This window comes from Anaerostipes rhamnosivorans (genome assembly GCF_005280655.1).
GTDB lineage: Bacteria > Bacillota > Clostridia > Lachnospirales > Lachnospiraceae > Anaerostipes > Anaerostipes rhamnosivorans.
The window spans coordinates 555,874-671,216 of record NZ_CP040058.1 but is presented as its reverse complement, the minus strand read 5'-3'; the positions used below and the strand labels follow the sequence as shown (position 1 = coordinate 671,216).

Genomic DNA, 115,343 nt, shown 5'->3' with positions numbered 1-115,343 from the left:
TCCGGTATGGAGATCCATGGTTCTTTGTCAGAAAAACCAGCAAACTTATCACTGGACCACTGCATCGGTGTCCTGCCATTGTCCCTGGATCTGGCCCTTAACACTTCCAGCGCCTCCTGCTCCGTTTTTCCCTGTTCTCTCATGATCCGGTAATAATTCAGGCTTTCCACATCCCGGTACTGTCCGATCTCCATAAACCCCGGATTTGTCATGCCGATCTCTTCCCCCTGGTAAATATAAGGGGTTCCCCTAAGCAGATGGATACAGGCAGCCAGCATTTTCGCTGACTCTTTCCAATACCTTTTGTCATCCCCCAATCTGGAAACGATCCGGGGCTGGTCATGGTTACACCAAAACACGGCATTCCATCCGTTTTGCTCCTGCATATTAAGCTGCCAGTCTTCCAAAAGCCGTTTCAATTCCAAACGATCCGGGTCCATCAGCTCCCATTTATCCCCGCTCTTATAATCAATCTTTAAGTGGTGGAAGTTAAAACACATGGACAATTCTTTCTCCTCGGGCCTGGAGTATCTGATACAGTTTTTAATATCCGTTGAGGACATTTCGCCCACAGTGACCATATCCTCAATCTTTGTATCCCTCACCAACTCTTTTAAAAACTCGTGTACATGAGGACCGTCTGTATAAAACCTCCGGCCGTCACCTTTCATGTCATCCTGAAAAACCTCCGGTTTTGAGATCAGGTTGACCACATCGAACCGAAACCCCTTGATCCCTTTTTCTTTCCAGAAACGGACCACCTGCTTTAGTTCCTCCCTCACCTTGGGATTATTCCAGTTTAAATCAGCCTGGGTTTTGTCAAACAGATGAAGATACCATTTACCAAGGTTCGGCAGATACTCCCATGCCGGTCCTCCAAATTTGGAGATCCAGTTCGTGGGAGGTGTGTCCGGGTCCCCGTCTTTGAATATATAATAGTCCATGTATTCCGGATCCCCCGAAACCGCCTTACGAAACCATTCATGTTCTGTGGACGTATGGTTAAACACCATATCAAACATCAGGCTCAGGCCTCTTTGTTCTGCTTCCCTTATCAATTCTTCCAAGTCTTGCATCGTCCCGAACAACGGATCAATGCTGTAATAATCTGAAATATCATAACCATTGTCATTCTGGGGAGATGAGAAAAACGGAGTCAGCCAGAGAATGTCAACGCCCAGTTCCTGCAGATAATCCAGTTTTTCTGTCACCCCTTTTAAATCACCAAAGCCGTCATGGTCTGAATCCCTAAAAGATTTCATATAGATCTGGTAAATCACTTTATCTTTAAACTCAGTCATTGTCTGTCCCTCCTTTATGATCAAATGAGACGACCACTGTCTCACCCGCTTTTGCCTGCATTCCAGTATAGATTTTAAGGTTTTCTGTATTTCCCTGTTCCGGCATCACACAGATGACTGCGTCTGAGTATCCTGCCTTTTTGATCTTCTCCCGGTCAAATTTGATCAGCGGATCCCCGGCCTTCACCTTCTGCCCCTGGGTGATCCTATATTCAAATCCGGCGCCTCCCATGGCAACTGTGTCAATTCCAATGTGAAGCAGGAGTTCCATGCCGTTTTCCAGAGAAATCCCGCAGGCATGTTTGGATTCTTCCATTACAACCGATATGGTCCCTGACGCCGGGGCATACACGGTTCCTTCATCCGGCAGGACCGCAAGTCCTTCTCCCATGACCCCTTCAGAAAATACGCCGTCCTTTACGTCCTTAAGAGGGATCACTTTCCCGCTTACATATGCCTTTAAATCTGTTTCTACTTCTGTCTTGGTTTCTTCTTCCTGTTCTGCGCCAATCCCCTTTTTCTTTCCCACGATCAGTGTCAAAATAAACGGAATGACAACTGCCGCTGCCATGCCTGCCGCAAAGGACAGCATAGACGCCGGTTTGATGGATAAGATACCGGGGATACCTCCCACTCCGATGGCATTTGCCGCAGTTTTGGTTGCCACACTGATGACCGCAGCAACAGAAGATCCTATCATTCCGCACACAAACGGGAATGCGTATTTTAAATTAACTCCGAAAATAGCAGGCTCCGTGACACCCAGGTAACAGGATACGCATGCCGGGACATTAACTTCCTGGGCATCCGCCTTCTTTCTCTGAAGGAAACACATGGCCAGAACCGCAGATCCCTGTGCGATATTGGACAAAGCGATCATAGGCCAGAGCATTGTTCCCTTATAGTCAGCGATCAGCTGAAGATCAATGGCATTGGTCATATGATGGAGTCCAGTGATCACAAGCGGCGCATAGACAAACCCAAAAACCGCGCCGAACACAACCTTAAAGGATCCCGTAATCCCTGCATATACCACGCTGGAAATGGCTGATCCGATCTTCCACCCGATCGGTCCGAGGATAAAATGGGCCGCGATCACAGAGAGCACTAAGCTGAAAAACGGAACAACGATCATGGACACTACCTGCGGCGTGATCTTTCTAAAAAACCGTTCCAGATAGACCAGTGTCAGGGCCGCGAGGATGGCTGGAAGCACCTGTGCCTGGTATCCGATCATGTCTACCTTAAAGAACCCAAAATCCCAGAATGGAATGTCTGCCGCCGCTGTGGAGGCCACAGAGTAGGCGTTCAAAAGCTGTCCGGACACAAGGGTTAAACCGAGGACAATACCGAGCATCTGCGTGGTTCCCATCTTCTTTGTGACAGACCAGCAGATTCCCACAGGAAGCATATGAAAGACTGCCTCACCGATCAGCCAGAGAAAACTGTCAATCCCCTTCCAGAACTGGCTGATATCACAGAGTGTCTTCGTGCCATTTTCAAAAATATACATGCTGTCAATACAGTTTCTGAATCCGAGGATGAGACCTCCCACGATAATGGCCGGAATCAGAGGGGCAAAGATCTCTGCTACCACGGCTACCCCTCTCTGCAGCAGATTCTGGTTTTTCTTGGCCGCCTGTTTCACTGAGTCCTTGGACACACCTTCGATTCCCGCTTCCTCAGTAAAATCCTTATAAAACTCTGAGACAGCGTTTCCGATGATGACCTGGAACTGACCTGCCTGTGTAAAGGTTCCCTTGACTGTTTTCATGGACTCGATGTTTTTAACATCGGCTTTGCCGGGGTCGTTAAGCACAAACCTCATTCGCGTCACACAGTGGGTGACAGCCGCGATATTGGACTTACCTCCCACCAGCCTAAGAAGCTCTTTTGCATCCTGTGAATACTTACCCATTTCCTTTCCTCCTACAATCCGTACTTGTTTAAACAAGTTCCATGTTTTATTTATACCACACTTGTTTAAACAAGTCAATCATCTTTTTTATTTTTCTTGTTTGACATACGTCGGAGATTGTCTATAATAAGGATAGATGTTTAAACAAGTAGGGGGATTGTCATGCCAAAATCAATATTTGAGACTATATATAAAGACCTAAAAGAGAAAATAGAAGCACAGCAGTACATTTACCAGGAACTGCTCCCTTCTGAAAATACGATGGTTGAGATCTACGGCTGTTCCCGCAACACCATACGCCGTGCAGTCAAGCTCCTGGCCGAATCAGGTTATGTTCAGTCAATGCACGGAAAGGGTGTCCGTGTCATCTATCAGCCAGTGGACCAGACCTCCTTCACCATCGGAGGGATCGAGTCCTTCAAAGAGTCCGCGGCGCGCAACCACAGAAACGCTTTCACTAAAGTGGTTCTTTTTACAGAGCTTCTTGCTGATGAGAGAATCTCCAAGAAGACAGGTTTTTTAAAGGGAAGTGAGCTTTATTATATCCAGCGGGTCCGGTATCTGGACAAAAAAGCCCTGATCCTGGACGTAAACATGTTCTTAAAATCCGCGGTTCCGGGACTCACAAAAGAAATCGCTGAGCACTCTGTCTATGATTATATTGAACAAGAGCTGGGCATGCAGATCGTCACAAGCAAACGGAAAATGACAGTGGAACACAGCACCCAGATTGATGAAAAATATATGGAACTGGGGGATTATCACTGTCTGGCCGTCATCACCAGCCAGACGTTTAATTCGGATGGAGTCATGTTTGAGTATACCCAGTCCAGACACCGTCCCGACTACTTCTGTTTTCAGGACACGGCAGTGAGGAAACGCTGACCTTCCTTCATAATAGATCATAAAAAGAACAGGGATTCTAAATAAAAAACTTGGAATCCCTGTTCTCTTAAAAATATTAAATTAATTTATAATCAGCATGTTCCCTTTGTACATCCATGAAAGCCTAAAACTAGATTCGGAGAATGATGGTACATTTAACGCTTCTCCTGTTTTCATATATCTTATCCATTGTTCCTGCAGTCAAACTATCACCTTCTCTTTTGTAATAGTTATTTAGTTTTGTTCGATCTTTATTCTTCATAAAGACAATCATATCGTTTTAAATTTGTAGAATTCTGTAAATCAAAATATGGAACGTCCGACAAAGAACGTCAATTACTTAAGTATTCTTCCTTATAATTGAATCTATTTTTATTATTCCGTTATCTTAGCCCACAACTCAATATAACAGTCGTCCCGCATAGGCCTGAAATACTTCTGGACCAGGATCGGCTCCGGCACCATGTTCCGGTTCGGGAGCCATACATCGTATAAGTACCGGCTGGCCTTGTATAATGCTTCAGAAACAAGGGATTCAAAATCTTCCGCCTCATAGGTACATACGATATAGCTGCCCTTGGGCATGGTCCGCATCTCCACTCCCTGTTCTTCTCCCCGGCTCTCTGTCCCTACAAAATAGTCAAAATACTGTGGATCCTCACATGGCGTCAGGATATCCACATGCTCCCTGCCGCTGCTTTGGTCCTCCGGCAGCTGTTTCCACAACTCTGTCAGAAGATTGATCTTCGGCTCTCCCAGCTCTTTCACAGATGCCTTCTTACTTTTTCCTGTAAAAACGATATCCTTGTCTAATCTCTGTTTCCGGATTTCCAGCACCATCTGGTCCACCGCCAAGGGAACCCCCTCTTGTACTAATGTGTGATGTAACCCTAAATCCGGTTTCACAAAAATATCCAGGGTCATATCACTTTTCCGGTATTCATCCGGGGTGACACCGTAAGTTTCCCGGAACGCCCTGGTCAGACTGCTGTGGCTTGAAAATCCACATTCCAGAGCCACATCCAGTATTGTACGTTCCAGATTCCTAAGTTCTCTTGCTGCCTTTGCAAGACGCCTCAGCCTGAGATATTCTTTCACATTTTTGCGGACCAGCCTTTGAAACAGCCTCTGGTAATAATACTTGGATAAATGCGCCTCCTCTGCCAATGCATCAACCGTTATCTCTTCCCCGCAGTGTTCCTCAATATAGTCCAGTGTAGCCTGGACTGCTTCCCATGCGTACATTGTCTTCCTCCTTTTGCTGTGTTTGATAAGACTAGTTTATCGGATTCTAAAACGTCATGCTTGCCCAGGAATGCCTTGTTGGAACAACTGCTTAATACTCAGAGGATCTGTCCGGCGGCGCCGCTGTGTCCACAGTCGGCCAGCTGTTCGTCCGGAAGTGTGCACACTCTGCGCTCCTTTTCCACCAGCCTGCTCACAAAATCAGTGGCCGGAGCCCTCAAAAGCACCCCCGGCTCTGCGTACTGTTCAATCTTCCCCTGATCCATCACCAGGACCTTTGTGCCCAGCTTCAGTGCTTCGGAGATATCATGGGTTACGAACATGATTGTGATCCCTGTTTTTTCGTAAATCTGCCGAAGTTCCGTCTGCAGCTGGCCCCTTGTGATCTCATCCACAGCTCCGAACGGCTCATCCATCAGGAGGATATCAGGGGATGCCGCCAATGCCCTTGCGATTCCCACTCTCTGTTGCTGTCCTCCGGAAAGCTCCGCCGGGTACCTCTCCATCATATCCTCATCAAGTCCCACGATGCCCATCCATTTTTCTACCGCTTTTTTTGTGCGCTGCTTATCCTTTTTGTTGAGCAGGTCTGGAACATAGGAGATATTTTCTTCCACTGTCATATGCGGGAACAGGACACTTCCCTGGATCGCATAGCCAATGTTTCTCCTTAAGCTGATCATATCCATCTCTGAGATATCCTGCCCTTCCACAAAGATCTTGCCTCCATCTGGCACCACAAGGCCGTTGACCATTTTTAAGACTGTGGTCTTTCCGCAGCCGGAGGACCCGATGACAGTCACGAACTCACCCCTCTCAACTGTCAAGTCAAAGCCTTCTATGACGGTCTTTTCCCCATACACTTTTTTTATCTGCCTGAATTCAATTGCCGTGTTCATATGGCCCTCCTCACTTTAATAGTCCTTTGCTCTTAAGAAAATCTTTTGCCGCTTCCTTTGGCTCTTTCTCCTTGGTTTCCACCTCATAATTGATTTTTGCCATCACATCATCAGACAGGATTCCGTCCAGCTTGTCAAATACCTCTTGTAGTTTTGGATGTTGTTCCAATACTTCATCTCTCACCACATTCCCACAGGAATAGGAAGGATAAAAGTTCTTATCGTCTTTTAAGACAACCACATCGGACACACTCAGCTGGCCGTCCGTGGTGAAAATGTTCATGACATCGATCTTCTTCTGGCCCATGGCCTTATATTTCAGGCCGATATCCATATCCACGGTCTTTTTAAATTTCATATCATAGGTATCACACAGAGCGTCATAGCCATCCTCCCGCTCAAAGAAATCGTACTCAGCCCCGAAGGTCAGCCTTGATGCCACAGCCCTCAAATCCGAATAAGTCTTCAGGTCATATTTCTCGGCAATCTCCCGCCGCACTGCCAGTCCGTACGTGTTATTAAATCCATACATTCCAAGCCACTGCATTTGGCATTTATCCTCGTAGCCGTTCTTTAACTCAGAGAACATATCTTCCGTATACACGCCGCTCTTTTTCAGCACCATATTCCACCCAGTTCCCGTATACTCCGGATAAATGTCAAACTCTCCCTTTTCCATTCCCGGCTGGATATTGGAAGTGCCGCCGCCCACACCCTGGGTCAGTTCTGTATCAAGCCCCGTCTCCTGCTCAATAAGGATACAGAGCATTTCACCCAGCACATACTGTTCTGTCATAGGTTTTGTGGCGATGTGTATGGTATCTTTTTTCTGTTGCCCGAAAATAGCTCCAGCCGTCAGACAGACTGCAAGCACAAGGGCCAGGATGAGCAGGATTCTGTTTGTGCGCTTTGCCTTTTTATCTCTGGCCTTCATCCTCCGTTCCACAAATCCCAGAATGAAATCCATGATCAGAGCCAAAAGCGCGATCAGCAGGCTTCCTGCCATGGTCATAGCCGCATTGTTTGTGGTGATGCCTCTGTAGATGGCCACACCCAGCCCTCCGGCCCCGATAAAGGATGCAATACCTGTGAGAGCGATAGTCATGGTCACCATATTTCGGATTCCCGACATGATCACCGGCATGGCAAGGGGAAGTTTGATCTTAAATAAGATCTGTGCCCTGGTGCTTCCCATTCCTTTGGCCGCCTCCAGGATTCCTTCGTCAATATGGCTCATCCCTGTGTGGGTATTCCTCACCATAGGGAGCAGCGCATAGACAGTCAGAGCAATCACCGCAGTGGCGTTTCCAATACCCGAAAACGGGATCAGAAATCCCAACATAGAGATCGATGGTATGGTATATAGGAAATTGATCAGTCCCAGCGCAGGCTTGGCATATCTTTGATACTCACTGATCAGGATACCCACAATCCCTCCAAACAGTATGGCGATAAAAATAGCGATCAGGGAGATCTCCAAATGTTCCAAAGCTAGACTCAGGAAAAATCCTCTTCGTTGTGTAAGTACGGTCCACATTTGCTGCAGCATAGGTTATCCTTCCTTCCTTTTTATTGCCCCTGCCGGGCACTGTTCAGTGCACAGCCCGCAGTGAAGGCAGTGTTCTGCCTGTATCTCAAACGGCATTCCTTCTCTGATGCACTGCTGGGGACATACTTCTTTGCATATTCCGCAGCCTATACAGGTATCTGTGATCAGGAAGCCCTTTTCCTGTTTCTTCTCCGCTCCTATGGTAAACTGCTCCCTGTAAATCGGGGTCCGGCCAAGATCAAAAAACTCCAGCCATCCGTCCTCTATACAGAAAGCCTCTGAAATATAGCGGCTGTCTCCCGGGTAGACATCATTCATAGATGGATTTTCTTCAAAGATTCGGTCAACCCACTTCTTTTGATCCTGGAGCTTTCTTATCGGCCCGGACAGCCTGACCATCTGAAATTCTTTGTTCATCCCTGTAACCGCCGTATATTTCTCTGCCATCAGCTGATGGTAAAAGTCTTTCCCTCTTTCAGTGCAAAAATACAGCTTTTCGTCCTCCACAATCATAACATCAATGATGCGCACCTGCGGATGTCCGTGTTCATCTACCGTGGCAAACGCCACATCTTTTACTTCTCTCAATAGTGCTAGGCAGTCTTTCGCTGTCATCTGTTCCTCCTCCTGTTCTTTTATTTATAACCTGAAATTATCATAATCCCGGAATGTCTGAACGTAAAGTACGCACAAAAAAGTAGGATAGGCACCAGAAAGATACATAGTTTCTTTTGGATACTTTAAAAAGGAGCGGCTAACTTCTGTAAATTAACCGCTCCTTTTTATTCCTCAATCATTATTTCTGCTTTAAATACATTGATCGTGTCCGCATCCGGACAACAAAACACTGCCGTCCCCTCCGGCTGTCCGGGGATGGATCCCCCATACCTTAGGATATCCACATACGGAAAAGCCACATGCATCGCCATAGGACAGAGGTCTCCCCTCTCCGTGTCAAAATCAAAGCTGTCTCCGATGTTATGTCCCCGATGGCATCCTCTCTCCCCTTTTCGATCGATCAACGTGATCTTAATCTTCGGCCGTCTCAAAATTCAGCACCTCCAGATTTTTCTCAATAGGGATTCCCTTAAACTTATCCGCCGTGTCCTGATTTAAAAGGATCAACTTTCTTACGGCGGACATGGCTCTTTTCACAGACTTCTCAAGCGGCACCTGGTTCAGCACCTGACTTACCAGAATTGCAGAAAAGATATCCCCGGTTCCCGGAAAACGAACCGGAACACAGTCAAACGGGAGCTTTGAGATGTCCCCTGTCTTATCATCATAGACAAACACAAAATCTCCGTTCTCTGTCTTAACACTTGTGATGACCACAGACTTTGCCCCAAGACAGTGCAGTCTTTGAAGCAGTTCCTCCGCCTCTCCATCTGTCACGATTTCCTTATCCTGATACAGATCCGCTAAAAATGCAGCTTCTGTCAGATTGGGCACGATCACATCCGCAAAGGAACACAGATCTCTCATATACCCGATCGTCCGGCTGTCGATGCCGTTATAAAGATTTCCTTCATCCCCCATGATCGGATCCACAAAGATCCATGTTCCGCTCTTTTTCTGCTCCCTTAAATATCCGCAGATCAGCTTTCCCTGCTCCTCTGAGACAATGAAGCCTGTACACACAGCATCAAAGGAGAAGTCCAGCTCCTCCCAGACTTTCAATGTCTGCCTCATATAGTCTGTTGTCTCCAAGATCTCAAATTTACCGTAATCCAGCGTATTGGACACCAGTGCGGTGGGAAGGCTGTACAGATTCAGCCCGGCGTGTGTCATGACCGGAAGCATTGCGGACAGTGCCACCTTGCCGTACCCAGCCATATCGTTGATTAAAAGTATTTGATCCTTCATGCTATTCCTCGGCTTTCATAGTTTCATATTCTTCTGCAAAACCTTGATCAACCGTCCATAATCGATCGGTTTTGAAACATGGTCGTTCATACCGGCGGCCAGCGCCTTGGCCATGTCTTCCGCAAATGCATTGGCGGTCAGCGCGATCACAGGAATACTCCCCGACTGAGGATGGCCGCTGTTCCTGATCTCTTTTGTGGCTGCATAACCGTCCATGACCGGCATCTGCAGATCCATAAGCACTGCCTGGTAATATCCCGGCTCGGAATCAACAAACATTTCCAAAGCCTGTTTCCCATTTTCTGCTTTATCCACAAGAAAACCCGCTTCCGTAAGAATCGTCTCCGCGATCTCCATATTCAGCTGATTGTCCTCTACCAGTAAAAGCTGTTTTCCCTTCATCAGCTGCAGGGTTCTGACTCCTTCCTCTGTACCGTCATATGTAGGAAAGCCTGCCATCCTGTGCTCCGCAACCTGGTCCGGATCGGCGATCTTAAGATTCAGTGTTACAATAAAGCGGCTGCCCTCACTCTTTTTACTCTCCACTTGAATATTTCCATTCATGGCGGTCACGATCCCCTGGGCGATGGACATGCCGAGTCCGGTTCCCTGCACATTGCGGGCTTTCGAGTCGTCTGCCCTGGAAAACGGCACAAAAATGTAATTCAGAAAATCCTCATCCATGCCGATCCCGTTATCCTCCACGGTAAATACAAAGCTGGCAAATCCCGGAATACGGCCTGAAACTTCCTGGACTGTGGCAGTGACTCTGCCGCCTTTCGGAGTATACTTGACAGCGTTTGTAATGAGGTTGATCATCACCTGCCTAAGCCTTCCCGCATCTCCCACCAGGTCCACATGAACAAGATCCTGCGTCTTAAACAAAAGTTCATGCTCCTTCTTCAGTGCCTCGGGACGTGTGATCGAATTGATGTCCGTGATCAGTTCCCTCATACAGAACGGTGCCTCGGTCAGTTCGATCTTGCCTTTTTCGATCTTTGACATATCCAGAATCTCATCAATCAGATCCAGCAGGTGGCTGCTGGACATATCGATCTTTGCAAGACAGTCCTTTACCTTTTCCGGTTCATCGACCCTGGATGCGGCAATGGAAGACATTCCGATGATGGCATTCATCGGCGTCCGTATATCGTGGGACATCTGGGCAAGAAAACTGCTCCCTCTCCTTTTCATGGATCAAAGACATGTATGCTGATTTGAGCTGTTTATAGCTGTCACTGCCCTTTAGATAATCTTCCAGATCCTTTCGGATGCTGAAAGACTGGAAGGTCCCCTCCAAAAGGTCTACGTAAAAGACAGAGTGATAAAAAGAGGAAAGACCTTTGATGATATTCCTTGACTCAAAGTAGAGCTTTTTCTGTTTCTCTTCTTCCATTTCCTCCAGCTTTTGTTCATTGATGTTCATATTGGCAAACACAACCTTTGTCACCCTGCCGTCTCTCATCTCCGCAATACTAAACCGGGAGCGCACCCAGCAAGTCCGGTCCGGATACAATCTGCGGAAGTCCACATCATAGACTGGATACTCTGCAGACAATGTCTGTCTGAGAAACTCAGGATTCCCGGCTCTATACATCTTCTCCTGGTCGTCCTCATGGACGTGCTCACGTATGAACTTCTCATAATACACTTTAAGGCTTCCCTTCGGAAATTCTTTACCCCTGTAGATAAAATCTTCCTGCCAGATAGCCTCCTCTATGTCATTTTCCAGGTCGAACAGATAGATGGAATAATAACACTCGCAGAGATTGGACAGCACATTTTCTCTGAGCTGGGACTCCCTTTTATCGTCAATACAGCGCATAGTCATCAAAATATGCTCTTCCCGGTTCTGACGAATGCACGCAGAATAATAACTATAATAATGAAGATCACCCTGATCATCGGCAACCCTTAAAACTCCCTCCAGATAATTCTTGTTCTGATAACTGTCCTTGTCAAAAATCTGGTCCAGAAGCTCCCGGTCCTCCAGAGGCATCTTCTGCTTCATCCTGCTCTGAAAATCCCCGAACGGACCGTGACGACGAAGCCTTAGCAGGTCTTTGGATCCATGAATACAGCTGTATTCTGATCTCCCAAGATCCGTGCTGATGACCAGCTGATAAATCTGCGACACCGCAACCTGGGCGGTCCTGGCGTTGATCCTCTTTTCCATCTCTTTGTCCTGCTCGTCAAAGGCCACGATCACCCATGGAAATTCCTTAGAATAACCTGCGGACGGCACGATCTTGATCCTTCTCCAGCCCCCGGTCCTGCTCCGGTAGTACTCCTCGATCTGCGGCTCACCTTCATCAATCTGTTTTTTTATGTAATCACACTTGACGATATCAGAAAGAATCTTTTCATCCCTGTAGGAGACCTCATTGGCAGCATAACAGCAGAAGAATTCCTCATAGTCTGAAAACATCTGCGTAAAGATCCGGAAAGAGTCAGACATTTTAATCGTCTTAAACGTCCGGTTCTGCACATTGCATAAAAAAATGCCGGTGTAGCTGTCGCTTAGGCTCTGAATGACTGCATCATACTCCTGCTTGAGCATAACGGTATTGGTGATATTCTGGTGGTATCCCCTAAGACACACCCCCTCTTTGTAGTTCCAATCCCGGACTCCCCCGCAGCGCACAAAAATGCGTCCCCACTTTGGATGCTCCCACGGATACTGCACTTCTGCCCGTTCATCCTTGATCATTTTTTCCACTCCGGACTGAATGATCGGGTAATACTCATCCTCAATGCGGTCATACCATACCTGATAACATCGTTCCGGTGTCGGCTCCGCTTCAAATCCTAACAGCTCAAGCATAGAGCTGTCGGCGTACATTCTAGGCTCTCGATCATCATCTAATTCAATTACCCACAGCCCCGTCTGTGCTTCGCGCAGAATTTCCTGCATCTTCTGCGTGTCCCTGAAATGGTCAAGCATATATTTTTCCTTTCCTGTATGAGATCGGTCTTGTTATAGTCCAGTATAACATGATTTTCATTCATTTATAAGTTCTACGCCCAAAAACCGCACAAGATCCATTGCCTGCCACGGACTGATCTTTAATCCCCGCAGTTCCCGGAAGGTATCGGATATCATGATTCCCTCAATGTTGCAGTCCGACAGATCCATGCCCTCCAGCTTTGTCTTAAATAGATCTGCTTTGGACAGATTCACTTTCTCAAACTGCATTTTTTTAAACTTTACTTCCGCAAAGAATGCTTCGCTGAAATCACACCCCTTGAGCCTGCAGTTGTCCCAGAGTGTCCCTTCATAGTTGGCGTAATGAAAACACCCTTCCTCAACCAGGGTTTTGCGGAAGGTACTCTGGCTGAAATCCCCTCCGTCTCCCTTACACCCCGATATTTCCGTGTCTTTAAAATAACAGGACTGAAATCTGCAGTTGGAGAAATCACAATTTAAGAATGTTACATGATAAAACATAGAACCACTGAGATCACATGCCTCAAACCTGCATTTCTTAAAAACCACATGGTCCAGTTCAATCTTCAGAGGACTGTCAATGCACAGGACTTCCCCTTCATAATGTTTATGTACCAGCGGTTCTTCCTCCTCCGCTGCTCTTCTCATATCCTCTTTGAGCATTCTGCCCCCCTAACGTACCGGTTCGTAATCTACTTCTGATTCTTCTTTTGTCGCCTCCAGCTTAAATATCACGGGCCGCAGTCCGTCGTTGCAGCTTACGATTGCCACGCCGGGCTTCCTGATCCAGTCCCCGTAATAAAACAGTTCCTCCCCAGCTCCGTGCGACAACGCAAACACATACTGGTATATAGCTTTCCACGCTTCGTCGCACAGCCCTTCGGGTTTTGCATAATCTGCATAAAATACCTGGCCCTCCGTCATCATAGGACAGGCCTTTAGACCTTCCACGCCGTATTCTTTGACCAGATCCTCATTGAACATTGTCCTTAATACCGTGATCTTAACTTTTTTCATCTTAAAACCTCCGATCCTTTTGAAACAGTTACATCCGGCGTTCTTTTTCTGCCGCCACAATCAACATCATTGGGCGACGCATCTCATCGTGCATGCCCGGCAGATCCATCATATCCTCCTGCGGCTTAGGCTCGATGATATGTCTCAGCACAAAACCGTTCCTGAGGAGTGTATTCAGGTAGGTTGTCAGTGTTCTGTGGTATTTTACCACCTGCTCCCCAAGGAAGACAGCATCCCTTTTTCCCTCATAGAAATACCGGTCTACAGGGAAATGCAGAATCTTCCCCTCCTCATCATAATACCAGTCCTGGGTCCCATATGCGGTAAATACCGGATGTTCCGCTGAAAACACAAACTGCCCGCCCGGTGCTGTCCACTGGCTGATTTTTTCTGCCAGGGATTCAAAGTCTTTCACATAGTGAAATGCCAGAGAACTTAAGACCACATCAAATGATTCCTTTGGAAAATCCAAATCTTCCATGGCACTCCTTTGGTACTCAATCTTTTTATGTCCATTTTTTTCTTGGGCTGTCTTTAACATCTTTTCGGAGATATCAATGCCCAGCACAGATTTCGCACCGTGTTCAGCCGCATAAATGCAGTGCCATCCATAACCGCATCCCAGATCCAGGACTCTTTTTCCGGAAAAATCAGGCAGGACCTTTTGAAGCTCAGACCATTCTCCGGCTCCGCCAAGCCCCTTCTTTGACCGGTCCATCTCGCTGTATTTCTGGTAAAATACTTCTTCGTCATACTTATTTTCTTTCATGATCTTCTAAACACCTCCATAACCGCATGACCTGCTCCACTGCAGCCGCCATATTTTTCTTTGCATTTTCAGGCTCCATTGCCTCCTCCATGGATGAGACTTCTCTTAAAATAGGGAAAAAGGCATCGATCCCGTGCCGATTGCATGCACCAGCATCCTTGGCCACACAGCCTGCAAAAGCGATCACAGGCCTGCCATATCGTTTTGCCATCTCTGCCACACCTGAAGGAGCCTTCCCCATTGCAGTCTGGCCATCCAGTCTCCCTTCTCCTGTGATGACCAGATCCGCTCTTTGGACATATTGTTCCAGTCCAGTCTCTTTTAGTACAATGTTGATCCCGGGTTCCAAGACTGCATTGGTAAATGTGAGAAATGCAAATCCCATTCCTCCGGCGGCCCCAGTCCCAGGCTGCATGGGCTTCGCTTTGGAAAACACTTCCCCTGCCAGCTGGGCATAATGTCCAAGCCACTGGTCCATGTCTTTGATCATTGACGGATCCGCACCCTTTTGAGGCCCGAACACAGCACTGCACCCATTATCCCCGCACAGAGGATTGGTCACGTCACAGGCGATATGGAATTCACACTCCTTTAGCTCAGGCATCACCTGGGTTTCAGTGATAGACTCAAGCTCTGACAGTCCCTTTGCCCCAGACGGGACCTGTTCTCCCCGGCCGTTTAGGCACCCGTAACCCAATGCCTGCAGCATGCCGATTCCTCCGTCATTGGTAGCGCTGCCCCCAATGCCGACAATGAATCGTCTACACCCTTTGGAGACAGCATCCCTGATCACTTCACCTACGCCATATGTTGTCGTGTACAGAGGATTTCTCTCAGGCTCAGGAACCAAGGTGATCCCTGCCGCTCCAGACATCTCAATGACAGCCGCTCCGGATTCCTCTATGATCCCATAGCCGCACTCCACAGGCTGCCCGAGAGGCCCCGTGACTGTAATGTTCTCCATTCTGCCACCCATCCCGCAGACAAGAGCTTCCACAGTTCCTTCCCCTCCGTCCGCAAGGGGACGCACCCATACCTCTGCCTCCGGGTATACTTTAAGGATCCCATCCAATACGGCGTTTCCCGCCTGCATGGAATTAAGGCTCCCTTTTAACGAATCAACTGCCACCGCTATTTTCATTTGTGCCTCCCTCTTGTTTTGATCAGTGTACTTTCTAGTATACGGCATTTGGGGCAAAGAAAAAACACCCCTCAAGCAGATTTCTATCCTGAGGAGTGCCTGTATCTTTATTTTTCTAATTCATTCAATATTGTGTCTTCTAAGTCCTTCTGTGTCAATCCAAATTCTTTTTGCAGATACTCTGGGGATCCCACTTGTCCAAACCGGTCTTTTACGCCAATCCGTTTTAATGGTGCACTGATCTGATGTTCTGCCATTACTTCAGCAACGGCACTTCCAAGTCCGCCATAAATAGAATGATTTTCAAACGTCACTATGAGATCTTTTCCTTCTGCTTCCTTGATGATCAATGTTTCATCTAAAGGTTTGATGGTAAACATATCAACAACCTCTATATTAATTCCCTGTCTTTCCAATGCTTCCGCACAGTCCAAAGCCTCTGACACAAGCTGTCCTGCTGTAATCAAAAGGACATTCCCGCCCCTTGTTAGGATATTTCCTTTACCGAGTGTAAACACCGAACCTTTCTCATAGACATTTCTCACTGCTTTCCGGTTCCCCCTGACATAGTGGATTCCGTCCAGTCCTGCGAATTCTTTTAAGATCCATTCCATCTGCACATCGTCAGCCGCATCACAGATAATGGCACCAGGGATCTCCCGCATGAGAGCCACATCTTCCCATGTGGTATGGGTCCCTCCGTTGGGTCCGACGCAGAATCCCGGGTCCGATCCGTAAATATTCACCGTATTCCCTGCATATGCCCCTGACAGATATAGTTGGTCAAAAATTCTTCTTGTGGCAAAAGGGCCGAAGGTATGAAGAAACGGTTTAAACCCTGCCGCCGATAACCCCGCTGCCACCCCGGCCATATTGGCCTCCGCGATTCCACACTGTACAAAGCGGTCCGGATTGGTTGTTTTTAGCTTTGTAAAACCACTGGCTCCGCCTAAGTCAGCCTCCAGGGCTACAACCTTGTCATCGCGAGACATCATCTCCCGTAGAGTTTCAACAACACAGCTTCTCAGTTCTCTGCCCTTTGCTTTTCTGTCATCTGTCAACCGGAACATAGATCAGACCCTCCTTTTATCATTCTCTCTAATTGTTCGATGGCTTCATGATTTGCTCTTATGATCTCATCATTGTCAAACTTGACCGAATGATTTCCAGCTAACTGCTCAAAAAAGGGAACCCCTTCTCCTTTGACGGAATCCAGGATAATACATACTGCCCGGTCTTCTACTTCTTTGGCATTTGAGACCGCATGGTCGATCTGTTCTTCATCGTTCCCTTTGACAGTTTCTACATGAAAACCAAAGCTGGTCATTTTATCTGCAATCGAAAATGGATTCATGACCTCTTTTGTCGACCCGTCCAGCTGTCTCTTATTCTCATCAATGATAACAATACAATGATTTAACTTATAGTGAGCCAGATATTGAAACGCTTCCCAGCATTGGCCTTCGTTTAATTCCCCGTCTCCCACAATCAGATAGACATACCGGCCGCTGTTGCTCATCTTAAATCCAGTGGCAAGTCCCGCCGCCACAGAGGTTCCCTGCCCCAAAGACCCCGTCGTCATATCGACGCCGGGAGTCTTCAACCGGTCTGGATGAGACGGCAGCTTCGTGCCGCCGTCATTTAATGTATCCAGCCAGTTTCGATCAAAGTATCCCTTTTCAGCCAGTGCAGAGTATAGTGCAGGTCCGGCGTGTCCCTTTGACAGCACCAGCATATCCCGCTCCTCCCATGCCGGATTCTGAGGATCGATCTTCATCTGCTTTCCATATAGGACACTCAGGAGTTCTACGATTGATAAAGAGCCTCCTATATGTCCATATCCGCGTTTTTCCAGCATCTGCAGAATGTTTTTTCTGATCCTGGCCGAAAACACCTTCAGCTCTTTTCGCTGCTTTTCTTCCATTTTTGTACGTCCTCCCGCTATACAGTTATTGAAATTTCGCTTTTAATTTTTCCTCTAATTCTTCTTTGTCCATGATGTTATCCATGATGATCACTTCCGGCAGGCCTTTAACAAACTCTTCCAAGTCCTTTCCCACAACAAACAGGTCTGCCGCCCCTTCTGTGGCATCCGAAAGCGAAGAGTGACTGACAGACACGCCTGAAATCCCCAGACTTTTTAACGCCTTTTCCACGTTCATGCGGACCAGCATACTGGAACCTAATCCTGAACCACAGCAACACATAATTGATTGAATCATAATAGAACCTCCTTTATATTTAAGCTTTCTTTTTTGGTGCGATCAAGTGATAGGCAATCGGGATTAAATACAATACGATGCACACGATAAATAATCCTCCGCCTTTTACAAATTGTGCAATGTTTCCGAGTATGATTCCTGCCACAGAGAAGTCTGCATCTGAGAACGTACAGTTCGCAAAATTCAAGCTGCCCATGACAGGCATACAGATGGCCGGTAAAAATGTGATCAAAAGGCCGTGTAAGAAAGAACCTACCAGGCAGCCCTTCAATCCGCCCTCGGCATTGGCAAATACTCCGGCGGTAGCACCGCAGAAGAAATGCGGGATCACGCCTGGCAGGATCAGCGCTACCGGGATCAGTGCCTGGTTGATGGCTCCCAGGATAAATAAGCCCGCGATGCCTCCCACAAAAGATACCAGAAAACCGATCAATACAGCGTTAGGTGCATAAGGGAACACAACCGGACAGTCAAGCGCAGGTTTTGCGTTTGGTACAATCTTTTCAGCAATTCCCCTGAAAGCAGGAACGATCTCGCCAATGATCAGACGCACGCCGCTTAAAATGATATAAACACCGCCGGCAAAGTTTAGACCCTTTGTGATCGCCCAGACAAGCCAGTGGGTTTGTGTCTCGCCCTGGAAAAATGCCGAGATTGTTGCATCGCTCATACCGTCTTTTACGACAACCGCCACAAAGGTCACAATGATAAAAAACACTACCATAGTAAGGCCGATGGCTACAGTTGTATCCCGTAGAAACGAAACCCGTTTAGGGAAATTAAATTCCTCTGTGGATTTGCTTTTTCCTTTAAAGATTTTTCCGATCTGCGCGGAGAACCAATATCCAACTCCGCCGAAATGGCCGAATCCCAGCTCGTCTGTTCCTGTAATCTTCGACATGGTAGGCTGGCAGATTGCCGGGGATAACACCATGATGAGCCCTAAAACCAATCCACCGCCGATCCAGAGCACTGCGCCGCTTAAATTTCCTACATTTAAGATCACCGCCAGCATGCAGGCCATATAAAGAGTGTGGTGTCCTGTCAGAAATATGTAGTTTAACCTGGAGAATCTGGCCAGAACAATATTCGCGATCATACCGATACACATGATATAGGCTGTATCGCTTGCAAACTTCTCCAGGCCCAGTGACACGATAGCCTCGTTGTTTGGCACAACTCCCTGCATACTAAATGCATAATTAAAAATTGTGCCAAAATCATTCAGGGAACCAGTCTGCAAAAAGCTGGAACCCGCTGTCAATACAAGGAACCCCACGATAGTTTTTACGGTTCCTTTTACGACTTCTTCAATCGGTTTTTTCTGCAGGATCAAACCAAAGAGAGAAATCAGACCTACCAAAATTGCAGGTGTCGACAAAATGTTGATAATAAAATCCATAAATAATCCTCCTTTTTTTCTATAGATTTCTATTTAGTTATCATCAGAAGCCTGGATAAACAAATCATATATCTCTTGCTCTGACGTGGCGCCCAAAACTTTTTTTACACTTTCAGGATCTTCAAACAGCTGTGACATGGCCTGCAGCACTTCCATATGGGACTCTGAATCTGTTGCGGCCAATGTGACCATGACTCTTACGTCATCTCCATTTTCTTTGAACTTTATGGGTTCACGCAGAAGAGTAACTGCGATCTGCCTTTTTAAAACTCCCTGATCCGTACTTCCGTGTACCAATGCCAGGTTTTCACACAGAACATAATAAGGACCCAGCCTCTCTGTATTTTTGATGATCTCGTCAATATATCTGGACTCGCAATATCCCCCGTCCACAAGCGGCTGCACTGTTACATGAATCGCTTCCCGCCAATCCTTCACTCTTTCAATGATCTGAATATTCTCAAGTTTCAGCATGTTATATATTTCTTTCATAAGTTCACTCCTCTCCCTGCATTAGTTCCTTTATCATTATTTCTACAGCTTCGGTCTTTTCGCACTTCCACAGCTTTTCTGTATTCTTGTCTTCTTTAAAGATCGTCATAATATCATTTAATAATTTAATATGGCTCACCTGATCTTGTGCCGAGAGAACCAGCATGATCTTTGCTCTTCTCTCACCTCCGTCCCGCGTCTTAAATACCACCGGCTTTTTTAAGACCGTACACGAAATTCCAAGCATATAAGAACCATCCTCTATCTCTGAGTGAAGCAATGCTACTTCTTCTGTGATAAACATATACGGACCATATTTTATTGTCTTTTCAATCATATGTTCAATATACGACTGTCCGATATAACCCTCCTCCAATAAACTTCTGGCTGCCGCCCAGACCGCCTCTTTCCAGTCCATGGATTCTCTTATGATCTGAATATGCCGCAAATCAAGCGCCTGGCAAATGCTCTTTCCGTATTCATTTTGCTTTGTATACGCTTTCAACGAAGCATCAGAAAAATATTCGATCAGTTCTTCTTTAAATTCTTTTAATTTACTCTCTGTCATATATTTTTTGGCCAGAGCCGTGATCTGCATTACATTCATGACATTCTGATTTTCATATTTCATACATTTTTTCAGGATGCTGATCCGGTCACTGTCTGAGAGGATCGGATGTACAATGATTAAGTTTTCTTCGTTCTCTATAACGATCGTGGAAATGACTACATTGTAGTCATGATCTTCCTCGTAATCTGACAAGGAAATAATATCCACCGTCTGAATACTTGGTACAAGGGTATAGATTTCCTTCCGGATCATATTGGCCGTACTTAATCCGTTCGGGCATACAACCAGAACTTTTAGCTTTTGCTCCTCTTTTCTCTCTCCTGAGGATATGTAGGCGCCAAAATGCAGCGTGATATATGCGATCTCACCGTCCGGAATGGGTACGCCTATTTCCTTTTCTAAAGATTTGGCGGCATTTCTGGTAATCTCAAACAAATCTCCGTATTCGTTTTTAATGTCATCCAGCATCGGATTGCCCAGCTGTACTCCATACCGATAACGGTAGAGGGAAGTCTTAAGATGAGCGGAGACAGCCTGGATCAATTCCTCCTCTTTTTCAAACGTCACACAGGCGATTCTTGAAAAAGACCGTACTAAAACCTTCGCCAGCCTGAGCACCTCCTGGCCCGTATCCCTCTGCATAAAATCTGAGGAAAGGCTTTGGGTTCTGGACCCAAGCAGATGCAGGGCCAGGTATAACTTTTCACTTTCCTCAAATTCAGGAAAATATTTAAGGACTAATTGAAACTCCTTTGTGTTCTTGATCTCCTGCTCTTCATTTTCTGAAAATTCAACTGTCTCAGAGTGATTTTTTATTGTGGAAAAAAATGCGGCAATGGAGTATAAAATCCCGGTCACGTATTGAGCGTGGAGTTCCTCTTCAAGTTTCTTCAGTCTTCCGAAAATATCCTCTGCTTTCTCTTCCTCCGGTAAAATCAGCGCACCTTTTTTATACAGATCAGCCAGCGAATTAAAAAACAGAAAAAATACACTCCTCTTTGTGATCAGATCACCCCTGATCCGATAGCCTTTTCCGTTTTCATAGAAAAGTTTCAGCTGGAATTTGGCAAGCTCCTTTGTCGCTTCTTTCAGATCCCGGATCGTTGTATTCCTGCTGACCTGGCACATCTCAATGAAGTCGTCGATGTGCAGCTGCCTGCTTCTCTGTAAAACAGAACAGATAATGATCCTCACTCTTTCTGTGGGCAGAAATGTATACGCAAGTTTGGGCGGGATCTCTTTTAAGTTCCTGCGGATCTGTTCCTTTTGATCCTTCGCAATGAAAATTCCCTTTTTGCGCTCGATCTCTAACAATGGAAGTTTCTGTGCCTCCAGCCATTCATTTATTTTTTGAATGTCATAATAAACACTTCTCTTAGACAATCCCTTTTCATCCGCTATCTGTGCCACCGATACATACTCGTCCGTATAGAGTAACTGCTCTAATATTTCATAACATCTCATGTCTAAGTTATATATGATTGCCATCTGTCTCTCCTTCCCTGTCTTTAGAATACTCTATCGTTTTGCAGACAGTAAAGTCCAAGAAATGTACCAAGCAGACTTGCTTCTTACACAATTTGCACCATCCAAAAATTCCGTTTCTAAACAGTTTTCTGTGCAAAAATCAGACCCCAATGCATAGTGCACGCAGGTTTTTTTTGTTCCATAGGGAAGTTTGTAGAACTTTTCTATGGAACAAAAAAACCGGTTCATAAAGAACCGGCCAGTCTGTTATTCATTATTTTTGATTAACTTATCAATTTAGTCATTCAGTATTTTTGTCAGATCTTCAATGGATGCATCCATTTTTACGGATACCTCTTCCATCGTCATACCGGAAGCAAGAAAACGATTGATGACCATTTTCATTTCTTCTCCAACCTCGATCATATGTCCATCTAAGTCATAAAACCTGACAACACGCTGTCCCCAGCTGTGTTCCACCACATCGCCCACATACTCAATATCAGGGTACTGTTTCAGCTTTTGCAAAAAGCCATCGAAGTCTTGTTCCTCAAAACATAATTCCATGTCGTTGGATTTCTTCAGTATGTCTTCTTTTTTTATATTGACAAGCCAGTCAAACTCCTGCTGAAGCGACAAACCGCAGGTAAACGATATGTTTATTCCATAGTCCTGATCTAACTCTAAACCAAACAGATCTTCATAAAACTTTCTTGCGGCATTGATGTCCGCCACTGACATGACACTGCACATATATTTCATATAAAACCTTCCTTTCCAATCGTTATTTTCGTCTTTTTTCAGATATTTCTTCTTCCTGAAAAAACATATTTTTCATAACGTATAGCTCCTTTCAAAAGTTAAAGTACTTAACGCCTCTTGTGTACAAAACACCATTTGATGAGTGGGATATTTGAATTTTACCAAAGCCCAAAAAGCCTCACGGGATATCTCTCCCTTTACAAAACTTTCCTTATATATAATCAAATATGCTTTGAATTGCATCTGTTATCTCAATGATGTCTGTCTTTGAGATCCTGCCTGTCTTTGAAAAACCTCTGACATTGAGATCTATCAAAGCTAATTTTTCGCACTGAACATATCCCTCTGTACTATCTGTTCTGATTCTAATGTGAAGAGGGCTGGCCGAACTATCCTGAAAAACAGGGCAGCCAATAATTTCTCCGGTCTGATTAAAAAAGTCCTTACTGGTGACAAGTACGGGACTCTTGATTCTTTCTATTTTGACTATGTCACCCTGATGTACCGTTTCTTTCATCACCAAACCTCTCTTCCTACAGGTTCGCCCCAGTTATACTCGCCCACCAAATTCAGATTTCCATTAAACTCTGCTGCTCTTTCCTCCAATGTCTTATGCCTGAATGGTTTCACTAATGTAATCATGCCGTTCACTACTTTTACTTCTAATTCATCATCAATCTCAACATCTGCCTCCCGCAAAATATCTTTTGAAATGCGTATTCCCTGGCTATTTCCCCATGCTTTCACTTGTACTTTCATAAAAACACCTCCATCCGCCAATGTATATACTTAGTATATACTGTTATCATAAATTTATCAACTCATAAGCGTCATGATACACAAAACCAAAGTATGTGCATCCCCATATAATCTTCCTTATGGAATTTAGCGTTACATGCAGAATCTAATTTTTTACTCAACCTTTTTTCTAAATTTTATTGACAAATTATGATAATAGCGTTATCTTAATAATAAGAAATGGGTTTTCACCACACTTATTGTTGTGGCTTGCTCGTTTCTTTTTTTATTGCCAAAATATCATACAAATACTTTCTCCCATTCGCCGCATGATTTACAAGTAACCTTGCATGAAAAATATTATATCGCACTAGTACTTCATTTTCATATGCAGGTAACGCAAAACGTACATCATATCTAAACCATCCGTTCTTCGCATTTTTTGCATGTTTTTTCTTCCTATTTTTCTCAAAAAAAGGATTAGCTGCGATCTGAATTAACTCAGGAATGGCTATTGCTGCATTTGCTTTCGCCTTTGCATTAGTGCCTATTAGGGCTTTCCTGCTTTCTGACTCTGTAAATTCTTCGGGTAGATCATTGCCTATATAGATTATCTCAGCGCTTTCCTCTATTTTATAACATTTTCCAACATATCTTTGAAGATATATTTTCACATCTTCCCAGACGATATTCCTTTTCCCTTTAAAACGAATATCGTTGATAAGAACAATTTTATTTCCATCCATATCTACCATAATTTTTATATTTGACTCCTCGAACAAATGATTTTTTCCTCCTTTATTTCTATTTTATGGAAATATTATACTCTGTCCCGGAGAGATTTACAAATAAAAAGAAAGTTTAAAGAATCGTGCAAAAATTATCTTGGATGAGTCCAGTTGAATATAGGCTCAGCCAAGTAGCATAGAAATAGCGAAGCAGTAGAGATACCACTTCGCTATAAAGTCTAACTTATCGGGGTCACATTCCCAGAAGAATCTTTTTTCTCATCTATTCAATTTCTATCTGACCACCAAAGGCACAACCTGTCCTTTCACAACATCAATCAGTCCCCGGTCCGTAAGCTTCAAAGCCGGGCTTACCGGAAGCCCAAGGGTACAAAGTGACATGATCGGGTTATAATGCCGGTATCCCAGTTCCTCAAGGCTCTCTCTGACCCGGCTGAGTTTCACGCCGATTTCGTCTGCCGGAAGTTCAGATAAAATCCCGCACACCGGAAGCGGCAGTTCTGCCTTGATCTGTCCGCCTTCGGCAGTGCAGATTCCCCCGTTTTGCTTCAAAACCCAGCGTGCCGCAGTGAGCATATCCTCCGGATCAGCCCCTATGACCAAAAGGTTATGGTGGTCATGAAAATAGGTTGTAGCTGCGGCTCCCCGCATCAAGCAGTCTCCGCTGACAAATCCATAACCGATGTTCCCGTTTTTCCCATGGCGTTCCAGCACGGCTGCCAGCATGCAGCCGCTGTCCTTCCACTGAAACCGTCCATCTTTTACCTGCATAGAAACCGTACGTTCCTGCGTCTGTGTACGCCCGTCATGGACCTCTATGACACGAATCTTTACCTCACCGTTTTCTATATTACAGCGGGGTTCCAGTTGTTCTGGAGAAATGTCATCTATGTGAATGCTGCGGTAAAAATGACCAGGAAAACGGTATGTCTCTGTATGTTCCACGGCATCCCCAGAGTGATAAATCTGCCTGCCGTCCTTAAATACATACTCCGGCTCAAAGGAAGCGCAGTCTTTTGCCCTCACAAGCTGAAAATCTGCCTTTCTTCCCGGGGCCAGCGCCTCCCTGTCCCTGAGATTCATCCTTCTTGCTGGAGTAAAGGAGGCACAGTAGACCGCTTCATTTAACGGAAATCCCATAGCCACAGCCCTTCTTACCACATAATTGAGCTGTCCCTGCTCTTTGAGCTTATCTGCCATTGTGTCATCCGTCACAAAACAACAGTGCTCATATAGATTGTGTTCCTTTATATAGTCTATAATTTCTGGCCTGAGCATCTTCTCCTGCAGTTCCACAAACATCCCATTTTCAAAACGCTCTTTAATTTCCTGAAGATTATGCTCCGTGTGATCCCCGTTGATCCCCTGGTAAAGAAACTTCGCCAGATCCAGTCCGACCAAAGACGGGCAGTGCCCTTCAATGACAGCCTGTGGATCCTCTTCCTCCAGATAATCGAGAAACTTCGTGATCTCAAGCTCATCTCCCTTGATGATCTGACGGTAGTTCATCACTTCTCCCACACAGACAACACCGTCTTCCTGCATGAGCTGCTTCATCTGGTCAAGCCCGATCACCCCTCCTGTTGTCTCCAGTGATTCATTGGTGGAAGGAACACTGCTTGGAATACCATAATAGATATCTACCGGGGAATCCTTTGCACCGTTGATCATTTCATGAATTCCTTCCATGCCCATGACATTGGCGATCTCGTGGGGCTCTGACACCAAGGTGGTAACGCCGCACTCCGCCGCCCGATTTCCAAAGGAAACCGGGGTCATCATAGAGCTTTCTATGTGCATGTGGATATCAATAAACCCGGGGAGCATCCTGTACCCGTTTCCATCCAGAACACACCTGGCCTCAAGTTCGTGTTTCTGCTCCATATCCACATAATATATTTTTGATCCTTTAATATACACATCCGCACGTACAAACTGCTTAAGGTATGAATTAAAGATTTCCGTATCCGCAACAAGCAAATCAACCTTTTCCATAACAGCACCCCTCTTCTATAGTATGGAATAAAAATACAGCAGGCATACTGCCACTAAGATCCACATAACCGGACGTATTTCCTTGGCTTTTCCTGATGTCAGCTTCATCACAACATAGGTCGGCAGTGCCGCACAGATACCATTGGCGATGTTGTTTCCAAAGATGGTAAATGCGATACAAACAAATGCCGGGAATGCTTCTGTGATGTCATCAAAATGAATATTTTTCATAGCTCCCAGCATGTTGATACCAATATACATGAGCACCGGCGCTGTTGCCGCAGACGGGATCATCAGCGCGATCGGCGCCAGAAACAGTGACAGGCCAAAAAATACGGAAGTAAATACAACCGTCAGCCCGGTTTTCCCTCCTGCTTCCACACCCGCAGAGGACTCCAGATATGTGGTCATACTTGGCATGCCAAACAGCGCGCCAAAGCTGGTGGCCACTGCATCCACCTTAAAACACTTGTCAATGCCCGGAAGATCTCCGTTTTCATCCAAGTAACCGGCTTTGGCACCCACTCCGAGGACCGTTCCGAAGGTGGAGAAGAAATCCGGCACAAACAAAGCGATCAAAAACGGAATATATGCAAAATCCAATGCTCCCAGGAAATCCACCCTCATAAACTGGCCGCCAATGTTTGCCGGCATGGTAAACAGGCTGTCCGGCAGGACGGTTACACCAAATGGAATTCCAACGATGGTAGTGAGCACAATGGCCAGGATCATATCCCCCGGCACTTTTCTTGATTTTAAAATCAACAGAATAATAAAGCCAAGGACCGCTACGATGACCTCAGGTGATTTGAGATTCCCAAACCCCAAAGAGTTCTTTGCCTGATTGGCAATGATCAGCCCGCAGCTCTTTGCCCCAAGCAACGCAATAAACAGGCCGATACCGGCGCTTACCGCATGCTTTAAGCTAACCGGAATCACTTTGACAACTGCCTCCCTGAGTCCTAAAAAGGAAATCGCAATAAACAGCACACCACTAAAGAAAATGACACCGGCTGTCACAGATGGGGCGATGCCGTCATTTGCGATCATTGCCGCTACAATTCCTACACTTCCAAGCCCCGGCGCCAGCGCAAACGGCCTGTTGGTATAAAAGGCCATAGCACAAGTGGTCAGTATCACCAAAAGGATCAATACCGTAAACATCACATGTTTTTCAAGACCTGCAGTAGCCAGCATGTTCGGAACCGTGGCCAGCACATAGGCCATCGTTACAAAAGTCGTCAGCCCCGCAAGCAGCTCCGTCTTTACATCTGTATGGTAATCTGATAATTGAAAACGTTTCTCTAACCATTGTTTCATAGTTTTTCACTCCTTTTCCTATGTAAATCCTTGCTTTCTCACGTCTTTCATTGTATGCTAACCGTAACTATTCGTCTAATTCATCTTGGTTATAAAATGTATTCCTCATCAGAATACCAGTAGATGAACTGATTCATATGGCTTATGTCTGCCAGATATGGAGTTTGTTATGAATATCCATGAACTAAACTATGCACTATGTATAGCGAAACATCAAAATTTAACAAAAGCGGCACGAGAGCTTTTCATCTCTCAGCCCACTTTGAGCAAGCACCTAAAGAAGCTGGAGCGGGAACTGGGTATAAAACTGTTTGCCCGCATAGATAACTGTTATATCCCTACCTATGCCGGCTCCCGTTATCTTGAGTATGCCTCCCGGATGCTCGCGCTGCAGCAGGACTGGGAAAAGGAACTTTTTGAACTGGCTTCCTTGAATGACGGGGAACTCCATGTGGCGATTCCGCTGATGAGAAGTTCCTGTATGGTTCCCTACATTCTTCCCACCTTTCATGAAAAGCATCCGAATATCAGAGTGCATATATTGGAAGAAACCTATGCGATCCAGGAATGTCTGTTAAAAGATACCTCCATTGATTTTGCCATTTTTAATGAAACAACCGAAAACCCTAAACTAACCTACGAATTTCTGGGAAAGGAACCGATCCTGCTGGCTGTTTCTCCAGAGCATCCCCTGGCAGCCGTTGACGGAACCAGAAAAGAAACCGTTTATCCTCCTGTGGACTGGGAGGCGCTTAAAAAGGAAAAGTTTATTCTCCACTTTCCTGAACAGAACACCGGAGCAATCACAGAACGCCTTTTGAACAAACATCAGATTACTCCCAAGGTCCCCTTTTATACCCGCAATACACAGGCCGCACTCCTTCTGATGATGAAAAATCAGGGTGTCTGCTTTGCCCCCGAAACCTATATCCGCAGCATGTCCTTTGAGACACCTCCAGTATGCTTTTCTCTCGGGGATGAAGACGCCTATACCTCCACTGTATTAGCATATCGGAAAGGAGCATACCTGACTTCTTACGCTGAAGACTTCATACAACTGGCAAAGGAATACTTTCCTGTGGAATAAAAAAATATCTCCAGTCATATCATATTGGCTGGAGATATTTTCCGCAAATCCATCTTTATTTTATTCTCACCGTCTTCATCTTCGTATAAGCGCTGTAGACCCTTTTGTCGCCCTATAGACTTGATAGCCTTTGGCTTCTTTCACCTTCTTCCATGACAATTTCACAGTCTTATATGTCGTAGAGGATTTTACGTTTGGTTTCACAGGCGCAAGCTTCGGAAGATTCTCCGTTCTCACGACATGACCACAGTCTTTACAGGTATACCTCTTCAGTCCAATCTGGGTATAGGTCGGTCTCTTTATTACGACACCCTTGTTTTCCTTATGAGTCGCATAGCCGTTCTTTTTTCGTTTGTCAGTTACCGGACAGTTTGCCACTGCACAATTGTGCCAGTGATGATCCGCATCCGCTGCCCATGACGTATGCTGCTGGCATAATCGGTGAGGCTTGAAGAAACAGAAGAATTGACATCCTCGGCAAACACCTTTAAATTATACTTTACTCCTTCGGTCAGATGCTCCGGCAGCGTAATCTCAAATTCACCCGCGGATGAGTCCCGAACTTTTCCATAGGAGACAACCTCACCTTTTCCTTCCTTTTTACTCTTCATCGTAATTACTTTAATTTCAACTGATTTCTTGATAAAATGAAATCATACGGGATGAGGTCTTTGAAAAAAATTCTCATCATTTCTTAGAAAATTCAAAAAAGTTTGAGGTTTTTTGGCCAGCAGAAACTTTTAGACAAAACAAATAATTCCATCACCCACCACAATAAGAATTGGAGGTTCAGATGACTAATACGAACACGTCAGAAGATTTACTCTTTTTAAATGAAAAATTTGCACCGGCGGCGCTTCCGGAAATCTGTGCGCCGCGGAATGAATTGTTAGAACTCTTTCACTGTGCAGCAAAGGATCACTTTATCTATGTAGGAGCTCCTGCTGGAAGCGGAAAGACAGTTTCTGCCCGCCTCTGGCTCAATGCCTGCGGACGAAAAACCATCTGGATCGGGCTGGACCAGTATGATGATTCTCCTTCCGTTTTCTACAAACTTCTGTCCACAGGGCTTTTTTCTATGCAGCCGGAAAACCGCAATATGAAGGAAATACTGGAAAGCTCCTCTTTTTCCGCATCCCCTGTAGAGCATACCATACGTCTCCTGTCTGAATTTCTCTGGGATGATGAGCGCTACGCACTAATTCTGGATGACATGCATCTGCTCCAAAACGGAGAAATATTCAAATCTCTGCCTGCCATCATAAAGCGGCTTCCCCGTTCTTTTGTGACACTGATTCTTTCCCGCAGCCGACTCCCGGAGGAATTTAAACCTCTCATCAAAAACCCTAAGCAGGATATCATCACTGCCAGGGAACTGCGATTTTCAGAACAGGAGATCGCATGCTACTTTAACAGCCTGGGCCGTTCCCTCTCACCCAAGGAATCAAAGTCTGCATACATGGCTACCGAAGGCTGGGCTATCGGAGTAAACGCTGTGGCCAAATCCGGACAGATAAAGTCAGGCAGCGGCGGATATATTTTTGCCCAATTTTTTGAAGAACATCTCTGGAGCAACTGGGACGAGTCACTGCGTGATTTCTGCCTGCGGACCTGTATTGTGGATGAGTTTGATCCGGTTCTGGCCGGTAAGCTTTCAGGACGGGATAATTCCCAGGAGATCATGGAAGAGTTGAGCCGTACCAATACATTTTTAAGCCGCCTGCACGAAAACATTTATCGATACCATCATTTAGTCTTAGATTATCTCAGGGCAAAACTGGAATCGTCTAAACTAGACGCCCGTAAGCTGGACAAGATAGCAGCCAATTATTACAAGGAGCAAAAAGATTACTCCCGTGCTCTGCGTTTTTGGCTGGACAGCGGTGACTATAAGGGAATCGATACATTTTTGTACTTATTCCTCTTTGAAAATAACCGGGGTGTTATCGCAGATTACGCAGATTTTTTGAGGACCTTTTTTGTGAAGGATTTCCCTAAAAAAGCCTTTTCTGTATTTCCGCCTCTGCACATTCTCTGCGCCTGGTACACGTATCTCACCAGCCAGAGGGAAGAATTTGAGATGCACATGGATGCGGTCTATCGCAATCTGCCCCGCATCGCTCTGGCAGATTCCCGGTTCGTGGAATATGCGATCTTAGCCTACAGCGTGGATCACCGATCCAGTATACTGACGAAAATAAAAAAGTTCCGGACTTTCGGACGGTATGTAAAAAAGTTTACTCCGGAAGGTCTTGCCACCAACATTGCCTCATTTACACACAATCTTCCCTATATGCACCGGTGCAATCTGGATTATTCAGACCTTGCCCTGGAGGAAGACAGCATGGAGCAGCTGGAAGGTAATTTTTCTCTGCTCCTCGGTGAGGAATGGCGATACATCAAACCCGGTATTCCCGCCTGTTTTGCCTATGAACGCAATAAGCTTTCAGAAGCACTCTCCGGTATTACCAGGGCCATTGATGCTATGATCCCGGAAAATAAAGTGGAAGGCCGCATTTGTGTGATGATCATGCACCATACCATGTTGTGGCAGATGAAACGCCAGGATGAAGCGGACACGGTTCTTGAAGCACTTTCCTCCCTTGTGGAATCAGAAGCCCAGTTTTTCATTCCGAACCTGAAAGGCTACAAGACCAAGCTTGCCCTCTTTGACTGTGACACGGCTGCAGCCAGGACCTGGCTGGATGAGTATTTTGTCATTGAGACACAGCATGTGGAGCTGTTCCGGGTATTCCAGCATTTCGTTACAGCCCGCGCTTATATGGTACTTGGCAATACAGATAAGGCTCTTTCCTACCTGCTCATGCTGAAGCAGTTCGGCCAGGATTTCAATCGTCCTTTGGATGCAGGTGAGGCTGGTACCCTGCTGGCGTCCCTCTACTGGGCGACAGGCAGAAAAAAAGAGGCCTTGTCAGCCCTGGAAGATGCACTGGAGACACTGGAACCTTATGGATTTATCAGAATCGCAGCTGATGAAGGCGCATCTGTTCTGCCAGTTTTGAAACGCCTGGAGAAAAACCTTGCACAGGAGAACTACCAAGGGAAACTAAAGAGGACATATGTCCACGAGGTAACTCTGGCCGCCCACTCTTTTTCCAAGCTGCACAAGGGCGTGGCAGATGCTCTTGTTCGAAAAGATAAGCCCGTCCGGCTGTCAAAGCAGCAGACCTATATGCTGACCCTGTTATCTCAAGGTTACAGAAATGCGGAAATAGCGGAAATAACCGGGCTAAAGATTCCAACCATCAAAAGCCATACTTCCATAGCTTATAAAAAACTGGGCGTAAACAATGCAATGGATGCTGTGCTGAAAGCCCGGGAATTAGGATTTATTGACTGAGACAACTATGTAAGGAAAGAAATATCGCAATAAATAATTTGGCTCTTGGTTTAAAAATGACGGTATCTAAACTACTAGATATTCCGGAAATGAAAGAGACTCTTTTTGTTGATGAATAAATTATTTTTAGCCAAGCTTATATCAATGTCAAGGGTTTTTTCCTATGCCATCGGCTCCAGTTAAATTCACTGTAAGGATGGAATAAAGAAACCGAACAACATGGAGAAATAGAAGTTGAGGAATCTCCTATAAACTCATAAAACCACAGCCAATTCATAAAATTGGCTGTGGTTTCGAATTTGTCATAGTTACTAACATCCCAGTCTCTTTAACAGACACTGCATTTTTCTGATCCCCTCTTTCTGGGACACAATGATCTCATCCAGCAGAGGGACCAGCTCAGGGCAAAGGCAAAACCGCAGTGCATTTTCTGACATGCGCACAGCCCCTCTGTGATGTGGAATCATCTCTCGCATAAAATTGCAGTCGATGCTGTTATCTGTACATGCTGATTTCATTTCACAAAACATTTCATTGATAATGCATTGATTTTCATCTGCATAGCAGTTTATATCCCTGGAACAATTAATACAAGACTCACATCTTGGCAGTGCTTTCGTCATATTTTGAATGCTTTTCTCCTGGGATGAAATAATATTTAATGCGATATTCTGTAATGGGATATTGGTAGTATAGCAAAGAAGGTTTTTTGACATCTCAATCGCAGCACAGTGATGCGGGATCATCTGCATGATAAAGCTGCCTGAAATACTGTCAGTCAGTTCCACAGAAGTCATATTTTCAATCATCTCGTTTAGTATACACTCATATTTCTTCACATAATCTCTGGTATTATTGCTTAAACGGCACATATCCATATATTTTTCACCTCTTATTATTATATGATAAGATGCTCCGTTTTGTGTAACTGAGATGCTGTATTACGTTTTCTGCAGTCTAATATTTTTATATTAATATATAATTGTACAGTATCTGTATAGATATGGTTTCTAATAAACTGCACGGTTTTTTCATATTCCTGGTCTGTAAAACATGCGATCAAATAAAAAGCATTTTTATAATTCGAGGATTTCATATAGTTTGTCAGTTGTTGTTCATATCCCTTTTTTAAATAAGAACTGCTTGCTCTTTTTAACTCAATTAAAATCTTTTCATCTTCCTGTTTATTTTTATATAATTTAAAATCTACTCTTCCATTACCTAATTGAGCTTCCCTGGTGATCTCTATCTCTTGATTATAAAAATAAGCATCCATGATATTTTCTAATATCAACTGCACCCGGTCCTCTTTGACAGGGTCATCACCTTCCCAGAACAGCTTATACAGACTTCCATATTTCATCCGCTCATCAAGGTACTGTAACATGTCGGATATCACACTGGTTAATGTAATATGTTTGGTTTTGTAATGTTCCTGGATATCCAGCGGGAGCAGCTCAAAGTAATAGTCAATATTGATTCCTGCGAAATACTCTATGGAAGTATCTCCCAGATAACGGTTATTATATAAAGAGCCAAGAAGCAAAAAATCTGTATCCTCAAACAAAAGATCCGGATAACAAAAGACTTCATAATACAGGTCTTTGCACTCCTGCAACGTGGATTCCCCGTCCTCTTCCAAATCCATCCAGGCAGCTGCCTCAATCAATTTATGGCCTTTGACATTAAAATATATATCTTTAAAATCACTTATGTCTTTCTGAATACAGGCCATATAACCCAGAAATTTATATAATAACAGTTCATGAAATGCATCCATCTCATGAAAAAATTGATCCTCTGTCCAGTGAAAGATATCCTCAAATTTTTTTACACATTTAAGATACTGTTCTCTGTACAGATATTTGGGAAGCAGTTCCTCAATAATATCACCAATATCCGTCTCGTCATTAAAGACCTCCAATTCCAAGAAGTGATGTATAAGATGATTGAATACTTCATAATGGTACGTCTCAAAAATTATCATAGATTCAACCTTGTTTTCCTTACTTTGCGGACCTTCCCTTTGATGGGTTTCGTCTGAAGACATTTGATCACGTGGTCCCCTTTCTGGTTCAACACTTCCACGTAGCTTATGCTGTCCCTGATATCCACAATTCCGATATCCGATGCCTGCATTCCGTCGATACTGCAGATCGTCCCTACAATGTCGCCTGCCCGCATTTTTGACTTCCTGCCCCCGCCGATGGACAGCCGGGTGATGCCTTTATTCAACGACTCCCCCTTCTTAGGTTTTACTTCTGCTTTTATGCGCTGAGATTTCCAGAATGCCTTTTCCTTTTCTTCTCCTGCCGCCGGAGGTTCCATACAGATCAGTTCCCGCCCCACGTACTTTTCTACTTGAGCTAACATCCTCCGTTCCTGCTCTGTCACCAGACTGACAGCCGTACCCCTTTTACCGTTTCTTCCCGTTCTTCCGATCCGGTGTACATAGGTCTCTTTCCCTGCCGGGAAGTCATAATTCACCACATGGCTGATCTCCTCGAAATCAATCCCTCTGGCGGCCACATCGGTTGCGATCAGGAAGCGGAATCCGCCCCTTCTGAATGCATCCACAGTCTTCAGCCGTTCTCTCTGTTCCAAGTCACCGTGCAGCATTCCGCAGAAAATACGTTGTCTGCGCAACTTCTGAAACAGTACATTGGTCATCTGCCTTGTTCCACAGAAAATCATACAGCTCTTTGGATTTTCATCTTTAAGAACACTGAGAAATGTATCGTATTTCTTCTCCTGATCTGTAACATAGATCTTTTCTGTGATGGCTGCCGCCTGCTCCTCTGTGGCCTCCTGGAGCACAAGTGTTGTATTTGGAATAAATTCGTCCACCAATTCCTGAATCTCTGGCCTCAGTGTTGCCGAAAACAGAGACATCCTGCAGTCTGCCGGAACCAGAGAAAGAATTTGTTTCACCTCATCAATAAATCCCATATCCAGCATCAAATCCGCTTCATCTATGACCAGCCATTGAACCTTAGAAAGCTTAAGGCTCTCCCTGCGCAGATGATCCATGACACGCCCCGGTGTACCCGCCACAATATGAGACTTCTGCCGAAGTGTCTGGATCTGCTTATCAATAGGAAATCCGCCGAATACTGCCGGAACCTTCAAGCGCTTCTTGCGCCCTATCTGGAACATTTCCTCACTGACCTGAACTGCCAGCTCTCTTGTGGGTTCCAGTACCAAAGCCTGCGGCGCATTTTCTTCCCACTGGATATTCTCGCAGATAGGTATGGCAAATGCTGCCGTCTTCCCGCTTCCAGTAGGGGCTTTCGCCACTACATTTCTGCCTGCCAGCATCGGCGGGATAACCTCCCTCTGTATAGCCGTGGGCTGCTTATAGCCCAGGCCTTCTAATGCCTCCAGAATCTCTTCCGAGAGCTCGTAATTATAAAATTCATTTTTCATTGCTGGTTCCCTTTCCATTTCGCCATTGCTAAAAGGATCATTATAATCTGCATAGCAGTTCTCTCCAAAATTAAATCGTTAATTCAAACTCCATCTTTTGCTGTTCTGCACCATTGACAATCAGCGCAATGGAATGGATTCCAGCATAGTGCTTTCTTGTACTTAAATCTGCAAAAGAGTGCTTTTTCTCATAAAATTTCTTCTCATTTTCATTCAAAGAGGTTTCCGAGATTTGAAAGATCTTTCGATTTCTTTTCCCGTTGGCCTTCACATAATCAATCCCATATTCCAGCCTTACTTTTGTGGCCTCATCCGATGATATGTAGAATGAAAAGGTAAGGTCCTCTCCAAGGGAAATCGATGTTTTTCCCAATTGAAAGCTGCTTACATGGATACAGTCAGCATTATGGTAACCGAAAATAGCCAATACCTCGCAGTTTCCATTTTTGAGCAGGGTTCTGCATCCATGCTTTACGATCCAGTCGGTGAATTCATTCTCACCGTACCATTCTTTTGCCATCTTAACGACTAAATCTGGATGTGTTTTGGAAATATCATTTAGATTATTGGCAACGCTCTTTCTTACATACGGTGATGGATCCGCTTTTAGTTGCTGCAATATCGGCAAAATGGGCGCAGGGTCTTTTTTAAATCTTACCAATGCCTGTCCCCAGGGCAGTGAAGGACGGCATCCCTCACTGGCAAGTCTGCGGACATGCTCATTTTCATGCCTGGACCAGAGATACATCTGCTCCATCATCCGCTCTTCGTGGTTGATGATAAAAGGCCTTACAGCAAATTCCGAAGAGGAGTATGGGGTATACCTTTCTAAAGCTGCGATGGAAAGATCCCAATTTTCTTCATCCTGTCCATAAACCTCTACAAAGTCGGGAAATAAAATTCCGAAAAAACCAGAAGTACAGCTGGAAACGGCCTGATCGAGGATGGCAAGAGCTTCCCTATAATCCGCAGGTAAATATTTTCCCAAGGTCATGGTGATTTTTCTCACCCTTGCTTTCAGCGCTAGCTCATCCCAGGACTCGTCCATTGTTGAATTTAAGAACTCCTCGGTCTGAAAAGTAGGATAGACTGAGTGGATTGTTTGTGCCAGATCGCGAAGTGAGGTTTGATTGTACATATTTTTTAATAAGTTGGCCATTTTATTTTTTCTCCTGTGGTGTCCCTTTCCGGGGAAATGCATCTGTATTTTGATATTCCATTAATCTTTTCTCATTGCCTGCTTCAACAAGCCTCCCAATTTTTTCCGGTCCTTTTTATCCGTTAGAGCCTCATTTCCATCATATCATATTTCTTTACCCAGGAATAAACTTGGCTGTAAGATACATCGAACAGTGTGGCAGTCTCTGTTCCATATCGCTATTATACAATGAAAACCATTCCAGAAGTAATCAGTTCACTATCCTTCTGTCAGGAGCTGATTCCCATGTAGTCAAGCCTATATGCTCTTTTTCCGCATCAGCGCGTTCTACAATTAGTTCTGCAGCGGTATGCCTGTGAACTGCCCAGTACATTTTGTTCTGCACTGTCTGGAACAATCGCCTCGTCGTCTTGGCATCCTTATCGTAGTCAAAGGCTGTGGCATAAAGGTCTGTGATTTATTGATAGAACTTTCGTTCTAAAAGGCGAATCTCACGGATATTCTGCAGCTGACGCTCAAGGTATTCATCTGTGAACATATGGCCCTTCTTAAGACGTTCCTTATCCATTGTCCAGCCCTGGATCGTATAATCCTTTACAATTTGACCTGAGCATTTGCGGAATCGAACAGCACGGTCATTATTCACTTTAAAACCAACAGCAATAATCGCTTAAAGGTTATGGTGTTTTGTGTTGTAGTTTTTTCTGTCAGCGGCAGTTCTCCATCTTCATAATTCTTCTTCAAATAATAATTTCTGAGCTATGAACGGTTATTTTCATCTTTATTCTTATTTGCCATGTTCTTTCCTCCAATATATCATAACGAACTTGCTATTCATTCCAGTCTATCACTCAAGAAATCACACGTACCTTGTGCCATCTCTGTTTCCATTCAAAAAAAGATATAATGTAACGTTACACATTTTAACGATGAACACGACCTCCTTCTGATTATCTCTTCAGTTTGCTTGCTGTTTTATCTATCAGTTTGCTTTCTTATTAATTTTCGCAACTTCAAATTTCTCTAATTCTATAAGCCGAATTTTAGTCCTTCATCTTTTCTTGACATTCACTGCATTCTCTGTCGTGAATGGAAATAATACCGCCGCATTTTGGGCATGTATATTTTTCTTTCTGCTGTTCCATAAATGCTTCTAACCCATGTTGCCGTACAAAGTCACTATTTTCCATAAGGCTTGCTTGGTATCTCTTGTTATAGCTTTTTTCAAGATTTTTTATTGACTTGCATGGATAGTCGGAACACTCGAAGCAATAGGACAATTCTTTATCTTTCATACAGTCTTTTATCTTACATTTACGGCAATGTTCCGGCTTTCCCATATCACCGTTCAGGCACCCAGCACATGATTTTTTATGATAGCAATGTTTATAGCAGGCCTTACAATTCATTCCACAAGGGGCGAACATGATAGGATCAATATTTTCTTTCGACATTTTCATAGGCTATTACTCCTTTCAACGTTCAGTTTCAATGCCCGACATCTAATTTGGCGTCTAAATTATCCACGCTATTTTCGCTATACGCTTATCGCCCTGTTTCCGCAGAGCGTTAAGTTTAGACCTCGGATTGAACGTTTTCATATCCTCGATAGCAAAAAAGGCCTGAAATCAAGCCTCTTTCACTCACAATCACTTGACCTTAGACATCAGACAGACCGTCTCCACATGAGCCGTCCCCGGAAACATATCAACACACCCGCCCCTCTCAACCTCATACCCAGCCTCCCGAAAGATCTCCAAATCCCTCGCCAGACTGGTTGGCTTACAGCTAATATAAACCATCTTCTCCACCCCAAAGTCTATAATCTTCTGAATTGCCTTTGGATGAATTCCATCCCTGGGCGGGTCCAGCACGATAAAGTCCGGCTTATCTTCCAGTTCATCGACCACTTTCAGCACATCCCCCGCGATGAACTCACAATTCTCAAGCCCATTAAAACCAGCATTTTCTCTGGCCGCTTCCACCGCTTCCTCAACGATCTCAACACCGACCACTTTTTTTGCCACCGGAGCCAGCATCTGCGCAATGGTTCCGGTACCACTGTACAAGTCAAAGATCACCTTGTCATCCGTATCTCCCACATACTCCCTGGCGGTCTCATACAGAACTTCCGCTCCAAGAGAATTTGTTTGAAAGAAAGAAAACGGTGAAATCTTAAATTTCAGCCCCAGGATTTCCTCATAAAAAAAGTCTTCTCCATACACTGTCTCCATCTGGTCCGCCTTTACCACATCAGCCAGGCTGTCATTGACCGTGTGCAGGATCCCCCGGATGCTGCCATTTAGCGGCAGACGGAGCATCTCCTCTGCAAGAGGCTTCATATCAACATCCTGCTGGGAGGAGGTCACGATATTGATGAGCAGATCTCCAGTTGCGTCCGACCGGCGGATCACCAGATGCCTTAGATATCCTTCATGGCTCATCTTGTGGTAAAAGTCACAACCCAGCTTGGAAAAATAATTTAATGCACAGGAAACGAGCAGATTATAATCGTTATCCACAAGTTTGCAGTCTGTTATGTTGACAATGTCGTGAAATGTATTCTTTTTGTGCATGCCAAGGGCCAGCAGGCCTCCTTTGACTTCGTCCCCAAAAGAAAACTCCATCTTATTGCGGTATTGCCACTGTTTTGGACTTCCTTTGATCCCTTCCCAAATTTCATCGGACACATAATCTTTTAAGAGTTCCCGGACTTGTCCTTCCTTTATTCTCAGCTGGTTTTCATAGGAAACCGTCTGGTAGAAACAGCCACCGCACACCCCAAAATGAGGGCACTTAGGGATAGCGTCCTCCATCTCGGACGGCTCCAGCACCTCCACGAGCCTTGCAACAGCCTTTCCTTTCCTAAGCTTTGTCACCTGCCCGGTGATCCTTTGGCCCCGGATGACTCCTTTGACTGAAACCTCCCGGTCTTCCGCCTGAAAAAACCCTTTGTTCGGGAACTCTGTACGCTCAATGACACCTTCCACAAAATCTTTTTTCTTCATCTTATTTATCCCCAATCTATTGATCACTTTTTCTATACGACGAAAAAACTGCCTGTGCCATTGACACTTGGACAGCCTCGCTGTTACTTACAGTATTCATGCCACAAACAGTTTTTTCATGTTAAATGTTCAGTTCTCTGAAATGCTCTTTATAATATCCATGGGCATAATGGGCTTCTCCCATATCATCAATCTCCATCAGAAGAAATGTCGGCTTTCTGCCGGCCTGTCTCGGATAAGAGATGCTGCCGGGATTTAAGATCGTCATATCGTCCCCGATCTCAATAAACGGCACGTGTGTATGCCCGTACATAATGACATCAACGTCATGCATCTCGCCATATTCCCGCAGATAGTCCACCCCGGAATTCACATAATACGGATGTCCGTGGGTTACCCAGATGCGGTATCCCTCTACCTCTACGGTCTGCTCGCTGGGAAGATCCAGGTAATAATCATTATTTCCCGCCACCATGACAACCGGGCATCCTGCTATATCACGGATATACTGGTCACCGCGCTCCACATCGCCGCAGTGGATCAGCATGTCGATCTTGCCAACCTGCTCCAATACCCCTTTTACATCGTCGTTTCGACCATGAGAGTCACTGATTACTAAAATTCTCACAAGATAACCTCCCTAAAGAATGTCTTTGATTTTTCTCAATGCTTCTCCGCGATGGCTTAACCGGTTTTTCTCTTCACTGCTCAACTCTGCACTGTATCTGCCCAATTCCGGCAGATAGAAAATCGGATCATAACCGAATCCATTCTCTCCTTTAATCTCATACCCTATGATACCTTCCATGGTACCACGACTTGTCCTGATTTGTCCATCTGGAAATGCAGCTGCGATCACGCAGACAAACCTGGCGGTCCTTGCTTCTTCCGGCACTCCGTCCATCCGGTCCAGGATCTTCTGGTTTTTGATAGGATACGGTGTGTCTTCTCCCATATATCTGGCAGAATACACCCCAGGTTCCTTGTTCAGCGCATCAATCTCCAAGCCGGAATCGTCCGCGAGAGTAAGCTCTCCGGTCAGTTCCATGATAGCTTTCGCCTTGATGACCGCATTTTCTTCAAATGTGACACCGTCTTCTATGATTTCTGTATCCACCCCTGCTTCCTTCATAGACACGATCTCGTATCCGGTATCCGCAAGGATTTCCCTGATTTCTTTCATTTTGCCCTGATTTCCAGTTGCAAATATTATTCTTTTCTTCATATTCTTATCTCCTGGGCGGTTTTGGTCCGAGATACTGGCAAAACTCAGCGCGTATCATTCCGTTATAAACTTTTCTAACTTTCGTGGCTTTACCGATATACTTTTGGGCATCCTCATAAGACGTGATCACATACTTGGACCAAGTGTCCATCTTGTGGAAGATCTCTCCAATCTGCTGGTAAAGCTGCGGTAGATCCGCTTTTTCCTCCAAACGTTCTCCGTAGGGAGGATTGGTTATGATAAACCCATATGGTTTTGGATGGCTGAAATCCTTTACTTCTCTCTGCTGGAAATGGATCAGGTGATCCACTTCGGCGCTGGCTGCGTTCTCTCTGGCAAGCTTCAACACCTTTGCATCCTTGTCATAGCCCTGCAGGTCCATGGAGACATCCATATCCATCAGATCCGCTGCCTCATCGGCCGCTTCGTACCATGTTTTTTTCGGAAGGAAATTCGTCCATGCCTCTGCTTGGAAGGAACGGTTCATGCCCGGAGCGATCCCCGCGCCCATCATCGCCGCTTCTATTAGAAAGGTTCCGCTTCCGCAGAATGGATCCACCAGTATGCGGTCCTTATTCCACGGTGTCAGCATGATCAGGGCAGCCGCCAGGGTCTCCCTGATCGGCGCTTCACTCGTAAGCGTCCGGTAACCCCGTTTGTGCAGCGGAGTCCCGCTGGTGTCCAGGCTCACCGTCACCTCGTCCTTCAATATGAACACACGCACCGGATATTCGTTTCCCGTCTCAGGAAACCATGACACATGATATTTCTTTTTTAAGCGCTCCACCATGGCCTTCTTTACGATGGACTGGATATCCGGGGCACTGAACAGTTTGCTTTTTGCTGTGGATGCCTTTTTGACCCAGAACTTTCCGTCCTCCGGGATAAAGTCCTCCCAGGCAAGCTGTGCTGTCCTGTCAAACAGCTGCTCAAAGGTTGCTGCCTTGAAGGCACCAACCTTGAGTAACACCCGTTCCGCTGTTCTTAAAAACATATTGGCTCTGGCAATTCCGTTTAAGTCCGCAGAAAATGTGACTCTTCCGTCCTCGACCTTTGTAATCTCGTATCCTAAATCCTGTATTTCTCTTTTTAATACTGCCTCCAGACCGAAATGGCATGGGGCAATCAATTCTATTTTATTCATGTTTCTCCTTTGCACCATAATACCCATTCTACAATTTTAGGCCTAAGGATGTCAACTCTCCGCGGTAATAATAAATCCCGCCTACAATATTATAAACCTCATAACCTTCTCCTGCCAGGTGCCTGGCGGCCAGCATGCTCTGTCCTCCGAAGTCGCAGTAGACGATGATTTTCTTGTCCCGATAGGAATCATCCTTGATCACTCCATAGGGCATGCTCACTGCGCCTTTCAGATGCCCTTGTTTATATCTATAAGGTTCCCTTACGTCGAACATTACATAACCATCCTGTCCGGCCAGGTCGATTCCTTCCTGCAAAGTTATATTTATAAATTCCATTTCCACATACTTTCCCTTTTATAATTTAGAATATGCAGTAATATGAAAAGACGTCCAAAGAAATTTTCTTTGGACGTCCTTCCTGCTTCCTTCTTCTAATAACTAACGGTTAGAAGAGTTCTGGCTGCTGTTCTGAGATTTGTTCTGACTTTTGTTCTGAGACTTGTTCTGGCTCTTGTTCTGAGATTTGTTCTGGCTGTTGCTCTCATTTGAAGAGTCTTTGCAGTTGTTGTCGTTTGAATAATTTTTTGCCATGATAGATTCTCCTTTCTGTTGGTTACACAAATATTGTCTGCAAAAGTGAAAAAAATATTCTTGCAAGATTTACAAATCCAAATCTTAAATTCTTTTCTGCGTCTATAATTTTATTTTGAATTTAAAAATATTTATTGCTTTTTTCAGAAGGATACCTTATAATTCAAATTGTAGAAGGTATTCATTATATTTCTACTATATAACCCCTTATTAATTTATTTATACTCCCCTCAAAAAGGCCAGATTTCCCTATCTGGCCTTTTTACCTGTCTAAAAATAAACTGAGGCTCAAGAAAATACACCTTCTCTTTGAGCCTCAGCTTTGCTTTTTATCGTGATTCTATTGCCTGCTGGATTCTGTCTTTTACCTGTTTTGCTATCTCAGTTGTCTTCATATCCTTGTATTCTTCATAGAGAAGCGGTTCTAAAAAATGTACTTGCACGGTAACCGGTTTCACCGTATTGGTGTCGAACGGCATAAATGCGTTCACAAGGGCTACCGGGACGATCGGACATTTTGCTTTGACCGCCGCCTTAAAGCTCCCGCCTTTGAATGTCTGCACCTCATTTCCGTTTTTAGAACGGGTCCCTTCCGCAAAGATCAGATAGTTCCTCCCCTGTTTTACTTCATTTGCAACATTGATGATCACCTGCATGGCCTGACGGACATCATCACGGTCGATCATATATGCCTTCATGCATGCAAATACTTGTTTTAAAAACTGGATATTGGAGATCTCCATTTTGGCTACCACGGAAAACGGCCTGGGACACGCCTCTACCACCGCCAGTACATCATACAGTCCCTGGTGATTGGGGAAAAAGATAAAACCGTCCTTTTCCGGTATATTTTCCTGCCCGTAGACTTCAATCGTAACATTTCCGCCCTTATTCGCCCGTGTCGTGATAAAACGCAGCATGGCAAATCTCTTTTCTTCCGAATATTTATCCACATGAGAAGCGTAATAACATAACTTGATCCACATATAAGGTACCAGAAAAATGTTTCTGAATACCATAAGCAATATTCTCTTCATTCTCTCTTACTCTTTTAATCCTTCTGCGATGATTGTGCTGTTGACTCCCACCTCTTTTGCCTTTTTCTGATAATATCCAATGGATAAAAGAGAAAATGCGATAAGGATTCCTATAAATACAAGGACATCCGCCGTGATCCCTCCGCCGATCGTAAGTGTATTCCTGAATGCGTTGACACTGTAGGTAAACGGCATAAAAGGATGAATGATCTGGTAGAATTTCGGTGACAACTCGATGGGATACGTTCCTGCCGCACCTCCCAGTTGAAGTACCATAAACACCAGCACGATGAAGCTGCCCACTTTATCCAGCCAGAGGTTAAAGAATGTAATCATGGCCATAAATGTCAAGGAAACCAGGATCGACATCAAAAACGTTGTCATCAGTTCTTTGGGCTCCAGCCCGTTGATGACCATCAGCATGATGACCATGACCACTGCCTGCACAGCCGCCACTGCCGCCATGACGGAAGCTTTCGACATCCACCACTTCAATCCGCTTCTCACTTTCCCATCGTGTTCTTTCAGCGGGAACATAAGGCAGAATGCGATACATGCCACATACAAGGCCACAGACATCATATACGGAGCCATGGCATGACCGTTATTCTGTACCTGTGACATCTGGGAGTGCTCTGTTTTCACCGGGGATGCAAACATATCCACGGTGTCCTTTGAGTCATTGATCTGTCCGGCCTCTTTGGCGCCGTCTGAAAGTTTCGTCTGCAGCGTTTTACTTCCGTCATTCAGAGTGGCAAGGCCTCCGCCGACAGTTTTTGAACCGTCTGCCAGTTTTTCTGCTCCACCGCTGATCTGTTTTGCCCCTGATGACAGCTTTTCACTTCCATTTAACAGAGCCTGGCTGTTACCTGCCAGCTGGCTGGTTCCTTTGCAAAGACTCAAAGTACCATTTTTCAGGTCCGCCATACCCTGAAACAGCTCCGGCAGTTTTCCTGTCATCTGACCGGCACCTTTGTTCAGCGCTGACGCTCCTGTCTTTAGTACTCCTGATTTGCTGTCCAGCTGTTTCAATCCGCTGTTTACCTGGTCCACGCCTCCAGTGTAAGCTTTCACTCCTTCTTTCAGCCCGCCTTTTTCATCTATCTTGGACTTCATCTGACCGGTGCCCTGATAAACCGCCTGCATTCCCTGAATCAGCCCCATATCCTGAGGTTTTGTTCCTGTCTTATCCAGATTTGTTTTCACTTCTCCAAGGCAGGAGGATAACGTACCGATGGTATCGGCTCCGTTTCTTAAAAGAGAAGCTATGGTCTTTATCTGATCTGTCCCTGCGGCCTTGGTGCTGCTTTCTGAGACCGCGGAGTTTTTTACTTTGGCTGCTTTGTTTTTGATGGTCTCTGCATCCGAGGATATGGAGTCCGCACTTTTTTCAAGTCCTGATATGAGACTCCGCTGTTCTTCACTGCTCAGTTTTTGAAAAGTGGCAGAACTCTTTAAATCTGCGATCTGCTGCTTTAGTTCACTGGCATGGGCTGAAAGATTGGAGGTCTCCTGTGACAATTCCTCGGCATTCTTCCCGGTCTGTGCTGCCCCGGTCTTGGATACCGCTGACGGATCCATCTGATCGGCTGCCTGCTTCATCCCTGAGATCAACTGCCTCGTCTGCTGCTGTTTTTCCGGTGTCATTGATTTCCCCAGTTCTGAGGACATAGTCTTTAATCCGGTGAGAACACTGCCGCTTCCTGATTCCACACTCTTAATTCCATCGGAAAGAGCCTGCAGCCCACTGTTGAGAGTATTGCTGTTTTTACCAAGCTCGCTGCTGCCTGCGTAGACAGTCCCCACTCCGTCCGTGTAGTCTGTGACACCTTTATTTAATGTAGCGGTGCCGGTCTTTAATTCATTGGCTCCGGACTTGAGGGTTTTTGCCCCTTTGGACAGCTGCCCCGCCCCTTTGTTGAGCTTTCCGGCTCCTTGATCTACCTGGGCCACTCCGTCTGTGTAGCTCTTTAATCCTACCTGAAGAGAGTCAGCTCCATTCTTAAAGGTAAGGGAACTGGACGCGAGAGTGTTCAGGTTATCTGTAATTGTTTTATTTCCTTTGGAAAGCTTCTTTGTTCCGCTGTTGATCTGTTTTGCCCCGTCTGCCGCCTGGCTGAAGCCTTTGGCTGCTGTCTTTACCTGCTGGAACATGGTTTCCGTATAGGTTTTTGTGACCTGATCCGCTACCTGGGTGCGGATCGTACTCACTGCTGTCTCATCCATCTTGGATGCGATATAGTTGGTTCCCGGATTTGTCCGGTACTCAAGCTGCATCTTTTTTGGATGATCATCTAACAGCGTAGAGGCATTTTTAGAAAAATTCTCTGGTATAGTGATCACCATATAATAAGTACCGTTTTTGAGCTTTGATGCCGCTTCCACTTCATTTACAAAGTGGAAATCCAAAGAATCAGACTTCTTCAGGTTCTTAGCCAGCTCTTTTCCCACTTCCATCTTGGTACCATTGTAGGTGATGGATTTATCGTTATTGACTACCGCCACAGGGAGATGTTTGGTCTCTCCGTACGGATCCCACATGGATCCCAGGAAAATCGTTGTGTAAAGTGTGGGGATCAGGATGATCGCCGTGAGCACCAGCATCATCCATTTGCTATTGCGTATGTTCTGCCATTCTTTTTTCAGCATCTTTCTTCCTTCTTTCTGAGTTTCATTTTATGTTCTTTAGACACCTTTTGTTTACAAAAGAATATTTTGTAGATATAATATATCCATGGATAATTCTTATCTATGGATACAGAGTATTATATTCACCTATATTTTATTTGTCAACACATCTTGAAAAAACATCTCAATATCAAGTACAATCATTCTTTATAAGGAGGATTTTTATTATAATGAAGATCAAAGGAAGTTTGGAGCAGGCTGTCTGTATTCTGCTCGTCATCGCCCATACCCCAGGCCATGCACCGGTTAAAAGCTATACCTTAAGCGACCGCCTGGGATTGTCAGATTCCTATTTAAAGAAGATCATGAGGCAGCTGGTCGTGGCAAAGCTGGTGGATTCTGAGGCTGGAAAAAAGGGCGGTTTCGTATTAAAAAGGACCCCGGAAAACATCAGTCTGCTGGATGTTTTCGAGGCCATAGAAGGCACAAGTCCATTTCTGTCCACCACGAATCTGGTGGATAAGGTATTCCCCAAGGAAAAAGCTCTCGCCCATGAAAAAGAACAGCAGATCGTCTCTGTCTTTAACCAGGCAGAACAGGCATACCGCTGTCAGCTCTCACAGTTTACACTGCAGCATGTGATCATAGAAACACTGCCGGATCATTGATCTATTTCTTTTTCCATTTGGCATATAAGGTATAATTGCTGCGTTTTCCTTTTGAAATGGTTTTAATTCTCTTCTTATATTTCTTCGATGTATACCAGCCTTTGAACCGGTATCCTTTCCTGACAGGATTGTTCAGCCGGACAGAGACATTGTAGTAGCTCACAAGATTGGCACTGCTGTTTTTTCCTCTGTTGAGCTTATACTTGATCGTATAGCCTTTCGTCTTGGCGCTGTACGGCCCGTATACTCTCTTTCCGGCAGAGTCCAGACGATATGCCCGAATCCTGGTATAATACTGCATGTTCTTTTTCAACCCCCCGGCATTCTTTTGTACAGCGGAGGTAATCCACTTCTTTGTATCAGGCAGACGGAATCCTGAATCAGATGAGACAGACACCTCGTATCCGGCCGCTCCCTGCACTTTCGTATAACTCACAGAAAGAGTGGTTCCCACTGTCTTTTTCAAACTTGTCACCTTCGGCGCTTTTAATGAGATCTTCTGCCATTTGGCATACAGATGATAATCTTTTTTCTGTGTCAATGTCTCAATTCTGCTATGGAATCCCGCATCCGTATACCACCCGGCAAACAGATAACCGCTTCTCTCCGGTGCATTTAAGCGTATCGGCACGGCAGTAAATGCTGACGGATTTCCCGGATGATTTCTTCCACCGTTCATGGCATATTGAACTTTATAGATCTTCCGCTTTACCGTGATGTCACAGCTCGCCTCGGCTTTGCTTCCGTCCCGGGCCTTTGCAGTCACTTTAGCTGTGCCCTCCGCCAATGCCGTGACCCTTCCCGAGCTGTTGACTGAGACAGCCTTACTATTGCTGGACCATGACACGGACTTATCATCTGCACTCTGGGGCTGTACATCTGCCTGCAGGACAAAGCTGTCTCCTGGATACAGATCTTTTGTGGTCTGATTAAGCCGGATGCTCTGGACCTTCTGTACTTTATTACTTACGGTTATCTTAACTGAGGCAGATACTCCGCTGCCGTCTGCAGCTGTGGCTGTGATCTCTGCGGTTCCTTCTGAGACTGCAGTTACAGATCCCTTGTCATCCACTATAGCTGAAGATTCGTTAGAAGACTTCCAGATCAGTCTGTCATCTGCGTCGTCTGGAAGAACTCTTGATCTGATATGTATCGTGTCACCTACAATCATCTGCCTGTCGCCTCCGCCAAGGATCACCGATTTTGCTTTTGGGCGGTAGGAAAGCAGTCCGCTGTCTGTCTTTTGGCTGTCAGAGTATTGGTTGGAGCTGTCAACTGCACTGATCTTAGCCTGATAGGTTCCTTTTCCGTTGAAATACTGTGAACAGTCATAGGTTTCTGTCTTGATGTTCTTGACCGTAGTAAGATATTGTCCTTCTTCAAAAAGTTCAATTATATAGGAATCCGCATTGGGCACCTTATCCCATTGAAGTTTACCGTTTCCCTGTTCATCCCATCTGACATTTACGGGTGCTTCAAGCTGAGGGACCTTCTTTAAAATCCCTGTATATTTACTGCCGTCTTTCTCAACTTTCATTAAGTGACCGTCTGTATCTATAAGTACAATTCTTGTGATAGTGTCGTCTGACAGAGTATCCGCCGTTAGATAAACTCCTTCCTCGATCGTTCCGTTTTCTGGAAGAATCGTGAGTGAAATCTGCGTACTGAAAATTTCCGCAGTGATCTTTTTTCCGCTGGTCATGACCAGGTTTGCGTCACCCCCATCGGTGTCCATATTCGACACCTGGATATCTCCATTTACTTTTGCTGCATCATCCAAACTGTAGATGTAAAGATCTTCTGTCCCCTCGATACCTCCATGAATAACGATCTCCTCATTTTGCTGGGAATCCGGAGCTAAATCCAGCATCTGCCATCCCAGCACCTTTCCCTGGATATCCCCGTTATGAAGAATCAGGATTCCCTCTTTATTTTCGTCCTTAATAGTTCCATAGCTTCCGCTTAAAATATCCATCTGCTGAGTATCCTGGGAATCTGGTACACTCTCATATCTGATATCCGGCGGAGTTCCCTCCATAGTAAGATTGTTCTCAAATGAAACACCGACTCCTTTTATGATGACGCCGTCGCGTCCGCTACAGGCACTAAAATCCAGTTTAAGGTCGTGGATCTGAGTAAAATCTTTAATGGTCAGCGGCTGCGTAAATGTTAATTTGGCAGGTGCACTCTTGTTTCCTGAAACTTCAATCGAATGTCCCGGTAAAGAAAGAACCAAAGCTTTATCTACCTGTGTATCGCCTACAATTTTAAAAACTATATTTTCTCTTCCTGTGGAAGCCGCCTGCAATGCTTTTGATAAAGATGCAAATGCCTGATCTTCAGACTGTCCTGTATTGCTGTCATCACCATCCTTCCCATTAATGTAATAGATGCTTTTCGATGATTTCTTTTCTACCCGCCATATTTTATTCGTGCCAGTCACCGTTGTGCGGATTTCCCAAGGCAGCTGACTGTTGTTCAATTCCAGAATTCCGGCAGACCCAGGCACATCCGATATAATCTGTCTGCCTAAGGAAGCCAGTACCTGGGCATATCCACTGATCCTGCCTTTTACATGCAAATCTGCATCTATATTCAAAACAGCAGATCCGTTCAAATCCATATCACCAGTTAAAGTGGTCCCATTTTCTGTAGTCAGTGTGAGTGTTGAACTCAGCGAAACATTCTTCACATTGATCAAAGTATAGACACTGACCGGATAGGTAATATTCAGCTGATCCACATTTTGGATAGATCCCAGCAGCTTTTGTCTTGAATACAGATTCAGTACCAAAGCAGTATCCAGCTGATCCGTGTCCGCATTGGAGCGAATCGTGATCTCGGATCCATCTGCCACCTTGGCTCTGCCTTTTCCATACCCATAGATCCCGGCAAAGTTACCGCCCGCCACGTCAATGACTGCCCGTCTCCCGGAGATCTCTGATCCGTCTGGGCTTCCGGCATAGATGTAAGCTTTTTGATTGACATTTTGGTTAGTAAAACACTGGACAGAATCTGTCATCGTCAGAGAGTATCCGTTGGCATAAAAGCAACGCCCATCTGCTTCTGTAGATGGTGTTTCCAGCCGGATGCTGTCAAACTTTAAATCATTTCCCTGTGCGAGACCATACCGCAGTGACATAAACACCGATGAAGTTTCTCCCTTGACCGTGAGCATTTTGTCCTCCGGTGTAGTCAGCTTCCCCTGATGCACATAGTTGTCGACAATGACAATGGTTCCTCCATCATTCACCAAATCAAATGCTTTGTTTATATCCTTCAATGGTCTTTCTTTCGTACTGCCGTCTCCCGATGTGGGAAAATTCATAGAGCTGGTCAGATACACTGTATCCAGACCTCCCTGTTTTTTCACACTTCCCATGACCGTATTAGGTGTGATCACCCAGGAAAACACCATTGACAAAGTCAGTATATATACAGCGAAACGCTTCCATATCTTTTTCATTCCAATTCCCTCCAAAACAAAGTGGGCAAGCCCACACATCATTCCTATAGAATAAAAAATGCACTGCCTTCTCCCCTGAACGCAATGCATACAAACTGCAGCTGGCTGTCATAATCCCTAAAATCTTAGACCCTTTAGCTTTGCGTCACAGGCTTTCGCCTGCTTTGCCCAATATTCAAATCTATCTTTACCTCATCAGTATAGTTTATTTCCTACAGAAATACAATGAAAAGGCTTTAAGAATCCTGTATTCTTTTACCTTTTTTTATCCTGATAATATATTTTCTCCAGCTCTCACTGCCTGTTTACCACAACGATACCTCCACACACAAGGAGGATGGACGCCATGTTGACAACAGTAAAAACATTTTCCCTTAAGAGCAGGCCGGATAACAGTGTTCCGAACACTGGAATCAGGAGATTATAGATGGAAATGGAGCTGACCTGATAGTGGGACAAAAGCCATGTCCAGACGCTGAATGCCACTGCTGAGAGAACCGCCATGTAAAGCAGCAAAAGCAGACCCGCACTGGAGAAGGTCAGCGTTCCGTTCCCTGTGTAACCCAGGACGAGAAGCAGGCCGCCTCCGAGTAAAAGCTGATAGCCCGCGATCAGCATGACATTCATGGACTGGGCCAGCTTTTTACTGTAGATAGACGCAAGACTCTGTGAAAGGGCCGCCATGACGATAAATCCCTCTCCGTTCCAGGCAAAGCCTCCAAGGCTCCCGCCCTGCAGATTGATCAGCACGATTCCCGACAGTCCCACCGCACAGCCCAGGATCTTCTTCACTGACAGCTTGTCGTTTTTGAAAAACAGCGGCGCTAAAAGGACAGGGAAAAAGGCTGTAAACGAATTGATGATGGACCCCTTGGCCCCTGTGGTGTGGGCCAGGCCAACATAAAAAAAGTAATACTGGATGGTTGTCTGGAGAATCCCCAGGGCCAGCAGCTTTTTAAATGTACCTTTTTTTGGCAGAGGTTTTCTCCTGCTCTGGGCCCCCAAAACAGCCAGCACCATGATTCCCGCAGCTGCGAACCTGATACCCGCAAACAGCAGTTTGCTGCCAATATCACTGCCTTTGATACCAAAGATGTCATACCCTAATTTTACGCTGGGGAAAGCACTTCCCCATAAAAACGTGGCAAGCACCGCAAGGCCTGCCATAACCGCCTTATTATCTTTTTTCATCGTTTCCTCCGCTCTTTTTGTTTTCTCCCATTCTATCATGTTTTCACTGGCAAATAAGAACCATTTTGATTTGTATTTATTTTTATACATTTTAACTTTTTATTGACAATCAGGGTTCAAGGCGTATAATGGGAACCAATCAAGAACAAAGGCGTTCCGATCACACGATTGGAATGCCTTTTTTGATGTCAATGGAAAAAAGGAGGATTATATTATGATGAAAAAAGTTGTTGTGGTCATCAAACCTGAAAAGCTCACGGATGTAAAACACATCCTGGAAGCGCACAAGGTTTCCGGACTTATGATCTCCAATATCATGGGGTATGGAAATCAGAAAGGATTTACCCAAAAATACAGAGGAAATGAATTAAATTCAAATCTTCTTCCTAAGATCAAAGTCGAATCTGTGATGCCGGAGGAGGTTGTGGATGAGGTGACCAAGGATATTGTAAACACTGTCCGCACTGGAGAATTCGGAGACGGTAAAATCTTTATCTCTCCAGTGGAAGAGGCGATCCGGATCCGTACCGGCGAGACCGGTAAAGACGCTTTATAAGCCGAATGCATGAATTATGGAAACAATAAAGTGTAAACAACATTATCAAAGGGGATAATGCAGTCAGGCCATTACAAGTAACCTTGTAACGGCAGGCAGGCATTGTCCCCTTTTTATTTAAAGGAGGATATGTATATGAGCGTTCAGCAGTTATTGAATATCGTATGGACTTGTATCGCGGCTTTCCTTGTCTTCTTCATGCAGGCAGGATTTGCGATGGTAGAGACAGGGTTCACCAGAGCGAAAAACTCAAGCAATATTATTATGAAAAACTTAATGGACTTTGTCCTTGGAACCCTTTGCTTCTTTGTGATCGGGTTTGCCCTCATGTTCGGAGGAGACAATCCGATCATCGGGACCACAGGTTTCTTTAACCCAACATCCATTGATCTTCAGCAGTTTAAAGATCTGACCCCCGGGGTCTTCATGATCTTCCAGACTGTATTCTGTGCCACAGCAGCCACCATCGTTTCCGGCGCCATGGCAGAGCGTACAAAGTTTTCATCTTATTTGGTTTACAGTGCCCTGATCAGTCTGGTCATTTATCCGATCACCGGCCACTGGATCTGGGGCGGCGGATGGCTGTCCAATCTAGGCTTCCATGATTTCGCAGGCTCCACTGCAGTCCATTCAGTCGGCGGATGGCTGGCACTGGTAGGGGCAGCCACGGTAGGTCCCCGTATCGGAAAATACAAAGCCGACGGAACTCCAAGAGCTATCCCGGCCCATAACATTGCATTAGGCGCACTTGGTGTCTTTATTTTATGGTTCTGCTGGTTCGGATTCAACTGCGGTTCCACAACTGCCGCCACTGACACCCTCGGTTCCATCGCCATGACCACCAACCTGGCTGCTGCTGCATCCACCCTTGTCGCCCTGGTCATCACATGGGTACGCTACGGCAAACCGGATGTGTCCATGACATTAAACGGCTCTCTTGCCGGTCTTGTAGGTATCACTGCCGGATGTGACGTGGTATCAAACTACGGTGCCATCGCCATCGGTGCCATCTGCGGGGTTGTAGTTGTGGCAATGATTGAATTTCTCGATAAAAAAGCAAAGATCGATGATCCAGTCGGAGCCTGCGGCGTACATTTAGCCTGCGGTGTCATCGGGACTCTGCTTACGGCATTCTTCGCCACCGGCAGTGCGTTAAAGCTTATGGACATCACCCGCGGCGCTTTCATCAAAGCACAGTTTATCGGAGTTCTCGCCGTCGCGGCATACTGTGTAATCGGCGGTCTCGTGATCTTCCAAGGGCTGAAACATACCATCGGGCTTCGTGCCTCCGAGGAAGAGGAAATCGCAGGTATGGATATATCAGAACATGGGATTTCCGGATATGCTGACTTTCCTCTGAAGAGTGACCACTAATACTTCAGGTATATCCGGGGTCCTATCCTCCGGATATATAAATGACAAGAATTTGACTAGTTTTTACTTGTCTGTTGACTCTTCTTTGACAGACTACGATGATATACTGGACGACAAAAGCCCCTGAATTCAAACTCAGGGGCTTTTGTCTATCTACTGCCAGCTGTGAGAGAATGAAACACAGGCGCCCCCAGAACTCAAATTTTCTATCTTCACAGATCCTCCCAACAATTCAGACAACTGCTTTACAATATATAAACCCAATCCAGAATGTCCGCCCTGACTTTGGCGTGCTTCGTCCCCCCGATAAAATCTTTCGAATGCTTTTTCCATATCCATAGAAGTGAATCCCATTCCTGTGTCACTGATCCTGTAAACAATAAATTGATTATGCTTTTTAACAAAAATACGGATTTTCCCTCCTGCAGGGGTATACTGCAGACTATTTGATAAAATATTGTCCAGTATCCTCTCCAATTTATTCACATCTGTGATAACAGTATCAGGTATCTCATCATTTCGTATCTCAAGAATCATCTTTATATTCTTTCTCCTTGCCTGTAAATCATAATCATATATTTTACGCTGAAGAAATTCCAGCAAATTAACAGGACCTTTCACCACTCCTGCTCCTGAACTTTCGAGTTCAGAAGTATATTGCATTTGATTCACTAATAAGACACTTTTTTCTATATTTTCTTCGATCACTGTGAGGTACTGCTTCTGCTCCTCATCCACATCAGTGTCATCAGACAATGCCTCGGAATAAGCCTTGATGATTGACAAAGGTGATTTCAGATCATGTGCCAAGGCTTCTGTGATCTCCACACGATCTTGTTCAAGTTTCCACTGTGCAGACAAGGATTGTTTCAATTCTTCTTTCATTTCATTAAAAGCTGTACAAAGTTCTCCCAGTTCATTCTCCGCATGGTAATCAATATCAAAATCAAGATTCTTCATTTTAATCTGCCTGGAACCATCCGCAAGAACCTGTAGTGGATGAGATATTTTTTTTGCATAATTTCGTGAAAATAAAATGGTAAACAGAATCATATAAAAAAATGGAGCAGATATAAGGAATAGGGAAGCGATGCTTACCCATAGGCTGCTATTATTTACCGCAGGCAGATTAAGCTTGTAGACTAAAGAGACCGCGCCGTTTATCTTACCCATATGGTCAATGACCGGAATCACGTGAACATAAAACCCTTTTATGTGGAATGTAGTGTTGAGACGCTGATAGAGTTTCTGTTGTGAATCAAAAATCTGCTCTTCATAAGTGCCATGCATTATATTGCCGGAATGGTCTGCTGCCTGATAAAAAAAGCCCTCACCGTGGACTAATTCTTTTAACTTGTCCTGTCCCCTGGAAGACAATACTGCTGCTCCTTCCTCGTGCACATAGTTCTCCACCTTGGGAATCTGTTGTTCGTAATGATTTTCTGGATTTATAGATTTTTTATTTAAAGCATTTACAAACAGAAATGCGGCCGCTGCATAAGTGATCATCGACACAAAAAGCGTCGAAAGTATAATATACACAAGTGTCATGCGGAACTGCGTGACAAGAGACTGTTGTTTCATACATCCTGTACCACCTTTCAAAGTTTATTCCACTTATATCCGATGCCCCATACGGTAGCAATATACGAAACAGATGAGCCTGAGGATGAAAATTTTGCCCGTATTCTCTTAATCCGTTCTACCACCGTTGTATTATCTCCGTCACCGTCAAACCCCCACACTTTTTCATAAATCTGCTCTTTTGTAAATACCTGCCCGGCATGGAGGGCAAGAAACTCTACAATCTCATATTCAATTTTTGTCAAAGGGACATCTACATTCTGGATCTTTACCAATCGCTCCCGTATATCCAAAGTCAACTGTCCAAAATAAAGTTTTGCTCTCTTATTTTCTGTGTTGATGTACTGGGAACGCTTCTCGCGCCGTATATTAGCCTCAATCCTTGCCATGACTTCTCTTAAACCAAAGGGCTTTGTAATAAAATCGTCTCCGCCAAGAGTGAAACCCTTAATCTTATCCGTCTCAGACTGCCTCGCGCTCAAAAAGATGATCGGACAAAGGACATCACTCCGTATCCTTCGGCATACATCAAAGCCGTCTGCAACCGGCATCATAATATCGAGAAGGATCAAATCCGGCATTTTTTTTGCAAGCTGGATCCCCATTTCCCCGTCAAATGCTGTTAGAACCTCATACCCCGATGCTTTTAATTTTTTCTCCAGCAATGCGACTAAGTCTTTTTCATCATCAATGATCAAAATCCTACTCACTTGTTTTCCCTCCAATCTTTTATTTCATAAACAAAGTGATGATATCATCCGCTGTTTTTTCTCCCCTCCCATTTACGGAACCAAAACAAACCGCCAGATAAAAATATAACTAAGAAAACCATACTGACAGAGAATTCTGTGAACAGCTGTACTGCGGCCTCAATCATCATAGTTCCTGATACGAAAGAAGAGGCCATTGGAAACATAGCCATTTTAACCGGGTACGACCAGGGAAGCAGCACCCATATATTGTTTCCGAGACTTGTTGTTCCTATCAGAACTGCTATTAAGATCCCGCAGATACCGACTCCTATTGAAGTTCCCATTCCCCATAAGAAGCTGATCCACAAGTGAATGGCCAGTATGGGGAGCGTACCTATGACTGTCAGCAAAGCGGCCATAAAAAACCAAGAAATATTTGCTCGTCCCGGCAGTATAGCAGCCATTCCAATCGAAAGGATCAGCGATGTAAGTAACGTGCAGATAGTTAAACTGAGTAAGCCAAAAATGAATTTCGATGTATACAGTTTTGCTCTGGAAACCTCTGTGTTCAATAGGTTGTTGAAATTCCCTGCCATTTCTTCTTCATGAATGAGAAAGCCTGTCAGCAGGCCTGTGCCTATAGGGAGGATCACTGCCGACCATAGCATATAAAAACTTTCAAACACAAAAGCTGAAGATAAGTCAGATCTATATTTCATATATGCAATGCCGAGTCCTGCAATACAAAAAGGCAGAAAAAATGTAAACCAACGTATGACCGTATGCTTTGTTTTCAACCATTCTGACCATAATAGACTCATCTCATTTCCCTCCTTTTAAACCATATACCTGTTAAGACTGAGACAACAGCTAAAGCTGTGAGCGATATAGCGATCCCTTCCGGGATGACAGACGAGTCAAGAAGTGGACTACCAAAGTTTAGCACACTCCCATTTGGCTGTACCCCGATCACGGGGCACATCATTCTAGTTGCCCAACTCCATGGAACAGCTATCCATAAGGATGACGGGGCTGCCAGAACTCCTGCTGTCATACCTGCAAATCCAACTGCCATGCTCACAAGCATTCCACCCCACGTGGCAACCCAGATTTGAAGCGGGATCAAAGCAAGTGAAGTAAGCCAGCACAACAGACTGCCTGTCAGGATCTTTGCTGCCGGAGGTGCTCCTTCTACAATACATAAACCAGTGACCATGACTACCGCAGCCAAGACTAAGGAAGAAAGCAGTGAATAAAATGCCATTCCAGCAATCTTATCTATCCATATCTTTATAGGTGATATATTATAAGCACGAAGTGTACGGTAGTTCCCTGCTTTTTTCTCATGTAATGTGACCAAGCTTGCAAACAGCGCCATTCCTAACGGCAGGAAAAGAAATGACCACCAGTTAAAAACCAAAGCCAGAAGCGTTGTCCATCTCATGCTTGTATTTCCACTTGACTGTGCCAATGAATTGTTGCTCATGATATATTGTATGATAAAAGCAAAGATAGCAAAAAATATCGGAATCAACACAATCAGTTTTCCCATAAACGTTCTTTTATATTTTAATAACTCAGACTGCAGTCCATTCATTTTCTGCTTTCTCCTTTCATGATCACATCAGTAAATAGTTTCTCCAAATCTTCCTTAGTATCTGGTACCCCCTGAAATAACAGTTTCCCCCCGCTTATGATTCCGATTTCATCAACGACCTGCGCAGCCTCTGATAATATATGGCTGGATAAGATCACTGTAATTCCTTTCTCTGGAAAAGAGGAAATAAGTTCTCTAAGTTCCTGTATACCAAAAGGATCGAGTCCGTTTGTAGGTTCGTCAAGGATCAGCAGTCTGGGGCTGTTTAAAAGGGCTGCCGCAATTCCCAGTCTTTGTTTCATCCCCATGGAAAATTGGGACACTCTCTTTTTTCCCGTGTCGTTTAAATCCACGGTCTCCAATACCGTTTGAATCCGTTCTTTAAGGATTTTTAGAAGTTTTGTATGGACTAAAAGATTTTCTTCTGCTGTTAAGTTTCCATATAGGGCAGGTGCTTCAATCAAAGAGCCTATCTGAGCAAGTGATGATCTTTTCCATGGTTCTCCATCAAACATAATCTGCCCATCTGTTGGATTTAAAAGCCCTACAATCATTTTCAAAGTTGTTGACTTTCCGGCGCCATTTGGTCCCAGAAGTCCATAAATACTGTTTCTTTTTATTTGCAGTGAGATCCCACTGACAACCTGTTGCTGTCCAAAACATTTCGTTAAATTTCTTGTTTCAAGAATTAAATCTTTCATATCGATACTTCCTTTCTGTAAAGAAACCAATGACTCAATCACAGAAAGAATCGTAGCATAAAAAAATAACCATTCTATAACAGCGAATATATTTCATAGGGAGGTTTGGAGAACTTTCCAATGGAATAAAAAAAGTGCCCCTTCACGGAACACTTTTTTACCTTCTATCACTATCAATCTCTATTCTTTCGCCTTCTTCTCCATCAGCCCCATCATCATCAGCTGGTAGCTCACCATATATCCGATCATGATCCAGATGATCCCCGTAAAGAACGATATCCCTGCGGTAAGCCCGATAGTACCGATCAACTCACACGGTACTCTGGCATAAATAGACATCTGAAAAATCTTTCCGAATGCCATGGGCTGATTCCTGGTCCTCATATTTAAAGATACCAGCCAAGAGATCAACAGACAGTAAAACAAATACTGCAGGATCACTCCCCCATAAACAAACAAAAGGGCAACAAACACCATAAAATAGACCAGAGGAAGCAGATTCGCCATATCCTGGTTGGTAAAGGTCACGTTCTTCATTGTGTTGAAGTTCTTCGTAACGGTCTGCCCCATAACCGAAGTTTTGATGGCCATATTGTTCTTGGAAAAATGAATCTCATCTGAATATTTCTCATCGAAATCATCTTTGCCCACGTTCTTTTTGGACGAATCCGCCGAGATATGGATAGCCCCCAGATTAAAGTCCACTGCATGATCCAGTGTGAGCTGGCCGTCCTTCAGTTCAAAAGCCGGCAGCCGGTTCATGACGAAGTTTTTCGGACCTCCAACGCTCACCGCAAACCCAGCCAGATCCATCACCGGTCCCAGCAGAGTGATGACAAGTCCCAAAAGCAATGTAAATATGGCGACCTTCCATTTTTTCAGGTTTAGCAGCTTCTTATACTGCCTTGGTTTGGTGCAGGCGATACGAAGCTGCTCCCAAACGCTTATTTTTTCTGTACTTTGCATTCTTAATTTTCCTCATAAATGATGCTCTTTAACAATTCCTCTTTTGCTTCTGTTCCCTGAAGGATCTCCACCAGTTTTCCGGCAAACAAAATGGCAGTTCCCATGCCTCTGCTGGTGATCACTTTTCCGTCCACGACAACCGGTTCAATCACATATTCCGCTTTACCAAGTCCGTCTTCCTGTCCAGGGTAACAGGTCGCTTTTTTTCCGTCTAAAAATCCGTACTTTCCGAGCACTGTCGGACCTGCACAGATCGCTGCCAAATATTTTCCATTATCATACGCCTTTTTCAGCAGCTTCGCAAGTCCCTCATGCTCCCTCAGAGCAAGTGTGCCCGGCATACCTCCGGGGAGTACATACATAGCTCCTTCCGGCTCCAGCACTTCGTGGAACATACAGTCTGCCTCCACCTCGATATGATGGGAGCCTGTAATGGCTTTTGAAGGCCCTACAGAGACCATGACCACTTCAATCCCTGCCCTTCTAAGCATGTCAACGACCGTCAGGCCTTCAATCTCTTCAAATCCATCTGCTAAAAACACAAACACCTTATTCATAAGTTCATCGTCCTTTCTTTATCTGCTCAAAACGAAAACACTCTTTTACTACTACTTTATGTAAAACAAGCAGGCATATCAGGTTTGGTATTGCCATGAGCCCGTTCATTGTGTCCGAGAAATTCCATACCAGCTGGAGCGGTACCGTAGCTCCCACAAAAATCACACAGGAATAAACAATCCGGTATATTTTAATATAGAAGGTTTTTTTCACTAAGTATTCCAGCGCTTTCTCGCCATAATATTCCCATCCTATGATCGTTGAAAACGCAAACATGACGATCCCAAGTCCGACACACAGTTCTCCCGCCGGTCCGAGCGCCTTCTCAAACGCCTTCATCGTAAGCGCAGCCCCGGTAATCAGCCTGCCGTGGGAGTCCACGCTTCCAAGCACTCCGGAAGATGCCACGATCAGTCCTGTGACGCTGCATACCACAAGCGTGTCAAAAAAGGTGCCGGTCATGTTGATATAACCTTGCCTGGACGGATGATCAGTCTTTGCAGCAGCCGCCACGATTGGTGCAGATCCAAGTCCGGCCTCGTTGGAGAAAATACCTCTGGCGATTCCCCACCGCATGGAAGAAAATAATCCTGCCACGATGGTTCCGCCGACACCTCCTGCCATAGCTCTGGGAGATAGTCCCATCTTAAAGATCATTGCGATTCCCTGTCCCAGATTAGCCCGGTTGATATAGATGACAGCAACGCCCATGATAAAATAAAAGACTGCCATCTTCGGTACAAAGAATCCGCATACTTTTCCTATGCTCTTAATCCCGCCAATCAGGATCGACAGCGCCAGCAGTGCGATCACCGCGCCTGTCAGCCAGTGGGGAGTCCCCCACAGCCCTTTCAATGACTCGGCGATGGAATTTGCCTGGGTCATATTTCCGATGCCAAAGGATGCAAATACAGTAAACAGGGCAAAGAAAAATGCCAGGATGAGCCCGATCCATTTGATCTTAAAGCCATTTTTCATGGCATACATAGGACCGCCGCACATCTCTCCATTCTCATTGACTTCCCGGAACTTAACTGCCAGGACACTCTCCGCATACTTGGTGGACAGCCCGAATAAGGCACTGATCCACATCCACAGAAACGCCCCAGGGCCTCCCATGACCATTGCGGTGCTGACTCCGACGATATTTCCTGTTCCGATGGTAGCCGCCAAAGCTGTCATCAACGATTGAAATCCCGATATGTCCCCGTCCTGCGAACCGCTTTTGTCTTTGACAAAAACCATCTTCAGAGCATAGGGGAGATTTCTCCACGGCAGGAACCTTAAACGTATGGTCAAAAAAATACCTGTCCCCATCAAGAGTGTGAGCATAACAGGCCCCCACACGAAATCATTGATTGCTTTCATAAACTACCTCCCTGTCAATCTTTCCGGCTAAACATAGAAAGACCCTATTTAACTACTTTAAAGAAAAAGAAGAAAAAAGTCAACGCCATGCATCTTTTTTCATTGACTTTTCATAAATGAATCGTTACAATAGAAGATGTGTTTTATGGGTCTGTAGTTAAATGGATATAACAGCCCCCTCCTAAGGGGCCGTTGTGGGTTCGATTCCCGCCAGGCCTATTTTATATGAGAAGTTCCGTTATGGCGGGACTTTTTTTCTTTTCCGGTGATAGATAAGTTTATGCGGACAACATACAATAAATGCACCCCAAGACGTTTGGAGTGCATTTATCAAAAGTATGAAATTGTATATTTTTCATTATATCTTCTTTTTCTTATCTCCAGCAGCCAATACATTCCTCTATCTGGTCTGCCGCTTTCTCCTCTTCCTCCCCATCAGTCTCCACGATGATCTCATCTCCCTGCCGGATCCTGGCATGAAGAAGTTCCATGATACTCCTTCCATCAAACTCCTGTCCACTCCAGCAGATCTTCACCTTGCACGCAAAATTCTCACATAGGTTTGCAAGCTCTGCGGCAGTGCGGATATGGATGCCGCTCCTGTTGGGGATGATAATCTTTCTTTTCTGCATGGCAATCCTCACCCAATATCAAGTCTTTTAATCTCATCGTCAATCCTTTTGATCTCTTCCTCTGTCAGCTCCCATTCAAACGCGCTGCAGTTTTCATCCGCCTGTTCAGCATTTGTTACTCCAGTGAGCGCCGTTCCCACAAAACTCTTTTGGGTGCTCCAGTTGATGGAAACCTGGGCCACCGGTTTGTTGTGTTCCTCAGCTATAGCATCCAGTGTCTTTAGTAGTTCCATGATTTTTGAGAACTCCGGCTCCTTAAAAAATGGATAGAACACAAGTCGCATATCCTTCGGGTCATATTCCGGGCACTCCCTGATGGCTCCAGTCAGGATACCGGCCCCCAAAGAACCATAGGTCATTGTGCCGATCCCCTGTGTCTCTGCCCATTCCATCAGTTCCCGCTCGGACTGGTTTACCATGGAAAACGGAGGCTGGATCACATCAATCTTCGCATATTTCTGTGCTTCCATAATCAGCTCTTTCGGAGAGTTGGACATTCCGATAAAACGGATCTTCCCCTTTTCCTTCAACATGTTTAAAGCCGCCATAGTCTCCTCGACCGGTGTGTTTACATCGGGCCAGTGCATGATATAGAAGTCAATATAATCTGTTTGCAGCCTGGAAAGAGATTCATCAATTTCTCTTTCCACAGAATTATACTTATTATCTCTTACCGATTTCCCATCATAATGGCTAATATAAGAACCAAACTTTGTTGCCAGAAAAATTTTTTCCCGATATCCGTCTTTCAGCGCCTGTCCAACTACTTCCTCGGAATGCCCATCCCCATAAATGGGAGCCGTATCTACCATATTGACTCCGTTTTCAATCATCCGTCGCACTGCCGCAACAGAATCCCTTGTATCCACATCTCCCCATGTCACTCCTGCAGAGTTGGCTCCTGCGATTCCCCATGTGCCCACTGTCAGCGCTGACACGTCCACACCTGCATTTTTAAAATGTTTATATCTCATCATATCCTCCTGAACTTAACGTTGTTTTACTGCCTCTTTGTACTGTGCTTCAATCAACTGTAGAAGCTCCCATTCCTCCGGAAATAGTCCACAGTACTTCATAATAGCTTCCCTGATACCGTGTTCCTTTACATAATCGGTAATCTCGATACTCTCCGGTTCTCTCTCATCCCGGTACAAAAATCCAAAAGCAATGCCTCTGGCCAGATAATAGGGAAGAATCTGATGCTTCATACACAGCAGGGCCGGACCTGTAAATCGGTTTTTCCTGCCAAGCTTTTCTTTTGGGCCATGTGTTACCCTTTGGATCTCATCTTTCAGATTGCGGTTCTTTGGGGCGTTCATGATGAAGTCTATCCACTCTTTCCGCTCTTCCTGTGTAAAACCATATTCTCTGGATACTGCATCCTCCGCCTCATAAAAGGCACCGGCCGTACAGTCCTCAATCCACGGGTCATCGTAAGTATCTGAAATATACGTACATCCCCTGGCGCTTCCAAGAAATGCGGTCATACAGTGTTTCATATTTCCCGTATACACCTTACGGAAGATCTGGGCTTTCGCTTTGACTGCCTTTCCTACCTGTTCCACCTGGGGGAACTCCCCCTTAAATGCTTCCGAATCAATACCGATATGTCCGTCAAGCTTTGTTGTAACTGCAAACGGATCCATCTCCATGAGCTCCCTGGAGGACGGCATAGCCGCCATCCCGACCATTACCTGGCAGATCCCTGTCTTTTCCTTAACATAGGCTAGTGCCTTCTCATCCTCTGCCAAAAGCTCACTGAGCCTCTTTTCAAAAAAGTCCGGCGCTCCCAAGGCATTGACACAGAGCAGGATGTTAAAATACCCCGCATCTATTTTCCTGGATCTGGTCTTTATAGCTTCTGCCAGTTTTTTGGCAATGCTCTCAAATGCACCTTCATAGACACAACAGGCTACAAGGTCCACTTGTTCCATATGCCGGATCAAGTCGCTCTCATCCGAACAGTCCAGAACCTCAAAGTCTTTTACTATAATTCTCTTTTTTCCCTCGGCTCCTACCCTCTCGATCAGATACGTGCCCTGTTTTCTCAACTGTTCCATACGGTCTGCCATAATGTCATACAGATACAGGCGGTATCCGGATTCATAAAACAGTCCTCCAATGACACCCCTGCCAATGTTCCCGGCACCAATGACCAGCAGTTCTTTTTTCTGTTTTTTCAATTCAGTACCCCCTATGCGATGATGCCCAAGGCAAACAAAATCACGCCCACGACCATAGTTCCGATCAGCAATGGCACTACTTTAACTCCTTTGCCCAGAAGCCAGTAGATGGTTCCCACCAACCCTAAAGAAAGCATTTTCGGCATGATGCTGTCCAAGGTGGTCTGGAGCACCATTCCGCCGTTCTTTACATCGCCGATGGTGATCGGTGTGGAAACGTTGACCGTGGCCACGATCATTGCCCCGATGGCCATAAGCCCCACCACGGAACAGGCATAGGATACTTTATCCATGATTCCAGACTTTTCGGATTTTACCAAAAACTCCGTTCCCATGCTGTAGCCGTATTTGAGACTATACCAGCGTGCCAGCAGGTTTGGTATGTTATACATAAGAAGAAACAGAACCGGAGCCAGCACATTTCCCCCGGCCGCCATGCCGATAACCAGGGACGTGGCAAGGATCCTCAGTGTAGATGGAAACAATGTGTCACCGATTGCGGAAAGGGGACCCATCAGACCGGTCTTGACTGCATTGATGCTTGTGGCGTCAAAATCTGGATTCTTGGCATTTTCCTCCTCCATGGCTGCGGATATTCCGAGAGCGAATCCTGCGATGTTCGGCGTGATATTAAAATATTCCATATGCCGTTTCTTAGCCTCGATCCTGTCCTCTTCCTTGTCGTAGATCTTATCTATCGCTGGCATCAGGCTAAATGTGTATCCATTGTGCATCTGCCCCGGATAATCATTCATAGCATTCAAGGCAAGATACCTTATAAAGATCTGTTTTAAATCTTTTTTATTTAATTTAGAACTCATTTTCGTCACCTCCATAAGCCTCAACCGTCTCCGGCGTTTGTTTCTGGTTGGATAAAATGATCAGCACCAGCATGACCGCAAATAATGTAACCGCAATGGTCGGCAAATTTAAATAGGCTGCCAGCATAAATCCTACAAAGAAATAAGGTGCCATCTTTTTGCTGATGATCATCTTTAACAGCAGGGCAAAACCAATCGCCGGAAGCAGATTAGCAGCTGAAGCAAGTCCATTGATGACTACCTTCGGAATAGCATTGACCGCCGCCTGCACTGCAGTACTTCCCGCATAGATCGACAGGAACCCATAGAGAAAATATACAATAAAGCTTGTGAAAAACGCACCAAACAGGTAGATTCCCCCGGCTGCCTTTGTGTTATCCTTTTCTATCTTTCGCATCATCATCTGGCCGAATGCCGCATTCATGAGTTTGCAGCCGATAAAGATAAAGCCTCCCAGCAGAGCGATCGGGACCGCCAGGGTTGTAGCCACTGCTTTCCCTCCGGTGGTGATGATAGCAAATGCCGTACAGATGGCTCCTGCGGAACCATAGTCAGGGCTGACGGCAGCTCCGATAGGGAAGGAGCCGATGAACATAAGCTCCAGCACGCTTCCGAGTATGACTCCCTGGACAGGGTCTCCCAGTACCAGCCCGGTCAGTGTGGAAATGACAATCGGACGGCAGATCATACAATATCCTAAGAAATATTCCATTTTACAGAGGCCAAGGATCAGCCCCACCAGCAACGCTTTTGTTAACATACCCTTCTCTCCTTTCTAACCTTCCAACAGTTTTTTCGTGACCTTCACCGCGTTTTCCGTGGGCACCTGCTGGATTTCCATCCGAATCCCCTTGGACAACAGGCGTTTTAATGTCTCCACATCTTCACTGGTCACGTTGATGGCCTTGCTCAGTGGCCTGCTGCCTTCCACTGCCGGGAGCACGCCAAGGTTCACATCATTGATCTCAGGAACAGCGTCAGTCAGACGCTCCACGTCCTGCACATTGTTGACTACGATAAACAACTTATATTTGTCGGTCACTCCTGACTGAATCGCCTTAATAGAATCCTCCATGGATTTGATCACAAGCTTGATACCTTGGGGTTTTGAGATTCTCAGCATGGACTGGCGCATCTCATCTTTCGCCACCTCATCGTTGGCTACCAGGATACAGTCTACCCCCAGCGCCCTGGACCATGAAATTGCCACCTGCCCATGTACCAGCCGATAGTCAACTCTCAGTTTCTTGATCATTAAAATCCCTCCTTCTATATTTCATCAAATACCACACTGACCCGGTATGCCCCCGGCACAACTGCGGCTTCAAATGCTTCCTGGACACTGTCAAGAGGATATTTTGCCTCCACCAGTTTTGACAAGTCTATTTTCTTTTCACTGATCAGCCTGGCCGCCTTCTCAAAATCACAAACGTCCGCCGAAAATGTGCCAATCAGCTCCATTTTCCGGTAATGGATCAGGTTGGAATCCACATGCAGTTCTGGGGCCGGATACCCTGCGGCAAACAAAAGTATTCTTCCATGCAGCTGTTTCACCATCTCAAGAGCCTGGTCATTGGCAGCGGTGGCTCCTACCGCCAGAATGACAGCATCGGCTCCGCGCCCGCCGGTCCATTCTTCCACAGCTTTCACCGGATCCTCCTTTGACACATCCACTACATGTAATCCCAGATTCTGTGCCACATTGATCTTTTTTTCCATCATCTCTGTAATCAACACATCACAGCCTTCCGCCTTGCAGGCCAGGGCGTTCAGCACACCCATGGTTCCCGCTCCGATGACTACGATCTTTTCCCCCGAAGAAACTCTCAGTTTTCTGAGTCCCTGGCAGACGGTCCCCACCGGCTCCACAAAGGCCGCCTCAGAAGGATTAATGGAGGCATCCATCTTAAATAGGGAACGGTATGGTTTTATCACATATTCAGAACAGCCAAATCCTCCGTGGTAGCCGTCCGGTGACAGCTTATTCCGTCCTTCTCCAAGAGTCACACACTCACTTGTAAGTCCTTTTTTACAAAATTCACACTGTCCGCAGTTGTCGTAGCCGATACCCACCGGTTCTCCGATCTCAAATCCGGAGACTTTAGACCCCATATCAACGATGGTTCCGCTGAACTCGTGACCAAAGGCCATTGGAAATTTCAAATTCTTTCTGGCACCGGACCACTGTCCATAATCCGTGGTACAGATGTTACAGGCACCGTTCTTGATCAGTACCTCATCCGGCCTAAGCTCTGGAAGCTTTCTCTCATGCACCTTTACTGTGTGCTCCTGCTCTATCACCGCAAATCTTGTTGTCTCTATCTTTCCCATTTTCTTACCTCTTTCACTATGCTCTCAAATATGGTTTTAACTTCTTCATTGTATCCTCGTAGACCGCCGCCGGATGTTCAAAATACACACTGTCTGTGTACTCAAGCACCAGCGGTCCCCGGTATCCGTTTCGGTTCAATATCTTCAATGTCTCTTCAAGCCCGCAGGTCCCGTCACCCCATTTAAGATGGGTAAAAACATCCTTCCTATAGTCCATAAAATGTACCAGATTCAGCCGTTCTTTAAAGTTATCAAACCATTCCTGCAGGGATTCCCCAGCATTATGGATCGTCTGGATGTCAGCAGTCACGGCAAACTGCCTGGAATTTACTGCTTCCATCATCCGTTTTACGTCTTCCATCGTATTACACAGCCTGGTGCTTTTCCTTGATAAGGTCTCCATAGTAAGGTACACGCCGTAATGTTCCGCAAACCGGCATAGATGTCCGATCATTTCCTCGCTTCTTTTTAAGGCCTCCCGCCTTTCCTCAGAAAAGAACTGCCATCCAGATGTAATCAGGACTCTTGTACAGTCAAGCTCCGAGGCAGCTTGTATCACATGCTGAAAATACCTTTGAGTCTTTTCCCGGATCTCTGTCCGCCTGGCCGCCATGTGGAATGGTTTAGGACAGGATTGTTCCGGTGTCATGCTCACCACCTTAAGGCCGTAATCTCTCAGCATGTTCCTGAGCCTTCCCGTATCCTCATATCCTTCGGAGTCCACCAGATAATGTGCCGCACAAGTCCAGAGATCGATGCTTTCATATCCGGTTTCCGCTGCCGCTTTCAAATAATCCTCCAGTTGGTAAAACCGGAAAATATGGTTCATAGGTGCCGGCTGTTTTCTATCGATCAGCGTCATAGCCTACCATCGGTTCTGTGAATCAAACAGCTGCATATAATGCTCCAACACTTTCTGGAAACCTTCCGCCCCTGCCACGATGGTCTGCTGCATGTTCATCTTTTTCGGCGCAAATTCGCCTGTGGCTTTGGTATCCTTCTTCGGTGCGCTGTCCGCCAGAGCTTTTCTCAGGGCATTTTTTCCCGCCTCACTCAGATCTGTGTTCAGGTTCACCTTCTGAATCCCCGTCTTTACCGCTTTTGCCAGGTTCTCATCCCCAGTGCCTGAGCCCCCATGCAGCACGAGAGGGATGGCGATCTCTTTTGATAAGGTGGAGAGCAGTTCAAATTCCAGATGCGGTGTTCCTTTATAGACTCCGTGTGAAGTGCCGACCGCCACGGCCAGGCAGTCGATCCCGGTTTCTTTCACATAGGACTGGGCTTCGGAAAGCTTTGTAAGGCCCTGATCCCGGGTCTGTTCGTATTCATCCCCCTGACCCACATGGCCAAGCTCGGCCTCCACAGATACACCCACTGCGTGGGCTGCTTTTACGATCTCTTTCACTTCCCTCACATTTTCCTCATACGTAAGTGTAGAGCGGTCAATCATAACAGAGCTGAATCCGGCATGGATCGCTTTCATGATATCCTCATAAGGTCCGCCGTGATCCAGATTGACCGCCGCCGGGACTTCCGGATACCTTGCCGCATAAAACCTTGCCAGATCCGCGCACTCATAAATCCCGTGGACAGAAGCCACATCCAGGATCACCGGAGCCTTCAACTTCCGGGCTGCTAAAAAAGATGCCTCGATGGTCTCACGGTTAAACACATTGGGCGCTGCCACCCCGTAACCCTCTTTTTTTGCTCTATTCAGCATCTCTCCCATTGAAATAATCATTGTATGTAATTCTCCTTTCCAGATGATAAAGCTGTTTGTTTTCTATCTGCCCATTTATACAACAAAAAGCGTGCCAACTTAGTGTCACGCTTTTGTCTTTATCACCGGGAACCAGCTGTTTTTCTTAAATTCCGTTTATAATATCATAAATATATCCGATCTCGGACAGTGGGATTTTGACACTATAGGTATCTTCTATCCCACTAAAAGCACTCCGTATCTTTGCGATCTCCTCTGTATGCTGTTCCTCAAGGTCTGACAGACAGGGATAATCTTCAATCGGGCTTCTCCGTATGAGACGCTCCGCCAAGCACCCCACATGGATAAAAAGATTGATCTTTGTACTGTTGGCCAGAGGCTGTCCCGTCATGACTTCATATTTTTTCAGACATTCTTCGATATGGTTCATGATCTTGTCTGTATCCAGGATTGTCAGGGATCCGATCAGCTGGCGCACAGAAAAGTTCCTGACCAGATGGTCGTTGATCTCACCGATCCTGCCTTCCGGGACAGCCGGAGCCAGGATCTTCTCCATCTTCCTGTCCGCCGCACCTGAAACCACTTCCTCCAATGGTATGAACTCAACGCCGGAAAGCTGCGGGTTTACCGTGCCGATCACCCCCAGAATATCATAACTGTCCAAAAGCGCATCAGCCGTGGACTGATTGTTTAGCTGGTCATAGTCATAGGAGATAACACTAATGTCAATGTCGTCCGGGATACTATCATCGATCAGGCCTCTGATCTGCTCCGCTGTCCCGGTCCCGGTAAGACAGCACGTCAGTAAAACCTTCTGTTTATCCACCTTTGGGTAGATCAGCTGGTACTCTGTCTGATTGTATTTTTCCAGCCTGGATATGATGTCCTCCAGGTGGTACCTCTGCTTCACCATCTGCCCTGCATTGACCGCCATCTGAGTGGAAATATTGTTGACAATGGCTGCCGGCACTCGGAGCACGTCACTGAGTTCCTCATAAATATCCATCAAGGAACCTGTATCCACCAGAAGTAAAATTCCGCTGCTGATATCGTGAAACTCAATATATTCCTTCATCCACCGGACAATGTCTTCCATCTTCTTATCAATAGGCATATCCACCGCCTCAAAGATCACTTCTTCCAAAAGCCGGTTTGCCACGTTGGCGATACTGCTGGCTGTGGCGTAGCCGTGGGCCAGGATGACGGCCCGGGTCCTGTTTTCCGCCGATCTTACGTTCAAACTCTTAAAATAAAGAACCAGCGGCAACAATTCTGCCTCTGTCACGTTCAGATCCATTTTGGCGGACAACAGTTCCATCATCCGTTTTACCAGGTGTGTCTCCTGTTTGTAATGGCCTGCGGCATAGGTAAGGAATTCTTCCGATATCTTTTTCTCAGACTCATATTCCGAAGGATGGCTGTTTAAATAGAAAAAATAAGCGGCTGCTGCATGCAGAACATTCCCTCCGAACCGCACATTGGTGCTGTACTCCACATAGCGAAACGCCTCGTGTACGCTGCTAATCACATAGCGCATCATCATAGTGTCCGACTCCGAACTCTGCTGGTAGATCAAACGGTCCAGCATATCATTGACCGCATGGAAACAGCGTTTCTCAAACTGTTCCGCCTCATAGCCCTGGCTTTGGAACTCTTCATAAATGGAAGAAAGCTTCTCAAACAGCTCCTGGTAATACCTGGACTCCTCCGTCTCTGCGGGCGAGATTGTCTCCGCCGCAGAAACCGGCGTGATCAAGACCTCTTGGCTCTTTTTTATTTTGCTCTCGTCACTTTGGGCGATCTCCGAGAGTATCTCATCCGGCAGATCTGCCAGACGGACGGGGATCACATCCCGCTCCTGATCCTTTGCGTAAATGGTGGCACACAGGTACTTGATCGTATTCTGAAGCTCCCCTACGTTCCCCTTAAACATGTGTCCGGCCAGTGCGTCCAGGACATTTCCAGAGACAGCAAGGCTCCGGTCCAGCACCTGGCTCTCCCGGATAAAAAACTGATAAATGAACTGCAGCCTCTCCCGGATACCCCGTTCTGTCAGGTCGGGGATTTCTACTACAATAGGCACACGCCTAAGAAACGTGTCAAGGAAATTGGAATCCAAATCTTCTGTGGTGGCCATAACAATGCGCACGTCAGCTTTATGCCACCCCTCATTTTCTCCCATCCGGCGAAAGATTCCCTGATCCAGAAAGATAAACAGCTTTTCCTGGCTTTCATTGTTCAGTCGGTGCACTTCATCCAGAAACAGCATTCCCCCGTCCGCTGCCTCCAAAAGACCCTTTGTGGTTCCATAGGCTCCTGTGAAGGCCCCTTTTACATAGCCGAACAGACTGCTGGACAGCAGTTCCACGTTGTTTGCATACTGGGCACAGTTTAAAGTGATAAACGGCGCACCCTCAGGAAGTACCTTATGGCAGACAGAAAATTCATAGATCTGCCGGGCCATATAGCTCTTTCCCGCGCCGGTGTCCCCGTGAAGAAAAATCGGCAGGCTGGTGTTCGGATAAAATACCGATGTCTTGATTTGCTCCACCGCTTTTTTCAGACTTCCCCTGGCTCCGATCATACGATCCAGAGGATCTTTTTCACCTCTTACCTGATCCTGATTCTGGGTCTTTTTTTGTTCAAACAGCTCATCCAAGCTGACGTAAACAGATTTCTCAACCGGAAAAAACCGTTGTTCGAACTCTTTGACACTGAAAAAAAGCACCGGCCTTGTGTTGACTTTAAACAGGCTTTTCCCCAGTTCCTGGTTTAAATAATGGCTTACGGTGTTTCGTTTGACACCGAAAATCCCCGACATCGCATCGGCAGTACAGGAGTTATCCACAGCCTGAAAGTCAATCTCTCTGGTCTTTTCTTTAATATAAGATAACAGTTTATCTTTTAACATGATCCCTCTCCCTCAAATGGCATTTTAAAATCTTCACTTTTGTCTTCATTATGCCAGCTTCTTTTCATTTGTCAATCGTGATATAATAATGAAAAGATGCCTCTGCTTTGACACTATAGTTTGGCACGAAATTTGCTATATATCATGATGTAAGTCAGCATGATGCCCAGACTGTATACAATCAATTCTAAGAGGTGACAAAGATGAAAAAAAAATTATTGATCGCAACCCACAGCACATTTGCTGAAGGTATTAAAAACGCAATGGAACTTGTGACCGGCACTCAGGACGCTGTCTGCACCCTATGTGCTTACACGGAAGACATGACAGAGGTGGAGACGCCCGTCAGAAAGATCATGGAGGAACTCTCCCCAGATGAGGAACTGATCGTAGCCACGGATATCTTTGGAGGAAGTGTCAACAACGAATTCATGAAGTATCTGGCAAGTAAGAAGATCCACCTGGTCTCTGGTGTCAATCTCCCGCTCCTGTTCGAGCTGGTTTCTGTCCTGGATGCCCCTGACACAACAACGGCCGTGAAAACTGCCCTCGAAAATGCCAAGGACCAGATGAAATACTGCAACCTGCTCCTGGAACAAGCTCCATTACCCCGTGACTCTTTTTAACTTTTTTAGATCCCATATTAGAAAAGGAGGGATTTCTTTTGGATACGTCATACCGCACAAACCTGGAACTGAACCAAAAGCAGCAACTTTCCCAGTCTCAGATCCAGTCCCTGAATATCTTGTCGCTGGACAACGGGGAGCTATCTGAGTTCCTTCAGAATGAATACATAGAAAATCCAATCCTGGACTATTCCCCTCCTTCTTCTTGTGCTCCCGTTTCCGACAGCCAGGCATTTGATATTCCGGCCGAAAATACGGAGGAGGTAAAAACCTTTCTTTTGGACCAGCTGAACCAAAATGATTTTTCGTCAGCTGAATGGCAGACTATGAAGTTTATGATTGACTGTCTGGACTCCGGCGGTTTTTTCCGTATCTCTTTTCACGAGCTTTCTACTCTGCTCACAATCCCTGAAAAGGAGATCAAACGGTGCTATGAGGTACTCTCCGACCTGGAGCCCGCCGGCATTTTTTCCAGGGATCTGTCCCAGTGCCTGTTAAAGCAGCTGGACATCCAAGGGAAAAAGACAGAAATCCTGGAGCAGATCATTAAGAATCATCTGGATGACATAGCCCTTGGACATATCAGCACCATTTCAAGGAGCCTGAAGATCTGCACAGCCGATGTGCGGAAAAACATTGCCATCATCCGGAATCTGAACTCCAAGCCGCTGCAGGGGTTTTCCACTGCAAAAACCGAGTACATCACCCCGGATATCATTGTCTCTGTCCAGGAAGACCAGTGGGAGATCCAGCTGAACGATGACTGGGTGGGAAATTATTCACTGAATGATTACTACATAAAGATGCTCAAGGATACTAAAGACCCTGAGCTGAAGGAATATTTCCAAAAGAAATATGAGCGATGCCGTTTTCTCATGGCCAGCATTGAGCAGCGCAGGCATACAATCTTAAAGATCACAGAAGCCCTTCTGAAAAGACAGCCTGATTTCTTTCTGAACCACGGCTGCTTAAAGCCCATGACCATGAACGACGTGGCGGAGGATATTGAAATGCATGTGTCCACGGTAAGCCGCGGCATCAAAGGAAAATACCTTCAGTTTCCATGCGGCGTTGTCTCCATGAGGTCACTGTTTACCGGCGCGTCTCCCTGCTCCGGCGCTTCCGTCAGCAGTACAGATATCAAAACGGTCCTGAAACAATTAGTGGCATCAGAAGATCCACGGAAACCATACAGCGACCAAAAGCTCTGTACCCTTCTGAAAGAAAAGGGCATTTCCATCTCCAGACGGACCGTTGCAAAGTACCGGGAACAGCTGGGTATCAAAGGAACTTATGACCGGAAAGAGCTCTAAGAAAGCAGGCAGGCCCCTCAAATATGAGAGGCCTTTTTTTACATTGCTTTGACTCTTTGGGCGATCTCGTCGATACAGTCCTGCGCCTGTGGCAATGATCCAAGGCGGTCAAAAAAACCGTGGTCCAGTCCTTCATACAAGATCACTTCTGTATCCTTGCCCGCTTTCGTGAGCCGTTTGACAAACTCTTCATTGCATATCTTAAAGTAATCGAATTCAGCCTCAACCATCAGGGTCTTGGGCATTCTCGATAAATCTTCGGCATAGAGCGGTGACACGTCTCCATCCTTTGTGGAATAACCATTCTGCACATATAATTCTTCCATATAATCTGTCAGTTCTTTAAAACGGAACAGCCGGTTCATGATGTAATCCTTCTGTTTTTCATCCATCTCATACTTTGAATAATCCCATTGATACGGTGTCTTCTCCGCTGGAGTCAGGTCCAGTGCCCCATAGATATAGACAGCAAGCCCGATTCTCTTCTTTTCATCCCGCAGACAGCAGTTGGCAGCCAGTGTCCCCCCGGCGCTCTCTCCCATGACAGCGATCTTATCCCCGTTGATCTTTAACTCTTCCGTATGTTCTGTCATCCAGTCCAGAGTCCCCATCACATCCTCCACCGGGCCTGGAAACGGTGTCTCCGGCGCCAAACGGTATTCCGGAGAGATCACCACTGCCTCCGCCTGCTCTGCCAGGTACCTGCACTGGTTGCTTTTGGTCTTTACATCCCCACCAAAAAAGGCCCCTCCGTGGATAAACAACACTGCATTCTTTTTCTTCCCAGTGTCCTTTCCCCGGTATATGTGGATGTTGATCATATGGTCTTTTACTTTAATGATCTTAGAGATCTCCTGGATCTCACTGGTTGTGATATCCTCTCCTTCTCTTTTCATCTCTGTCCTTAAAACCGCCAGATCCAGATCCTCCGCCGGGATCTGGTTTTTCTGGTAAAACATTGCCACCCTCGGCTCTCCCTTTGCCATTTCCCTCTCCATGACTTTTTTCTCAAACGCGTGGGGTCTGTTCTCTTCCATCTTATGTTTGATATACTTCTCCATTTTTCTGCCTTTCCTTATAAAAAAGAAAAAATCCCAAAGAACATTTTCCTTTGGGATTTTATAGTTTAAAGTTTTACTTTTGCCAGATACTCCGCCACATTATCATCTGTGATAAGAACGTTGATCAGCTGGCCTTTTAAGACACTTAAGATCGCATCCTTCTTCTCCATGCCATATGCCACACCAACGCGGATCGGTATCTTTTTAAGGTCCTCCAGGCTTAAACTGATCAGCCTGCCCTCAAAATCGTCTTCGATCAGATTGCCGTCTTTGTTGATCACATGGGAGAGGATCTCTCCGGTACCGCCCTTTTCCTGCATCCGCTCAAATTCTTCCACTGGTATGAGCTTCGCATTGATGATGGCGGAATTCTGGTTGACGGTTCCGATTCCCATCACTGCGACATCTGCAGATTTTGCCAGGTCCAGCACCTCTTTTACACTGGCTTCATTGAGAAAATGCTCTTTCACCTCCGATGAAGTCACATACTGAGGCGCCAGAAGCTGGTAGCCATTGCCGTTGATGATCCTTGCCACCTCATCGATCAGGTAATTGGAATAAGCCAGCCGGTAGGATTTCTCCGCAGTGGGCGGAATGTTGGTGGTCGCCATCAGCGGCACAACATTTACATCGTCCACCTTGAGGAATCTTAATCTCACGTCCTTTGCCAGGCACTCTACCGTCTTCTGAAGGGTAACCCCCCGTGTCAGGGCCAGTGTCATATGATTTTTCAATGTTCTCAATATATAGTCGGAAGCGTAAAAAGCAATTTCATCACTGAGGTCATCACCATCTTTTACACAGGCGATCACTGCCTCTTTTAAATTAAACTTCTGTTCCAGGATCGTCTCTGTACTTGTCATGGCCCCTTCTGGATAGTTGATCTTGATCTGTACATATCCTTCTTTTCTGGCCTGTGCCAGGGTCCTTGATATAGTTGTCCTCGAAACATTCAGCTTTTTTCCTATCTCCAGCTGTGACATTCCCTGTTTATAGTGCATCTCTACCACTTTAATGATGAATCTTTCTTCTCTCAATTTGCCCACGCCTTTCTGCTTAAAATCTATAAATCTAGTATACCTTATCGCGCAGAGCGCGCCAAGCCCTGAAAGGGCATAAAATACGGTGTGCCCTGTGGTATGACATTTTCCACATGATTTCCGTTCGGCTCTTAGAATGCCTCACTCCAATCATGTAGAAAATGGACGTAATGTCTGCTGGAGAAGGGCTTCTGTTAAAACAAAGGTGACACTTTTTGAAAGTTATTTACCACTATTGGAGGAGCGCATTTCAAAAGTGCGACGGAAATAGTGGTGAATAACTCATCCCCTGTCGGATTAAATAATGACTCCTAAGCATCCCAATACTAAAGAGACTATTGTAACCCCCAATGTCGCCGCGAAATAATTTCTTTTCACCTTAGACAGGTATCCCCATACGCAGAGCACTACGATCAGCGGAAGCAGACCCGGAATAATAGAATCAAAAATTGACTGAAGGGTTGTGGTATATGCACTTGTGACGAACTTCACCGGTGTGGATACTGTCACATAAGTGGATGCGAGTCCGCCCATCATAAACAATCCTAAAATACTGGCCCCTGCGATGATCTTGTTGACCAAACCGGATTTCAGCATGTTCTCAGCAAAAGAATAACCGAAGGTGTAACATTTCTGTGTCAGGAAATATCCGATTCCAAAGCAGATAACCGTCAACAGTACGATCGGCCGGATTCCCTTTTTTCGCCAGCGGAAGGAATAAACCGATGAGCAGGTACATCAGGGTTGACCATGAGATCGTATCTCCGATACCGGCCAGAGGTCCCATCAGTCCGGTTTTCAGGTTCATGATAACCTCACCTGGGATTGCCTCATAGTTTCGGGATTTCTTTTCTTCCAGTGCCAGTGTGAGTCCCAGGATCGGTCCGCCGCCCCAGTGTGCCTCTGTGTTAAAGAATGTCATGTTTCTTTTCAGTGCTTCAATGTAACGGGGTTTATTTTCTTCTCCCGGATAAAACTTTTTCAGTGCCGGAACTAAGGATGTACAAAAGCTTGGAGCCTGCATTCTCTCAAAGCTGTGGCAGGTTTCCGCGCTAAACCACCAAATAAGCCATGATTTTAAGATGTCCTTCTTGCTCAGCAGTTTCTCCACTGCCTCCTCTTCCTCATCGTCATCGTCTTCATCGTCCTCATCCCGCTCTCCCTGAAAATCATTTGCTTTGAACGTGATATAGAGGAATGTCAGGAAACCTCCTACCATCAAAAGAGGAATTGTCCCGATTTTCGTATACTGTATTAAGAAAAATCCTGCAAAGAAAAAAGGGATATACTTTGGTTTGGAGATCAGGTTTGCGATGATAGCAAATCCAACCGCCGGAAGGCATGCCCCCATGGCAGATAAACCATTGGTCACTGCTGCCGGTATATTGTCCAATACTCCCTGAAGGGCTCCGCTTCCGAAGTACAGTGCCACTGCCACCGGAACTCCGAAACAGATGATCCTCGCGATTGCACAATAGATAACGGACCATCTGGTCATGCCCGCCGCATTTCCTTCCGATACAAACTTATCTCCCTTCTGCGCAAAGAATCCTGCCATCAAATAGATCAAGTTGGTGATCTGCGCTCCCAGCAGTCCCACTGGCACAGCCAGGGCAACTGCCGCTGTTGTATTCAGTCCGGAAGCCATAGCCACCGGGATCGCGATATAGGCTGCCAGACACGGATCTGACGGCTGGTTTCCGCCTGCTGAGATCACCCCTAGGTAGATCAGCTGCAGGGATGCCCCGATGATCATGGCCTGAGGCATGTCTCCAAGTACCGCTCCCACAACCACTGCGTTGAAAATGACCGTGTTGAACATAAAAGCACCAGCTGTATAGGGAACACAGCACTTTGCGATACCGCAGAATAGTCCAAGCAGCACAGCCTGTAAAATTGTAATCGTCATAGTTTCTCTCCTCCTATGTAAATAAATTAGTTAAGATCCGGAAATGTTTTTCTCATGATCTCCAAGGATTCCTTTTTATCCGTAGGCTGCATCTGGAAGTACAGTTTCACTCCGGACCTCTCGATGTCAAATAAAGTCTGTGCCTCACTCTCTGACAGTCCCACCTGTTTGTAGATCTGCTTTCTGTCATTGATAATGGCCATCTGTCCGATGGTGATCTCTTCAAAAGACACGCCCTTCTCCTGCAGTTCGGCAATCTGTTTTACATCCCGGAAAAGTACAAACACATTTTTTGAACCGAACTGGTTTTTCTCCCAGGCTTCCACGGCTTTGTCCACAGAGAAAATACTGACTTTGATATCCGGGGGTGCCGCAAACTTTAAGACACTTTTCTGCATCTTGTCTTTTGCCACATTGTTGTCTATGACGACAATATGCTGTGCCTTAAAGACATTGACCCACTGAGTTACCACCTGTCCGTGGATTAATCTGTCATCCACCCTCACTGCTAATTTCTTTGCCATAAGCTCTCTCCTTTTCTATTCTTATGAATGATTACTCATCTTCATCGTCATCATGAAGGAATCCTTCCACATCGATTCTGAAGATTCCCTTCTTCCCGTTTTCCACTGTGTCTGTGCTGAAGTCTTTTCCTGCAAGCTCTTCTCTGGACATGACCGCATTGATCAGCATCGGTAAATTCATACCCGCGGCAACTTCCAGCACCTTTCCTGTCTCCTGTATGTATCTCATCACCTGGTTGCACGGGGTTCCCCCGAACAGATCCACCATGATCAGGCTGCCTTTTGGAAACTTTTCTATCATGTCCACAAAAGCTTCCCTGTACTTGTCAATGTCGTCCCCCGCTTCCAGAGAAAATGCAGCAATGTTTTCACTGTCTCCAAAAATCATCTGTGCTGTTTCCACCAGTGAGACCGCAAACGGACCGTGGCTTAACAAAATGATCCCCGGCAGATCCTGGTTTAGTTTTTCCTGTCTGTAAACCTTCAAAATAATTCCCTCCTATTTTGTTTTCACATACACTTTTGTTCATTATTTCACCTATGTGTGATTATGTTCTTTATGATCTTATTATATCGGTCCCGAATCCTTCTGTCAAGACAAAATGCACACTTTTTCATTGATGTGGCTATAATTTCTTTCACACTAATTCTGGTGTTCGCCTGCTGCTGTAAAACAGCCTTAAGCTTTCCGCTGATACTTGATGATTTTTTCTTTCCACTGACTTACCGTTTCTTGGGAGGGAACACTGAATTCTCTTCCATTGCTCTCTCCCAGCCGTTTCTCTTTTGCTGTACCCAGACAGTGATAGGGCATGAGCTCCCAGCCATTTAGGCCGTCCATCCGGTTCAGAAGATCTGCAATTCCCTGAAAGTGCTCCTTGGTATCATTAGCCCCTGGGATCACCGGGCATCTCAGCGTGACAGACGCGCCTTTTTCACAGAGAAATTTTAAATTGTCCAAGATCCTCCGGTTATCTGCGCCTGTCAATTCTTTATGCCTTCTTCTGTCTGTCTCTTTGAAGTCCCATAAAAACTCGTCTACATAAGGATATATCCGTTCATAATTCTTCTGGTCCGAATAACCGCTGGTCTCCATTGCCGTCGATAACCCTGCCTCTTTTGATTTCTTGAGCAATTCCAGGGCAAAGTCTGTCTGCATCATCGGCTCTCCCCCAGACAGGGTGATCCCCCCTCCGCTTGTGCAAAAGAACGCCTGATCCTCCCGCACCTCATAAAGCACCTCATCTGCTGTCATATAACTTCCCACCAACTCCAGAGCGCCGTACGGACAGTTTTCGGCAAACCTTTCTTTTATGCTGTCTGGTTCTCCTGATACTGCCTTTAAATCTTTGAATACTTCCCTGCACCTGCCGCACCGGCGGCAGCGGTTCTCAAAGTACTGCAGTTCCATCCTGGTGGAAATTCCTTCGGGATTATGGCACCAAAGGCACCGCAGAGGGCATCCTTTTAAAAAGACATTGCTGCGGATTCCCTCACCGTCATGGATGGAAAAATGCTGTATCCCAAAAACCAGTCCCTTGATTTCTTTTTTCATATTTTATCCTTCCCCGTACATTGTCCGGTTGATGATCTCATTCTGCAGAACTCTGTCCAGATTGACAAAGAACTCACAGTATCCGCCTACCCGCACGATCAGATCCCTGTGTTTTTCCGGATGTATCTGGGCATCCTTTATGTCCTCCAGATTGGTTGTGTAAACCTGGATCTGGGGACCACCGGAGGCAATATAGGTCTTCAGCAGACTGACCACCGCCTGTTTCCCCTTAGGATCATTTAAAATGGACGGATTCAGTTTAAAATTCAGTGCATATCCTCCTGTGACATACTGGCTGTCCAAACGTACAACTGAGTTCAACAGCCTGGTAGGGCCCTTGGCATCTTTTCCCTGTCCCGGCCCCATACTATCACTGAACGGTTCTCCTTTATGTCTCCCATTTGGGGTCGCCCCCGCGATCTCTCCGTGATAAATATGAAAAAAATAGCCAAAGAGCGTAGAGACGAATTTATCCCGATCCGAAAGTTTATTCAGTTTTAGAACCGCCTTTGAAAAATGGGTGAGCACCATATCTGCAATACTGTCCACCTCTTCGATTCCGTTGCCGTAAGCCGGAGTCTGGCGGTCCAGCATAATCCGGAGCATTTCATACCCTGCAAAATCAGCCTTTAATGCTTTGTTTAATTGCTCCAGTGTCACAGTTCCTTTTTCAAAAACAAATTTCTTCACAGCGCACAGAGAATCCGCCGCCGTACCGATGCCGTAGGCATACACAGACCAGTGCACCGGACACTCACTGCCGTTCTGCAGCATATCTTTTCCGCTCTCCAGACAGCCGTCAATGAAAATGGAAGAAAACGGATCATAACACCTCCCAGCCATATTGGCGCTCTTCTCCGCCGCCTCCTGCCGGTCTGCCTCGATAGCGGCATCCAGCTCCTGAAGGTAAGCCTTCATAAAGTCCTCAAAAGTATGTATTTTTACTGTTCCTGCTTCCCACTTTCTCATGACCTCCTCGATGAGCACCGGAAATGCAATCGCCTCGGTGACTCCCCAGTTGGGCTGTTTCCCCGGGACCATGATCTCCACGCAGCCCATATTGTAGTAGTCATTGGCCTGCTGCTGGGTATATCCCAGCTCCATCATGTTTGGGATCCAAATATCATCATTTAACAGCATGGGCTGCCCGCATCCCGCTTTTACAGTCTCAAGAGCTTCCTCGTAGATCCAGCCAGGATTCAGCCTGTTTACCCTGAGTCCCACATTCGGATACGGCATACTCAGCTCTCTTGCTGTCTCCAGGCAAAGGCGGGTCAATTCATTCACCGCATCGGTTCCATCCGGTGTGATCCCTCCCAGCGTAACGCTCTGGACTGTACGCATTTTAGGCTCGTTGACCTTCACCCAAAGACACCCCAGCAGCTCCTTTGCCTCATCAGGGGTGATCTTATTCCGTTTTCTGTCATTTTCATAAAACGGATATAAATACTGATCCAGCCTGCCGAAGGATAACGCTGAGCCGCCCTGGATATTCGCAATGATGTGCAGCATCCATGTCAGCTGTATTGCTTCACAGAAAGAGTCTGCCGGCTGCTCTGAAATCTTAAGGCACACAGACGCCATTGCTTCTAATTCCTTCCTTCGTTTATGGTCCACAGATTTCTTTCTGCTGCATTGGTCTAATTGATCCGCATACCTTTTTATAAATGTACTCACTGCCTCAATGGAGATGAGGGCTGCATGATAGAATTCTAAGCTGTCTGCGTCTGAGGCACTCTCATAACGGCCAAGGATCTCTTCCCTGAGTTTTGACAGTCCTTTTTTTAATGCCTTTTCATAGTTTAGATTCAAATGGTTTCCTACGAACCACGGAAGTTCACTGTATAGTTTCTTATCTTCTTCATTATAAGGAATCTTAAATGCCCGCTCCAGCTCCCGTCCAATCTCATACGGTTCAATCTCCCCGCAGCCTTCATATCTTTTTTCCATCAAAGAGATCTGATCTTGAAGATCCCGAAACTCAATACTGGCGTCATGGTGGACCCGGGACATCAGAGACCACCGGCTTTTTTTACTTGTGAAATCTTCTTCAAAGCTTTTTGCATGGCCCTCCTCAAACTTAAGGGATCCGTCAAAATTCTCATCACTCTTCTTTTTCTTTAAATACGTTTCGATCGTCTGTATGGACTTTTGTTCCTGCTCTTCTTTTGTCATCTGGACACCGTATACCGGGCACATGCCGAGCATACTCCCTGCGATCAGTTCATAGGGCAGAACCTCCAACCTTACCTTAGCCAACACATCAGAAAATGCTTTTGCCCTTCTAATCTGAACCGGCTCATTTTCTGTCTTTCGCAATGAGTCAGCTACATACTGGTAAAGATAGGTAGATCTCACCCCCTGATCATTTAACTCCTGGATATACTGTTTCAGTGCTTTTATTCTTTCACTCATTATTTTCCCCTTTCAAACTATGTGCACACTTTTTCACTTATATGTGATTATGTACTTTCACTTTATATCAACCGTGCCTGAATGTCAATTTATTTTGTATCTGTGTACAACAAAACAGCAGGCTCTACAGAACCTGCTGTCTTAAGAAAGGAGAAATGATAACAGCCAGAGTGTCAGCTAGTTTTAGCCTCCGGCTGGATATAAGCTTTAGAAAATTCATGAATGGGGATCGGCTTTGAAAAGAAATAGCCCTGTCCGCAGCAACAGCCCAAATCCTTTAAAATATTGATCTGGCCTTCGGTCTCAATTCCTTCGGCAATAGGGATCATATGGTTTAATGTCCTGCACATCTGAATCACATATTTGACGAGAACCTGGGACTTTTCATTGGTCTCCAGACTTTCGATCAGACTTTTGTCCAGCTTGATCTCATTAAAATCTATAGCGGACAGAATCGCCAGATTGGAATATTCGGTTCCGTAATCATCCAAGGATATTTTAAATCCCGCAGTAATGATCTCCTCCGCCAGCCGGCTTAACTCTTCCAGCTGGATCTTGGAAGAGCTTTCCGTGATCTCGATACAGATGTTGGACGGGTCCACCTGGTGGCTTTGGCAAACTTTCAGAATACTGTTGACGATATCCGGTTCCATCAAAGTGACTCTGGAAAGATTCACCGATATCATCGGGGAAGATCCAGCTGTCTGTTTCCACTGCCTGATGATCTTACATACCTCCTCCAGAACAAACAGATCGATATGGCGGATCGCATTTTCCATCTCATACATAGGTATAAATTTATCCGGCATGATCAGGGTACCGTCCGGCCTAAGCTTTCTGACCAATGCCTCTGCCCCTATGATCTGACCGGTCTCGATCTTCACCTTCGGCTGGAGATAGACCACAAACAAACCCTTTTCTATATCTCTTATGAGGCATTTTGAGATCCCTGATCTACGGTTATATTCCACATTCAGATTTCTTTTGTAGTAAATCTGTTTTTCTATATACATCAATTCACCTGCATAGGCGATCTGTTCCTGGATTCCCCGTTTTCCGGAATCCCATACTGCTCCTATGGAGACGCTGAGCTCTTTGTTTTGTTCTATATTTCCCCTGAGTTTTGAGACCTTGCGCTCAAAATCTTCCCTGGATATCTCTGTACAGAGAACCACGTACTCATCTCCTCCGGTCCGGTAGACGTGCTCTTTGAAAATTCCAGTCAGCGCTGTTGCTGTGCTGTAAATCAGCCAGTCTCCGTAGGCCTGCCCGTAAGTATCATTGGTCACCTTCAGCCCATTCAAGTTTAAGAATACAACTCCCAGGTTTTTCACTGGCTGATCTTCCATCTGCTGAAGAACCTGCATATATTTATTCCGGTTTTCCAAACCTGTCAGGCTGTCGATACACCTCATCTGCTCAAACTTTTTCTTCATCCTGCGCTTTTGGATATCATTCAACACAAAGGAGGCCACGGATCTCAGCAGAAGAAGCCCCTGCGTATTGATCTTAGGATTATCCACACCGATAAATCCAGTGATCTCTCCCTTTTCTGCCAATGGAGCTGCCGCCAGACTGTCAGCACCTCTAAGTTTTAAAATCTCGCTCCCGGCAGATTCCCCGTTCTGATTTGGAATGTAAAACTCTCCTTTTTCCTGGAGTTGATTCAGCCACTTTTCTGCTTTTTTTCTGGATATTATCTGCCTGTCCCTGCATTGATCCTGCCCGGTACACCATTCATATGTCTTTTTTATATTTTGCCTGTTGTCATCGACTTCAAAAATATAGGCACAGTCCCCATGATAGAAATCTGCGATGATCTTTAACAGTTCATGAATGGCGGTATCCATGTCTTCGTATTCTCCTAATGTCTGGATACAGTGTACCAATGTCTCTTCATTGGTCAGTTTAAACTTTAATTCTTCTTTTTCCTGTTCTGTACTGGTGACATTATATGCGGTCTCCAGCCTTAGAGCCCTTCCGTTCTCATGTACAATCTTATCTTTGATCACAAAATATTCGTCCAGCATCTGATTATGGTTCAGCCACGTATAAACCCTTTGCTCTTTTAGTTTATGGTTGGTGCAGAAGCTGCACGGAGAACTGTATCCCTGCAGGACCTGATAGCACATTTTTCCGAGATATTCTGTCTCATCACCAATCCCCAGCAGCTGCTTGCCAAATTGGTTGATGTACAAAAGCTGATAACTGCCCATATCTGTGAGATAAATCATATGATCCAATTCATCCAGTATCATTTGACTCCACGTATCTGCTTCTCTCATCTATTTTCCTCCCCACATTTCTCTGTAAGTACTATATACTGTCCTCTACTTTTCAAGAGAATATATTTCCAGATAAGGTTAGTTCCCTGATGAACCAAACAGGGCCAAAATTTTTATTTTGACCCTGGATTTCTAAAATTATGATTTCAATTTTCTCTTTCTAATGAAAAGTCCGGCAGCTGTTCCAACTCCTCCTGTCAGGCATAAAAGTATCCATAACATTCTGCTGTCATCCCCTGTTTTTGCAACCCGCCGCCTTTTCTTTTCTGTAATCTCTCTGTAGTTCCACTTCTGAGGTGAGGATTTTTTCTTTGGCTTAGGCTTCTTATCCGTTGTTGGTTTTTCTTTTGTCGAAGTCGGCTCCGGCTCTCTGCTCCACTTTGCTCTCAGTCTCATGCTGTCATTCACAGGCGTTTGAAAATCCCATTTTATTTCTTTTCCATTTTCATCGATGTAATACCAGCCCTCAAAAGTATATCCGTTCCGTTTAGGCTCTCTCGGCTCTGAAGCCTTTTCTCCTCCGTTGACCATCTGGTCTTCCGGCTGGTAATCTCCTCCGTCAGAGTCAAAAGACACTTTATGTACCCCGGTCAGGGTTATGGTGACTACAGTCTTTGTCCCATCCTTTAATGTAAATGTCAGCGGAAATTCGCCTGTTCGGTAGTTATCTTTGGCATCGTTGATCTTTTTCATCTGCTCTGCATCTGCGGATGGCACCTCATTGTTTCCATATGGATCTTTTCCCATCGCTTTGCACAGCTCTTTGATCTCATCCTCTGTGAAGAGTTTTCCCCCCGTTGGCTTTGTGAACCCGTTGGCTCCGATGCTGGAGGCTTCTTCCCCTTCCTCGTGGCTGCTGCCCTGGTCTCTCAAATATACATGGATGGTGATCTGGGTTCCCTTTGGAGTTGCGATGGTCAGCGGATAATCACCGATCTTTCCCGCGGTTTTTGCCTGATTGATCTCTTCGATCTGGGCCCGGTCCGTTAAGACAAGATCCGCCCTTACGATCGGAGCCGCAGTGTCATCCCATGCCACAACTCCGGAAAACTCCTTCAGCTGCTCGTCTGTAAATGCAGCTCCTCCGGTCTGGCTGATGATGTTTCGTCCCTTGATGATCTCTCCATTTTCCTCTGTAGTTTCATCGTAAGCTTTTAGCGTCACCTGGACTGTAGCTTTTTTCCCTGATGGGGATGTAAAGGTCAAATCAAACTTTCCTCCTATGGAGGCTGTTTTTTTCTCATTGATCACTGCCAGCTGATCCGCATCTGGTGTCAGATTCTTTTGATCATAGGTGACTCCCTGCTCATTTTTTCCTTTCACATCACAAAGCTTCTGGACATCTTCATCTGTCCAGGCATCCCCTCCTGAATCAGTGACATGGTCATCAGCGGCTATAGTCGGTTCCATCTGTTCCGGGTGAATCTCCGCCGCATCCGTTCCTTTATCTTTCAGAAAGACGGTGATTGTAGCTGTTGTTCCGCTGGGTGTTGTAAAGGTTACTGGAAACTCTCCGGTTTTTCCGGCTGTCTTGGCTTTATTGACAGCTTCCAGCTGTTCTTTGTCCACATAGGTTAAGTCATCATACGGAAAGTCTGAACCGTTCTCCTGTTTGCCTGTCACCATGGCAAGCCCCTTTAGCTGCTCCTCTGTGAAAGCCTCCCCTCCGGTCTGGCTGATTACATGATTGGCTCCGATCTGCTCTTTGGTGGAATCTTCGATACCATTTGCGTCACGAAATGGTCCAAAATATACTTTCGTATAAAATCTGCTGACATTCAGCTCTTTTTTTTCTTTAAAGGGCGTTCCCTCCACAAAGCTATAGTTTGTCAGGGAAGTCCCATCCTGAATGTATCCCTGATAACCAAAATCGGGGACTACAACTGCGTCTGTCACATAAGACGGACCTCCTGCAGATCCTATTCCGGGCATGTTCGTTGCCGCATCTCCTACAGCAATGACAATGGTATCCCCGCCGCTGATCTTAAAATCAATTAGTTCCATCGTTTGTTTAGAGGCGCCGTCATTATATGATGCTCCGATACCTGGTGCACTTGGACCTCCGACCGCTTCAACCTTACCTCCTGTAATATAAAGCCCCTCTACTTTTGTTCCATATCCACCTCCGATTCCAGAACCGTGATTGGTTCCTGTGGCTTTTATATTACCTCCGGAAATCCTGATGTTTTTTGCATATCCTTTACCGTCGCTTTGAATCTGGGATACACAGGCGGCACCAATCCCACAGGAATGCTCACCTCCCTGTGCTTCGATATTGCCGCCTCTTATTGTAAAATTAGCAAATCCCATTTCTTCTACTCCGCTGTATAATCCTCTGCATGTACTGCCTATGGCGGTAATATCCAAGTTATGTCCTTTTGCATCTAATGATCCACAGGTATCGTTACATTGATGTCCCTTCTCTCCAGATTTCTGACATTGAATCGTAAGTTCTCCATCCATTCCGTCTTTCCCTATAGCACATCCTCCTTGAGACTCACTTCTCGGGTCTTTACAATCCAAAAGATTGTGTCCGATCAAAGTAATCACCACGTATGCATGAGATACAGTAATACAGTCATAAGTGTTACAGGTTATACTTACATTATCCAGTGTAAGATGCGTTCTTACTCCCTTTTGAACTACAACCCTATAAGAGGATGTTGTCCCTGTGATCCAGTAACCTTTGGGATTTAACTCCGTCTCATTATCAGACAACCCGCCCCCGACAGCTCCATTCTCTGTGATCGTTATACTTCCTTTACTCACATCCAGTAAAGTCTGCCCATTCTCAGCCAGAGCCCTCTTTGTTCCAGCTTTCTTTTCTTGTTTCTTGACTGGCTTCTTTGACGCTACTTCAGTAGAATTTACTTTTTCTGTTCTTTCAGCTTCGGATGAGATTGGAACCTCTCCCTCTTTTTCAGTGGCTGTAGCTGGTTCTGATTCATCCGTATCGGCTGGTTTTTCAGATGTTTCATTCGGGGTTATCTGCTGTATTTCGTACCCCCCCCCGGATTTCCAGTCATTTCCTCTTCCTTAGCATTTACAATCGTTCCAGTTCCCATTGCCAGGATCAATGAAACCGCTGCCAGCCGGTTCATCCATGGTTTTTTCATTTTTCCCTCCGTCCTTTCTTCTGTCCACAAGTGCACTTCCTAAGACAAAATATATCATGTAAACAAATTCATTATAAGAGTTAGTATCGTTCCTGATGGTTAGATAATGATGACAGCTTTCAGATAAAATCGAAACACATCAAAAAGGCAGCCAAATTGTTCGGCTGCCTGCTTACTATCTATTACATTTTTTTCTTTTCCAAAACCAGATACCTGCACCGGTTATGCCTGCTATACTTCCCAAGATCCAGACACCTTCTCGGTTGTCGCCGGTGTTTGCTACTCGTCCGCTGTTATTTTTACTATGAGATACTTCCTTGTACTTCCATTTGTTGTTATTCTTATCTGGAACTTTTTTTGATACAGTATTTGCCTTTTTCCCATTCTTTTGTTCCGTCTCGGTAGTTTCTGTATTTTGTTTGGGCGCTGTCTTCCATTTTGCTGTCAGTACGATATCCTGATGTATGGGCGTATTAAAATCCCACTTTCTTTCTGTTCCACTATCCTCTATATAGTACCAACCCTCAAATATGTATCCTGCCTTTTCAGGATCTTTAGGTTTCGTGGCACAGCTGCCGCCATCAATATGCTGAATTTCAGGTGTATTATGGCCTCCTTTTGTATCAAATGATACCTGATGAGTTCCAGTCAATGTAACTGTAACCTCAGTTTTGTTTCCGTCTTTTAATGAAAAAGACAGGATGAAACTTCCTGTTTTCCCGGATGTCTTTGCCGCATTGATAACGTCTAATTGTTTCTGGTCGGGTATCACCGGTGTATTATCGCCATTCTTGTCTTTCCCAGCTGCTTTACACAACTTCCTGATATCATCTGTGGAGAATGCATTTCCGCCGGTCTTTGAAACCGCATGATTGGCTCCTATGAATGAAAAACCAGAATCAGGTCCATAATCTCCTGCATCTGCTCCACTATCCCGCAAAAAGACCGTCACTGTTACTTTTGTTTTTCCCGGTGTCTGAAAAGTCAAAGGAAAGTCTCCCGTTTTTCCAGCTTTTTTTGCTTCATTGATTAGTTTCAGCTGATTTTCATCATCAAGTTCCAGCTGCTCTTTTGGGATTTCATTTCCATCTTTATCTGCCGCTTTCACCTGTGTCAGTTCTTTTATTTGATCTATTGTAAAAGCATCTCCTCCGGTCCTGCTTATGACATTCTTCCCTTTAATCATCTCACCGTTTTCAGTATTTTCTGTAAGATCATCGTATTCCCCTGTCAACCCAACAGTAATTGTCACTTTAGTTCCATCCGGAGCTTCGTATGTCAATTCAAATTCTCCGGCCTTTCCTGAAGTCTTCGCCTCATTGATCTTATCCAATTGTTCTTTGTCCACCGTAAAATCATCTAATTCAATGTTGTTTCCATTTTCATCTTTCGCTTTGAGCTGTCCATATTCTTTTACCTGTTCTTCCGTAAATGCACTTCCGCCGGTTTCTTTTTGAAAATCATTGGCTCCTACAGTTACAGTTGGATTATTTGGATCAAACTTTTCCGCATCAGTGCCGTCATCCCGTAGCGAGATCACCACACTCACTTCAGTGCCATTGGGCGTAGTAAAAGTTAATGGGAAATCTCCTGTCTTACCTGCTGCTTTTGCTTCATTGATCTTTTTTAGCTGTTCCTGATCGGACAAAGATAATGAGTCAACAGAAAAATTTTGTCCGTCTGACTGTTTCCCGGTCACTTTTGCAAGTATAAATATTTGTTCTTCTGTGAAACCTTTTCCTCCGGTTTTACTTATCACGTGATTGGCACCGATCTGTTCTTTCGTACCCTTATTAATTCCGTTGGCATCCCGGAATGGGCCAAAATATACTTGTGTATAAAATTTTTCTACCCTGATATCTGTCTTTTCCTGAAACGGGGTTCCATCCATAAACGTATAATCTGTCAAAGATACTCCATCCTGTATATATCCCTGATATTTGTCATCTGGTTCTGCCGTGACATTGGAAACGTACTGTTTCCCAGAACCAGAGCCTATTCCAGGCATACCTGTCGCTGAGTCACCGATCGCAGTTACAACTGTATCCCCGCCGGTGATACAGACATTTTCCGTGGTTTTGCTGACTGAGCCATCTCCGGTGGATGCGCCGATCCCTGGAGCATTCGCTCCGCCCTGAGCCTCCACAGTTCCACCCGATATATAAATGCCCTCCACCTTATTTCCATATCCTGATCCAATACCCGAACCAAATTCTGTACCGATCGCTTTTACGTTTCCTCCTGTTATATAGATATCTTTTGTATAAGCACCAGTGTATGCCTCTGTCCAACATGCAGAACCGATAGCGGGACAATGCAGTCCTCCCAGGGCCTCAATATTCCCTCCCTGAATCGTAAAATCTGAAAATCCGGACTCTCCGGATGTCTTTCGGTTTTTAATACTGCTTCCTATTGCCCCAACATGCACTCCCTCTCCTTTTGCTATCAGTGACCCGCAGGAATCATCACACCTATGATTTTTTTGTCCCGATGATTCACATCGAAGAGTCAGGCTGCCGTCCATTCCATCTTTCGTCAGTGCATTGCTTGCTTCTACCTGAGTACAGAGAAGATGATTATCTCCTATGAGTGTGATAATAACGTCAGCGTGTGATACATTGATACAGTCTGAAGTTGCACAGGTAATATCAACATGATCGAGCGTTATTTTAGCCGTAACACCTCTTTCCACGACAATATTATAGAGAGTTGTCGTTCCTGTTATCCAATACCCTTTTTCATTCAATTCTGTCTCATTTTCTGCTAGTCCTCCCCCAACTGCTCCATTGGCAGTAATCCGGATATCTCCTTTGCTTACATCCAGCTTGGTTTGTCCATTTTCAGCAAAAGCATTGACTACATTCTCTTTTTTTGCTGCCCTCTTTTTTGCAGTACTTTTCTCTGAGATGCCGATTCCTTTTTTCAATTGCTGTTTCATTTCTGTTTCTGCAGGAAATGTTTCTTCTGTTATCTCTGAGCGGTCTTCTTTATCTTCGTTAGAGGTTGTTTTTTGAACTTCGTACCCCCCCCCCCCAAATTTACATCTTTTTCCTCTCCTTGTGCCCACAGCGTCGTTCCCAACCCGGTTCCGACAACAACGGTAAGGGAAACCGCGGCCAGACGTTTCACCCATTGTTTTTTCATTTCTCGTTCCTTCCTTTCTTCTGCCCTCAAGTGCACTCTTTATCGGACAATCCTGGTATCATATTAATTGACCTTATAAGACAAACACGAAAGAAAAAAAGTTAGACAAAAAGCAGCGGAACATTCCTGTTCCAGCTGCCTTGAATTTTAAAACTATATATCTCTTAATCCTTATCAAATTCAAATATCCGCTCGTTGCCCGCTTTATCCATCAGATGCAGGCGAAAGGTATCCGTTTTAGAAGGCAGATAAAGAATTCCCTGACCCGTATCACAGGTCAGGCCCCCAAGCCGCTTTCCGGCTTTTGATGCCGCATAGGTCTTTTCATAGTCTACGTCCCCAGCCACGTAGATGGCAAGACGCTTTGTCTTTTTCTCCACCTGCACGCTGCGGATCGATGCGGGAACCACTTTTTTTACAACCGGTTTGGGCTTCTTGGGAATCTTGATCCCTTCCAGCCCTTTGGTCTCCAACTCCACCTCTGGAGTCTCAATCCCCCCAAAGTCTGCTGACGGAAGAGGGTCCTCTTGAAGCATTACAAAGCTGGCGGTTCCCACTCCCACTGCGACCGCTGCGCCAAGCACTGCTTTCTTGATGATCACTGCCCCTTTTCCAGCATTACTGCCAGTCAGTGGCAAAGAACCCCTCAGCAGCGGATACAGCGTAAAGAATCCGAATCCTCGGAGCTTCAGCGCCTCCCGATCTGCTTTGGGAAGATTTTCGATCTGCTTTTTAAGGTTTTTACGTGCGTGAAACAAAAGATTCTTGACTGCGTTTACATTGCAGTCCATGATCTCGGCAATCTCCTTCATTTTCAGTTGTTCTAGCGCGCTTAATATAATAGCCGCCCTTTGTTTATCCGGCAGACTCTGAATACACTGGTAGAGAATCTTCGTCTTTTCGTCCTCCAGGATCACATCCTGGGGTTCCGCTTCTTTGGATGATACACTCTGGATCAAATCGACCACTTCATTTCCAAGAACATCGCTCTGACTGTTTTTCTTCACATGGCGCAGACAGCACCGGTAGGCAATCTGTCTCTGCCATGCACAGAAAGCCATGTTATCTTTCAGTGACGAAAGATTCCGGTAAATGTCCATGAAAACATCCTGGAGAATGTCCTCGGCCTCCGTGACATTTCCGCAGAAATTGAGCACAAACAGCCTGGCCTGGTCGTATGTATGGCGGTACAGATATTCAAATGCTTTCTCATCCCCCTGCTTTGCCCTCTCCACATATGGGCATAGGTCTTTATAGTAATTCTCGTCCCTCATCTCTCCTTAACCTTTCTCTTTCGTTCACCTTTCACTTTAGAATAAATCTTTTCCAAATACAAGCGGAAATCATTGTAAGCACATTTTTTGCACATTGCGACCCAGCCCTTTCTATGGTAAACTTTAAGTAAATTATAACAAGGAGGATCTCATGAAAGCCTTATTTATCATCAATCCCTCATCAGGGAAACAGAATGTTGAAGCTACATTGCAGGAAATCATGTCAACACTAATCTTAAAGCAGATCACATCATCCATTGATGTTTTTTATACAAAGAAAAAAGATGATGCAAAATACCGTGCAGCAGAATTAAAACCGGGCGAGTACGACTATGTGGTCTCCGTTGGAGGAGACGGTACACTCAACGAAGTGGCCAACGGGCTTGTGACCAGTGGAAGCAATATCCCTCTTGCCATCATTTCCGCAGGGACCGTCAATGACTTTGCCACCTACATGAATCTGCCCCAGACCGCACAGGAATTCTGCAAGATGATTCAGAATTTCCAGTCAAAAAAAGTAGACATTGGTAAGGTCAACGATGAATATTTCATTAACGTTCTGGCAGGAGGCCTGCTCACAGATATCGCCTACAAAGTGCCGAAGGATAAGAAAGCTGTCCTTGGAAAGATGGCCTACTATCTGGAGGGCATCAAAGAACTCCCGAAACAGTTCTCCAAAAATATGGTGCTTAAATATACCAGCAATGAATTCTCCGACACAACCGAGACTATGGTCTTTTTGGTGGCGAATTCAAAGAGCGTGGGGGGATTCCCTACAGCGGCTCCATTAGCTTCAGTCTCCGACGGTTATCTGGATGTTCTGATCCTAAAGAAGATTGAGTTTCTGACCACTCCAGACCTGATCGTCAAATGGCTCCAGGGCAGCCATCAGAATCATCCATCCATAGAATACTTTCAGACAAAGGAGATTTTCATAGAACAGGCTTCCGCGGACAGCGAGATCGCCATTGACTATGATGGCGAGATCTTAAGCGAAGGGCTGCCTGTCAGGATCTCTATAGTTCCAGAAGCATTAAATATCCTTGTACAGCGGCAGGATCTACAATAACAAGTTCTTCTCATGAAGTAAAAAACAGACGGCTCAACATTGTGTCCGTCTGTTTTTTCGTTCTAGAATGCTAATAGCTGATCGGGGTTGATCCCAGATCTTCCCCGTCATAGGAAGCATAGATTTTATTATTTTCAGTGTAAACCTGCAGATTGGAAGGACTCTGATCCTTTGTCAAAAGTACTGAGAAGTCACTTAAATTGCCGCCCAGAGGAAGCTGATATGGAGCTATCCTGCATGCCATCTGGGTCACCGGGTTTTCCTGTGTCTGTGCAAGATCGCAGTTCAAACCTGAAAACGGAGCTACAGACTTATAGTTCTTAAACCCATAATCAAAAAGTTTGATCGTATCCCGGTACAGTTCGTATCCATTTCCCCGAAGGATGACAGAGATCAGCTCTGTGTTTCCGCGCTTCGCAAATGTTACCAGTGTTCCGCCGGCCCTGGTGGTATAACCAGTCTTTCCGCCCTCCACGCCTTTATACAAAAACATGGTTTGTTTCACCATCTTGTGGTGGTTCCAGAGTTCTCTGCCCTTCTTTTCTTTATTTGTTCCAGACATGAAGTAATGGGAGGAACATGCGATCTTTCTGAACATAGGATTCTGAAGGGCCGCTTTTGTGATCAATGCCATATCCCTGGCTGTCACGTAGTGTTTGTCATTGTGGAGCCCGTTCGGATTCATAAAATGAGATCCCTTGCATCCGATCTCCTTGGCTTTTTTGTTCATCAGGGCAGCAAACTTTTTGATGCTCCCGCTAGTGTGTTCCGCAACCCCATTGCAGGCCTCGTTTGCCGATTCCAGCATAATGCCGTATAAAACATCGATCAGGGGGATCTCCTCCCCTGCCTTAATGCCGATATGAGTGCTTCCCGGCTCAATGCTGTTGACAGCATAGCTGGAGAATTTCACTGTGGAATATAGATCGTCATTATTTTCTAAGGCTACCAAAGTGGTCAGGATCTTGGTGATGCTGGCCGGATAGCTTTTCTTGTCAATATTTTTAGCATAGAGAATCTTCCCGGTCTTGGCGTCCATCAGTATCCCGCATACCCCGTTGATGGAAGGCTTATCCGCTTTCGTATCTTCCTTGGTGGCAAGGCCCCGTTGTGCTGCCTTGGCAGGCACAGTTCCCGCTGTGGCCAGCACGACTGCCGTAAGCATCACCAGTAATCGTTTCGCAAATTTTTTCATATGTTTATCCTCATGATTCCTCTTTAAAATTAAATGTCATAATGTATAACTGACGGTCCGTATAATAAGTCACTTCCATGTGTTTTGTCCCTATGGACGGAACTCTTTTTAATAATGTGAAGATCTTCTTCTCCACAATCAGCTGGTCGTATGCAGTCTCATATTCCTTCCGGCTTCCCAGCTGAAAGCTGATCTGCCCCTGTTTCTCCTGCTCACACAGCTGGTTATAGATCTTTCCGAGCTCAAACTTTTTATAGTGATGGTTCTGCCTGACATAATAGTTGTTTTTTGTGGAACTGCACTCAGGAACTTTCAGTCCCTTGTCCAGTGTGTGTCCTCTCAAAAGTTCTGTCTGCGTCATTCCAAAAAAGCCCCTGGACATATGCTGGTTGTTGCTTCCCCATGTAGGGTCCACATAGCAGTAGACTCCGTCGATCCTGACCAGGTTCCATGCATGGTTCTGTCCATTTGCTTTTCCATAGACCATTTGGCACCGGATCCCCATCTTCTGGTAAATGTACTGCAGGCTTTTGGCATATCCTGTACACACCGTTTCTTCATGGACCAGACCGCTGATCAGGTTCTGGTTGTACTTGCTGCCCTCCCGGTAAGTGATCCCTTTGATCAAATGCTCGTAGACTGTGTAGGCTTTTTCATATTCTGTATCTTTTTGATCGGCATAGGAAAGATACCGCTTCAGATTCTTCTGCAACTTCATATCGTACTGTTTTGCCTGCTTCTCAGTGAAAATATAATGCGGCACAAAGACCACATTTTTCTTGGTGCCCGATGTTTTCCATTTAATATTTCCGGTGAAATCAAACCAGAACAGTTCCGGACAGTCGGCTTCCATCTGCTTTAGGATGTCTTCCATGCGCTTTGTCGTCACCTGCTCAATCTCGATTTCTTTCTTCCAGTTATAAATGCCGTAATACATCAGGCTGTAGATCCTTTTTCCCTCCTGGGAAAGATTCTGGTATCCGTATTTTGTCTCAAAGAGGTCTCTGTGGGTCTTCTTTACCTCCGTGACGATTTTCTTTTGTTCCTTCTGATGGATGCTGCTCTGGATGGTTGATACCATGTTCGGCATCATAAAGACCAGAACCAGCAGAAGGACTGTAGCAAATGCTTTCAGTACTTTTTTCATAGGCAGCTCCTACCCGATCAGCCCCAGACGTTTAAGCCCCAGAGCCAGTCCGTCCTTGTCCGCCGGCTCCGTCTTATACTCGGCCTGTCTAAGCAGTTCAGGCACTGCATTTCCCATGGCAACTCCATACTGTACATAGTTAAGCATCTCGATATCATTGGCGCTGTCCCCAAACGCATAACTGTCTTTGCGGTCGATCTTAAAATGATCCAGCACCATTCTGATCCCGGTGGCTTTATTGAGCCCTGCGGGGATAAATTCCACAGAATCCACTTCTTTATGTATAATTCCGGTCATGGTGTTTTCTGTCATCTCTTCTACAAATTTCTTAGCGCCCGGATCCATATGGTGATAGGTCCATTTATTCACTTTCTCAGCCTGTTCCAACGGATAGATATGCGGAGTTGTTGTCTGTCTCAGCCGCTCTACCACCTTCAGATAGTGCTCATCCTGGTTATTGGGATCGTAATAACTGCCCTTGACCCCTTCCAGGATAATGCCGATGCCGTTTTCTCTGCCATAGTCTATGACCTTGTGCAGATTCTCATCGGATATCTGGTCATTGCACAGTTCTTTTCCACCACAGATCACATGGGCCCCGGCCGCCGCGATCATGCCGTGAAACCCAAGTTCCATATAGGACTCTGGTACCATGCCGTAGGCTCTTCCAGTACAGAGCACTGCCTTACATCCGTTTTTTATCAGCTGGTCCACTGCCCTTAAAGCTGAATCCGGGATTCCGATCCCGTCACAGTACAGGGTGCCGTCGATGTCTAAAAAAACAATTTTGTTCATGCCTTACTCCTAAATATTCTCGATCTGCCAGTCCACCGGCTCAATGCCGTGCTCTGTCAAAAATTCATTAGTCCTGCTGAAATGCCGGCATCCAAAAAATCCTCTGGACGCAGAAAACGGACTCGGATGCGGAGCTTCCAGCACCAGGTGCTTTGGATTCGTGAGCATCCATTTTTTATTCTGGGCATTCCTTCCCCACAGCAGATAGACGATGGGCCTGTCCTGCTCATTTAAGATGCGGATAGCGGCGTCGGTAAATTCTTCCCATCCGATATCTTTGTGAGAATTGGCCTTGTGGGCCTGGACAGTCAGTACGGTGTTTAAGAGCAGAACTCCCTGCTCAGCCCATTTTGTGAGATATCCGTTGTTTGGTATGTAGCATCCCAGATCATCGTGCAGTTCCTGGTAAATGTTGACCAGGGACGGCGGCGTCTGTACTCCCGGCTTTACGGAAAATGACAACCCGTGGGCCTGCCCCACATTGTGGTATGGGTCCTGGCCTAAGATCACCACTTTCACCTTGCTTAACGGGGTCAGGTGGAAAGCATTGAAAATATCATCTGCCGGCGGAAATACACTTTTTGCGGCATACTCGGCAGTCACAGTCTGATACAGTTTTTTGTAATACGGCTTCTTGTATTCCTCTTTCAGATGCTCCGCCCAGTCATTTGTAATCGGTGGCATACTTTGTTCTCCAATCTGTTGCTTAAATTTCTTTATAATATACGTGTGTATTATAAACTATCAGGCCCCGTTTTGCAAACCTTGTAAATGGCCTGACTGCTTTTTCTTTCGCACATCTTGTGATAAAATGGAATTGACAAAGGAGGATTGTCATATATGAAAACTTCAAAGATGGAAAATCCCCACGCACTGTCCGTGTCTATTGTGTTCGAAGGACTGTTAGTGGGGTTATTTGCCGGCTGCATTGCCGTCATCTACCGTATTTTATTAAACCATGCGGAATCTCTTTTATTCCGTATCATAGACTTTACAAAAGGAAATGCCTTGTACATAGCCGGCTGGTTTATCGTCCTTGTGGCCCTTGGGCTGATCGTGGGGCGGCTGGTCAAGTGGGACGATATGTGCTCCGGAAGCGGTATTCCCCAGGTACAGGGGGAAATGAAGGGCTATATCAGCCAGAACTGGATCAGTGTTTTGATCACCAAGATCATCGGCGGAACCCTGTCCATCATAGGAGGGCTGTCTCTCGGACGGGAAGGCCCTTCGGTGCAGCTTGGTGCCATGGCTGCCAAGGGACTTGCCAAAATTACCAAAAAGAGCAAGACAAAGGAGCGCATCATGGAGGTCTGCGGTTCCGGGGCTGGTCTTGCGGCCGCCTTTAACGCGCCTCTTGCAGGCATCATGTTTGCCCTGGAAGAGATCCAGAAGAATTTTAACAGCTCCATGCTGGTCTGTGTCACTGCCGGAGCGCTGACTTCAGATTTTATATCAAAAAATGTATTCGGCTTATCTCCCGTGTTTGAATTCAGGCTGAAGTATGCCCTTCCGTTAAAGTATTACGGCCTGCTGATCCTGCTGGGGATCATTCTGGGGGCAGCTGGTGCTCTATATAACTGGGTCATGCTGAAAGGACAGGATGTCTACAAAAAACTATCCTTCCTAAAACCAGAGTACAGGACTGTGATCCCGTTTCTTGTATCGGGTGTGCTGTGCTACTGCCTTCCTTCTGTTCTTGCAGGAGGGCATGCCATGATCGAACGCCTGGAGACCGGGCATCTTCTGATCGGGACTATGGTACTTCTGCTCATCGGCAAGTTTTTGTTTTCAGCTGTCAGCTTTGGCTCCGGAGCACCGGGAGGTATCTTCTTCCCACTCCTGATCCTGGGCGCCTACATCGGCTCTATCTACGGAACCTCTGTCACAGAACTTACAGGCATCAGCCAGGACTATATCATTAATTTTATTATCCTTGCCATGGCCGGATTTTTTACTGCCATTGTCAGAGCTCCCATCACCGGCGTTATTCTGATCGCGGAGATGACAGGTACCTTTGAACATTTCCTTTCTCTGGCTGTGGTGTCTTTGACAGCCTATGTCATCGCCCACCTCCTGAAAAGCGAGCCAATCTATGAGAGCCTTCTCGGCCGCATCCTCGCAAAAAAGGGATTAAAGACAACGGACGCGGCAGAAGGAAAGGTACTCTCCAGTTTTGTCGTCGGAACAACCTGCCTTGCCGTGGGAAAGAAGATCAAAGACGTGGCATGGCCAGAGCACTGCCTCATCGTCACCATCAGCCGGGGCAAAGATGAGATCATCGCCAAGGGAAGCACCGTTGTACACTCCGGAGACACACTGGTCGTCCTGGTAGACGAAGACTATCTGGGCATGGTCACCGAGAGCTTTCAGCTTATCTGTGGAGAGATTACGGTTGAATAGCAACAGGCACGGGGTGTACCCGTGTCTGTTATTTTTTCCTTATTTCATAATCTCTCCTGTATCCTCAAGATAAATTTGTTCTTCACAGTGAATACATTTTCTCATAAGAACCTCCCTGCTGGACGACTAATAACAGAATGAGATTTAATTCCGCAGTATTTTATCCATTGGTTTTCCTCTGGCCAGCTTGTCAATGAGCTTGTCAAGATATCGAATTTCCCGCATCAGAGGGTCCTTAACCTCCTCTACCCTTACACCGCATATAGTACCTTTTATAAGAATTCTATGTTTATTCAGTTGCGGTGCTTTTTCAAAAAATTCCTTATAACTGATTGGCTTTTCAAGAATCTCTTCCAATTCTTTCTGGCTGTAAACTGTATGCCATCGTATGACATTTTCCACATGATTTCCGTTCGGCTCTTAGAATGCCTCACTCCAATCATGTAGAAAATGGACGTAATGTCTGCTGGAGAAGGGCTTCTGTCAAAAAGGAGCCACTTTTCGAAAGTTATTCACCACTATTGGAGGAGCGCATTTCAAAAGCGCGACGGAAATAGTGGTGAATAACTCATAATTTCATCCACTTCTTCTCTATACCGTCCCTTTTTTATAGCTTTGTTCACGAGAAGAGGATATATTTTGGAAAAACTGATTTGAAAAACTTTCTGTTGTTCCATTTTGTTCTACTCCCTTTCCTTTACATTCACCAAAACATGGTCTCCCGGCTGCTTTCCGATCCTTTGGCGGATGTCCTTTCTCAGGCCGATAATATAACAGACCGTACCGTCCTTATTCTTAATTCCCATATTTACAATGCTTCCATCATACGGTTCACCGTCAAACGTGGCATGTACCTTTACCCTTCCGCGGCCGAATTCTTCCCTGATATCATAGGGAAATATTACATAGGCACCGCCAGTCTCACCTGCCTTATAAATTAATGATTCATATTCATACACTTTGTCGTTCACTGTCCTTCTCCCTTTTTAGCTTTTTGTTATTAGTATACTAAAAATAGAAGCTTTTTATCAAAACAAATAACACTATAATAGCAATATAAATAGTCTGATTATTCTTGTTTTTATCTGTCATTAAGAGTAAAATATAGGTATCAATACAGATGAGAAAGGAGGATTTTTTCAATCGTATCCAGACAATGAAATGCCCCATAAAAGGAGGGTTTGCGATGGAACTTCAGAAACTGCATTATGATGTGGCAGACGGAATTGCGACTATAACGATGGACTATCCTAAGAACCTGAACGCCATTGATGAACAGATGGCAGATGAACTTATCTATGTTGTTGAAAAGGCTGAGGCAGATCCGGATGCCAGGGTCGTTGTACTGAAAGGAGCGCCGAAAGCATTTTCAGCCGGAGGTGATATCGGTTATTTTTATGATCTGATCAAAAGCGGCGGTGAGATAAATATGGATGGACTCATCGGCAAGGTCGGCAAAGTCACCAACGGCCTGAAATCCATGAGCAAGCTGGTGATCGTGGCAGTCAGCGGCGCGGCGGCAGGTGCAGGTTTCAGCCTTGCCCTTTCCGGTGATCTTATCATTGCGGCAGACAACGCAAAGTTTATCATGGCTTTTTCAAACATCGGACTTGTCCCGGATACCGGCGGTGCCTATCTCCTGGCAAAAGAGATCGGTGAAAAGAAGACAATGGAACTTTGTGCAACCGGACGTCCCGTAGACGCACAGGAAGCAAAAGATCTTGGTTTCGTGTACAAGGTCACAACAAAGGAAGATCTGGATGCGGAAGTTGCCAAGTTTGCTAAGAGGCTGGCCGCCGGCCCTCAGGTATCTTATAAGAATGTTAAAAAGCAGATCTATGCTGCCGCATTCTCTGATTACGAGCGCTATTTAGAGGATGTAGAAATTCCGACACAGCATGAGTGTTCCAATACGGAAGATTTCAAGGAAGGCTGCTCCGCATTTATGGAAAAACGGAGACCTAAATTCCAGGGGAAATAGGCATTGCACTGAAAGGAGGTAACGAGATTGATCTCAAAAGTAGTGACCAAGGAAGAAGCAATCGCAAAAATCCATGACGGACAGACGATCATGTTTGGAGACTGGCATGGAGAACACTCTGCCGAAGAGCTGATTACTGGAATGTTGGAAAAGGGTGTCAAAGACATTTCGGCTATAGCTGTCTCCGGCGGCATGCCTGACCAGGGACTTGGAAGGCTGATCCATGAAAAATTGGTAAAGGAGCTCATCACAACTCACATTGGTTTAAACCCGGAAGCCCGGGACCAAATGTTCGCAGGTGATTTAAAGGTGGAGTTTGTCCCCCAGGGTACTTTTGCAGAACGAATCCGCTGCGGCGGAGCCGGCCTTGGCGGCTGCCTTACCCCCACCGGCGTGGGTACGGATATTGAAAAAGGAAAGCAGAAATTGACCATAGACGGCAAGGAATATCTGCTGGAACTTCCGCTCCATGCGGATGTCGCCTTGATTAAGGCGTGGAAAGCTGATACCATCGGAAATCTTGCTTTCCGTTACACTGGAAGAGCCACCAACAGTTATATGGCTTTTGCCGCAGACATTGTCATTGTTGAGGTTGAAGAGCTGGTCGAAGTTGGAGAACTGGGACCTGATGAGATTGACGTGCCTGCTCCTATCACCGATATGGTTTATGTAAGAACTGGTGAAAAGAAACCTTTCTGCCCTATGTGGCAGCGTGCGAGGGCAAAAGCAGAAGGAGGTGGAAAGTAATGGCGGAACTTACAGGACGTGCACTGATCGCATCCCGTTGTGCAAAGTTTTTCAAAGACGGGGATTTTGTAAATTTAGGAATCGGTATTCCTATGATGTGTGTCAATTATTTGCCTGAAGGTGTAGAGCTATGGCTGGAAGCTGAGATCGGTATTGTCGGCTGTGGCTCCACCCCAAAATGGGAGGATGCTGACCCGGATATCATCGACGCCGGGGGACAGCCCGCTTCTATTATCAAAGGCGGAAGCATCTGTGACCACACGACTTCTTTTGCTTTCATCCGAGGCGGCCATGTGGATGCCACCGTACTGGGAACTCTGCAGGTTGATCAGGAAGGAAATATCGCCAACTGGACGATCCCGGGCAAGCTTGCTCCAGGCATGGGAGGAGCAATGGATCTCTGTGCCGGAGTGAAAAAAATCATTGTTGCCACGGATCACTGCGAGAAGAACGGTGCTTCAAAGATTCTTAAAAAATGTACACTTCCTCTTACCGGAGCTAAATGTGTCACTGATATCGTAACCGAACGGTGCTATTTTGAGGTGACAGACGAGGGCCTCGTCCTCAGAGAAGTTGCTCCCGGCTATACGGTGGACGACATTCTTGCCTGCACAGAGGCGGACGTGATCGTGCCGGATGAAGTGGGAGTTATGGAATAACTTTAAGCTCCTACATTACATAATTACAAAGCCGGCACCGCTGATTATATATGGCGGTGCCGGCTTCCTGATTTACTGTTAGAATGTTTATTTCTTTTGCTTCCTGCTGACAAATACAATTCCTGCGAGTGAAATGCCTAACACAGTAATAAAAAGTGGAATTTTAGCCTGGTCACCAGTTTTAGCAACCGTTTCCCCTGTCTTTACCGATCTTTCCCGTTTACTGTATTCCCAGTCTGGTATGTCCGTGCTCTCTTTTTCCACCGTGGATGCTGCTTTCGTAGTTTTTTCCTCTGCTGTTGTCCCTGTTGTTGAAGCCGCCTCAGTCTTTGGCTCCTCTTTCCATTTGGCTTTCAGCGTCATATTTTCATAAACAGGGTCCTCAAAATTCCACTCGGCTTCCTTACCGTCTTTGTTTATGTAGTACCAGCCTTCAAAGATGTAACCTTGTTTCTTCGGATTTTCTGGCCTCGTTATTTGTTTTCCGCTGTCGATCTTCTGGTTTCCAGGAACTTCTTTTCCCCCGTCCGTATCAAAAGCCACCTCCACTGTCCCTGTAAGTAAAACTTCCACTGTCACACTCTCTCCGTCCGGTGTTTGATAGGTCAGCGGGTACTTCCCTGTATTTTTCTTAACCTTTGCCTCATTTAAAGCCTTTAATTCGTTCTCATCGATCTTAAAGTCTTTCAGCTCAAAGTTATTCCCATCTTTGTCTTTTCCTTTGACATCACATAATTGTTTTAGTTCATTTTCTGTAAAAGCACTTCCTCCGGTTTCTTTTTTAATATCATTGGCTCCAATCATCTCAAAAGCACTCCCGTCACTATCTCCGGCCGCATCAATCCCGTTTCCCCTGAGAGACACGGTGATCGTAACGTTGGTTTTATTTGCCGTGGAGATCGTCAAGAGAAAATCCCCGGTTTTTCCTTTTACCTTGGCTTCATTGATGGCTTCTATCTGAGAATTGTCCGTCAGCAGAAAATCATTCACAGAAAAAGCATTTCCATCCTTGTCTTTTCCATTAGTTTTAGCTAATTCCTTTAATTGTGCTTCCGTAAAAGCATTCCCTCCGGTTTTGCTAATGATATGATTGGCTCCCATCTGTTCGCTTGTAACAGGATCAATCTTATTTTCATCACGAAATGGTCCGAAATAAACCATGGTAAAATACTTGTCTACTTTGATATTCTGTTTTTCCTGAAATGGTGATTCCTTGCTAAAACTATATTCCGTCTCTGAAATTCCGTCTTGTATATAACCCTGATATCCGGTATTGGGATAGGCAACAACATTTGTTGCCACTCCAGGATTGTTGGGATTATCGTCTGGTTTTCCGCAGCCAATTCCTGGCATGTTTGTGGCTTTGTCCCCAACAGCTTTCACCACTGTATCCCCGCCACTGATCACGATATTTGATATGTCGAAAGTTCCGGAAGGATAAGCATAGTCTATGCCACCACCTGAACCAATTCCCGGGGAATTTTGCCCTCCTGAGGCATAGACAGTACCTCCTGTAATATAGATTCCATCAACTTTACAGGCAAAACTTCCTCCAATTCCAGCACAATATTCCCCGCCTAAAGCAGTTATGATTCCTCCCTCTATGCGGATATTTTTTGCGTAGCCTCCAAAGTCACCGGAGCCGCACGCTGCACCGATTGCGCATATATGTTCTCCTGCATTTGCATTGATGATACCACCTTTAAAGATTAAGTTTGCAACTCCGGTCTCTTGTGGTTTTTCCTTCTTCACATTGCTGTTTCCAATTGCTGTGGCATGTAACACTGTACCCTTCACGTCCAGAGAACCACAATCATTTTTTTTGCATTGATGTCCCTCTTTTATATTCTCACATTGTATCGTGAGTTCTGTATCGTCCATTCCGTCCTTCACTAAAGCTCCATATCCTATCATACCACAAGAAAGCATGTTGTCGCCCACCAACGTAATCGTAACATTGGCGTGGGAGACATCTATGCAGTTTTTCTTTGCTGCATTATTCGTGATGCTCACATTATCCAGGGTGAGATCCGTAGTGACTCCCTTTTCTACCACCACATTATTTGTCGTTGTACTGCCGGTGATCCGGTATCCTTTTGGATTCAGGCTTGTCTCATCTGCTATTCCGCCCCCGGAAGCCCCGGTACTCTTGATCACGATACTTCCCGCGCTTACATCCAAAAGTGTCTGCCCATCTGCTGTCTTCTTTAGCGGAGCCTGCGCCATTTTCTTCTTGGTTGTTTTTCCTGTCTGCATCTCAATTTTTTCTGGCTTCTTATTCTGTTCTGTTGTGATCACATTTGTAGTTTCTGTTGTTTCCGCCGTATTCTCTTCCGTTGTACCTATGTTGTCCGTTAAAAGCTGCTCTGTTGTTTCCGCCTCAGACTCCTCTGTTTTTGCCGCCAGCATGGTACCGTGGGTCACTGCCAGCGCAAGAGCCAGTAACAATCCCAGTAATAATCCCTTTTTTCCCACTTTCCTTCTCCCCCTGTCACATAATTATATAATAAACAGATTCTTTTTCATATCAGGTGAAGAGGGCATGACAAATAGTTAGTTTTGAAAGAGATTTCCTGCCGCATAAAAATAGTTTTTCTCCGTTATCTCCATCCGGCTTTGGAAAGGTCTCCTATCATCGGCAGAGACAGTGCTAGATAACTCATACCCACAGGGCACACCGCATTTTATACCCTTCAGGTGGGCGTGCTTCCCACGATAACTCATTCATTTAAACGAACACTGACTCTATACCTCCCAGGCTCAGACGCATGCCGGAATGCCTCCTGTATATCATCCAGCGCAAATGTTTCTGGCTCCACCAGCTTTGACACATCCACTGTCCCAGAGCTTAACATTTCCCCTGCTGTAAAAAAGTCAATGGAATCTGCGGCAAAGGTACCGAACAATTCCAGTCTGCGGTAATGAAGAATGTTAGAATCAATCTTCAGCTCCGGCGCCGGATACCCTGCCGCGAAAAACAGAATTCTGCCATCAGTTTCTTTTACCATAGCAAGCGCCTGGTCATTGGCGGCCGTGATCCCTACGGCAACAATGACTGCATCGGCTCCAGTTCCACCAGTCAGCTCTTTCACCGCTTCCACCGGATCACAAGCCCCTGCATCAATGGTCTCAAACCCCATAGCTTCCGCCGTTTTCAGCTTCTTTTCCATCAGTTCTGTGACAAGGACCCTGCACCCGTTTGCTCTGGCCGCCAGTGCATTTAAAAGTCCCATGGTGCCTGCCCCAATGACTGCCACTGTTTCCATAGGTCTGACTTGAAGCTTTTTAAGACCCTTTACGACCGTAGCCAAAGGCTCCAGAAATGCAGCTTCCGCCGGCTTAAGCTCCGGATTCATTTTGATCAGGCTTCTGGTATTCCTAACACAATAGTCCGCAAAGCCAAAATTGCCGAGATAGCCATCCTCTGACCTCTGACCGCCTGACATACCGGTACAGTGAAGCACATCTCCGCGGCGGCACGGCTCACATTCCCCGCAGCCGTCATAAGCGATTGAAACATAATCCCCCACTGCAAAATCCTTGACGTCCGGTCCCAGGATCTCGATCACACCGCACCCCTCATGTCCTCCGGCCATAGGATAACCCTGATGCTCCCTGAGCCCCAGCCATTGTCCGTAATCTGTCGTACAGATATTGCATGCCAGCTGTCTTACCAGCACCTGGTTACTCCCTATTTCCGGCAGTTTTCTCTCCCTGACCTCTGCATGTCCTTTCTCTGTCAGTACAGAAAACCTCATCTTTTCTCTCTGCATTTGCTGCCTCCTATCTTGCATTTTTGTAGATCGTCATACAATCTTCCTTTTCTAGTTTCATAAACCCACCGACAGCTCCGTACTTTGTACATTTTTCTGCCATCTCTTCAATCCCTTCTGCCCCGATGCCCGCCTCCGAAAGCGACACCGGCATTCCTACAGAGCGGAAATATTCTTTTGTTCTTTTCATACCTTCAAGCGCTGTCCGTTCCGGGTGATAAAAATCTTCTTCCACCTGCCACACGTTGACGGCGTACTTTACAAACCGAGTGAGATCCGTTTGATACACATATTCCATCCACTGCGGTATGATAATGGACAGAGTAGCACCGTGTGTCAGATCATAAAGGGCGCTGATCTCATGGCCGAGCATATGGCTGCCCCAGTCCTCGATTCTGCCCACTCCGAGAATTCCATTGTGGGCAATTGTCCCTGTCCACATAAGCTCCGCTCTCGCCGCATAATCATTAGGGTTTTTCAGTACGTTCGGCAGACACTGGATCACGGTCCGGAGTGTTGCCTCACAAAGACGGTCCGTAAATCCACAGTCCGGCTCTAATGTAAAATACCGCTCCAGCACATGGGACATGATATCCACTCCTCCTGCCGCTGTCTGATAGGCCGGAAGAGAATAGGTCAGTTCAGGATTCATAATTGAAAAAACCGGTTTCAGCAGATCGCTGGATACAGCTCTTTTTAAATGTCCCTCCGCTGAGTTTGTGACGACTGTTGTATTACTGGCCTCACTTCCTGTGGCAGGAATGGTCAGGATCACTCCCACTGGAAGGGCCTCCGGGATTTCCGCTTCTCCTTCAAAGAAATCCCACACATCTCTCTCATAAGAAACTCCCATGGCGATTGCCTTTGCTGAGTCGATCACACTTCCTCCCCCTGCTGCCAAAATAAAATCAACCTGTTCTTCCCTGCAGATTTCTATTCCCTCTCTGACCAGTCCCACATCCGGGTTTGCCTTGACACCTCCCAATTCTATGTATTCAATTCCGCTATCGTCCATGGAAGTTATGATCCTGTCATATAATCCATTTTTCTTAATGTGTCCTCCCCCATAATGGAACAGGACTTTTTTCCCATATTTCTGAATCTCCGTCCCCACCTGAAGTTCCGTGTCTTTTCCAAAAATAAAATCTGTGGGACTCATAAACCTGAAGTTCTGCATCTATTCCTCCTCTAAGCCTGTCCTTCTCCGCCAAACAGCTTCATATAGTGTTCCAGTGCCCGGGCATACCCTTCTTTAGCTGCTAATCCGGCGTCACACATATTTGCTTTCATATTGGCAAGCTCCGTACTACCTTTCCCTTCTGCCATGCAGCTCCAGTCGATTCCCAGGTACCCGCACATACTCTGCACCCCAGCGGTACAGAGGTCTGTAAATAGATTCACCTTCTGGATCCCCGTTTCCACTGCTTTTTTTAAGTTGTCGTCCCCTGTGCCGGAGCCTCCGTGAAGCACCAGGGGAACCGGAATTGTTTCGTGAAGCTCCTTCAGAAGCTCAAACTCCAGATGAGGTTCTCCTTTATATGCCCCGTGGGAAGTTCCCACCGCCACTGCCAGACAGTCGATCCCCGTCTCTTTCACAAAGTCCATGGCTTCTTTCGGATCTGTCAGCCCGCCGTCTCTGGTGGACTCATATTCAAACCCCTGACCCACATGGCCCAGCTCTGCCTCCACGGAAACCCCCGCTGCGTGGGCCATCTTGACGACTTCCTTTACCTCACTTGCGTTTTCCTCATAGGGAAGTGTGGAGCGGTCAATCATGACGGAACTGAAACCAAACTTAATGGCACAGACGATTTCCTCATATGGTCCCCCATGGTCCAGATTCAAAGCCGCCGGCACATTGGAATATTTTCTTTCGTAAAATCTTGCAAGATCTGCCACCTCTTCCAGAAATGGAAGCCCCGCACAGTCCAGGATCACCGGAGCCTTTAACTTGTCTGCCGTCTCAAAACATGCTTTTACACTCAGGCTGTCAAACACATTTGGAGCCGCCACCCCATAGCCTTCTTTTTTTGCTTTCTTTAATAATTCACCCATTGAAATGATCAAAATGCCACCTCTTTCCTTTCTTAAAACAGTCCTGTCAGAGAACCGATGATACATACAGCTACAATGCATATGGAGATCAATCCATATTTCTGCGTTTTATTTTTCAGCACAAAATAGATCCCGAACACGATTCCCAGAGGTAACAGCCCAGGTGCGATGCTGTCCAGTATGGTCTGGATCGCAATCTTTGAGCCCGCCACCTTAAAGCTGACCGGTGTGCTCAGCGAGACATACTGTGCGCTCAGTGCTCCCATCATAAATAAACCAAGGATGCTCGTTCCTGAGATTAGATCTTTGATCCATCCTGCATTTAAAATGGATTTGACGGATTCTTTTCCGATCTTATACCCAAGATTCCACAAACCTTTTGCGATAAAATAGGTAAGGATCGTAAATGCAAACGGAATCACTGCCCCGAGGACACTTCCGGTCATTCCGAATGTGACCGCGATTCCGTAGATGATCGTTTTTAACGTTCCCCAGTCAATGGTATCTCCAATCCCCGCCAACGGGCCCATCAGGCCTGTTTTGATCCCTGTGATCGCAGAGCCGGAAACATTTCCGGTCTTGGCCATCTCTTCTTCCATGGAGATAGTGATCCCGTGGATTGGTGTGCTCCATGTTCCCTGGGAGTTAAAAAAGTTCAGATGCCTGGTCAGAGCTTCACTAAGATCCTCTTTTTTGGTATAAAGCTTTTTCAGACATGGGATCATGCTGTAGCAGAAGGAAACCGCCTGCATACGCTCATAAGAATTGGATACCTCGGCGCTGACATACCACCGGTTAAAGCTTTTATTGATATCTTTTTTGGTCAGCAGTTCTTCATTTTCTTCTGCTGCCGCTTTCTTTTCCTGTTCCATCATCACTCACCTCCATTCATTTCTTTCACAGCTTCCCTGCGCAGGAAGGTGATCAACAGTGCCAGACAGGTACCAAAAATGGCCGCTGCCATTACATTGATCTTCAGATACTGTACAAGGAAAAAGCCGACAATAAAAAACGGTATATAAATATTTTTTCCTATGATGAAGATCGTGATCGCAAATCCAAGGGCGGGCAGCACACCGCCGGTCACGGCCAGACCGTGGGTCAGCCACTCAGGGATGGCATCTAAAAGCTTCTGGACTGCATCGGAACCGAGGTAAATCGCCGCGAACACCGGCGGAAATCTCAACACAAACCCGAGCAGCATCGGATAAAGTATGGTGCACCGCTCAATCCCCTTTGTGTCTGCCTCCAGCGCATATTTATCCGCCCTGTGGGCAAAGGCCGCCTGTATCGTTCTCCTGATCTGGTCCTGGAATACTCCCAGCAGACCAAACGGCACTGCCAGAGTCACCGCTGTAGACGGATCAATGCCGTTGATCAGTGCAATGGGTACGGCTATGACCCCTGCCAGACATTCGTCTGCCGGGATATTGGCTCCTGCCGCCACCATTCCGATATAGACCATTTCCACGCTGGCTCCGATCTTTAACGCAGTCGTCACATCTCCCGCAATGATCCCAAACGGCAGTGCCATCACAATGGGCTGGCAGATAACTGCATGAAAGGTATATCCGATCTTGCTCTGGCCGATCCAATACCAGAGTCCCGCTATTACCGCTAATGCTAATACCATGGTAAACCTCCTATTCTTTCATCTTCTTTTCAATCTTCTCAAAATCCATCCTCGGTTCTTCGGGTATGATATGGATGTACACTTCTGACCCCGAATCACTGATCTCTTTCAGTTTTTCAAAATCCTCCTGATCCATGGATACGGCCCTCAGAATCGTTTTCCTTCCGGATGCGCTGGGAAGACCTCCGATCTGAAGCTTTTTCATGGGAAGCCCTCCCTTATACATTCTGTGGCAGGACTGTGCATCCTTAAACAGGATCAACAGCTCTCCTTTTCCCATCTGGTCCTCTCCCCATGTTTTTAACGCATCGTCCACGCTGATGATCTCCACAGAAATCCCTTTCGGTGCCGATGCCGTGTAAATACTTGCCATAAAATCATCCTGTGCCAGTTCATCGTCTATGATGATGATGCGGTTTGCCTTCGCGATCTTCACCCATTTGGTGATGACCTGTCCATGAATCAACCGGCTGTCGATCCTGATCAATGAAATATTCGCCATGCTAATCTCCTCCTTATTCTTCAATCACACTCTAAATCCCTGTTCTTTTCCGCAGTCCACGATAGAACGGCTTTTGCAAGTTCCTTGCCTTCCAGCTCTTCTCTAAGCTCTGACGCCGCGATCATCATTTCCATTCCAAGCCCGCATACCGCCGATACATTTTCATATGTTCTGCTAAACACTGCTGCCACATTGGATGTGGTTCCCCCGTTCAGATCAGAGATCATAAGGATCTGACGTCCGTCTTCTTTATCCAGGACATCCCTGATCTTTTCTGTGTAATCGGCCAGGGCATCTTCCGGATAGAGAGGGAATATATGAACTCCATGGATATTTCCAACGATCATCCTGGCCGATTCCAGCAGTGAAGTTCCCCAGTCTCCATGTGTCAAAAGCATGAACTCTGTCATTTCAGTCCCCTCTTTCTATTTCTGCCTCCGTCAGGTTTACCGCCCCGCTGTCGGGAACCATCTGGACAAAGATTCTGATCCCCCGTGTCAACAGTCTTTTCATCTCCTCCTTTTCCTCTTCTGAAACATATACATTATCACAAATCTTTTCCTTTCCCTTGCTGTAAGGAAGCCGGCCGATGTTGATGGACCCGGCAGAGATGCCGCTCTTCACCAGGGTTTCCGCCGCAGACAATTTTCTGAGCAGGATCAGGACATCTTCTTTCTCCCTTTCTATCGCCTCTTTTCCTTCCTCAACTGTTAAAAATTCTGCTCTTACGGTGTCCGGCACTGACATCTTTAAGACACTCTGGATGACCGGGTCGTCCGCCACAGACTGGTCTACGATCAACAGCTTCCGGCATCCTGTCTTTTTCAGCCATTTCAGCAATACTTGTCCATGGATCAGCCTTTCATCTATACGGATATAATTCATAGCTTTCCCACTCCTTTCACTCAGCCGATCATCTGCTTTACGTTGACGATACCGTGCATTCCCGCTTCCATCGCCAGATTGGGAAGCTCCGACAGTTTACTTCCGTCCCTGCCTTCCAGCACCGATATCAGCATGGGCAGATTCAGCCCTGTGACACACTCAATTCCCTCCTGTTTCAGGCAGGAGGCGGTCACATTGCAGGGACTTCCCCCGAACAGATCCACCAAAACGATGACACCGTCTCCGTCATTTAATTTCTCTGCCGTTTCCTTAACCTGTCTTGTCAATTCCTTCACATCGTCCCCATGATTCAAAGTCAGAGCCTCCAGTTTCTCCTGTCTTCCGAATACCAGCTCCATGCTGTGAATAATAGCCTCACTGAACTCCCCATGGGTCACAAGCAACACTCCTATCATACTTTCACCTCCGTTTTGTGTTTCTCACTTATATATAAAGCAAGAACCATGCCAACTTAGTGTGTTAAGGAAAGTTTTTCTACATTGTCTTTGATTTTCTTACGCATTTCGTGTGCATCCTCGCGGAGGGTTTTTATGTCATAGGAGGTTCCGTAGGAATTTCCTATGACATAAAAAAACAGGACATTCCATAATAGAATGTCCCGACCCTTCTTTAATTTTTATTATGTTATACAATTTACAATTACACTTATCATCATATCTTTTTCCTCCGGATTTGATTCTGCAATCATAATTGTAAGTGCAATAAGTGTATGGTCATCAAACAATTTCTGTCCTTCGTTAAACAATGTTCCATCTTCGCGCACTTTTTGCGTGTTGTTCTCTTTCTCAACTTTTCCCCTTTAGAAATACATTATTAATATGTTTTTTTATTGTTTTTTCATCTCTTTTGAATAATCCAGCCATTTGATTGGCACTAAGAATACCGTGTCATTTTCTAGAAATACCGAATCTTTTCTAAAATTATGTACTTCATATAGACTAAAATTCTTCTAAGAGCATTTCAACCAAATATGCAGTCTCTGACTCTGGAATTTTCAAATGCAAACAGTCCGCAAGCGGACTAAGACTTCTCTCTATTGCCCTGAACATCTGTCCATATTCTCTCCTTAAACGCTCCGTATCCTTGTTCGGCAGCACCTCTTCCTGAATCAGACGCTCCAGCATACAGCACAGATGAATGACATACCTTACCGTCAGCTCCTTATCTATCTCCACATGCAGATCTTTCGCTGCCTCCCTGAGTGCCTCCATAGCCTGTGCCGCCATTTTTTTCGGATTCAAAAAGTACAAAAGCTGGTCCAGCGTACCAGCCAGCAGTTTTTCATCCATAGCCGGCTCTTGGGCAGGTTCCGCCTCAAGAACTTCGGATCCGCCCTGTATGATCTCATTCAGCTGGCTGATGCCGTCTCCCATGACAAATCTGTCCACAGAAATAAATGGCACTCCGGGCAGTTTCAGATCCACAGTCCCCACCACGGCATCCGCAGAGGGCAGTTCCTCTGTCTCCGATGCCTTCAGAGCAGCTTCTGAACCTTCAAAATCCATACACCGGATCCGGAACTGTCCCTGCTTTTCCGCAGGGATCATATCTCGGATGATCTCAGCCAGTTTCAGCGCAGTACCCTGCCCGGTAAAACAGGTGACAATGATCGTATGTATTTTTTGTTTCCCCTCTCTCTGCCTGTCGAACACTTTCCCGATCTGTTTAAGCTCCTTTGCAAGCTTCTCCAGATCGGCTCCCCTGAGCATGGCCTTTCTCACCGCCTCAATGACCATGATTGTAGAAACCATGGGGACAGATTTCACCGGGATGCCGGTCCTCTTCTCGATCATCTCTGAAAACATCAGAAGCGACCCCATGTCAGCAAGCACCAGCACCCCCTTGCCTTCGTCGATCTCCTCAGCCAGGGCAACTGCCTTTTCCAATGCCTCTTCTGCTGGAACATCCAGAGGCATATCCACCGCTCTGCAGTGATCGGTATTTAAAAGCTTGTTTGCTACCTCCGCCATGCTGCTGGCGGTGCTTTCCCCATGTGTCATGACAATGACTGCTATCTTTGGGTAAATTGTCTCCTCATCCATGGCGCACAAAAACATAGTAAAATATCCGATCTCCTGTTTTGGCACCTGAATCGACAGCTCTTCCTCCAACAGACGGAGCATCACCTTTGCGGTCTGGAATTCCTGGGGGTGGTTTAAGACAATGTCATGGAGTTCCTTCTCCTTCAAAACCATACCTTTGGAGATCCTCTCCGTCATGGCATTCACATGCATGGCGATTCCCACTTTGATCCTCTCTGGCATCTTTCTTCCCAGCTTGATCTCCGCAAACTGAAGGATATCCTCCACTGCATAGTAGACTTTGGCGTCAATAATCTTCAGCAGATTCTTCTTCTCATAATGGTCTTTCTTCAAATTATATTTCTTCAGAAGATGATTCATATACTGCTCCAAATCGTCTTCAATCAGATTGCTGATCTCCCCGCCTGACCTTCCCTGGTCCAGAAATTTTTCGTATTTCTCCGATATCTCAATATACAGATTCTCTCCGCTTCCACCGTTATCCTCTTGGTCATGGATAAACATATGGTAATCTTCCGAATACTGAAGAAACTCGATCAGGTCGCTTTTCCGTTTGGGCGATTCCAGCCGTCCGTTCTGAATATACGGCGGAAGGATCTCAAAGTTGATCTCCACCACATCCTTCTGTTCCACTTTATACTCCAGAAATGCCCTTGCGCACAAAAGCTGGATATCCGCCGACAGCTGTCCGATATTTCCGGGACAGGCGTATAAAAGAAGCGCAATGACCACATCTTTGTACACCTGGATAGGGGCACCGATCTTTTTTTGTTCTGCGGAAAAGAACTCCTCAATCAGGCGTAGCCGCTCAATGAGAGGCCTCTGCTCCAAGGCTGGCAGGTGGATCACTACCGGCATTCTCCTCAAAAATGTTTTCAGCAGAGTGGTATTCAAATTTTCCGTGGTGGCGCCGATGATCAAAACACTGGCCTTTCTCAATTCTTCGGTCTCCCCAAGCCTTCTGTAACACCCCTTGTCCATCAGGAGAAACAGCATTTCCTGTCCATACGGAGGCAGACGATGAATCTCGTCCAAAAATAAGATCCCTCCGTCTGCTTTTTCCACCAATCCCGGTTTGTCCTTGTCCGCCCCTGTGAAAGCACCCTTCCTATGCCCGAACAGCTGTGAAAGGATCAGCTCCTGGTTCTGGGCATATTCCGCACAGTTAAACACGATGAATCCAGCATTATCCTTCATCACTTTCATGGCTTTCGCATATTGGAACAGCTTTTCCGCAAATGTTGTCTTTCCCGTTCCTGTAGGCCCTGCCAGCAAAGTGTGAAGTCCATTGGGTGGATAGAGCACTGCGGATTTCCCCTGTTCGATCTGAGTTTTCAACGAACCCTTTTCCCCGATCATAAACTGAAACTCTGCTTTTTTCTGTTTTTGGATCACGGGCTCCCGGTAAAATTCGCTGGCAGCAAATTTCACCGGCCTGCCCTGCAGTTTTATGACCCTTCCCTCTCTCTCCAGCTCATTTAAGTCTCTGCTCACATTGCTCCGGTCCAGCCCGAGCTGTGCCGCCAGAAAACCAGAATCCGTTTCCGGGCTTTTGCCGCTGTCTGTCTGCACCTGCCCGAAATTTGACAGATACTGAAAAATCTTCTCCTTCCGATTCATATCCTTCTCCCTCTGCACTCCTCATTTGTATCTGTATTTTCCTATATTGTACCGAATTCAATACATAAACTCAAGGAAGACACTGTGGTACAATTTCCCTCTGATACACTGTTCCATAATATAATTTATAGAGCAAAAACCATGCCAACTTTGTGTGTTATCACCTTCTCACCCTGCCGGAACCGATCCACAGGGCAGGCATGATATAAAGTGCCGACATAAAGATCCCCCGCATGACAAAGATCAGGTCATTCATATGGGCCTCCAGGTTTTCCAGGTAATAATTCGGAAACATACCCGCCAGGATACTGGTCTCATCCAGCATCAAAACCGAGGAGATAACGGCTTCCAGTAACAGGAACAAGAAACTCAGTCCCAGTCCCAATGCTTTGTTTTTGCAGCGGGAACAGAACATACAGAACACAGCTGCGTAAACACTGAGCTGCAAAAGCTCAAAAATAAAGCCGCTTAGAAACACCCATGGGTTCAGTTTTCCCAAACCGAAATTTAACGTAAGCCCCGCCGCATAGATCAATGTCTCAAAGGCAAGCAGACGCAGCAGTGTCCGCTCTGTCTGGAAGAACTTTGTTAAAAAGGGCCTGTGCTCAAATCTTTTCATGACATCCGCGGCATAGACAGCGACACACAGTTCCAGGATACCCGATGACATGGAGGTCAGATGGACTGCATTGACTCCCTTTGGCACGAATCCGTACAGTGCCTCCAGACTCAGCTCAATCCCTTTTGGTGAGGGGTCTGTGCTCAGATAAGAGAGAACGGCCAGATCCATGACCGCATAGGCGGCCAGAGCAGTCATGCAGACGATCAATATTTTTCCGCAGTGATAGGTAAACTCTTTCTCTTCGGAAAATATTTTGAAACATGCCACAAGGATTCCGGCCAGTGCGGCACACGGACCTGCAATGGAAAAGTTGATCTCCTGCAGGAACAGAGAGACAAACTCATCCTCCATCATCATCCGCACGCCAGTGTACACGAGGTATCCCGCACAGATGTCATTGAGAATTGGGAATTCTTCCATCCATCCGGCGATTGTTCCGCTGAACCAGAGGAGTACAGGTACACACAGGGCAAGGCCTGCAAAGATCAGCAGCAGGTCGTTTATCCCCATGGCAGTGCCGTCTTTTGAGACGATTCCCAGGATTGCCAGGACATTGTCAAAACTCATGCTCACGTCGGCTGCCACAATAGATACAATGGCCATCCAAAAATTATCCTTTTCATTTTGTTTATATTCTGCCTGGCCAGGTTCCGGGCTGTTTTTAAGCATTGTGTAAGTCACATATAACAGCATG

Annotated in this window: 106 protein-coding genes, 1 tRNA gene, 2 pseudogenes and 1 riboswitch (2 of these 110 only partly in view); of the genes and pseudogenes, 14 read left to right on the top strand and 95 right to left on the bottom strand. The window is 45.7% G+C overall.

Going from position 1 to position 115,343, the window contains the following annotated elements:
• Together treC and treP are read right to left on the bottom strand one after the other, a co-directional pair.
• Positions 1-1,301, bottom strand: partial view of an alpha,alpha-phosphotrehalase gene (treC, locus tag AR1Y2_RS03315; protein WP_137327690.1) — the 5' portion only. It extends 343 nt beyond the left edge of the window; only the first 1,301 of its 1,644 coding nucleotides appear in the window; its start codon is at positions 1,299-1,301; its stop codon lies off the left edge, out of view.
• Positions 1,294-3,219 (bottom strand): PTS system trehalose-specific EIIBC component, encoded by a 1,926-nt coding sequence (treP, locus tag AR1Y2_RS03310; protein WP_137327689.1) that lies wholly within the window; start codon positions 3,217-3,219, stop codon positions 1,294-1,296. The genes treC and treP overlap by 8 nt, the downstream gene beginning before the upstream one ends.
• Before the next feature lie 162 nt (positions 3,220-3,381).
• Here treP and treR point away from each other — a divergent pair, with 162 nt between their 5' ends.
• Positions 3,382-4,104 carry a trehalose operon repressor gene (treR, locus tag AR1Y2_RS03305; protein WP_137327688.1) on the top strand — a complete coding sequence of 241 codons (723 nt, stop codon included), beginning with the start codon at positions 3,382-3,384 and terminating at the stop codon, positions 4,102-4,104.
• 375 nt (positions 4,105-4,479) lie between these two features.
• Here treR and AR1Y2_RS03300 read toward each other — a convergent pair whose 3' ends face one another.
• From AR1Y2_RS03300 to AR1Y2_RS03185, 25 genes are all read right to left on the bottom strand, one after another.
• Complete coding sequence (locus AR1Y2_RS03300; RefSeq protein ID WP_137327687.1) at positions 4,480-5,349, bottom strand: AraC family transcriptional regulator; 870 nt, start codon at positions 5,347-5,349, stop codon at positions 4,480-4,482.
• A gap of 98 nt (positions 5,350-5,447) precedes the next feature.
• A complete protein-coding gene (locus AR1Y2_RS03295; RefSeq protein ID WP_137327686.1) occupies positions 5,448-6,248 on the bottom strand; it encodes an ATP-binding cassette domain-containing protein in 801 nt (266 codons plus the stop codon).
• A gap of 10 nt (positions 6,249-6,258) precedes the next feature.
• Positions 6,259-7,797 (bottom strand): ABC transporter permease/substrate-binding protein, encoded by a 1,539-nt coding sequence (locus AR1Y2_RS03290; protein WP_137327685.1) that lies wholly within the window; start codon positions 7,795-7,797, stop codon positions 6,259-6,261.
• 3 nt (positions 7,798-7,800) lie between these two features.
• Positions 7,801-8,412: a 4Fe-4S binding protein gene (locus AR1Y2_RS03285; protein WP_137327684.1), complete on the bottom strand. Its 612-nt coding sequence runs from the start codon at positions 8,410-8,412 to the stop codon at positions 7,801-7,803.
• A gap of 167 nt (positions 8,413-8,579) precedes the next feature.
• The gene (locus AR1Y2_RS03280; RefSeq protein ID WP_207670573.1) at positions 8,580-8,846 is read right to left on the bottom strand and encodes a TIGR04076 family protein; all 267 of its coding nucleotides are present in this window, start codon (positions 8,844-8,846) and stop codon (positions 8,580-8,582) included.
• Positions 8,827-9,663, bottom strand: coding sequence for a pyridoxamine kinase (locus AR1Y2_RS03275; protein WP_137327682.1), 837 nt, complete (start codon positions 9,661-9,663; stop codon positions 8,827-8,829). The genes AR1Y2_RS03280 and AR1Y2_RS03275 overlap by 20 nt, the downstream gene beginning before the upstream one ends.
• A gap of 15 nt (positions 9,664-9,678) precedes the next feature.
• Positions 9,679-10,857: a hybrid sensor histidine kinase/response regulator gene (locus AR1Y2_RS17980; RefSeq protein ID WP_243118838.1), complete on the bottom strand. Its 1,179-nt coding sequence runs from the start codon at positions 10,855-10,857 to the stop codon at positions 9,679-9,681.
• Positions 10,751-12,607 (bottom strand): PAS domain-containing protein, encoded by a 1,857-nt coding sequence (locus tag AR1Y2_RS17975; RefSeq protein ID WP_243118837.1) that lies wholly within the window; start codon positions 12,605-12,607, stop codon positions 10,751-10,753. The genes AR1Y2_RS17980 and AR1Y2_RS17975 overlap by 107 nt, the downstream gene beginning before the upstream one ends.
• Positions 12,608-12,664: 57 nt before the next feature.
• Positions 12,665-13,273: a pentapeptide repeat-containing protein gene (locus tag AR1Y2_RS03265; protein WP_137327681.1), complete on the bottom strand. Its 609-nt coding sequence runs from the start codon at positions 13,271-13,273 to the stop codon at positions 12,665-12,667.
• A 9-nt stretch (positions 13,274-13,282) separates the two neighbouring features.
• The gene (locus tag AR1Y2_RS03260; protein ID WP_137327680.1) at positions 13,283-13,627 is read right to left on the bottom strand and encodes a TIGR04076 family protein; all 345 of its coding nucleotides are present in this window, start codon (positions 13,625-13,627) and stop codon (positions 13,283-13,285) included.
• Between the two features lie 28 nt (positions 13,628-13,655).
• A complete protein-coding gene (locus AR1Y2_RS03255; protein WP_137327679.1) occupies positions 13,656-14,396 on the bottom strand; it encodes a class I SAM-dependent methyltransferase in 741 nt (246 codons plus the stop codon).
• Entirely contained in the window at positions 14,383-15,537 is a 1,155-nt protein-coding gene (locus tag AR1Y2_RS03250; protein ID WP_137327678.1) for a glycerate kinase family protein, read from the bottom strand. The genes AR1Y2_RS03255 and AR1Y2_RS03250 overlap by 14 nt, the downstream gene beginning before the upstream one ends.
• Before the next feature lie 107 nt (positions 15,538-15,644).
• On the bottom strand, positions 15,645-16,607 hold the full coding sequence (locus AR1Y2_RS03245) for a transketolase family protein (protein WP_137327677.1): 963 nt from the start codon (positions 16,605-16,607) through the stop codon (positions 15,645-15,647).
• Positions 16,595-17,461: a transketolase gene (locus AR1Y2_RS03240; RefSeq protein ID WP_137327676.1), complete on the bottom strand. Its 867-nt coding sequence runs from the start codon at positions 17,459-17,461 to the stop codon at positions 16,595-16,597. The genes AR1Y2_RS03245 and AR1Y2_RS03240 overlap by 13 nt, the downstream gene beginning before the upstream one ends.
• Positions 17,462-17,486: 25 nt before the next feature.
• Positions 17,487-17,759 carry a PTS sugar transporter subunit IIB gene (locus AR1Y2_RS03235; protein WP_207670572.1) on the bottom strand — a complete coding sequence of 91 codons (273 nt, stop codon included), beginning with the start codon at positions 17,757-17,759 and terminating at the stop codon, positions 17,487-17,489.
• Between the two features lie 19 nt (positions 17,760-17,778).
• Positions 17,779-19,161 (bottom strand): PTS ascorbate transporter subunit IIC, encoded by a 1,383-nt coding sequence (locus AR1Y2_RS03230; protein WP_137327674.1) that lies wholly within the window; start codon positions 19,159-19,161, stop codon positions 17,779-17,781.
• A 33-nt stretch (positions 19,162-19,194) separates the two neighbouring features.
• Positions 19,195-19,653 carry a PTS sugar transporter subunit IIA gene (locus AR1Y2_RS03225; protein ID WP_137327673.1) on the bottom strand — a complete coding sequence of 153 codons (459 nt, stop codon included), beginning with the start codon at positions 19,651-19,653 and terminating at the stop codon, positions 19,195-19,197.
• 4 nt (positions 19,654-19,657) lie between these two features.
• On the bottom strand, positions 19,658-21,712 hold the full coding sequence (locus AR1Y2_RS03220; RefSeq protein ID WP_137327672.1) for a BglG family transcription antiterminator: 2,055 nt from the start codon (positions 21,710-21,712) through the stop codon (positions 19,658-19,660).
• Positions 21,713-21,988: 276 nt separating this feature from the next.
• On the bottom strand, positions 21,989-22,453 hold the full coding sequence (locus AR1Y2_RS03215; RefSeq protein WP_137327671.1) for a VOC family protein: 465 nt from the start codon (positions 22,451-22,453) through the stop codon (positions 21,989-21,991).
• A gap of 72 nt (positions 22,454-22,525) precedes the next feature.
• Positions 22,526-22,696 carry a DUF3990 domain-containing protein gene (locus AR1Y2_RS18305; RefSeq protein ID WP_137327670.1) on the bottom strand — a complete coding sequence of 57 codons (171 nt, stop codon included), beginning with the start codon at positions 22,694-22,696 and terminating at the stop codon, positions 22,526-22,528.
• Positions 22,665-22,970, bottom strand: a complete 306-nt coding sequence (locus AR1Y2_RS03205; RefSeq protein ID WP_137327669.1) for a type II toxin-antitoxin system PemK/MazF family toxin — start codon at positions 22,968-22,970, stop codon at positions 22,665-22,667. The genes AR1Y2_RS18305 and AR1Y2_RS03205 overlap by 32 nt, the downstream gene beginning before the upstream one ends.
• A complete protein-coding gene (locus tag AR1Y2_RS03200; RefSeq protein ID WP_137327668.1) occupies positions 22,970-23,212 on the bottom strand; it encodes an AbrB/MazE/SpoVT family DNA-binding domain-containing protein in 243 nt (80 codons plus the stop codon). The genes AR1Y2_RS03205 and AR1Y2_RS03200 overlap by 1 nt, the downstream gene beginning before the upstream one ends.
• A gap of 236 nt (positions 23,213-23,448) precedes the next feature.
• Positions 23,449-23,946 (bottom strand): hypothetical protein, encoded by a 498-nt coding sequence (locus tag AR1Y2_RS03195; protein WP_330576965.1) that lies wholly within the window; start codon positions 23,944-23,946, stop codon positions 23,449-23,451.
• Positions 23,947-24,213: 267 nt separating this feature from the next.
• On the bottom strand, positions 24,214-25,935 hold the full coding sequence (locus tag AR1Y2_RS03190) for an adenine deaminase C-terminal domain-containing protein (protein WP_137327666.1): 1,722 nt from the start codon (positions 25,933-25,935) through the stop codon (positions 24,214-24,216).
• 15 nt (positions 25,936-25,950) lie between these two features.
• Complete coding sequence (locus AR1Y2_RS03185; RefSeq protein ID WP_137327665.1) at positions 25,951-27,255, bottom strand: NCS2 family permease; 1,305 nt, start codon at positions 27,253-27,255, stop codon at positions 25,951-25,953.
• A gap of 169 nt (positions 27,256-27,424) precedes the next feature.
• Here AR1Y2_RS03185 and AR1Y2_RS03180 point away from each other — a divergent pair, with 169 nt between their 5' ends.
• A complete protein-coding gene (locus tag AR1Y2_RS03180) occupies positions 27,425-28,342 on the top strand; it encodes a LysR family transcriptional regulator (RefSeq protein WP_175403577.1) in 918 nt (305 codons plus the stop codon).
• 359 nt (positions 28,343-28,701) lie between these two features.
• Here the strand turns inward: AR1Y2_RS03180 and AR1Y2_RS03175 are convergent, their stop codons facing one another.
• Positions 28,702-28,953 carry a hypothetical protein gene (locus AR1Y2_RS03175; protein WP_137327663.1) on the bottom strand — a complete coding sequence of 84 codons (252 nt, stop codon included), beginning with the start codon at positions 28,951-28,953 and terminating at the stop codon, positions 28,702-28,704.
• Between the two features lie 182 nt (positions 28,954-29,135).
• Between AR1Y2_RS03175 and AR1Y2_RS03170 the strand changes: the two genes are divergently transcribed.
• A complete protein-coding gene (locus AR1Y2_RS03170) occupies positions 29,136-31,703 on the top strand; it encodes a LuxR C-terminal-related transcriptional regulator (RefSeq protein ID WP_137327662.1) in 2,568 nt (855 codons plus the stop codon).
• Between the two features lie 311 nt (positions 31,704-32,014).
• Here AR1Y2_RS03170 and AR1Y2_RS03160 read toward each other — a convergent pair whose 3' ends face one another.
• The 15 genes and pseudogenes from AR1Y2_RS03160 to AR1Y2_RS03095 form a co-directional block, all read right to left on the bottom strand.
• The gene (locus AR1Y2_RS03160) at positions 32,015-32,581 is read right to left on the bottom strand and encodes a DUF305 domain-containing protein (RefSeq protein WP_137327661.1); all 567 of its coding nucleotides are present in this window, start codon (positions 32,579-32,581) and stop codon (positions 32,015-32,017) included.
• 20 nt (positions 32,582-32,601) lie between these two features.
• Complete coding sequence (locus tag AR1Y2_RS03155; protein WP_137327660.1) at positions 32,602-33,690, bottom strand: hypothetical protein; 1,089 nt, start codon at positions 33,688-33,690, stop codon at positions 32,602-32,604.
• Entirely contained in the window at positions 33,687-35,129 is a 1,443-nt protein-coding gene (locus AR1Y2_RS03150) for a DEAD/DEAH box helicase (RefSeq protein WP_137327659.1), read from the bottom strand. Before AR1Y2_RS03150 ends, AR1Y2_RS03155 begins: the two co-directional genes overlap by 4 nt.
• Positions 35,130-35,199: 70 nt before the next feature.
• Positions 35,200-36,288: a DNA alkylation repair protein gene (locus tag AR1Y2_RS03145; protein WP_137327658.1), complete on the bottom strand. Its 1,089-nt coding sequence runs from the start codon at positions 36,286-36,288 to the stop codon at positions 35,200-35,202.
• Between the two features lie 122 nt (positions 36,289-36,410).
• Positions 36,411-36,482, bottom strand: a complete 72-nt coding sequence (locus tag AR1Y2_RS18300; protein WP_243118898.1) for a helix-turn-helix domain-containing protein — start codon at positions 36,480-36,482, stop codon at positions 36,411-36,413.
• Positions 36,483-36,544: 62 nt separating this feature from the next.
• A pseudogene (gene rhuM, locus AR1Y2_RS03135) lies at positions 36,545-37,006 on the bottom strand (RhuM family protein); the annotation flags it as partial.
• A gap of 325 nt (positions 37,007-37,331) precedes the next feature.
• Positions 37,332-37,748, bottom strand: a complete 417-nt coding sequence (locus AR1Y2_RS03130) for a DUF3795 domain-containing protein (RefSeq protein WP_137327657.1) — start codon at positions 37,746-37,748, stop codon at positions 37,332-37,334.
• Between the two features lie 189 nt (positions 37,749-37,937).
• Positions 37,938-39,296, bottom strand: coding sequence for a 23S rRNA (uracil(1939)-C(5))-methyltransferase RlmD (rlmD, locus tag AR1Y2_RS03125; protein WP_137327656.1), 1,359 nt, complete (start codon positions 39,294-39,296; stop codon positions 37,938-37,940).
• 121 nt (positions 39,297-39,417) lie between these two features.
• The gene (locus AR1Y2_RS03120; RefSeq protein ID WP_137327655.1) at positions 39,418-39,924 is read right to left on the bottom strand and encodes a metallophosphoesterase; all 507 of its coding nucleotides are present in this window, start codon (positions 39,922-39,924) and stop codon (positions 39,418-39,420) included.
• 12 nt (positions 39,925-39,936) lie between these two features.
• On the bottom strand, positions 39,937-40,521 hold the full coding sequence (locus AR1Y2_RS03115) for an XTP/dITP diphosphatase (RefSeq protein ID WP_137327654.1): 585 nt from the start codon (positions 40,519-40,521) through the stop codon (positions 39,937-39,939).
• A 4-nt stretch (positions 40,522-40,525) separates the two neighbouring features.
• Positions 40,526-41,665 (bottom strand): THUMP domain-containing class I SAM-dependent RNA methyltransferase, encoded by a 1,140-nt coding sequence (locus AR1Y2_RS03110; RefSeq protein WP_137327653.1) that lies wholly within the window; start codon positions 41,663-41,665, stop codon positions 40,526-40,528.
• A gap of 28 nt (positions 41,666-41,693) precedes the next feature.
• Positions 41,694-42,002 carry a rhodanese-like domain-containing protein gene (locus AR1Y2_RS03105; protein WP_137327652.1) on the bottom strand — a complete coding sequence of 103 codons (309 nt, stop codon included), beginning with the start codon at positions 42,000-42,002 and terminating at the stop codon, positions 41,694-41,696.
• A 102-nt stretch (positions 42,003-42,104) separates the two neighbouring features.
• The gene (locus tag AR1Y2_RS17690; RefSeq protein WP_175403576.1) at positions 42,105-42,257 is read right to left on the bottom strand and encodes a hypothetical protein; all 153 of its coding nucleotides are present in this window, start codon (positions 42,255-42,257) and stop codon (positions 42,105-42,107) included.
• Between the two features lie 329 nt (positions 42,258-42,586).
• The gene (locus AR1Y2_RS03100; RefSeq protein ID WP_137327651.1) at positions 42,587-43,294 is read right to left on the bottom strand and encodes a lysophospholipid acyltransferase family protein; all 708 of its coding nucleotides are present in this window, start codon (positions 43,292-43,294) and stop codon (positions 42,587-42,589) included.
• Positions 43,295-43,300: 6 nt separating this feature from the next.
• Positions 43,301-45,943, bottom strand: coding sequence for a YhgE/Pip domain-containing protein (locus AR1Y2_RS03095; protein WP_137327650.1), 2,643 nt, complete (start codon positions 45,941-45,943; stop codon positions 43,301-43,303).
• A gap of 209 nt (positions 45,944-46,152) precedes the next feature.
• On the opposite strand from AR1Y2_RS03095, the gene AR1Y2_RS03090 reads away from it, so the two are divergent.
• The gene (locus tag AR1Y2_RS03090) at positions 46,153-46,590 is read left to right on the top strand and encodes an RrF2 family transcriptional regulator (RefSeq protein WP_137327649.1); all 438 of its coding nucleotides are present in this window, start codon (positions 46,153-46,155) and stop codon (positions 46,588-46,590) included.
• A gap of 1 nt (position 46,591) precedes the next feature.
• Here the strand turns inward: AR1Y2_RS03090 and AR1Y2_RS03085 are convergent, their stop codons facing one another.
• The gene (locus tag AR1Y2_RS03085; protein ID WP_175403575.1) at positions 46,592-50,056 is read right to left on the bottom strand and encodes an Ig-like domain-containing protein; all 3,465 of its coding nucleotides are present in this window, start codon (positions 50,054-50,056) and stop codon (positions 46,592-46,594) included.
• Between the two features lie 93 nt (positions 50,057-50,149).
• A riboswitch (cyclic di-GMP riboswitch) is annotated at positions 50,150-50,235 on the bottom strand.
• A gap of 115 nt (positions 50,236-50,350) precedes the next feature.
• Positions 50,351-51,247 (bottom strand): DMT family transporter, encoded by an 897-nt coding sequence (locus AR1Y2_RS03080; RefSeq protein ID WP_137327647.1) that lies wholly within the window; start codon positions 51,245-51,247, stop codon positions 50,351-50,353.
• A gap of 217 nt (positions 51,248-51,464) precedes the next feature.
• On the opposite strand from AR1Y2_RS03080, the gene AR1Y2_RS03075 reads away from it, so the two are divergent.
• Positions 51,465-51,803, top strand: a complete 339-nt coding sequence (locus AR1Y2_RS03075; protein WP_137330182.1) for a P-II family nitrogen regulator — start codon at positions 51,465-51,467, stop codon at positions 51,801-51,803.
• A gap of 135 nt (positions 51,804-51,938) precedes the next feature.
• A complete protein-coding gene (locus AR1Y2_RS03070) occupies positions 51,939-53,177 on the top strand; it encodes an ammonium transporter (RefSeq protein WP_137327646.1) in 1,239 nt (412 codons plus the stop codon).
• 153 nt (positions 53,178-53,330) lie between these two features.
• Here AR1Y2_RS03070 and AR1Y2_RS03065 read toward each other — a convergent pair whose 3' ends face one another.
• From AR1Y2_RS03065 to AR1Y2_RS03030, 8 genes are all read right to left on the bottom strand, one after another.
• Positions 53,331-54,761 (bottom strand): HAMP domain-containing sensor histidine kinase, encoded by a 1,431-nt coding sequence (locus AR1Y2_RS03065; RefSeq protein WP_137327645.1) that lies wholly within the window; start codon positions 54,759-54,761, stop codon positions 53,331-53,333.
• A gap of 17 nt (positions 54,762-54,778) precedes the next feature.
• On the bottom strand, positions 54,779-55,471 hold the full coding sequence (locus AR1Y2_RS03060) for a response regulator transcription factor (protein WP_137327644.1): 693 nt from the start codon (positions 55,469-55,471) through the stop codon (positions 54,779-54,781).
• 44 nt (positions 55,472-55,515) lie between these two features.
• The gene (locus AR1Y2_RS03055; protein WP_137327643.1) at positions 55,516-56,274 is read right to left on the bottom strand and encodes a lantibiotic immunity ABC transporter MutG family permease subunit; all 759 of its coding nucleotides are present in this window, start codon (positions 56,272-56,274) and stop codon (positions 55,516-55,518) included.
• Positions 56,271-57,050 (bottom strand): lantibiotic immunity ABC transporter MutE/EpiE family permease subunit, encoded by a 780-nt coding sequence (locus AR1Y2_RS03050; protein ID WP_137327642.1) that lies wholly within the window; start codon positions 57,048-57,050, stop codon positions 56,271-56,273. The genes AR1Y2_RS03055 and AR1Y2_RS03050 overlap by 4 nt, the downstream gene beginning before the upstream one ends.
• Positions 57,047-57,751, bottom strand: coding sequence for a lantibiotic protection ABC transporter ATP-binding protein (locus AR1Y2_RS03045; protein WP_137327641.1), 705 nt, complete (start codon positions 57,749-57,751; stop codon positions 57,047-57,049). Before AR1Y2_RS03045 ends, AR1Y2_RS03050 begins: the two co-directional genes overlap by 4 nt.
• Positions 57,752-57,931: 180 nt before the next feature.
• Positions 57,932-58,717, bottom strand: coding sequence for a DUF1189 family protein (locus tag AR1Y2_RS03040; protein WP_137327640.1), 786 nt, complete (start codon positions 58,715-58,717; stop codon positions 57,932-57,934).
• 2 nt (positions 58,718-58,719) lie between these two features.
• The gene (locus AR1Y2_RS03035) at positions 58,720-59,274 is read right to left on the bottom strand and encodes a DJ-1 family glyoxalase III (RefSeq protein ID WP_137327639.1); all 555 of its coding nucleotides are present in this window, start codon (positions 59,272-59,274) and stop codon (positions 58,720-58,722) included.
• Between the two features lie 4 nt (positions 59,275-59,278).
• Positions 59,279-60,643 carry an alanine/glycine:cation symporter family protein gene (locus AR1Y2_RS03030; RefSeq protein ID WP_137327638.1) on the bottom strand — a complete coding sequence of 455 codons (1,365 nt, stop codon included), beginning with the start codon at positions 60,641-60,643 and terminating at the stop codon, positions 59,279-59,281.
• A gap of 147 nt (positions 60,644-60,790) precedes the next feature.
• Here AR1Y2_RS03030 and AR1Y2_RS03025 point away from each other — a divergent pair.
• Positions 60,791-60,862, top strand: a tRNA-Arg gene (locus AR1Y2_RS03025).
• Positions 60,863-61,017: 155 nt separating this feature from the next.
• Here the strand turns inward: AR1Y2_RS03025 and AR1Y2_RS03020 are convergent.
• The 10 genes from AR1Y2_RS03020 to AR1Y2_RS02975 form a co-directional block, all read right to left on the bottom strand.
• A complete protein-coding gene (locus tag AR1Y2_RS03020) occupies positions 61,018-61,275 on the bottom strand; it encodes an HPr family phosphocarrier protein (protein ID WP_137327637.1) in 258 nt (85 codons plus the stop codon).
• Positions 61,276-61,283: 8 nt separating this feature from the next.
• On the bottom strand, positions 61,284-62,249 hold the full coding sequence (locus AR1Y2_RS03015) for an aldo/keto reductase (protein ID WP_137327636.1): 966 nt from the start codon (positions 62,247-62,249) through the stop codon (positions 61,284-61,286).
• A 15-nt stretch (positions 62,250-62,264) separates the two neighbouring features.
• Positions 62,265-63,458, bottom strand: coding sequence for a mannitol dehydrogenase family protein (locus AR1Y2_RS03010; protein WP_137327635.1), 1,194 nt, complete (start codon positions 63,456-63,458; stop codon positions 62,265-62,267).
• Positions 63,459-63,469: 11 nt separating this feature from the next.
• Positions 63,470-64,279, bottom strand: coding sequence for a PTS system mannose/fructose/sorbose family transporter subunit IID (locus tag AR1Y2_RS03005; protein WP_137327634.1), 810 nt, complete (start codon positions 64,277-64,279; stop codon positions 63,470-63,472).
• A complete protein-coding gene (locus AR1Y2_RS03000; protein ID WP_137327633.1) occupies positions 64,269-65,039 on the bottom strand; it encodes a PTS mannose/fructose/sorbose/N-acetylgalactosamine transporter subunit IIC in 771 nt (256 codons plus the stop codon). The genes AR1Y2_RS03005 and AR1Y2_RS03000 overlap by 11 nt, the downstream gene beginning before the upstream one ends.
• Before the next feature lie 15 nt (positions 65,040-65,054).
• Complete coding sequence (locus tag AR1Y2_RS02995; protein ID WP_137327632.1) at positions 65,055-65,534, bottom strand: PTS sugar transporter subunit IIB; 480 nt, start codon at positions 65,532-65,534, stop codon at positions 65,055-65,057.
• Between the two features lie 14 nt (positions 65,535-65,548).
• The gene (locus AR1Y2_RS02990; protein WP_137327631.1) at positions 65,549-66,610 is read right to left on the bottom strand and encodes a zinc-dependent alcohol dehydrogenase; all 1,062 of its coding nucleotides are present in this window, start codon (positions 66,608-66,610) and stop codon (positions 65,549-65,551) included.
• A 16-nt stretch (positions 66,611-66,626) separates the two neighbouring features.
• On the bottom strand, positions 66,627-67,472 hold the full coding sequence (locus AR1Y2_RS02985) for a sugar phosphate isomerase/epimerase family protein (protein WP_137327630.1): 846 nt from the start codon (positions 67,470-67,472) through the stop codon (positions 66,627-66,629).
• A 3-nt stretch (positions 67,473-67,475) separates the two neighbouring features.
• Positions 67,476-68,351 (bottom strand): class II fructose-bisphosphate aldolase, encoded by an 876-nt coding sequence (locus AR1Y2_RS02980; protein WP_137327629.1) that lies wholly within the window; start codon positions 68,349-68,351, stop codon positions 67,476-67,478.
• 124 nt (positions 68,352-68,475) lie between these two features.
• The gene (locus tag AR1Y2_RS02975) at positions 68,476-71,241 is read right to left on the bottom strand and encodes a sigma 54-interacting transcriptional regulator (protein ID WP_137327628.1); all 2,766 of its coding nucleotides are present in this window, start codon (positions 71,239-71,241) and stop codon (positions 68,476-68,478) included.
• A gap of 203 nt (positions 71,242-71,444) precedes the next feature.
• Between AR1Y2_RS02975 and AR1Y2_RS02970 the strand changes: the two genes are divergently transcribed.
• Both AR1Y2_RS02970 and rpoN read left to right on the top strand, forming a co-directional pair.
• Positions 71,445-71,867 (top strand): PTS sugar transporter subunit IIA, encoded by a 423-nt coding sequence (locus tag AR1Y2_RS02970; protein WP_137327627.1) that lies wholly within the window; start codon positions 71,445-71,447, stop codon positions 71,865-71,867.
• 38 nt (positions 71,868-71,905) lie between these two features.
• The gene (rpoN, locus tag AR1Y2_RS02965; RefSeq protein ID WP_137327626.1) at positions 71,906-73,180 is read left to right on the top strand and encodes an RNA polymerase factor sigma-54; all 1,275 of its coding nucleotides are present in this window, start codon (positions 71,906-71,908) and stop codon (positions 73,178-73,180) included.
• Between the two features lie 38 nt (positions 73,181-73,218).
• On the opposite strand, the gene AR1Y2_RS02960 is transcribed toward rpoN, so the two are convergent.
• The 13 genes and pseudogenes from AR1Y2_RS02960 to AR1Y2_RS02910 form a co-directional block, all read right to left on the bottom strand.
• Positions 73,219-74,241 carry an alpha/beta hydrolase gene (locus AR1Y2_RS02960; protein WP_137327625.1) on the bottom strand — a complete coding sequence of 341 codons (1,023 nt, stop codon included), beginning with the start codon at positions 74,239-74,241 and terminating at the stop codon, positions 73,219-73,221.
• 65 nt (positions 74,242-74,306) lie between these two features.
• Positions 74,307-75,287, bottom strand: coding sequence for a sugar-binding transcriptional regulator (locus tag AR1Y2_RS02955; RefSeq protein ID WP_175403574.1), 981 nt, complete (start codon positions 75,285-75,287; stop codon positions 74,307-74,309).
• 291 nt (positions 75,288-75,578) lie between these two features.
• A pseudogene (locus AR1Y2_RS02950) lies at positions 75,579-77,190 on the bottom strand (PTS system mannose/fructose/sorbose family transporter subunit IID).
• Positions 77,191-77,216: 26 nt separating this feature from the next.
• Complete coding sequence (locus tag AR1Y2_RS02945) at positions 77,217-77,714, bottom strand: PTS sugar transporter subunit IIB (protein WP_137327624.1); 498 nt, start codon at positions 77,712-77,714, stop codon at positions 77,217-77,219.
• Between the two features lie 31 nt (positions 77,715-77,745).
• Positions 77,746-78,201 carry a PTS sugar transporter subunit IIA gene (locus AR1Y2_RS02940; protein WP_137327623.1) on the bottom strand — a complete coding sequence of 152 codons (456 nt, stop codon included), beginning with the start codon at positions 78,199-78,201 and terminating at the stop codon, positions 77,746-77,748.
• 192 nt (positions 78,202-78,393) lie between these two features.
• Positions 78,394-79,269: a glycyl-radical enzyme activating protein gene (locus tag AR1Y2_RS02935; protein WP_137327622.1), complete on the bottom strand. Its 876-nt coding sequence runs from the start codon at positions 79,267-79,269 to the stop codon at positions 78,394-78,396.
• A gap of 3 nt (positions 79,270-79,272) precedes the next feature.
• On the bottom strand, positions 79,273-81,684 hold the full coding sequence (locus tag AR1Y2_RS02930) for a pyruvate formate lyase family protein (RefSeq protein ID WP_137327621.1): 2,412 nt from the start codon (positions 81,682-81,684) through the stop codon (positions 79,273-79,275).
• A 173-nt stretch (positions 81,685-81,857) separates the two neighbouring features.
• On the bottom strand, positions 81,858-83,969 hold the full coding sequence (locus tag AR1Y2_RS17965; protein ID WP_243118836.1) for a sensor domain-containing phosphodiesterase: 2,112 nt from the start codon (positions 83,967-83,969) through the stop codon (positions 81,858-81,860).
• 138 nt (positions 83,970-84,107) lie between these two features.
• Positions 84,108-86,738: an InlB B-repeat-containing protein gene (locus AR1Y2_RS02920; protein WP_243118835.1), complete on the bottom strand. Its 2,631-nt coding sequence runs from the start codon at positions 86,736-86,738 to the stop codon at positions 84,108-84,110.
• A 215-nt stretch (positions 86,739-86,953) separates the two neighbouring features.
• Positions 86,954-87,085 carry a hypothetical protein gene (locus tag AR1Y2_RS18135; protein ID WP_282432130.1) on the bottom strand — a complete coding sequence of 44 codons (132 nt, stop codon included), beginning with the start codon at positions 87,083-87,085 and terminating at the stop codon, positions 86,954-86,956.
• A gap of 175 nt (positions 87,086-87,260) precedes the next feature.
• Positions 87,261-90,023 carry an InlB B-repeat-containing protein gene (locus tag AR1Y2_RS02915; RefSeq protein ID WP_243118834.1) on the bottom strand — a complete coding sequence of 921 codons (2,763 nt, stop codon included), beginning with the start codon at positions 90,021-90,023 and terminating at the stop codon, positions 87,261-87,263.
• 29 nt (positions 90,024-90,052) lie between these two features.
• A complete protein-coding gene (locus AR1Y2_RS17960) occupies positions 90,053-90,229 on the bottom strand; it encodes a hypothetical protein (protein WP_243118833.1) in 177 nt (58 codons plus the stop codon).
• A 164-nt stretch (positions 90,230-90,393) separates the two neighbouring features.
• A complete protein-coding gene (locus AR1Y2_RS02910; protein ID WP_137327619.1) occupies positions 90,394-91,503 on the bottom strand; it encodes an RNA polymerase sigma factor in 1,110 nt (369 codons plus the stop codon).
• Between the two features lie 151 nt (positions 91,504-91,654).
• Between AR1Y2_RS02910 and AR1Y2_RS02905 the strand changes: the two genes are divergently transcribed.
• Positions 91,655-92,572, top strand: coding sequence for a diacylglycerol/lipid kinase family protein (locus tag AR1Y2_RS02905; RefSeq protein WP_137327618.1), 918 nt, complete (start codon positions 91,655-91,657; stop codon positions 92,570-92,572).
• A 70-nt stretch (positions 92,573-92,642) separates the two neighbouring features.
• Here the strand turns inward: AR1Y2_RS02905 and AR1Y2_RS02900 are convergent, their stop codons facing one another.
• The 4 genes from AR1Y2_RS02900 to ung are packed head-to-tail and all read right to left on the bottom strand — an operon-like array spanning position 92,643 to position 96,393.
• Positions 92,643-93,767: a D-alanyl-D-alanine carboxypeptidase family protein gene (locus AR1Y2_RS02900; protein WP_137327617.1), complete on the bottom strand. Its 1,125-nt coding sequence runs from the start codon at positions 93,765-93,767 to the stop codon at positions 92,643-92,645.
• 10 nt (positions 93,768-93,777) lie between these two features.
• Positions 93,778-94,914: a transglutaminase domain-containing protein gene (locus AR1Y2_RS02895; RefSeq protein ID WP_137327616.1), complete on the bottom strand. Its 1,137-nt coding sequence runs from the start codon at positions 94,912-94,914 to the stop codon at positions 93,778-93,780.
• Positions 94,915-94,923: 9 nt separating this feature from the next.
• Complete coding sequence (locus tag AR1Y2_RS02890) at positions 94,924-95,709, bottom strand: Cof-type HAD-IIB family hydrolase (RefSeq protein WP_137327615.1); 786 nt, start codon at positions 95,707-95,709, stop codon at positions 94,924-94,926.
• Between the two features lie 9 nt (positions 95,710-95,718).
• The gene (gene ung, locus AR1Y2_RS02885) at positions 95,719-96,393 is read right to left on the bottom strand and encodes a uracil-DNA glycosylase (RefSeq protein WP_137327614.1); all 675 of its coding nucleotides are present in this window, start codon (positions 96,391-96,393) and stop codon (positions 95,719-95,721) included.
• A 156-nt stretch (positions 96,394-96,549) separates the two neighbouring features.
• Here ung and AR1Y2_RS02880 point away from each other — a divergent pair, with 156 nt between their 5' ends.
• Positions 96,550-98,109, top strand: a complete 1,560-nt coding sequence (locus AR1Y2_RS02880) for a ClC family H(+)/Cl(-) exchange transporter (RefSeq protein WP_137327613.1) — start codon at positions 96,550-96,552, stop codon at positions 98,107-98,109.
• Between the two features lie 144 nt (positions 98,110-98,253).
• Here the strand turns inward: AR1Y2_RS02880 and AR1Y2_RS02875 are convergent, their stop codons facing one another.
• The 3 genes from AR1Y2_RS02875 to AR1Y2_RS02865 form a co-directional block, all read right to left on the bottom strand.
• On the bottom strand, positions 98,254-98,511 hold the full coding sequence (locus AR1Y2_RS02875; RefSeq protein WP_137327612.1) for a DUF2200 family protein: 258 nt from the start codon (positions 98,509-98,511) through the stop codon (positions 98,254-98,256).
• A gap of 134 nt (positions 98,512-98,645) precedes the next feature.
• Positions 98,646-98,786, bottom strand: a complete 141-nt coding sequence (locus tag AR1Y2_RS18295; RefSeq protein ID WP_137327611.1) for a DUF2200 family protein — start codon at positions 98,784-98,786, stop codon at positions 98,646-98,648.
• 6 nt (positions 98,787-98,792) lie between these two features.
• Positions 98,793-99,080: a DUF1905 domain-containing protein gene (locus AR1Y2_RS02865; protein ID WP_137327610.1), complete on the bottom strand. Its 288-nt coding sequence runs from the start codon at positions 99,078-99,080 to the stop codon at positions 98,793-98,795.
• 215 nt (positions 99,081-99,295) lie between these two features.
• On the opposite strand from AR1Y2_RS02865, the gene AR1Y2_RS02860 reads away from it, so the two are divergent.
• Genes AR1Y2_RS02860 through AR1Y2_RS02850 form a run of 3 tightly spaced genes read left to right on the top strand, consistent with a single transcriptional unit; the run spans position 99,296 to position 101,496 of the window.
• On the top strand, positions 99,296-100,090 hold the full coding sequence (locus AR1Y2_RS02860; protein WP_137327609.1) for an enoyl-CoA hydratase/isomerase family protein: 795 nt from the start codon (positions 99,296-99,298) through the stop codon (positions 100,088-100,090).
• 27 nt (positions 100,091-100,117) lie between these two features.
• Positions 100,118-100,837 carry a CoA transferase subunit A gene (locus tag AR1Y2_RS02855; RefSeq protein ID WP_137327608.1) on the top strand — a complete coding sequence of 240 codons (720 nt, stop codon included), beginning with the start codon at positions 100,118-100,120 and terminating at the stop codon, positions 100,835-100,837.
• Positions 100,837-101,496 carry a 3-oxoacid CoA-transferase subunit B gene (locus tag AR1Y2_RS02850; protein ID WP_137327607.1) on the top strand — a complete coding sequence of 220 codons (660 nt, stop codon included), beginning with the start codon at positions 100,837-100,839 and terminating at the stop codon, positions 101,494-101,496. Before AR1Y2_RS02855 ends, AR1Y2_RS02850 begins: the two co-directional genes overlap by 1 nt.
• 87 nt (positions 101,497-101,583) lie before the next feature.
• On the opposite strand, the gene AR1Y2_RS02845 is transcribed toward AR1Y2_RS02850, so the two are convergent.
• The 12 genes from AR1Y2_RS02845 to AR1Y2_RS02785 all read right to left on the bottom strand — a co-directional run.
• Positions 101,584-103,971: an InlB B-repeat-containing protein gene (locus AR1Y2_RS02845; protein WP_243118832.1), complete on the bottom strand. Its 2,388-nt coding sequence runs from the start codon at positions 103,969-103,971 to the stop codon at positions 101,584-101,586.
• A 245-nt stretch (positions 103,972-104,216) separates the two neighbouring features.
• Positions 104,217-105,269, bottom strand: coding sequence for a zinc-dependent alcohol dehydrogenase (locus tag AR1Y2_RS02840; RefSeq protein ID WP_137327606.1), 1,053 nt, complete (start codon positions 105,267-105,269; stop codon positions 104,217-104,219).
• Positions 105,270-105,279: 10 nt separating this feature from the next.
• Entirely contained in the window at positions 105,280-106,446 is a 1,167-nt protein-coding gene (locus AR1Y2_RS02835; protein ID WP_137327605.1) for an iron-containing alcohol dehydrogenase, read from the bottom strand.
• Between the two features lie 11 nt (positions 106,447-106,457).
• Complete coding sequence (locus AR1Y2_RS02830; protein ID WP_137327604.1) at positions 106,458-107,336, bottom strand: class II fructose-bisphosphate aldolase; 879 nt, start codon at positions 107,334-107,336, stop codon at positions 106,458-106,460.
• 20 nt (positions 107,337-107,356) lie between these two features.
• The gene (locus AR1Y2_RS02825) at positions 107,357-108,199 is read right to left on the bottom strand and encodes a PTS system mannose/fructose/sorbose family transporter subunit IID (RefSeq protein ID WP_137327603.1); all 843 of its coding nucleotides are present in this window, start codon (positions 108,197-108,199) and stop codon (positions 107,357-107,359) included.
• Positions 108,199-108,957 (bottom strand): PTS mannose/fructose/sorbose/N-acetylgalactosamine transporter subunit IIC, encoded by a 759-nt coding sequence (locus AR1Y2_RS02820; protein ID WP_137327602.1) that lies wholly within the window; start codon positions 108,955-108,957, stop codon positions 108,199-108,201. The genes AR1Y2_RS02825 and AR1Y2_RS02820 overlap by 1 nt, the downstream gene beginning before the upstream one ends.
• Before the next feature lie 10 nt (positions 108,958-108,967).
• Complete coding sequence (locus tag AR1Y2_RS02815) at positions 108,968-109,459, bottom strand: PTS sugar transporter subunit IIB (protein WP_137327601.1); 492 nt, start codon at positions 109,457-109,459, stop codon at positions 108,968-108,970.
• A gap of 20 nt (positions 109,460-109,479) precedes the next feature.
• Positions 109,480-109,869 (bottom strand): PTS sugar transporter subunit IIA, encoded by a 390-nt coding sequence (locus AR1Y2_RS02810; RefSeq protein ID WP_137327600.1) that lies wholly within the window; start codon positions 109,867-109,869, stop codon positions 109,480-109,482.
• Position 109,870: 1 nt separating this feature from the next.
• The gene (locus AR1Y2_RS02805; protein ID WP_137327599.1) at positions 109,871-110,344 is read right to left on the bottom strand and encodes a PTS sugar transporter subunit IIB; all 474 of its coding nucleotides are present in this window, start codon (positions 110,342-110,344) and stop codon (positions 109,871-109,873) included.
• A 20-nt stretch (positions 110,345-110,364) separates the two neighbouring features.
• Positions 110,365-110,760: a PTS sugar transporter subunit IIA gene (locus tag AR1Y2_RS02800; protein WP_137327598.1), complete on the bottom strand. Its 396-nt coding sequence runs from the start codon at positions 110,758-110,760 to the stop codon at positions 110,365-110,367.
• Positions 110,761-111,303: 543 nt separating this feature from the next.
• On the bottom strand, positions 111,304-114,027 hold the full coding sequence (locus tag AR1Y2_RS02790) for a sigma 54-interacting transcriptional regulator (protein WP_137327597.1): 2,724 nt from the start codon (positions 114,025-114,027) through the stop codon (positions 111,304-111,306).
• A gap of 160 nt (positions 114,028-114,187) precedes the next feature.
• Positions 114,188-115,343: the 3' portion of a YjbE family putative metal transport protein gene (locus AR1Y2_RS02785; RefSeq protein ID WP_137327596.1), read on the bottom strand. 218 nt of this gene lie beyond the right edge of the window; 1,156 of the gene's 1,374 nt are visible here — the last part of the coding sequence; its start codon lies off the right edge, out of view; it ends in the stop codon at positions 114,188-114,190.

Bases quoted from the DNA above. Each gene is read 5' to 3' on its own strand.
- AR1Y2_RS02915 (WP_243118834.1), bottom strand. From the start codon at position 90,023: ATGAAACAGCAATTGAAAAAAGGAATCGGCATCTCAGAGAAAAGTACT.
- rlmD (WP_137327656.1), bottom strand. From the start codon at position 39,296: ATGAAGAAAAAAGATTTTGTGGAAGGTGTCATTGAGCGTACAGAGTTC.
- AR1Y2_RS03100 (WP_137327651.1), bottom strand. From the start codon at position 43,294: ATGAAGAGAATATTGCTTATGGTATTCAGAAACATTTTTCTGGTACCT.
- treR (WP_137327688.1), top strand. From the start codon at position 3,382: ATGCCAAAATCAATATTTGAGACTATATATAAAGACCTAAAAGAGAAA.
- AR1Y2_RS03030 (WP_137327638.1), bottom strand. From the start codon at position 60,643: ATGAAAGCAATCAATGATTTCGTGTGGGGGCCTGTTATGCTCACACTC.
- AR1Y2_RS03205 (WP_137327669.1), bottom strand. From the start codon at position 22,970: ATGAAAGAAACGGTACATCAGGGTGACATAGTCAAAATAGAAAGAATC.
- AR1Y2_RS17975 (WP_243118837.1), bottom strand. From the start codon at position 12,607: ATGCTTGACCATTTCAGGGACACGCAGAAGATGCAGGAAATTCTGCGC.
- AR1Y2_RS03245 (WP_137327677.1), bottom strand. From the start codon at position 16,607: ATGTTCCGGTTGACAGATGACAGAAAAGCAAAGGGCAGAGAACTGAGA.
- AR1Y2_RS03085 (WP_175403575.1), bottom strand. From the start codon at position 50,056: ATGAAAAAGATATGGAAGCGTTTCGCTGTATATATACTGACTTTGTCA.
- AR1Y2_RS02935 (WP_137327622.1), bottom strand. From the start codon at position 79,269: ATGAAAAAAGAAATCAAGGGACTGGTTTTTGGGATACAGCATTTTTCC.
- AR1Y2_RS18305 (WP_137327670.1), bottom strand. From the start codon at position 22,696: ATGCAATTCAAAGCATATTTGATTATATATAAGGAAAGTTTTGTAAAG.
- AR1Y2_RS03150 (WP_137327659.1), bottom strand. From the start codon at position 35,129: ATGAAAAATGAATTTTATAATTACGAGCTCTCGGAAGAGATTCTGGAG.
- AR1Y2_RS18295 (WP_137327611.1), bottom strand. From the start codon at position 98,786: ATGGAACAACAGAAAGTTTTTCAAATCAGTTTTTCCAAAATATATCCT.
- treP (WP_137327689.1), bottom strand. From the start codon at position 3,219: ATGGGTAAGTATTCACAGGATGCAAAAGAGCTTCTTAGGCTGGTGGGA.
- AR1Y2_RS17960 (WP_243118833.1), bottom strand. From the start codon at position 90,229: ATGAAAAAACAATGGGTGAAACGTCTGGCCGCGGTTTCCCTTACCGTT.
- AR1Y2_RS03250 (WP_137327678.1), bottom strand. From the start codon at position 15,537: ATGAAAATAGCGGTGGCAGTTGATTCGTTAAAAGGGAGCCTTAATTCC.
- AR1Y2_RS02985 (WP_137327630.1), bottom strand. From the start codon at position 67,472: ATGACGCTGATCGATAGAAAACAGCCGGCACCTATGAACCATATTTTC.
- AR1Y2_RS02800 (WP_137327598.1), bottom strand. From the start codon at position 110,760: ATGATAGGAGTGTTGCTTGTGACCCATGGGGAGTTCAGTGAGGCTATT.
- AR1Y2_RS03225 (WP_137327673.1), bottom strand. From the start codon at position 19,653: ATGAAAGAAATATATAACATGCTGAAACTTGAGAATATTCAGATCATT.
- AR1Y2_RS03000 (WP_137327633.1), bottom strand. From the start codon at position 65,039: ATGTTAACAAAAGCGTTGCTGGTGGGGCTGATCCTTGGCCTCTGTAAA.
- AR1Y2_RS02835 (WP_137327605.1), bottom strand. From the start codon at position 106,446: ATGCAGAACTTCAGGTTTATGAGTCCCACAGATTTTATTTTTGGAAAA.
- AR1Y2_RS02820 (WP_137327602.1), bottom strand. From the start codon at position 108,957: ATGGTATTAGCATTAGCGGTAATAGCGGGACTCTGGTATTGGATCGGC.
- AR1Y2_RS02880 (WP_137327613.1), top strand. From the start codon at position 96,550: ATGAAAACTTCAAAGATGGAAAATCCCCACGCACTGTCCGTGTCTATT.
- AR1Y2_RS03175 (WP_137327663.1), bottom strand. From the start codon at position 28,953: ATGAAGAGTAAAAAGGAAGGAAAAGGTGAGGTTGTCTCCTATGGAAAA.
- AR1Y2_RS03160 (WP_137327661.1), bottom strand. From the start codon at position 32,581: ATGGATATGTGCCGTTTAAGCAATAATACCAGAGATTATGTGAAGAAA.
- AR1Y2_RS03110 (WP_137327653.1), bottom strand. From the start codon at position 41,665: ATGAATAAAATAGAATTGATTGCCCCATGCCATTTCGGTCTGGAGGCA.
- AR1Y2_RS03095 (WP_137327650.1), bottom strand. From the start codon at position 45,943: ATGCTGAAAAAAGAATGGCAGAACATACGCAATAGCAAATGGATGATG.
- AR1Y2_RS17690 (WP_175403576.1), bottom strand. From the start codon at position 42,257: ATGGCAAAAAATTATTCAAACGACAACAACTGCAAAGACTCTTCAAAT.
- AR1Y2_RS02975 (WP_137327628.1), bottom strand. From the start codon at position 71,241: ATGTTAAAAGATAAACTGTTATCTTATATTAAAGAAAAGACCAGAGAG.
- AR1Y2_RS03105 (WP_137327652.1), bottom strand. From the start codon at position 42,002: ATGGAATTTATAAATATAACTTTGCAGGAAGGAATCGACCTGGCCGGA.
- AR1Y2_RS02990 (WP_137327631.1), bottom strand. From the start codon at position 66,610: ATGGGAAAGATAGAGACAACAAGATTTGCGGTGATAGAGCAGGAGCAC.
- AR1Y2_RS02860 (WP_137327609.1), top strand. From the start codon at position 99,296: ATGGAACTTCAGAAACTGCATTATGATGTGGCAGACGGAATTGCGACT.
- AR1Y2_RS03075 (WP_137330182.1), top strand. From the start codon at position 51,465: ATGAAAAAAGTTGTTGTGGTCATCAAACCTGAAAAGCTCACGGATGTA.
- AR1Y2_RS18135 (WP_282432130.1), bottom strand. From the start codon at position 87,085: ATGAAAAAACCATGGATGAACCGGCTGGCAGCGGTTTCATTGATCCTG.
- AR1Y2_RS02910 (WP_137327619.1), bottom strand. From the start codon at position 91,503: ATGAGGGACGAGAATTACTATAAAGACCTATGCCCATATGTGGAGAGG.
- ung (WP_137327614.1), bottom strand. From the start codon at position 96,393: ATGCCACCGATTACAAATGACTGGGCGGAGCATCTGAAAGAGGAATAC.
- AR1Y2_RS03015 (WP_137327636.1), bottom strand. From the start codon at position 62,249: ATGAGATATAAACATTTTAAAAATGCAGGTGTGGACGTGTCAGCGCTG.
- AR1Y2_RS03080 (WP_137327647.1), bottom strand. From the start codon at position 51,247: ATGAAAAAAGATAATAAGGCGGTTATGGCAGGCCTTGCGGTGCTTGCC.
- AR1Y2_RS03230 (WP_137327674.1), bottom strand. From the start codon at position 19,161: ATGGATTTTATTATCAACATTTTGTCGACACCTGCAATTTTGGTAGGT.
- AR1Y2_RS03065 (WP_137327645.1), bottom strand. From the start codon at position 54,761: ATGAAACAACAGTCTCTTGTCACGCAGTTCCGCATGACACTTGTGTAT.
- AR1Y2_RS02980 (WP_137327629.1), bottom strand. From the start codon at position 68,351: ATGATTATTTCAATGGGAGAGATGCTGAATAGAGCAAAAAAAGAGGGT.
- AR1Y2_RS02960 (WP_137327625.1), bottom strand. From the start codon at position 74,241: ATGGAGAAGTATATCAAACATAAGATGGAAGAGAACAGACCCCACGCG.
- AR1Y2_RS03090 (WP_137327649.1), top strand. From the start codon at position 46,153: ATGAAGATCAAAGGAAGTTTGGAGCAGGCTGTCTGTATTCTGCTCGTC.
- AR1Y2_RS03180 (WP_175403577.1), top strand. From the start codon at position 27,425: ATGAATATCCATGAACTAAACTATGCACTATGTATAGCGAAACATCAA.
- AR1Y2_RS03145 (WP_137327658.1), bottom strand. From the start codon at position 36,288: ATGGCCAACTTATTAAAAAATATGTACAATCAAACCTCACTTCGCGAT.
- AR1Y2_RS03220 (WP_137327672.1), bottom strand. From the start codon at position 21,712: ATGGCAATCATATATAACTTAGACATGAGATGTTATGAAATATTAGAG.
- AR1Y2_RS03070 (WP_137327646.1), top strand. From the start codon at position 51,939: ATGAGCGTTCAGCAGTTATTGAATATCGTATGGACTTGTATCGCGGCT.
- AR1Y2_RS03185 (WP_137327665.1), bottom strand. From the start codon at position 27,255: ATGAAACAATGGTTAGAGAAACGTTTTCAATTATCAGATTACCATACA.
- AR1Y2_RS03235 (WP_207670572.1), bottom strand. From the start codon at position 17,759: ATGATTCAATCAATTATGTGTTGCTGTGGTTCAGGATTAGGTTCCAGT.
- AR1Y2_RS03170 (WP_137327662.1), top strand. From the start codon at position 29,136: ATGACTAATACGAACACGTCAGAAGATTTACTCTTTTTAAATGAAAAA.
- AR1Y2_RS03215 (WP_137327671.1), bottom strand. From the start codon at position 22,453: ATGAAATATATGTGCAGTGTCATGTCAGTGGCGGACATCAATGCCGCA.
- AR1Y2_RS02890 (WP_137327615.1), bottom strand. From the start codon at position 95,709: ATGAACAAAATTGTTTTTTTAGACATCGACGGCACCCTGTACTGTGAC.
- AR1Y2_RS02970 (WP_137327627.1), top strand. From the start codon at position 71,445: ATGAAAAAAAAATTATTGATCGCAACCCACAGCACATTTGCTGAAGGT.
- AR1Y2_RS03130 (WP_137327657.1), bottom strand. From the start codon at position 37,748: ATGAAAATGTCGAAAGAAAATATTGATCCTATCATGTTCGCCCCTTGT.
- AR1Y2_RS02895 (WP_137327616.1), bottom strand. From the start codon at position 94,914: ATGAAAAAAGTACTGAAAGCATTTGCTACAGTCCTTCTGCTGGTTCTG.
- AR1Y2_RS03005 (WP_137327634.1), bottom strand. From the start codon at position 64,279: ATGAGTTCTAAATTAAATAAAAAAGATTTAAAACAGATCTTTATAAGG.
- AR1Y2_RS02995 (WP_137327632.1), bottom strand. From the start codon at position 65,534: ATGATCAAGAAACTGAGAGTTGACTATCGGCTGGTACATGGGCAGGTG.
- AR1Y2_RS03295 (WP_137327686.1), bottom strand. From the start codon at position 6,248: ATGAACACGGCAATTGAATTCAGGCAGATAAAAAAAGTGTATGGGGAA.
- AR1Y2_RS03190 (WP_137327666.1), bottom strand. From the start codon at position 25,935: ATGGAAAAGGTTGATTTGCTTGTTGCGGATACGGAAATCTTTAATTCA.
- AR1Y2_RS03265 (WP_137327681.1), bottom strand. From the start codon at position 13,273: ATGCTCAAAGAGGATATGAGAAGAGCAGCGGAGGAGGAAGAACCGCTG.
- AR1Y2_RS03290 (WP_137327685.1), bottom strand. From the start codon at position 7,797: ATGCTGCAGCAAATGTGGACCGTACTTACACAACGAAGAGGATTTTTC.
- AR1Y2_RS03035 (WP_137327639.1), bottom strand. From the start codon at position 59,274: ATGAATAAGGTGTTTGTGTTTTTAGCAGATGGATTTGAAGAGATTGAA.
- AR1Y2_RS03050 (WP_137327642.1), bottom strand. From the start codon at position 57,050: ATGAATGGACTGCAGTCTGAGTTATTAAAATATAAAAGAACGTTTATG.
- AR1Y2_RS17980 (WP_243118838.1), bottom strand. From the start codon at position 10,857: ATGAAAAGGAGAGGGAGCAGTTTTCTTGCCCAGATGTCCCACGATATA.
- AR1Y2_RS03240 (WP_137327676.1), bottom strand. From the start codon at position 17,461: ATGGAAGAAAAGCAGCGAAAAGAGCTGAAGGTGTTTTCGGCCAGGATC.
- AR1Y2_RS03155 (WP_137327660.1), bottom strand. From the start codon at position 33,690: ATGATAATTTTTGAGACGTACCATTATGAAGTATTCAATCATCTTATA.
- AR1Y2_RS02825 (WP_137327603.1), bottom strand. From the start codon at position 108,199: ATGATGGAACAGGAAAAGAAAGCGGCAGCAGAAGAAAATGAAGAACTG.
- AR1Y2_RS03055 (WP_137327643.1), bottom strand. From the start codon at position 56,274: ATGAGTCTATTATGGTCAGAATGGTTGAAAACAAAGCATACGGTCATA.
- AR1Y2_RS02810 (WP_137327600.1), bottom strand. From the start codon at position 109,869: ATGACAGAGTTCATGCTTTTGACACATGGAGACTGGGGAACTTCACTG.
- AR1Y2_RS03200 (WP_137327668.1), bottom strand. From the start codon at position 23,212: ATGAAAGTACAAGTGAAAGCATGGGGAAATAGCCAGGGAATACGCATT.
- AR1Y2_RS03195 (WP_330576965.1), bottom strand. From the start codon at position 23,946: ATGGTAGATATGGATGGAAATAAAATTGTTCTTATCAACGATATTCGT.
- AR1Y2_RS02805 (WP_137327599.1), bottom strand. From the start codon at position 110,344: ATGAATTATATCCGTATAGATGAAAGGCTGATCCATGGACAAGTATTG.
- AR1Y2_RS17965 (WP_243118836.1), bottom strand. From the start codon at position 83,969: ATGAGAGAAGCAGATACGTGGAGTCAAATGATACTGGATGAATTGGAT.
- AR1Y2_RS02815 (WP_137327601.1), bottom strand. From the start codon at position 109,459: ATGGCGAATATTTCATTGATCAGGATCGACAGCCGGTTGATTCATGGA.
- AR1Y2_RS02900 (WP_137327617.1), bottom strand. From the start codon at position 93,767: ATGAAAAAATTTGCGAAACGATTACTGGTGATGCTTACGGCAGTCGTG.
- AR1Y2_RS03255 (WP_137327679.1), bottom strand. From the start codon at position 14,396: ATGAAAGAAAATAAGTATGACGAAGAAGTATTTTACCAGAAATACAGC.
- AR1Y2_RS03285 (WP_137327684.1), bottom strand. From the start codon at position 8,412: ATGACAGCGAAAGACTGCCTAGCACTATTGAGAGAAGTAAAAGATGTG.
- AR1Y2_RS02945 (WP_137327624.1), bottom strand. From the start codon at position 77,714: ATGGCAAAGAAATTAGCAGTGAGGGTGGATGACAGATTAATCCACGGA.
- AR1Y2_RS03040 (WP_137327640.1), bottom strand. From the start codon at position 58,717: ATGCAAAGTACAGAAAAAATAAGCGTTTGGGAGCAGCTTCGTATCGCC.
- AR1Y2_RS03045 (WP_137327641.1), bottom strand. From the start codon at position 57,751: ATGAAAGATTTAATTCTTGAAACAAGAAATTTAACGAAATGTTTTGGA.
- AR1Y2_RS02840 (WP_137327606.1), bottom strand. From the start codon at position 105,269: ATGCAGAGAGAAAAGATGAGGTTTTCTGTACTGACAGAGAAAGGACAT.
- AR1Y2_RS03275 (WP_137327682.1), bottom strand. From the start codon at position 9,663: ATGAAGGATCAAATACTTTTAATCAACGATATGGCTGGGTACGGCAAG.
- AR1Y2_RS03300 (WP_137327687.1), bottom strand. From the start codon at position 5,349: ATGTACGCATGGGAAGCAGTCCAGGCTACACTGGACTATATTGAGGAA.
- AR1Y2_RS03020 (WP_137327637.1), bottom strand. From the start codon at position 61,275: ATGCAGAAAAGAAAGATTATCATCCCCAACAGGAGCGGCATCCATATC.
- AR1Y2_RS03115 (WP_137327654.1), bottom strand. From the start codon at position 40,521: ATGAAGAAAAGAATAATATTTGCAACTGGAAATCAGGGCAAAATGAAA.
- AR1Y2_RS02790 (WP_137327597.1), bottom strand. From the start codon at position 114,027: ATGAATCGGAAGGAGAAGATTTTTCAGTATCTGTCAAATTTCGGGCAG.
- AR1Y2_RS02905 (WP_137327618.1), top strand. From the start codon at position 91,655: ATGAAAGCCTTATTTATCATCAATCCCTCATCAGGGAAACAGAATGTT.
- AR1Y2_RS03260 (WP_137327680.1), bottom strand. From the start codon at position 13,627: ATGAAAAAAGTTAAGATCACGGTATTAAGGACAATGTTCAATGAGGAT.
- AR1Y2_RS02850 (WP_137327607.1), top strand. From the start codon at position 100,837: ATGGCGGAACTTACAGGACGTGCACTGATCGCATCCCGTTGTGCAAAG.
- AR1Y2_RS02930 (WP_137327621.1), bottom strand. From the start codon at position 81,684: ATGAGTGAAAGAATAAAAGCACTGAAACAGTATATCCAGGAGTTAAAT.